Annotated in this window: 92 protein-coding genes and 2 pseudogenes (2 of these 94 cut by a window edge); 25 read left to right on the top strand and 69 right to left on the bottom strand. The window is 50.9% G+C overall.

Annotation, left to right across the window (positions count from 1 at the left end):
- Together PJDR2_RS06490 and PJDR2_RS33420 are read right to left on the bottom strand one after the other, a co-directional pair.
- A protein-coding gene (locus PJDR2_RS06490; protein ID WP_015842863.1) for a CpaF family protein crosses the window boundary here: on the bottom strand, positions 1-1070 show its 5' portion. 184 nt of this gene lie to the left of the window's left edge; the window shows 1070 of its 1254 coding nt (coding positions 1-1070); its start codon is at positions 1068-1070; its stop codon lies off the left edge, out of view.
- Positions 1048-2160: an AAA family ATPase gene (locus tag PJDR2_RS33420; protein ID WP_015842862.1), complete on the bottom strand. Its 1113-nt coding sequence runs from the start codon at positions 2158-2160 to the stop codon at positions 1048-1050. Before PJDR2_RS33420 ends, PJDR2_RS06490 begins: the two co-directional genes overlap by 23 nt.
- Before the next feature lie 281 nt (positions 2161-2441).
- Here PJDR2_RS33420 and PJDR2_RS32840 point away from each other — a divergent pair, with 281 nt between their 5' ends.
- Positions 2442-2555, top strand: coding sequence for a paeninodin family lasso peptide (locus PJDR2_RS32840; protein ID WP_015842861.1), 114 nt, complete (start codon positions 2442-2444; stop codon positions 2553-2555).
- A gap of 88 nt (positions 2556-2643) precedes the next feature.
- Here PJDR2_RS32840 and PJDR2_RS06480 read toward each other — a convergent pair whose 3' ends face one another.
- From PJDR2_RS06480 to PJDR2_RS06365, 24 genes are all read right to left on the bottom strand, one after another.
- Positions 2644-4446, bottom strand: a complete 1803-nt coding sequence (locus PJDR2_RS06480) for an ABC transporter ATP-binding protein (RefSeq protein WP_015842860.1) — start codon at positions 4444-4446, stop codon at positions 2644-2646.
- Positions 4443-5651 (bottom strand): nucleotidyltransferase family protein, encoded by a 1209-nt coding sequence (locus tag PJDR2_RS06475; protein ID WP_015842859.1) that lies wholly within the window; start codon positions 5649-5651, stop codon positions 4443-4445. Before PJDR2_RS06475 ends, PJDR2_RS06480 begins: the two co-directional genes overlap by 4 nt.
- Positions 5652-5675: 24 nt before the next feature.
- Positions 5676-6119 (bottom strand): lasso peptide biosynthesis B2 protein, encoded by a 444-nt coding sequence (locus tag PJDR2_RS06470; protein ID WP_015842858.1) that lies wholly within the window; start codon positions 6117-6119, stop codon positions 5676-5678.
- Between the two features lie 7 nt (positions 6120-6126).
- Entirely contained in the window at positions 6127-6420 is a 294-nt protein-coding gene (locus tag PJDR2_RS06465) for a lasso peptide biosynthesis PqqD family chaperone (RefSeq protein WP_015842857.1), read from the bottom strand.
- The gene (locus tag PJDR2_RS06460) at positions 6417-7346 is read right to left on the bottom strand and encodes a hypothetical protein (protein ID WP_041613312.1); all 930 of its coding nucleotides are present in this window, start codon (positions 7344-7346) and stop codon (positions 6417-6419) included. The genes PJDR2_RS06465 and PJDR2_RS06460 overlap by 4 nt, the downstream gene beginning before the upstream one ends.
- A gap of 86 nt (positions 7347-7432) precedes the next feature.
- Positions 7433-8581 (bottom strand): glycosyltransferase, encoded by a 1149-nt coding sequence (locus PJDR2_RS06455; protein WP_015842855.1) that lies wholly within the window; start codon positions 8579-8581, stop codon positions 7433-7435.
- Entirely contained in the window at positions 8578-9771 is a 1194-nt protein-coding gene (locus PJDR2_RS06450; RefSeq protein WP_015842854.1) for a glycosyltransferase, read from the bottom strand. Before PJDR2_RS06450 ends, PJDR2_RS06455 begins: the two co-directional genes overlap by 4 nt.
- Positions 9772-10959 (bottom strand): glycosyltransferase family 4 protein, encoded by a 1188-nt coding sequence (locus tag PJDR2_RS06445; RefSeq protein ID WP_015842853.1) that lies wholly within the window; start codon positions 10957-10959, stop codon positions 9772-9774. It lies immediately after the preceding gene.
- 28 nt (positions 10960-10987) lie between these two features.
- Positions 10988-12337, bottom strand: a complete 1350-nt coding sequence (locus tag PJDR2_RS06440) for an oligosaccharide flippase family protein (RefSeq protein ID WP_015842852.1) — start codon at positions 12335-12337, stop codon at positions 10988-10990.
- A 14-nt stretch (positions 12338-12351) separates the two neighbouring features.
- Entirely contained in the window at positions 12352-13503 is a 1152-nt protein-coding gene (locus PJDR2_RS06435; RefSeq protein ID WP_015842851.1) for a glycosyltransferase family 4 protein, read from the bottom strand.
- Positions 13478-14905 (bottom strand): O-antigen ligase family protein, encoded by a 1428-nt coding sequence (locus PJDR2_RS06430; RefSeq protein ID WP_015842850.1) that lies wholly within the window; start codon positions 14903-14905, stop codon positions 13478-13480. Before PJDR2_RS06430 ends, PJDR2_RS06435 begins: the two co-directional genes overlap by 26 nt.
- A complete protein-coding gene (locus PJDR2_RS06425) occupies positions 14881-15807 on the bottom strand; it encodes a glycosyltransferase family 2 protein (protein ID WP_015842849.1) in 927 nt (308 codons plus the stop codon). Before PJDR2_RS06425 ends, PJDR2_RS06430 begins: the two co-directional genes overlap by 25 nt.
- A 44-nt stretch (positions 15808-15851) precedes the next feature.
- Positions 15852-16541, bottom strand: coding sequence for a CpsD/CapB family tyrosine-protein kinase (locus PJDR2_RS06420; RefSeq protein ID WP_015842848.1), 690 nt, complete (start codon positions 16539-16541; stop codon positions 15852-15854).
- A complete protein-coding gene (locus tag PJDR2_RS06415; RefSeq protein ID WP_015842847.1) occupies positions 16516-17280 on the bottom strand; it encodes a YveK family protein in 765 nt (254 codons plus the stop codon). Before PJDR2_RS06415 ends, PJDR2_RS06420 begins: the two co-directional genes overlap by 26 nt.
- 153 nt (positions 17281-17433) lie before the next feature.
- Positions 17434-19641 (bottom strand): glycosyl hydrolase family 28-related protein, encoded by a 2208-nt coding sequence (locus PJDR2_RS06410; RefSeq protein WP_015842846.1) that lies wholly within the window; start codon positions 19639-19641, stop codon positions 17434-17436.
- 154 nt (positions 19642-19795) lie between these two features.
- Positions 19796-21172, bottom strand: a complete 1377-nt coding sequence (locus tag PJDR2_RS06405; RefSeq protein WP_015842845.1) for a sugar phosphate nucleotidyltransferase — start codon at positions 21170-21172, stop codon at positions 19796-19798.
- A gap of 29 nt (positions 21173-21201) precedes the next feature.
- Entirely contained in the window at positions 21202-21891 is a 690-nt protein-coding gene (locus tag PJDR2_RS06400; RefSeq protein WP_015842844.1) for a sugar transferase, read from the bottom strand.
- Between the two features lie 12 nt (positions 21892-21903).
- Positions 21904-22791 carry a UTP--glucose-1-phosphate uridylyltransferase GalU gene (gene galU / locus PJDR2_RS06395; RefSeq protein WP_015842843.1) on the bottom strand — a complete coding sequence of 296 codons (888 nt, stop codon included), beginning with the start codon at positions 22789-22791 and terminating at the stop codon, positions 21904-21906.
- 102 nt (positions 22792-22893) lie between these two features.
- Complete coding sequence (locus PJDR2_RS06390; protein WP_015842842.1) at positions 22894-23649, bottom strand: YveK family protein; 756 nt, start codon at positions 23647-23649, stop codon at positions 22894-22896.
- 213 nt (positions 23650-23862) lie between these two features.
- Entirely contained in the window at positions 23863-24513 is a 651-nt protein-coding gene (gene fsa, locus PJDR2_RS06385; RefSeq protein ID WP_015842841.1) for a fructose-6-phosphate aldolase, read from the bottom strand.
- Positions 24510-24917 (bottom strand): nucleoside-diphosphate kinase, encoded by a 408-nt coding sequence (gene ndk / locus PJDR2_RS06380; protein ID WP_015842840.1) that lies wholly within the window; start codon positions 24915-24917, stop codon positions 24510-24512. Before ndk ends, fsa begins: the two co-directional genes overlap by 4 nt.
- A gap of 25 nt (positions 24918-24942) precedes the next feature.
- Positions 24943-25911, bottom strand: coding sequence for a class II fructose-bisphosphatase (glpX, locus tag PJDR2_RS06375; protein WP_015842839.1), 969 nt, complete (start codon positions 25909-25911; stop codon positions 24943-24945).
- An 86-nt stretch (positions 25912-25997) separates the two neighbouring features.
- Positions 25998-26795, bottom strand: a complete 798-nt coding sequence (locus PJDR2_RS06370) for a pyruvate, water dikinase regulatory protein (RefSeq protein ID WP_015842838.1) — start codon at positions 26793-26795, stop codon at positions 25998-26000.
- Positions 26796-26801: 6 nt separating this feature from the next.
- Positions 26802-27419, bottom strand: coding sequence for a CBS domain-containing protein (locus PJDR2_RS06365; RefSeq protein WP_015842837.1), 618 nt, complete (start codon positions 27417-27419; stop codon positions 26802-26804).
- A gap of 979 nt (positions 27420-28398) precedes the next feature.
- Here PJDR2_RS06365 and PJDR2_RS06360 point away from each other — a divergent pair.
- Complete coding sequence (locus PJDR2_RS06360; RefSeq protein ID WP_015842836.1) at positions 28399-29076, top strand: hypothetical protein; 678 nt, start codon at positions 28399-28401, stop codon at positions 29074-29076.
- Between the two features lie 69 nt (positions 29077-29145).
- Here the strand turns inward: PJDR2_RS06360 and PJDR2_RS06355 are convergent, their stop codons facing one another.
- Complete coding sequence (locus PJDR2_RS06355; protein ID WP_015842835.1) at positions 29146-30930, bottom strand: M3 family oligoendopeptidase; 1785 nt, start codon at positions 30928-30930, stop codon at positions 29146-29148.
- A gap of 151 nt (positions 30931-31081) precedes the next feature.
- Here PJDR2_RS06355 and PJDR2_RS06350 point away from each other — a divergent pair, with 151 nt between their 5' ends.
- Together PJDR2_RS06350 and PJDR2_RS06345 are read left to right on the top strand one after the other, a co-directional pair.
- Complete coding sequence (locus PJDR2_RS06350) at positions 31082-31273, top strand: YycC family protein (RefSeq protein ID WP_015842834.1); 192 nt, start codon at positions 31082-31084, stop codon at positions 31271-31273.
- Positions 31270-31512 carry a hypothetical protein gene (locus PJDR2_RS06345; RefSeq protein ID WP_015842833.1) on the top strand — a complete coding sequence of 81 codons (243 nt, stop codon included), beginning with the start codon at positions 31270-31272 and terminating at the stop codon, positions 31510-31512. The genes PJDR2_RS06350 and PJDR2_RS06345 overlap by 4 nt, the downstream gene beginning before the upstream one ends.
- A 14-nt stretch (positions 31513-31526) precedes the next feature.
- Here the strand turns inward: PJDR2_RS06345 and PJDR2_RS06340 are convergent, their stop codons facing one another.
- Positions 31527-32252 (bottom strand): DUF2225 domain-containing protein, encoded by a 726-nt coding sequence (locus PJDR2_RS06340; RefSeq protein ID WP_015842832.1) that lies wholly within the window; start codon positions 32250-32252, stop codon positions 31527-31529.
- Between the two features lie 13 nt (positions 32253-32265).
- Entirely contained in the window at positions 32266-32649 is a 384-nt protein-coding gene (locus PJDR2_RS06335) for a globin (RefSeq protein WP_041613309.1), read from the bottom strand.
- Positions 32650-33059: 410 nt separating this feature from the next.
- On the opposite strand from PJDR2_RS06335, the gene ylbJ reads away from it, so the two are divergent.
- Together ylbJ and PJDR2_RS06325 are read left to right on the top strand one after the other, a co-directional pair.
- Complete coding sequence (gene ylbJ, locus PJDR2_RS06330) at positions 33060-34118, top strand: sporulation integral membrane protein YlbJ (RefSeq protein WP_015842829.1); 1059 nt, start codon at positions 33060-33062, stop codon at positions 34116-34118.
- Between the two features lie 85 nt (positions 34119-34203).
- Entirely contained in the window at positions 34204-34992 is a 789-nt protein-coding gene (locus PJDR2_RS06325; RefSeq protein WP_015842828.1) for an NAD kinase, read from the top strand.
- Positions 34993-35162: 170 nt separating this feature from the next.
- On the opposite strand, the gene PJDR2_RS32340 is transcribed toward PJDR2_RS06325, so the two are convergent.
- The gene (locus PJDR2_RS32340) at positions 35163-35915 is read right to left on the bottom strand and encodes a YutD family protein (protein WP_015842827.1); all 753 of its coding nucleotides are present in this window, start codon (positions 35913-35915) and stop codon (positions 35163-35165) included.
- Between the two features lie 36 nt (positions 35916-35951).
- Complete coding sequence (lipA, locus tag PJDR2_RS06315) at positions 35952-36854, bottom strand: lipoyl synthase (protein WP_015842826.1); 903 nt, start codon at positions 36852-36854, stop codon at positions 35952-35954.
- 176 nt (positions 36855-37030) lie between these two features.
- Between lipA and PJDR2_RS06310 the strand changes: the two genes are divergently transcribed.
- On the top strand, positions 37031-38056 hold the full coding sequence (locus PJDR2_RS06310; RefSeq protein ID WP_083778245.1) for a M23 family metallopeptidase: 1026 nt from the start codon (positions 37031-37033) through the stop codon (positions 38054-38056).
- Positions 38057-38113: 57 nt separating this feature from the next.
- Here the strand turns inward: PJDR2_RS06310 and yunB are convergent, their stop codons facing one another.
- Positions 38114-39247 (bottom strand): sporulation protein YunB, encoded by a 1134-nt coding sequence (yunB, locus tag PJDR2_RS06305; protein WP_265525104.1) that lies wholly within the window; start codon positions 39245-39247, stop codon positions 38114-38116.
- A gap of 162 nt (positions 39248-39409) precedes the next feature.
- A complete protein-coding gene (locus tag PJDR2_RS06300) occupies positions 39410-39889 on the bottom strand; it encodes a nucleoside deaminase (RefSeq protein ID WP_015842823.1) in 480 nt (159 codons plus the stop codon).
- 198 nt (positions 39890-40087) lie between these two features.
- Here PJDR2_RS06300 and PJDR2_RS06295 point away from each other — a divergent pair, with 198 nt between their 5' ends.
- Positions 40088-40573 carry a hypothetical protein gene (locus PJDR2_RS06295; RefSeq protein ID WP_015842822.1) on the top strand — a complete coding sequence of 162 codons (486 nt, stop codon included), beginning with the start codon at positions 40088-40090 and terminating at the stop codon, positions 40571-40573.
- 731 nt (positions 40574-41304) lie between these two features.
- Complete coding sequence (locus PJDR2_RS06290; RefSeq protein WP_015842821.1) at positions 41305-41508, top strand: DUF6199 family natural product biosynthesis protein; 204 nt, start codon at positions 41305-41307, stop codon at positions 41506-41508.
- Positions 41509-41755: 247 nt separating this feature from the next.
- Here the strand turns inward: PJDR2_RS06290 and PJDR2_RS06285 are convergent, their stop codons facing one another.
- From PJDR2_RS06285 to PJDR2_RS06275, 3 genes are all read right to left on the bottom strand, one after another.
- Complete coding sequence (locus PJDR2_RS06285; RefSeq protein WP_015842820.1) at positions 41756-43600, bottom strand: LTA synthase family protein; 1845 nt, start codon at positions 43598-43600, stop codon at positions 41756-41758.
- Between the two features lie 203 nt (positions 43601-43803).
- Positions 43804-45894, bottom strand: coding sequence for a YhgE/Pip domain-containing protein (locus PJDR2_RS06280; RefSeq protein ID WP_015842819.1), 2091 nt, complete (start codon positions 45892-45894; stop codon positions 43804-43806).
- 98 nt (positions 45895-45992) lie between these two features.
- Positions 45993-46589, bottom strand: a complete 597-nt coding sequence (locus PJDR2_RS06275) for a TetR/AcrR family transcriptional regulator (protein ID WP_015842818.1) — start codon at positions 46587-46589, stop codon at positions 45993-45995.
- A gap of 189 nt (positions 46590-46778) precedes the next feature.
- On the opposite strand from PJDR2_RS06275, the gene PJDR2_RS06270 reads away from it, so the two are divergent.
- Complete coding sequence (locus tag PJDR2_RS06270) at positions 46779-47174, top strand: DUF2500 domain-containing protein (protein ID WP_015842817.1); 396 nt, start codon at positions 46779-46781, stop codon at positions 47172-47174.
- A gap of 12 nt (positions 47175-47186) precedes the next feature.
- Here the strand turns inward: PJDR2_RS06270 and PJDR2_RS06265 are convergent, their stop codons facing one another.
- On the bottom strand, positions 47187-48224 hold the full coding sequence (locus tag PJDR2_RS06265; protein ID WP_015842816.1) for a substrate-binding domain-containing protein: 1038 nt from the start codon (positions 48222-48224) through the stop codon (positions 47187-47189).
- Between the two features lie 102 nt (positions 48225-48326).
- On the opposite strand from PJDR2_RS06265, the gene manA reads away from it, so the two are divergent.
- Positions 48327-49274 carry a mannose-6-phosphate isomerase, class I gene (gene manA, locus PJDR2_RS06260; protein ID WP_015842815.1) on the top strand — a complete coding sequence of 316 codons (948 nt, stop codon included), beginning with the start codon at positions 48327-48329 and terminating at the stop codon, positions 49272-49274.
- A gap of 229 nt (positions 49275-49503) precedes the next feature.
- Positions 49504-50385 (top strand): ROK family protein, encoded by an 882-nt coding sequence (locus PJDR2_RS06255; RefSeq protein ID WP_015842814.1) that lies wholly within the window; start codon positions 49504-49506, stop codon positions 50383-50385.
- A gap of 42 nt (positions 50386-50427) precedes the next feature.
- On the opposite strand, the gene PJDR2_RS06250 is transcribed toward PJDR2_RS06255, so the two are convergent.
- From PJDR2_RS06250 to PJDR2_RS06235, 4 genes are all read right to left on the bottom strand, one after another.
- Positions 50428-51135, bottom strand: coding sequence for a hypothetical protein (locus PJDR2_RS06250; RefSeq protein ID WP_015842813.1), 708 nt, complete (start codon positions 51133-51135; stop codon positions 50428-50430).
- Between the two features lie 45 nt (positions 51136-51180).
- Positions 51181-51783, bottom strand: a complete 603-nt coding sequence (locus PJDR2_RS06245) for a hypothetical protein (RefSeq protein WP_015842812.1) — start codon at positions 51781-51783, stop codon at positions 51181-51183.
- Between the two features lie 19 nt (positions 51784-51802).
- Entirely contained in the window at positions 51803-52078 is a 276-nt protein-coding gene (locus tag PJDR2_RS06240) for a DUF6199 family natural product biosynthesis protein (protein ID WP_015842811.1), read from the bottom strand.
- A gap of 93 nt (positions 52079-52171) precedes the next feature.
- Entirely contained in the window at positions 52172-53644 is a 1473-nt protein-coding gene (locus PJDR2_RS06235) for a methyl-accepting chemotaxis protein (RefSeq protein ID WP_015842810.1), read from the bottom strand.
- A 146-nt stretch (positions 53645-53790) separates the two neighbouring features.
- Between PJDR2_RS06235 and PJDR2_RS06230 the strand changes: the two genes are divergently transcribed.
- The 3 genes from PJDR2_RS06230 to hxlB all read left to right on the top strand — a co-directional run bounded on the left by PJDR2_RS06230 (position 53791) and on the right by hxlB (position 55549).
- Positions 53791-54186 (top strand): winged helix-turn-helix transcriptional regulator, encoded by a 396-nt coding sequence (locus PJDR2_RS06230; protein WP_015842809.1) that lies wholly within the window; start codon positions 53791-53793, stop codon positions 54184-54186.
- Positions 54187-54361: 175 nt separating this feature from the next.
- Positions 54362-54991 (top strand): 3-hexulose-6-phosphate synthase, encoded by a 630-nt coding sequence (gene hxlA / locus PJDR2_RS06225; protein ID WP_015842808.1) that lies wholly within the window; start codon positions 54362-54364, stop codon positions 54989-54991.
- 6 nt (positions 54992-54997) lie between these two features.
- Complete coding sequence (gene hxlB / locus PJDR2_RS06220; RefSeq protein ID WP_015842807.1) at positions 54998-55549, top strand: 6-phospho-3-hexuloisomerase; 552 nt, start codon at positions 54998-55000, stop codon at positions 55547-55549.
- A 104-nt stretch (positions 55550-55653) separates the two neighbouring features.
- Here hxlB and PJDR2_RS06215 read toward each other — a convergent pair.
- Positions 55654-57266: pseudogene (locus tag PJDR2_RS06215) on the bottom strand (xylulokinase).
- A 333-nt stretch (positions 57267-57599) separates the two neighbouring features.
- On the opposite strand from PJDR2_RS06215, the gene PJDR2_RS06210 reads away from it, so the two are divergent.
- The 5 genes from PJDR2_RS06210 to PJDR2_RS06190 all read left to right on the top strand — a co-directional run bounded on the left by PJDR2_RS06210 (position 57600) and on the right by PJDR2_RS06190 (position 63261).
- A complete protein-coding gene (locus PJDR2_RS06210) occupies positions 57600-58700 on the top strand; it encodes a glycosyl hydrolase family 8 (RefSeq protein WP_015842806.1) in 1101 nt (366 codons plus the stop codon).
- A 118-nt stretch (positions 58701-58818) separates the two neighbouring features.
- Positions 58819-59685 (top strand): AraC family transcriptional regulator, encoded by an 867-nt coding sequence (locus tag PJDR2_RS06205; RefSeq protein WP_015842805.1) that lies wholly within the window; start codon positions 58819-58821, stop codon positions 59683-59685.
- Between the two features lie 108 nt (positions 59686-59793).
- Positions 59794-61383 (top strand): extracellular solute-binding protein, encoded by a 1590-nt coding sequence (locus PJDR2_RS06200; RefSeq protein ID WP_015842804.1) that lies wholly within the window; start codon positions 59794-59796, stop codon positions 61381-61383.
- Between the two features lie 18 nt (positions 61384-61401).
- The gene (locus tag PJDR2_RS06195) at positions 61402-62364 is read left to right on the top strand and encodes an ABC transporter permease (protein WP_015842803.1); all 963 of its coding nucleotides are present in this window, start codon (positions 61402-61404) and stop codon (positions 62362-62364) included.
- A gap of 12 nt (positions 62365-62376) precedes the next feature.
- Entirely contained in the window at positions 62377-63261 is an 885-nt protein-coding gene (locus PJDR2_RS06190; protein ID WP_015842802.1) for a carbohydrate ABC transporter permease, read from the top strand.
- A gap of 52 nt (positions 63262-63313) precedes the next feature.
- Here PJDR2_RS06190 and PJDR2_RS06185 read toward each other — a convergent pair whose 3' ends face one another.
- Both PJDR2_RS06185 and PJDR2_RS06180 read right to left on the bottom strand, forming a co-directional pair.
- Positions 63314-64150 (bottom strand): NAD-dependent epimerase/dehydratase family protein, encoded by an 837-nt coding sequence (locus PJDR2_RS06185; protein WP_015842801.1) that lies wholly within the window; start codon positions 64148-64150, stop codon positions 63314-63316.
- Between the two features lie 29 nt (positions 64151-64179).
- Positions 64180-65403 carry a D-galactonate dehydratase gene (locus PJDR2_RS06180; RefSeq protein WP_015842800.1) on the bottom strand — a complete coding sequence of 408 codons (1224 nt, stop codon included), beginning with the start codon at positions 65401-65403 and terminating at the stop codon, positions 64180-64182.
- A 183-nt stretch (positions 65404-65586) separates the two neighbouring features.
- Here PJDR2_RS06180 and PJDR2_RS06175 point away from each other — a divergent pair, with 183 nt between their 5' ends.
- Positions 65587-68223 (top strand): beta-glucosidase, encoded by a 2637-nt coding sequence (locus PJDR2_RS06175; RefSeq protein ID WP_015842799.1) that lies wholly within the window; start codon positions 65587-65589, stop codon positions 68221-68223.
- Positions 68224-68450: 227 nt separating this feature from the next.
- Here PJDR2_RS06175 and PJDR2_RS06170 read toward each other — a convergent pair whose 3' ends face one another.
- From PJDR2_RS06170 to PJDR2_RS06120, 11 genes are all read right to left on the bottom strand, one after another.
- A complete protein-coding gene (locus PJDR2_RS06170; protein WP_015842798.1) occupies positions 68451-69419 on the bottom strand; it encodes a Gfo/Idh/MocA family protein in 969 nt (322 codons plus the stop codon).
- A 159-nt stretch (positions 69420-69578) separates the two neighbouring features.
- The gene (locus PJDR2_RS06165) at positions 69579-75518 is read right to left on the bottom strand and encodes an S-layer homology domain-containing protein (protein ID WP_015842797.1); all 5940 of its coding nucleotides are present in this window, start codon (positions 75516-75518) and stop codon (positions 69579-69581) included.
- Positions 75519-75653: 135 nt separating this feature from the next.
- Positions 75654-77225 carry an extracellular solute-binding protein gene (locus PJDR2_RS06160; protein WP_015842796.1) on the bottom strand — a complete coding sequence of 524 codons (1572 nt, stop codon included), beginning with the start codon at positions 77223-77225 and terminating at the stop codon, positions 75654-75656.
- Between the two features lie 56 nt (positions 77226-77281).
- A complete protein-coding gene (locus PJDR2_RS06155) occupies positions 77282-78166 on the bottom strand; it encodes a carbohydrate ABC transporter permease (RefSeq protein ID WP_015842795.1) in 885 nt (294 codons plus the stop codon).
- A gap of 17 nt (positions 78167-78183) precedes the next feature.
- Positions 78184-79107, bottom strand: coding sequence for an ABC transporter permease (locus PJDR2_RS06150; RefSeq protein ID WP_015842794.1), 924 nt, complete (start codon positions 79105-79107; stop codon positions 78184-78186).
- 357 nt (positions 79108-79464) lie between these two features.
- Positions 79465-80829 carry an MATE family efflux transporter gene (locus tag PJDR2_RS06145; protein ID WP_015842793.1) on the bottom strand — a complete coding sequence of 455 codons (1365 nt, stop codon included), beginning with the start codon at positions 80827-80829 and terminating at the stop codon, positions 79465-79467.
- A 115-nt stretch (positions 80830-80944) separates the two neighbouring features.
- Positions 80945-81373 carry a hypothetical protein gene (locus PJDR2_RS06140; protein WP_015842792.1) on the bottom strand — a complete coding sequence of 143 codons (429 nt, stop codon included), beginning with the start codon at positions 81371-81373 and terminating at the stop codon, positions 80945-80947.
- 311 nt (positions 81374-81684) lie between these two features.
- A complete protein-coding gene (locus PJDR2_RS06135) occupies positions 81685-86844 on the bottom strand; it encodes an S-layer homology domain-containing protein (RefSeq protein WP_015842791.1) in 5160 nt (1719 codons plus the stop codon).
- A 163-nt stretch (positions 86845-87007) separates the two neighbouring features.
- Positions 87008-89326, bottom strand: coding sequence for a family 16 glycoside hydrolase (locus PJDR2_RS06130; RefSeq protein ID WP_015842790.1), 2319 nt, complete (start codon positions 89324-89326; stop codon positions 87008-87010).
- Between the two features lie 190 nt (positions 89327-89516).
- Positions 89517-91271 (bottom strand): glycoside hydrolase family 35 protein, encoded by a 1755-nt coding sequence (locus PJDR2_RS06125; protein WP_015842789.1) that lies wholly within the window; start codon positions 91269-91271, stop codon positions 89517-89519.
- On the bottom strand, positions 91272-92198 hold the full coding sequence (locus PJDR2_RS06120) for an AraC family transcriptional regulator (RefSeq protein ID WP_015842788.1): 927 nt from the start codon (positions 92196-92198) through the stop codon (positions 91272-91274). It lies immediately after the preceding gene.
- Between the two features lie 120 nt (positions 92199-92318).
- Between PJDR2_RS06120 and PJDR2_RS06115 the strand changes: the two genes are divergently transcribed.
- A complete protein-coding gene (locus tag PJDR2_RS06115; RefSeq protein WP_015842787.1) occupies positions 92319-93431 on the top strand; it encodes a Gfo/Idh/MocA family protein in 1113 nt (370 codons plus the stop codon).
- A 66-nt stretch (positions 93432-93497) separates the two neighbouring features.
- Here the strand turns inward: PJDR2_RS06115 and PJDR2_RS06110 are convergent, their stop codons facing one another.
- The 7 genes from PJDR2_RS06110 to PJDR2_RS06080 all read right to left on the bottom strand — a co-directional run bounded on the left by PJDR2_RS06110 (position 93498) and on the right by PJDR2_RS06080 (position 104027).
- Complete coding sequence (locus tag PJDR2_RS06110; protein ID WP_015842786.1) at positions 93498-95075, bottom strand: extracellular solute-binding protein; 1578 nt, start codon at positions 95073-95075, stop codon at positions 93498-93500.
- Between the two features lie 75 nt (positions 95076-95150).
- Positions 95151-96026, bottom strand: coding sequence for a carbohydrate ABC transporter permease (locus PJDR2_RS06105; RefSeq protein ID WP_015842785.1), 876 nt, complete (start codon positions 96024-96026; stop codon positions 95151-95153).
- Positions 96027-96044: 18 nt separating this feature from the next.
- On the bottom strand, positions 96045-97004 hold the full coding sequence (locus PJDR2_RS06100) for an ABC transporter permease (protein WP_015842784.1): 960 nt from the start codon (positions 97002-97004) through the stop codon (positions 96045-96047).
- Positions 97005-97261: 257 nt separating this feature from the next.
- The gene (locus PJDR2_RS06095; RefSeq protein WP_015842783.1) at positions 97262-98740 is read right to left on the bottom strand and encodes a response regulator transcription factor; all 1479 of its coding nucleotides are present in this window, start codon (positions 98738-98740) and stop codon (positions 97262-97264) included.
- Entirely contained in the window at positions 98733-100535 is a 1803-nt protein-coding gene (locus PJDR2_RS06090) for a cache domain-containing sensor histidine kinase (protein WP_015842782.1), read from the bottom strand. Before PJDR2_RS06090 ends, PJDR2_RS06095 begins: the two co-directional genes overlap by 8 nt.
- A gap of 307 nt (positions 100536-100842) precedes the next feature.
- Positions 100843-102168: an ABC transporter substrate-binding protein gene (locus tag PJDR2_RS06085; protein WP_015842781.1), complete on the bottom strand. Its 1326-nt coding sequence runs from the start codon at positions 102166-102168 to the stop codon at positions 100843-100845.
- Positions 102169-102221: 53 nt separating this feature from the next.
- On the bottom strand, positions 102222-104027 hold the full coding sequence (locus tag PJDR2_RS06080; protein WP_015842780.1) for a cache domain-containing sensor histidine kinase: 1806 nt from the start codon (positions 104025-104027) through the stop codon (positions 102222-102224).
- 141 nt (positions 104028-104168) lie between these two features.
- On the opposite strand from PJDR2_RS06080, the gene PJDR2_RS06075 reads away from it, so the two are divergent.
- Positions 104169-106901, top strand: a complete 2733-nt coding sequence (locus PJDR2_RS06075) for an alpha-mannosidase (protein ID WP_015842779.1) — start codon at positions 104169-104171, stop codon at positions 106899-106901.
- Positions 106902-106972: 71 nt separating this feature from the next.
- On the opposite strand, the gene PJDR2_RS06070 is transcribed toward PJDR2_RS06075, so the two are convergent.
- Both PJDR2_RS06070 and PJDR2_RS06065 read right to left on the bottom strand, forming a co-directional pair.
- A complete protein-coding gene (locus PJDR2_RS06070) occupies positions 106973-108604 on the bottom strand; it encodes a response regulator transcription factor (RefSeq protein WP_015842778.1) in 1632 nt (543 codons plus the stop codon).
- 172 nt (positions 108605-108776) lie between these two features.
- On the bottom strand, positions 108777-109010 hold the full coding sequence (locus PJDR2_RS06065; protein ID WP_015842777.1) for an HPr family phosphocarrier protein: 234 nt from the start codon (positions 109008-109010) through the stop codon (positions 108777-108779).
- Between the two features lie 118 nt (positions 109011-109128).
- Here PJDR2_RS06065 and PJDR2_RS06060 point away from each other — a divergent pair, with 118 nt between their 5' ends.
- The gene (locus tag PJDR2_RS06060; RefSeq protein ID WP_083778046.1) at positions 109129-109563 is read left to right on the top strand and encodes a DUF2663 family protein; all 435 of its coding nucleotides are present in this window, start codon (positions 109129-109131) and stop codon (positions 109561-109563) included.
- Positions 109564-109602: 39 nt separating this feature from the next.
- Here the strand turns inward: PJDR2_RS06060 and PJDR2_RS06055 are convergent, their stop codons facing one another.
- The 5 genes and pseudogenes from PJDR2_RS06055 to PJDR2_RS06035 all read right to left on the bottom strand — a co-directional run bounded on the left by PJDR2_RS06055 (position 109603) and on the right by PJDR2_RS06035 (position 115166).
- Entirely contained in the window at positions 109603-110535 is a 933-nt protein-coding gene (locus tag PJDR2_RS06055; RefSeq protein WP_015842775.1) for a family 43 glycosylhydrolase, read from the bottom strand.
- Positions 110536-110617: 82 nt separating this feature from the next.
- A complete protein-coding gene (locus PJDR2_RS06050; protein ID WP_015842774.1) occupies positions 110618-111400 on the bottom strand; it encodes a class I SAM-dependent methyltransferase in 783 nt (260 codons plus the stop codon).
- Between the two features lie 153 nt (positions 111401-111553).
- A complete protein-coding gene (glgP, locus tag PJDR2_RS06045) occupies positions 111554-113728 on the bottom strand; it encodes an alpha-glucan family phosphorylase (protein WP_015842773.1) in 2175 nt (724 codons plus the stop codon).
- Between the two features lie 191 nt (positions 113729-113919).
- Positions 113920-114240: pseudogene (locus PJDR2_RS06040) on the bottom strand (GNAT family N-acetyltransferase); the annotation flags it as partial.
- Between the two features lie 11 nt (positions 114241-114251).
- The gene (locus tag PJDR2_RS06035; RefSeq protein WP_015842772.1) at positions 114252-115166 is read right to left on the bottom strand and encodes a DMT family transporter; all 915 of its coding nucleotides are present in this window, start codon (positions 115164-115166) and stop codon (positions 114252-114254) included.
- A 148-nt stretch (positions 115167-115314) separates the two neighbouring features.
- Between PJDR2_RS06035 and PJDR2_RS06030 the strand changes: the two genes are divergently transcribed.
- On the top strand, positions 115315-115343 hold the beginning of the coding sequence (locus PJDR2_RS06030) for an AraC family transcriptional regulator (protein ID WP_015842771.1). The gene runs 856 nt beyond the window's last position; only the first 29 of its 885 coding nucleotides appear in the window; it begins with the start codon at positions 115315-115317; the stop codon falls past the right edge of the window.

Below are 115343 nucleotides of genomic sequence, written 5' to 3'. Positions count from 1 at the left end.
CAAATTTCCGTTACGCGGCGGGAACGGTCCCTAAAACGAGACAGATGGATTACAATGTCCAAAGCCGAGGCAATCTGCTTGCGGATGACCTGAACCGGCATTTCCGCCGCGCTCATTACCATCGTTTCCAGCCGGGACATCATATCCCTGGGACCGTTACTATGACCGGTGGACATGCTCCCTGCATGGCCTGTATTCATCGCCGCCAGCATATCCAAGGCTTCTCCGCCGCGTACCTCGCCGACAATAATGCGGTTAGGACGCATCCGAAGTGACGCCCGAATCAGATCGCGGATCGCGATCTCCCCTTTTCCTTCGGTATTGGCATTCCGCGTCTCAAGTGAAACAAGGTTGGGAACGCTGCGGATTTGCAACTCGGCGGAATCTTCAATCGTGACTAAACGTTCATCCTGGGGGATGTATTGGGACAGGGCATTGAGAAAAGTGGTTTTTCCCGTACCGGTACCGCCGCTAATAAAAATGTTGTACTGCGCCTTCGTAAGCTGCTGTAGAAAAACAGCCGCTTCCCCGGTTAATGCTCCCTTCGCAACAAGCTCGTCCATCGTCAGCGGCTTTTCCGGAAATTTACGGATCGTCATCGCCGGTCCCCTTAGCGCAACAGGCGGCAGTACGATATGAACGCGTGAACCATCCTTGAGACGGGCGTCAACAATCGGAGAAGATTCATTTACGACCCGGTTCACGCTCGCAACAATCGACTGGATCAAATCCTCCAGCCTTTCCCTGCTCTCAAAAGATGCGGGCAGCAGACTTAGCCGACCGCCTCGTTCGATAAAAATCTCCGAATGATGGTTGATCATGACTTCCGTCACCGTCGGGTCATCCATCAGCGGTTGTAGAATATCAAGTCCCCGAAACGAATGAAACAGACGCCGAACCAGCGAAGCCAGCTCCGAGGCGGTTAGAGGGTTGCTGCTGCTCCAGGCAAATACGGTCTGCTCCACGATTGCGGTTAACTGCTCGTCTGTCACCGAGCCGGAGTAATCAAGCCGGTCCTTAATCCGGTTTTTTAATTCAAGGACCGCTTCATCCGTTAGCAATTGGCACACCTCCTTCCTCCTTGACCAGCTGCTGATACAGCCTTTCCACTGCGGCCATATATGGAGGCGATGCAAGAACAGCCGTTGCTCCCCTGCCCATTGCCGCCGTATCCGGAAGAAAAGCATAGGCCTGCTTGAATATGCTCCGCCTAATATGCAGTTGGCCATCACTGCGGTTCACAACCAGTTGCAGCCGTGGCTCCAGTAGACGGAAACGTTCCCCAAAACGCTGTACGCCGTACTGATAAGCCAACTGGCTCTTGCGCTGAACAGCAGCATCCTCCGTTACAAGCCAGATAACTTCATGGCTTAGCTCCAGTAAGGTCAAATGCAGCTCGTCCAGCCCGTCATCCAGATCAATAACAATCAGATCATATTGGCCGGTTGCCGCTATCGTCCGTACAATGGCATTCGCATCCGAGGCTTGAAGCGTCAAACGGTCCTCCGGATTCGAACAAGGCAAAATATAATCCGCCCTTAAGTACGGATCACGCTTGCTATGCCGCCCAAGCCACTCTCCAGCCTTGCCAGGATGCGATTGGAGCATGTACAGCAGTTGGGACAACCCCTCATCCCCATGAACTACCCCGGCCTCCAACCACGTATCCACCGCATTCCAGCGCTCCAGGTTGAGATAAAATATTCGCTGCCCGCTGCTCGCTGCCGTATGAACGAGCTGTCTGGCCAATGTTGTTTTCCCAACACCGCCGGATGCCGAATAAACAGCAATGACCTGAGCGGACTGCTCTCTTGCAGCTCCTTGGGAAACAGGGGCCATTAAGGAGGCCATCCTCTGCAACAGCCCCGGCAGCGCCTGATATTGCAGCAGCTCCTGATAAAGCGGGAACTGGCCCGGTGCCGCAACCAGCGCAGCAACCGGAACTCCTTCGGGCAATATCCCGGCAGCAGCTTCCAGCATGCAAGGCTGTGCGGCAATTCCGTGAACCGGATAGCCCGATTTCAGAAACTGCACAAATGCCTCCGCATGGGTGAAAGCCGTCAGCTGCCACAGCTCGCTGAACGGGCTGTCGCGCACGTAATCGGCCAGTCTTCTTACATAATCCTGCTCCTTGACTGCAATCACTAATTGATGTCTCACCTGCCTGCTCCTGCCTTTCTCCTTCCGGCAAACGCAAAAAAAGCACCGTAAAAGGCGCAGTTTACCTGCGGCCTTCTACGGTGCTTCCGTACATGAGCCGAATCAATTTATTGTACAAATATTACCACCTCATCCAAATGCCCGTCAACTAAAATTGTTTAAAAAGAAAGAAAAACATTTTCGTTCAAATAGATACATTTTGTATCAATTATGCTATAATCAGAAACGTAATGTATCTCGTACATAGGGAGATACTTCAACATGTGAGAGGAGGTGACAGTATGAAAAAAGTATGGGAAGCGCCAACTTTGGAAGTGCTTGACGTAAAAATGACTTTCGATGGTGATGTAGAGGTTAACTCTGTTACAACATTCCACGGCAGCCACAGACAATAATTCTCTTCACCTCCTATAACGAGAAACCCGTTTCCTGTAAGAGGGAAACGGGTTTTTTACATTCCCTAAACAACAATAAAGCCAACGCTTAAGCGTTGGCTTCGGTCTGGTAGCTTAACAGCTTCCTGAACGTTCCGCGCGTTTCCATCGACAGCTGCATATAGCCGCCTTGCTGCACGATTTCACCATTGTCCAGCACGATGACCTGATCCGCATGCCGGATGGTGGACAGCCTGTGGGCAATAACGATGATGGTCATTTTACCCCTCAGCCGGTCAAGCGCTTCCTTGATCTGAACCTCGTTTTCGCTGTCGAGCGCGCTGGTCGCCTCATCCAATACCAGGATGGAAGGCTTCTTTAATACCGCCCGAGCGAGCACAATCCGCTGCCGTTCTCCGCCGGATAAGCGAACACCACGATCTCCGATAATGGTATCAAGCCCTTCCGGAAGCTTGCGGACGAATTCGTCCGAAGAAGAGAATCGGAGAGCCTCCCACATCTGATCTTCGGTGGCATCCGGAACAACAAGCTGCAGGTTCTCGCGCAATGTGCCATGGAACAGGAAAGGCTCCTGCGCTACATAACCGATAGAATGCCGGTATGCCAATAACTTTTCTTCGGTAAGCGGCTTGCCGTCTACAAGAACTTCTCCTGCTTCCGGCTCGATTAATCCCATAAGCATGTCTACGAAAGTGCTTTTGCCGGCTCCGGATTTCCCGACAATCGCAGACATTTGATTAACCGGTATCGAAACATCTATGTTTCGCAATGCAAGCCGCGAGGAAGACTTATCGTAGCGATAGCTTACATTGGCGCAAGTAATGCTGTCTTTTATCCGAAGAGGCTCTATCTGTCCGGCATCCTGCAACAGAATCGACTCCCGTGCATTCCGGCTCTCCTTCTGCAACTCGGTCAGCACCTGCATGGCGGGAAGCTGCGACATCATCCGCTCCAGACTGGACTGGATCGTAATAAACCTCGGCCACAAACGGGTAAAAATGAGGACAACCAGCAAAAGCTGCTCAGGTGCGACCTTCAGAAGCTTGATCGAAACGTAAGCAAATACGGCAATCAGAACAACTGAGGAAGCCCGGTATAGAAATTGGGAATTGGCATACACACGGTATGCTCTTACGTAGTTCGCCTCGATCTTCCCGCACAACTCCATAAACTTGCGGATATGCGAGTACTCAAGAAGATTGCTCTTCAAATCCTTGATTCCGTTAAAATGATCGCTCAAGCCGGCAAAATAGCTCTGAAACAGCTTGGTGGATTCCTTCCCCAGCTTGGCGGATTTCCGCACAAACTTCCGTGAAATAAGCGACAGCAGCAGCCCGCTGGCAATAATAATCGAAGTAAGCGTTGGGGACAGCCACATCGCAAAGCCAACCTGGATGAGGGTAAAGGCAGCCGCCGACACTAACGACAGCAGCATGCTGATGCCGTTGCTTACCCGGTTAAGCTCGGTAGACAATACCTGATTAAAGTCGGAATTTCGGCGATTTAAAAAGAACTCCCACTTGGCCTTCAATAAAGATTCGTGTGTCTCGATTCTTAGCTTTTTAATATAACGCTGTTCGATTTGTATGCCTAATATCATTTGATTCCGCTGCAGCAGCGCCTGCCCTCCAACGAGCAGAACGTACAGCAGTAGAATAATTGGCAGATTAAGAGGAATACGGGAATGCTGCAGCTTCTCCATTGCGGCCGAGATAAAGGGAATCGCGCCAACATCCATATCAAACGCGCCAATCAAGCTGAGCAGCGGAATGATCAGGAAGATGCCGATTCCCTCAAGGCAGCTGACAAGCAGCATGAACAGCAGATGAAGATACAACCTGTTCCCGGAGGAAGCGTGAAGCTTGCGGACCAAGAGCAGCATCTCATTCACGAGGAGGCCTCCTCTTTAGGCGTCTGCCGCTTCACTTGCCGCCAGAACCATAGGAATGGACGAAGGGGAAAGTATAAAAAGTGCAGCGACCGGGGCAAAGGCAGTACGCTCATATCTTTCGAGCTTGGATACAGCTTGTTGGTCACATAAAGCAGCTTCTGCCGGGGACTCATCGTTGCCAGCAAATAACGGTTGAACAGCACCGCAATGTCTTTGCGCTCCGGTTTTGGATAGAGAACCAGTTCCTCCCGGATAAAAGGAAGCACCATACGCGCAAGCCGTGTTGCCTTAGGTGCGAGCGTCATCGCATGAGCCTCCTCCGGAAGCAGGGTTCCAAGCAGCTGCGTAGCCAGCAAGAACGCCTCCCCTCCAAGCACCCGGTTTCCGCTCTCGTCGAACAACTGGTTTGTTCTGTTCCAATTCAGGAATTGGTTCATCATCCGGTCTATATCAAGCAGCCATTTCAGGGATGACCAGCCATGACGCGTTCCATGCAAAATCAGGTAGACCAGCAAGTCTTCATTGCCTAGCGTAAATACCGACTTATGCAAGGAGCTCGCCTGCCGGCGTGCCCACAACTCTTCAAAGGAAGGTTCGATTACGGTATCCGGATTAAGGCTCCAGTGCAACTCCACTTCAATATTTTTCTCCCTATGAATGTAGGAAACATGATGCGTTTTTCGTTCGGTATTGTTTAATACCTCTTCCTCTTCATACTGCTCTGCAAGAACGTAACCGGCTGACAGCAATTGCTGCACACTGGCGTCCCAGTCCTGCTTAGCGACCAGAATGTCAAGGTCGCCGGAGGTACGTCCGGATACATCGCCATACAGCATAGCGGCAAGAACGGGACCTTTCAGAAATAAAGGCCGTACCCTCCGTTCTTCAAGCAACCCGTTAACACGTTCCATCTCCCCGCGCAGCTGCAGCATCATCATCGTATTACGCGTATAAAGTGTCCGCAGTCTAGCCATTACAAAATCCGGTGTCCACTGCTGCTTGGCATTGAGTTGAACAAGCAAAGGATAAAGGATCGGATAGGTCTCGTGATAAACGGCAAAACGGAGGAACAACGGCCAATCCAGTCCATGGGCGAGCAGCTCAGCCTCTTCCGCTTCCAATTTATTGTCACTGCGCAGCAATCGCAACAAGAAACGCAGTTCGTTTGAAAAAGAGCTAATATCCAGCACCCACGGTTGGCTCATCTCAATTCTCCCCTTGCCTGTTTATCACCTCAGCACTTTTCCAAAAATGCCAACGACGGTGTAACGATCCATAATTTCTGCACCGGTCACCACATGCGGTCCCGTCCGGAGCCAGGCATGTGCGCTCATGGATCCTTTATCATTTTTCATTGTTCCAAGATATAATGTGCTCTCGATCCGGCGCTTCGCCAGCATGTTCATACAGGCAATTGCCATCACGAGACATTTGCTCTCCCACAAGGTATAGCGGCTCATAATCCGCACAGCCCGGGCAATATTACGGATGAGCTCCGTCTCCTCCCCGGAATCCGAGAAGGAGGTTTCTTTCATCGCAACACCAAGTTTCGGAGCCGTTCTCGCAAAAGGAACCGCCTTCATAATACGGGCCTTACCCAGGTTCACAAAAGCTTCCAGCAGCAGCAGCTTAAACGCTCTATCGGAAGCCAAAAATTTTCGCAACCGTCCCATACGGTCGTCACGCTCCCGCGTTGACGATAAGGCCCTGCTCCGCAAGCTGCTTCAGGAAAGAAACCACTTGGTTCAGGCAAACTTCTCTTTCAATCTCGTACTCTTGGCAAAGCCGGTTTACGATCTCTTCCAACGTTGTCGGCGCAGCAAGCAGCTCCCAGATTTCTCCGCCCGAATGTCCCAGATTGAAATATTTGCCGTTCTGAATGCTCATCATTACTTTTTCGCCGCCCATATCGCTAACAAGAAAGCCTTCCGCCTGAACGATACGTTCATGAATCAGCACGCTGGATTGACTCATAATGAAATCATCTCTCTTTCTCTCACGGTATGTAGAATTTGACTGACCAGCTCCGGTGCCGTATATCCGGTAGACGGTCGTTTTATTTGATAAAACGGAATGGCCAGCGCTACTTTGGTTCCGAAGGTAAACAGCCATTGCTCCAGCTTCATTTCCTTTAACACGCGGTCAAGGAAGGAATGATAACGGAACAGCTGCACCCGCTGCAGCGGTGTTAACGGATGAATTCGAACCTGCGGGATATCCGCTTTCTCCAATTCGAATATTCCGGCAAGCGGTACCGGCTCTTTGTGGAACAGGTCCGTAACAGGAACCGCATATTTATCGTAATCTTGCAAGATTGACCGGTAGTCTGTCGCTTCCCGCTGGAAGTATTCCAGGCTCTGACGCCAAAGCTTTTGCTGCGGATAACCGGGATAAGCCGTCAGCTCGTTTGTCTTCTCGTTCATCGCTACCGCAACAATGTCGTCGCTTAGCAGCTTGTAACCCGCCTCCATAAAGGCGGCTCCGAGCGTAGACTTTCCAGCGCCGCAGTCTCCAAGAATGGCGTAAGCTTTGCCGTCTATCACTACGCCGCCGGCGTGCATCGGCACAATTCCTCTGCGGACGAGCAGTACGCTGCAGCATGCGCCAACAATATAAAGACGGAATTGCCTTGGATCCACGTCTTTTAGAGGCATCACCTGAATGAGGTTATATAACACGCGGTAATAGGCTACACCGGGAACATAGATCAGAACCTGCTCCCCATCCGCCCAATTTCGTCTATCCGGCTCCCAATTCGCAACATATCCGCTTAAATCGGCATAAGTAATCCAAGCATCAGGCTCAGATCCGTCATCTGTTGCGGTGAGCAGCTCCGGCAATTCCATTTCGCTTGCGAGCCGTAAACCGTAGGCTGTATACATTCGCTTGTTGTGCTCCATATTGGATCTCACCTATCCCTTTATTTGATACTAATTGTATCAATATAGACCTAAAAAATCAACAAAATGTAGCAAAAAAGGGTATGCTAAGAACTTGCATGTACGCCTGCTTCCACACCGTAATGCTGGAGGCTGCTGCCTAAAGGATCAATCGCGCTTTGCAGGCTGGACAACAGCCGTTCAATAAAGTAACGCTCATTAAAGGATTCCGCATGCTCCCGGATTAACCCGGGATCCCACTCTTTGGTCTCAAACTCCCGCAAGGCATCCATTAATGATTCCGTCGTCTGTTCTTTGAAAAACATGCCGTTTACACCGGCCTTGATCGTATCAAGCGCACCGCCTGCCTGAAAAGCGATAACCGGCCTTCCGCATGCATTCGCTTCCAGAGGGGTGATCCCGAAATCCTCCAGTCCCGGAAACAATAAGGCCCGGCAATGCTGCATATAGCTGGTTACCTCTTCATCGCTCCTTCTTCCAAGAAACTGTACGTTCGGAATTGAAAGGCTCTCGAGCCGCTTCCGGTCATCCCCGTCTCCGACAATAAGAAGCTTGAGTCCAAGACGCGTACAGGCTTCCACCGCGATATCAATTTTTTTGTACGAGACGAGCCTGGAGACAACTAGGAAATAATCTTTAGGCCCCTCCTCGCTTACGGAGAAACGGTCAATCTCTACCGGAGGATAAATGACGGCGGAATCAAGTCCGTAGAACTTCGAAATCCGCCCCTTTACCACGCTCGAATTGGCGATCAGCCGGTCCACCTGCTTCGAATTCGCCTTATCCCACAGCCGAAGCGGATAGGTTAGCCACTTGGCAACCGTCCGGCGCGTCTTCGATACATTCACATTTTCGATATAACCGTCAAAGTTCCAGGCAAAACGCATAGGTGAGTGGCAGTAGCATAAATGTACGGCGTTGCCCGGCTTCCGGATGCCCTTTGCATAAGCGCTGCTGGAGCTTACGATGATATCGTATCCCTTCAGATCGATAGATCTGACCGCAAACGGATAAAGCCAGAAGTACAGCTTAAAGTCCCGTAAAATATTCGGGATATGCTGCATCCAGGTCGTTCGGATATCGGCCGTGCGCAAATCGGGAAGCAGCTTCTCTCGATCTACGATCGTCGTATAGACCGGAGCGTCCGGAAACAGCTTGTGCATAACGCCAACAACCCGCTCCGCTCCGCCCATTTGATTCAAATAATCGTGTACAATGGCAATCCGGTAATTCATTTCGCCACCCCCTTGGTTTGCTGAAGCCCTTTATCTCTACCCGTTCTCTCCCATATCATTTGAGCGTATACTTGTTCCGTCACGGCTGCGGCTTGCTCAATAGAAAAATGTCCGTTGACCCGTTCAACGCTATTTATGCTGATCTGTTTGCGCAGCCTGTCATTGTTCAGCAAGGAACGGATATAGTCCACAAGCTGAGGGACATTGCCCGTCTCGTACAATAAGCCGCTTCTTTCGTGCTCGATAATTTCTCCCACTCCGCCGCCACCGGTAGCAACGACCGGCGTTCCCTGTGCCATTGCTTCAATAATAACCCTTCCAAACGGCTCATTCTCGGAACATAAGAGCAGCAGGTCCGCGGCACAGCATAGCTGATCCACATCATTTCGAAAACCTGTAAACCGGATATACCGCGTGACGTTCAATTCGTCGGCCAGACGCTTTAGCTCCTTGAGATAAAGCATGTTCTCCTCCCGGAACTTCGGCTCCCCGACAATCCATAAATAACTCTCCTCTCCCTGTTGAATTAAGGAATGCAGCGCCCGAATCGCATCCTCCTGCCGCTTCCACGGCGTAATTTGTCCGATTATAACCATTACCTTGCATCCTGCAGGCGTATTTAATTGTCGTCTAAGGTCCACCCTGTATCGCTTTTTCTCCAGCTCGGAGAAATGGCCGAGTACGGCACCGTTATGAATCAGATGAACGGGTCCCGAAGAACTGCCAAAACCCTTCATGACAGGCTCGGAAATCGCTATAAACGCTTGCGCTGCTCTTGCGGCATACATCCGGATTAATTTGCCGACAAGCCCTTCCGGAGGATTATCGTGAAGATGCCAGACCACAGGGATCCGGTGACGCCAGTAGAACAAGGAGGCCATCATCCCTGCACGAAGCGAATTTGCATGTATAACCTCTGCCCCGCCTGCCATGGCCGCATCCGATAACTGTTTACCGGCCCCAATCATTCCGAGAACCCCGGCTGCCAGACGAAGAGGATTGCGGGATAATCTGGCGTTATAGCTCGGTAAAGCAATCGCGGCTAGCCCCGCCTCACGCGCACGCTCCAGCAGCTCGCCTTCCGGAGCCATAATCAATACCTCTGACCGCTGATAATGTGCGGCAGTCACAAGCAAATTAATCTCCGCCCCGCTTACGGAGCTGGTGTGGTTATAATAGGCGATTCTCATCTAAACACGCCTCCCCCTTCCCCGTTTCTCCCGCGCCTCCTTGAACACATCCGTAACCGCAGAAGTCACGGTACTCCAGGTATAATGCTTTAGCACATGGTCGCGGCAGTCTTCCCGCGTCGGCAAAAGGATCTTTCCCCCTAAGGCGTCGATCAACTTGCCGCCGATGGCTTCCGATGTTCCTTCCCCGAAAAGAAGCTCCGGGGAAAATCGGCTTAAGATCTCTTTGGTACCTCCATAAGGAGTTCCAAACACCGGAGTTCCGCATGCCAAAGACTCAATCGTGACAAGGCCAAAGCCTTCGAGCGTAATCGTGGGGACAATGCTGTAATCCGCTGCCTGATACCACTCGACAAGCTCCTCATTGGATACTCTGCCAAGCATCTTTACATGGGCAGACAAACCTAGCTTATCAATCTGCCTCTCGTATTCGCTTCGCATCGGACCATCTCCCGCAATAAACAGAAGCACTTCAGGATGATGGTCCGCAACTATTCTCATTGCCTCGATCAAACGGTCTATTCCCATACGCCGTACAATTCTGCGCGCGCAGAAAAGAAGTCTTTGATCCGACTTGATTCCAAGCTTATTCCTCAGACCCTCCCGGTCCGAATGCGGCTTGAACCGCTCATGCTCCACGGCACCGGGGATAATATGTATTTTCCGGCGGTCTACGCCGTAGTGATCCGTTAAGATATCGCGGAAATATTCGCTTAGCACGATAAAGCTGTCAGACCGCCGGTAAGTGACCTGCTCGACCTGTTTCTTCATTAAATACCTGGCTTCCCGGAATATGGCGGAGCGGTTGTCCTCTTCGATCTTGGATTCCATCGCCCAAGGCCCGTGAAAATGGGTCACGATCGGAATATGATCCGGCAGCGCCTGCCTGGATATCATGGATGCGTAAAGGGCGAAATGGGGATTAAAAACATCGGGGCGGAAGGACTCCAGCGCCTCCAGCGTATACTTGCGCACTGATCTTATCCGGGCCAGCAGACCGCCTTCTCCATGATCAACCGTGTTGGCCACGTTCAGGCTTGTCTCCAGCTTCATGCCCGGATCCGCGACTACCAGCCCAAGCTCTGCATGACCGTGCTCCCGGAGAGCCTGGTTATAATCCACAAAATAACGGTTCAGCCCCCCGGGCTGCAGTTCGTTCCATCCTAATCCGGTCGTCAGAACTTTCATTGGAATCACTCTTTTCTGTCATCCTTATTTATCCGCTAATCGCCTCGCTGCTTTCCTTATGTCTCCTGCCCTTGTTCCTCAGCATCTCTTTCATCCATATCCAGTCTTCCTTGTCATAGAAGAAAGAGGACCACTTCAGCTTCATCTCATAGGAATACAGGAACAAGATAAGCAAGAAGTTAATGAATGCGGACAACAGCAACGAATAAGCCGCTCCAATAATGCCCATGTGAGGAGTAAAGATGTTAATGAACAGAGCATTCATAAATAGTGACAGCACCTTCAGGAGTGTCGCCCTCCCTGGCTTATCCGTTGCCATATAGCCCTGCGCAAGCGTCCATGTCGCACTTGCGACAGCCGTGCTTAAGACAAGCACCCGAAACACCGGGATTGCCCCCTCATAGGAGTGGCCATAGAGGATAAGCAAGGCGTAAGGGGCAAGAAGAATAACTACAGCAACAAAAACGAGCGTAATCACCGTACTGATTCGGTACACTTTAAGCGTGAGCCTGATCGCTTCCTCCCGTTGCAGTCCCGACGCCTGCGGGAACAAGACGGATACGACCGAGGATTGGATAACATCCAGCATTTTCGCCAGACTGAGTGCTACGAGGTAAATCCCTAGACTAGCCGGGGAAAGCAGACCTACAACCAGCACCTGATCGATATAAAAAGATAAAGTGCCTGCCAGGTCGGTTCCGTAAGAGCGGATCCCGTATTGGACAAGCTGTTTGGAAGAATCGATAATATCCTTCTGCTTAATCGAATAGATACGGAGAAGCCTGATCATTGTCCACAGCGTTATCGGCAGTGTTGGAGCAAGATAAGCAACCGAAGAATAAAATGAATTGACATGTCCGGAGATAACCATGAAGCCAAGCAGGACAAGCGTAATAATATTAGGCAGATAACGAATCCGGTTGAACAGCTGGTATTCTTCTCTCGCCTGTAACACAGCATTGTTAATAACGCCAAGAAGACTAAACGGAATCAGAATTAACGCCCAGCATGCAAACTCGACTTTTCCCGGGGAATAACCTTTCATCCATTCGGGAAGGAAGAATAGTCCGCCTATCATCGAGAAAATACCAAGAGTGAAGCACATCCACAGAGAGGCGACGTATAGAGAGCCCTGTTTGCTGCCCTTTTGCTTCATGTAATATACGATCGAAGAAGGGAGTCCAAGCGTTACAATATAGGACAATAGCTGCGGCCACATGATCATGGCAGCCTGCTCCCCGCGTCCTTCCGGCCCTAGGTATCTGGCAACAATAATACCCGTCAGCATATTAAGAACGAGAATAAACACATTGGAAGCGAAAATTTGCGCCATATAGCCGAAGCTATCTTTCCGTTTCAGTATATTTAATAGGGCCATTTTGCGGCTTCCTTTCACGGTTCTACAAGAGGTACAGACTTGCGGACGGCTGCTTCCTCCAGCAAACGCACATATTGCACGGCCATTCCCGACCAGGAATGCTGAAGAGCCGCACTCCTGGCATCAGTGCCCATCCGCCTCAACCGCTCCCGGTCAGCCGCTAAGTGCCGAATAGCTTCCGTCAAGGCTTCCGTATCATCCGGATCATCGATGCCTATTGCAAATTCATCAGCAAATAGTTCGGATGCCCCGCAGATCCGGCTTGCAATGACCGGAGTGCCGGCTGCCATTGCCTCGAGCAGGACAAGCGCAAAAGGCTCGTAACGGGAAGGATAAACAAACATATCCGCGGCCGACATCCAATCGGCCATATTGGTCCGGTAGCCCAGGAATTGTACCCTGCCCGCTATTCCAAGTTCGGCAGCCATTTTCGGATACGGACTTCCTTTCGTATCACCAACGACAAGCAGGCGGACATCCTGAACATTGCTTAGAGCCTTCAGGACGGTATCCAGATTTTTGCGCGATGACTTTATATCGCCGGCGAACAGGGCATAGAGCTTATCATCGTCAAGCTGAAGCTCTGAGCGTGTTGCCCGCTCCGGATAGAATTCCTGCAGATCAACGCCGTTCCATATAACCGCAATCCGTTCCCCGTCAACACCCGCATCCTGAATCAGTTCTTGCCGGACCCGCTCCGACACGGCAACAACAACGGAGGTACGCTTCATTGCATTTTGCTCCAAATAGCGGTTCAGACCCGTATAAATCCATTGATACAAAGTAGAGAGGCTTTTGCGTTCCCGGTAAGGATGATAGCGTGATGCCAGCCATGCGCTATGAACAAAATGAATGCAATTGATATCCGATCTTGCGTAAGTCACAAAGCCATTCACTACGATGAGATCGAGCTGCCTCTTTCTCAATAACAGTTCGAAGGTCGTGCGGACAGCAAACAACTGATTGCGAAGCAGCTCGGTTGGCAACCGGCCTGCGGACACCTTTTTCCATTCCACCCGCGGATGCACAGCGAGGTCCTCCGACAGCTCGGATGCGATAATCATAACTTCGTGTCCCTGTCTAATAGCTTCAAGAATAACCTCGTAATTCACCCTGCCTTGTCCATCGCCTTTTCTCACCTTATGGGTGACGAAGCAGATTTTCATGATTCTCCTTCTCCCCCCGCAAGAAAATCATAGATACAAGAAACCATAAGCATGCCCCGCCGCTTCCCGGCAGGAAATTGTTGCTCATAAGCAGTACTGCGGCACCCGCCATCGAAGCAAATGCGAGATGGTAATATTGACTGGACTTTTTATCTCTTTTTAAGGCGAGAATGGAAAGATAGATCAGGAAACCGAGAAATGTCAGTCCTCCCGGCAAACCAAATGTATAAAAGATGTTCAGAAAGCCGTTATCAAACACCTGCATCGCATTTTCATTCAGCTTTGCGCTAAGGCCCGTACTGCCCAGGCCGTTGCCCATCGGATTAACCGATATCGAATCCAGAATGAATGTCGAGAATGCAAGACGGTCGTTATAGGAGACATCTTTATTCAGATTGCCAAAAGTATCAAATCGATTCGTAATGGTCTCCGCGCCGGGTAATCCCGGCAAAATAAATTGATAACATAAGAACAGCACGACAAGGATAGCGATCAGCTTGAATTTATGGGTAGACTTGGCTTGCAGGAAATAGACCAGAATCATCGCCGCAAGCGCGATCCAACTGCTCCGAACAAGCGTCAGCAGAAACCCGAAAGCGACAATAACCATTCCGATTAGGCCTAATGCACGCCATTTTTTGTTCATGGTCATAACCGCAAGGGCAAATCCGAAAAACACGCCTGCCGGGCCTGGAGAGTTAAGCGTCGAAAACACTCTTACCTTAAGCGGCTCCGGCTTTCCGATCGACAGCATCTCCGAATGAATCATCCAGAACTTATCCCAAGGCGGGATAAGGAAATATTGATAGATGCCGTACAGAGCCACAAGGACGGCAATATAAGAAAAGCCTTTGAGCAGCAAGTCCCTGGTATGGCTTTGGAACGGACTAATATTAACGTAAGCAATAATGAGGAGCGGAGTGGCATAGTTGATTAGATCGAAGCTGGCGGCAATTCCGCCGAATTGAATGATGCCTATCAAAAATCCGTACAGAAGTACAGAGAGAGCGATCGTTTCGATCCGGAGTACCGTTTTTGACAGCTTCCTGAAGTTTTTGACAATTGGGATCAGCATAACGAGGCTTACAAACAAAGGGGCGGTAGATAAGATCGGTGTCTCGCTGTAAGCTCCAAAGCTCCAATCGAGCAGACGCCTCAGTTCTGGATAGATCGACCAAACCGCAATTAAATAGGGCAGGTATAGGACTGGCTTAACCTGCTGGATGAACCATCCAATCAACGTGAGGGCCATAACAATCGAAAGCTGCCACAAGCCAGCAAAATAATCATGCATGGCGGCTAGGTAGCCAATGATCAGCACCATAAGCAAAACGGCGATAATACTAATGCCCTTGAGCAAGATGATCCGGGTACTATCTAAGAGTTTGACCACATTTTCCACGTTTTCCAACCATCCCATCTGCCCGTGTATGTCGTGCGCAATTTCCGAAAGGCGGAAATGCCTTCACGCGGAACCATTCGAATCATTTGCAGCAACCCGGGTGAAGGGCTGCTGCCGACGAGCATACTGTAGAGAAGATAGAATGCTCGTCGGAATGTGCCCGAATGCTTCAGGATGATGTAGGTTTCATTATGTGCCATATTGATACATGCGGTTTCGTTAAAGGCGTTCCGCTTGTCCTCATCAAATCTTTCAGCTGGGTAATGGTTAACGCATACGCTCGGGTCATAAAGGACGCGCCATCCTCCCTGTTTCACGTGCAGACATATGCCGATTTCCAAATGAACCTGAGCGCCGCTGCCTTTGAGCCGGTCGTCAAATCCGATGGAACGGATAGCTTCCTTGCGGAAGCTCATATTGGCCCCTTTCAGAATATCAACTTCTCTGGCCTTCCCGATTCCAATATGATGATTGCCGGACATCCTACCAAACCAATACAACTTTCCGACATCCTCCGACTGACCATATTCCAGCTTGCCGGAATGATAGACCCAGTCCTTTCCTCCAAGAGCCCCCAGCCGGGGATCCATGCCATAATGCTTTTCGATTCGTTCCAGCCAGTCAGGATAAGCAACCGTATCGTCATCCGTCATGACAATGATGTCGCCGGAGGCTTGCCCGAAGCCCTCATTTAATGCTGCCACCGCTCCCGGCTTATGTACAATGGCCTGCCTCAGCAGCTCGGAAGGATGTCCGGAGAGGAATTCGATCGTTTCCTGATCCGAATCTCTTGCGACAACAATGATTTCATCCGGCAGCCTCTGCTGGTTGAACAATCCTTCCAAGCCACTTTTCAAGCTGCTTACACGCTTATAGGACGGGATGACGACACTGATCTTCATGAGTCATTCACTTATCCTTCCTGCGAAAATTTGTTACTTGCTTGTTACTTCGAAGTTCCGTAATATTTCACAAAAGCGATATCTTGCCGTTTCATTTGGTTAAATACCGCTCCTATAATTCGTGACTGTACAAAATCCAGCCTTTCCTTCGCTTTGCGGACATACGCCTTCTTCACTTTCCCCGCATGAATAACAAGAAGAACGCCGTCACAATAAGAGCTCATAATCAGACTGTCCGTGACGGGAAGGACAGGAGGGGTATCGAACAGAATCAGATCATATCGTGCCCTGAGCTCTTCAAGAATGACCTTCATCCGGTGTGATCCCAGCAGTTCCGCGGGATTAGGAGGGGTAGGTCCGGAAGTGATGATTTCCAAATTATCAATTCCGCCATCCTTGATGACTTCTTGCAGAGTGCTTTGAGAGGTCAACAGATTGGTAAGGCCCTGCCTGTTCGTCTGAGAAAAGATTCGGTGGATCGTTGGCTTGCGAAGATCGGTATCAATGAGCAGTACGCGCTTTCCTTCCAAAGCGTAGGCTACTGCCAAATTTGAAATCACGGTTGATTTGCCTTCACCCGATTGGGCTGAGGCGGCCATTAACAGTTGAATCGGCGCATCTACAGAAGAGTATTGAATATTGGTTCTTAGCGTCCGGTACGCCTCTGCTACCGGCGAGCTTGGGTTAAGCAGGACAACTAAACGGTTGTCACTGGTTGATCGACGCATAGACATTGTCACCACCTGCTTCCTTACGAATTAAGACTTGCTCTCCGCGCCGTCCGCGTAAATCTTCCTTTTTCATCTTGCCCATTGCTGCAAGGAGCGGAATGCCGAGCACTTCTTTCAATTCTTCTTCGCTCTTCAAGGTGTCGTCCAGGAAGTGAAGAATTAAGACCAATGCAACGGAAGCAAGCAGGGACAGCACAAAAGCAACCAGAATGCTTGTTACGAGATTGATATTGACCGGATTATGAGGACGGGTATCCTTCACTTTTGCTTCATTAAGAATCGTAATGTTGTCGACATTCATAATTTTCGGAATTTCTTCCTTGAACACGAGCGAGATCGCATTAACGGTCTCAGCCGCGCTTTCATAAGAAGTGGCTTGATACGTCAGGTTAAGCACCTGGGAGTTCTCGTAAGAGTAGACTTGCAAAATTTTGGACATTTCGTATGAGGAGTCTGAGAGGCTAGGGTTTTTCTCCACTACTTTATCGAGTATGGCAGCGGAGCTGATAATCTCTTTGTAGGAATCCATTAGCATCAGGTTGCTCTGAAGCAGTCCGACATCGGGATATCCTTGCTGATACGCACCTGAGGATTGATTGACGATCAGTTTAGCCGTGGCTTCATAGATCGGTGTCGTATAAAAGGAGCTTTTTATCCCCGAAATCACACTTGCAAGCAGAACGAGTATTAGGATAAGCCACCACTTTTTTAGCACAATTCTAAAGTATTGTTTAATCTCCACTTTGCACCTCCGCCAAGGCTTCTTGATACATTATGTATATAACTTTATGATACAATTAGTAGCATGTCAAGCTTAATCTATATGAAAAAACCAGTTATCCCGGCATACGCAGAATAACTGGCTTCCTCATTTTCAAGAACATTTATACGCTTGTTAAGACAACATTGTCACTTGCAATTTCCCGTTTACAAGCTCGATACGGCCTCTTGCCCCCGTCGTTTTGTCGGTCAGGATAAAGGCATCTCCGCTCTCTATGGCAGCTTTCGCGTAGGCATGATTGTATGGAGAGTACGCTGCGTTGTAATCATATGCGACCATGACGGCCGCGATATAAGTCGGCGCGCTTGGGGAAAGATCAAAGAACGAGGCAGAATAGGCATTGGAGTTAGGCGCATATTGTTCATTGCAGGTGATCTTCGTCCATTGATTAACCGTCACGTCGAAGGTGAAATCGTATAGCGTCATCGAGCTGCCAAATTCCAACCGGCTGCGGCAGCGCGCCTGTGGAGAAAGAACATAATATTCAAAAGAAATGTAACGATTTGTATCAACGGCAAGCGGAATCGGATTAAACGGTATGGCGACATACGGACTGTTGCCGTTTGGCGTAATTTTCAAAACCGCAGAAATGCCCTTGTCCACGTAAGTTTTCATCTCTGCGGAGAAAGGTACGGGAAGCGTGCCTAAGTTGGTTACGATGGATAGCGCCGCACCCGTTGTCGTCCAGTTCTTCAGCAGTTCTGGATTCTGGATGAGGTTTCCATGCCCAAGCGGATTATTGGCTTTGGCGCGGATCGATTGCCCGACAAGCAGCGGAGTGGAGTATTGAAGCGACGTATCGATATAGCGCTCTTCAATAACGCAATATTCCGGCTGCAGCCCTGTCAGAATGACATCATCGCCCAAATATTCGATATACGCCGTACCAAGCTGACCAGGCGCACCCGACAGCATAACCGTTCCTTCAGTATCTTTAAAATCGCAGTTTGCCACAGTGCCGAAGTAGGCCCCATAACTTTGCTTCGTATTTCGCGCCTTCAGTGCGTCCGGCAAGGCAAATTCCGTAGCCGACGAATTAAGAGTCGACCAGGACATCCCAAAGCCTGAAATCGAAAGTCCTATCGATAAAGAGGCTGGGAGCAGCTTCATCGCAGCTTCGCCGACATATTCGAACCGCACCGATTCGAAGGTGCCGTAAATCCCGTTTACCACATCCGGCATAGAATTCGAGTCGATCACCTGATAAATGCCATAAGGCGAATAACCCATGTGAACACGCTGGAACGTAACCGCCATTCCTCCATAATGCCCCGCATGCTCTCTGACGCCAATCATCAGGCCGCAGAATGCCCCCGACACCATGCCGCCCTGAATGAAATAATCTTCGCTGTTCCGCATGCAATACATGCCGATGAGTCCATTCCAGGAGCAGTCATAAGATGTCACATGGCCGTCGGTACTGTTGAGCAGCAGGCCGACCTTTACCTGGCGGGTTGCAACACAGCGGAAAATGGGTCTTGCTCCGCCTGCCACCTCGATCGCTGCCGTTCCCGCCGCAAACATCGTATACAGGCTTTGGTCGAACAAGCTTTTGTTTACCCAAGTCGCTAGATTCGCTGTGCCGTACGCTACCGTGCCATAGATGCCAAAGTCCTCAAAATTCGCGTCTATTCCCGCGTTCTCAATACGGATACAAGGAAGCAAATCGGTCTTTGTATCAATCGGATCCCAGAGCAGCAGCGAGCCGGATTGGCCGTCATCCAGAAAAGTAGCCGCCCCGTACATTCCGCGGGAGTTATTCGTTATCGTTTGCCGAATCCGGTATTTACCCACCGGAATAAAGATCCTGTACTTCTTGTTGCAGATCGCCATCGCTGCCTGGAATGCCGCCGTGTCGTCCGTAACCCCGTCGCCTGCCGCGCCGAACCACGTTGGATAGATATCGCCTACCTTTGGCGTTCCCGCAATGGTTCCTCCCGCCGTAATGTCGAAGATCCAATCATAGAGACTGGCTGCAATGGTTCCGTTTACAGTAATCGTAATCCCTTTAGCCGGCTTCAGCCGCGCGCCGCGTGCGAACTCCAGCCTTTTGTTAGCGGGTATCGTAATGCTCTTCTCGATCAGATATACGCCTGGCGGAACAAAAATCGCTGTTGTTGCCGTGTCATTAACAGCCGCGAGGAGAGCATTATAGCTGCCGGCAGCACCGCTGGCATCAGCCCCCTTCCAGCGAATGTTTAACCCCCGCGCACCAAGCTCGTTGTCGAGTGCAGTAAAATTTGCGTTCAATTCGGATGGTTTGACCGTTTCGGATGTTCCCCAGCTGTTCATGCCCATGTTGCTTGTTTTGCCTGTCGCCATACATCCTCCTCCTTTCTTCTCCTCCTTCCATATATGCAGCCAATCTAGCAACGGCAACCGCGAATAGCCCTTTTCGATAGATTAGATTTATATAATAGAAAAGCGCATTGCCCTCCGTATGGAGAAGAATGCGCCAATGCGATATGGTGTACCCCTACATATTCGTACAATGCTCTTCGACTTCTTCCCAGGTATTGTACAGCTCGACAATTCGGCTGTCTTCATCCCCGTTGCCGGATTGCACTATGATAATCTCAAGCTCGGACATCGCCCGAATGCTATGCAGCGTCTTCATCGGAATATGAAGTACATTGCCCGCCTTCACCCGCATATAATTACCGTTCTGGATGAACTCGCCTTCGCCCTTTACGATGGTCCATACCTCTTCCCGGTTAATATGCAGTTGATAGCTGATGTTGCGGCCCTGCAGAATTCCTACCCGCTTCGTCACGACCAATCGGCCGTCATCGTAACGCTGATCATCCAGAATCCGCGCCCAGCCCCAGCTCCGCTCCTCGAACATCGGCCCTTGATTATAATTAATGAAGTCCTTTACCCGCGGGCTCGCGCTTTTGTCCGCCACGAGAATGCCGTCCGGACTTACAGCCACTACCACATTGGATAAACCAAGAATGGAGACGGGGATATCAATCTCGTTAATCAGATGAGTGTTTACGCTATCCTCGCTGATCATCCCTTTGCCGATGAGACGGTTGCCCATTTCTTCCGTTAATGTATTCCAGGTTCCAAGATCCTTCCAATACCCTTCATACGGACGGACAACGATATGCTCAGTCCGCTCAACCACTTCATAGTCGAAGCTGACCTTCGGCAGGGTATGATATTGCCGGACAAGCTCCTTATAATGAAGAGGCAAACCCTTTTGTTCCAGCAGCCCGATCAGAAAGCCAAGCTTGAACGCAAATACGCCGCAATTCCAGAGCGCGTCATATTCCTCAATCAATCTAGCCGCTCGTTCTTCCGACGGCTTCTCTTCGAACCGGTTCACCTGACGGTAACCGGCTTCATCCTGTTTGCCGGATGCAGAGGGCACGATATAACCGTATTTGGAGGAAGGATAGGTTGGTTTGACGCCAATCAAGGCGAGATTAGCTCCCGAGTCGTTCAAAACAGCCTCAAGCTGCTTGACCTCATCAAAAAAACGGCCTTCCACGTATGGATCAACCGGAAGAATCGCAATCACTTCGTCCAGTCCGGTTTCTTTCTCCGAATAGAGATAAGCAGCCGTTAAGGCAATTGCCGCAAACGTATCCCTGCGTTCCGGCTCGATAATCAGGGGCACATGGCGGCCGATCTGATTATGCATCATTTCTATCTGGGATTTGCCGGTAGCAATAAAGCTGCTATCCCCTAGACCCCGCTCCGTAATTTGGCCCCATACCCGCTGTACCATCGACACTAGCTGATGCTGTTCATCCTCGAGCACCTTCAGAAACTGCTTGGAGCGGGCGTCATTGGAAAGCGGCCAAAGCCTTTTTCCCGATCCGCCCGATAACAGGACAAGCTTCATTCCAATCCCCCTCCGTTTCGCTGAAGCGTCTAGTAAGCGTTCTTGGAACCGAACATGACCCTTACCGTAAGCAGCATCAGCTTTAGATCAAGCAGGAATCCCCGCTCCTCAATATATTTCAGGTCAAGCTCGACCATTTCCTTAAAGCTGAGCTCATTGCGCCCGCTGACCTGCCATAATCCCGTGCACCCAGGCAATACTTTGAGGCGAAGTTTATCGTAGCTTGTGTACTCGTTTACTTCACGCGGCAAGGCAGGACGCGGACCTACCAGCGACATGTCTCCGCGGATGACGTTCCACAGTTGAGGAAGCTCGTCAATGCTTGTTTTGCGGATGAACCTGCCAACCTTTGTAATCCGGGGGTCTTCCTTCATCTTGAACATGGCGCCTTTAATTTCGTTCTGGCTAAGCAGACTATCAAGCATTTCCTCGGCATTAGCTACCATGGAGCGGAATTTATACATCCTGAACGTCTGTTCGTTGCGGCCAACCCGTGTCTGATAGAAAAAGACCGATCCTTTAGGACTCTCAAGCTTAATTAATAAAGCGACAAGAAAAAAAAGCGGGGAAAGCAGAATTAACCCCAAGCTGGCGGCAATGAGGTCAAATCCGCGTTTGACCATTATGTAGACACGAAGAGGCCGACGCTCGTAGGCCGTATATATGGTTGCTGCATCAAAGACTGCATCGAGATCATTTTGCTGAGGAGTCGGAGCCATCAACATTCACCTCTAATTTATCTTATTGGACTGCTCCCGCAGCATCATTTCTTCCATAGCAGCGAGCAGGGGAATACGGAGTTCATCGTTTCTGAGGGCAAAATCGATCGTGGTTGTTATAAAACCAAGCTTCTCTCCAACATCATAGCGGGTTCCTTCAAAATCATACGCATATACGCCTTGCAACTCATTCAGCTTCTGAATCGCGTCGGTGAGCTGGATTTCTCCTCCGGCGCCTTCTTCCTGGTTTTTCAGACAGTCGAATATTTCCGGTGTCAGAATATAACGCCCCATAATCGCAAGATTGGAAGGCGCCTGTCCTCTGGCAGGCTTTTCTACAAACCGCTTTACCTGATACAGCCGGTCAAAGCTCTCGATAGGATCTACGATGCCATACCGGTGTGTCTGGTCTTCACGAACAGTCTGAACCCCTATGACGGAACGGTCTGTCCGTTCGTACTGCTCAATCAATTGCTTCACGCAAGGTACATGGGACTGAACAATGTCATCCCCAAGCAGAACGGCAAACGGCTCATCTCCGATAAAATTGCGTGCGCACCATACCGCATGACCGAGCCCGCGTGCTTCTTTTTGACGGATATAATGAATATCCACGTTGGAAGAGCGCCGAACCTCGTCCAGCAGATCGAATTTGCCTTTGCTGAACAAATTATGCTCAAGCTCAAAAGCATGATCGAAATGATCCTCGATCGCTCTCTTTCCTTTGCCCGTTACGATAATAATATCTTCAATGCCGGATGCAATTGCTTCTTCCACAATGTACTGAATCGTAGGTTTATCGACGATCGGCAGCATTTCTTTCGGCATTGCTTTGGTTGCCGGAAGGAACCGGGTTCCGAGTCCGGCAGCAGGAATAATAGCCTTTTTCACCTTATTCATTACTCTCTCACCCTCACCTATCCGATATAATATCTCTATAAAATACAAGCCCTGACTTATAGGTCTAGGGCTGCCAAACCAAATCCTTTATTCGATTGTTCCTTATTGGTTAAGAGTCGCATAAGTAGCTTCATTGAGCTCTTTTTTCATCTTGACGTTCGGCTTGTTCTTTAGTCCCATGTCCTGCTTATTGATCTTATTGATCAGTGCAAGAACCGGCAAATCCAAGGTTTGCAGCATTTCCGCTTCGTTCTTGATCGTGTCATCAAGATAATCGAGCAGGAAGATGATGCCGACTGCCAGCATACAAGAGACGATAAGGCTGATCAGCATATTCAAGATTGGGCTGTTATTGATCGGGCTAGGAATATCCTTCTCGTCCGCTTTGTCGAGAATGGTTACATTATCAACCTTCATGATATGAGGAATTTGATCCTTGAAGATTGCGGATACCGTATTTACGATTTGGGCGGCTTCTTTGTATGAGGCGCCGGTATACATGATGTCCATCACCTGTGATTCGTCAGCGGATTCTACCTTCACCTTTTGCGATAATTGATCCGCGGTAATGCCCAGGCTTGGATTCTGCTCGACAACCTTTTCCATGATGTAGGCCGATTCAACAATTTTTTTATAGGAATTGATGAGCATGACATTGGACTGCAGCAGACCAAGATTCAGTGCTTCCACGCCGGCTTGCTGGGGAGATTGATTGACGATCAGGGTAGCCTTGGCTTGATAAATCGGGGTTGTAAATAAGTAGCTTTTAACGCCGGTTGCAACGACAGCAACAATAACGATGGCGGCAATCAGCCACCATTTTTTTAATAGGATCTGAGCATACTGCTTAAGTTCCACTCGCTTCCCTCCTGCAGCCTTGTAGGACTTTAGATACAATTCGTATCAACATTTGTATACCTTACTTTAAGATACAAATCGTATCATGTCAATAGTTTTTTCAACGGTTTTCATAATTTTGCGACGGATTGTTGCGGAGAAGCACTCCAACAAAAAGAAGACCCCCATGCAAACGGTTACCCGTTTGATGAGGGTTTCTGGTCATTTTATAGTCTACGAATTTGGCTTTCTGCTGTCCCAATCGCTAAGGAATTTCGCAATGCCGGCATCCGTAAGCGGATGCTTCCAAAGGGACGGCAGCAGCGCTCCGGGAATCGTTGCAATATGCGCTCCGGCCAGCGCAGCCTGCTCGACATGCCCGATATGGCGGATGCTTGCCGCGATAATCTCCGCATGCATCCCATAGGTATGAAGGATCGTCCGGAGATCCCTAATTAGTCCTATGCCGTCCGTACCAATGTCATCCAGGCGGCCGACAAAGGGACTGATGTAGGTTGCGCCTGCTTTGGCAGCTATGAGACCCTGTGCGGCCGTAAAAATCAGCGTCACATTGGTCTTAATGCCTTTTTCCGACAAGGCGCGAGTTGCATACAGACCATCCTCGGTCATGGGCAGCTTAATGACGATATTTGGCGCCCAATCCGCGATATCAAAAGCCTCCATCAGCATCTCTTCCGAAGTAGTTCCTATAACCTCCGCACTGATTGGACCGTGAATAAAACCTGCAATTTCCTGGATAACTTCTTTGAAATCACGGCCTTCCTTCGCTATCAGGGACGGATTCGTCGTTACCCCGTCAACGAGGCCAAGCCTTGCAATTCTTCTGATTTCCTCGACATTAGCCGTATCAAGGAAAAACTTCATAGCTGTCCGCCAAAAAACATCCCGATCTCGCGTTCCGCGCTCTCAACGGAATCGGAGCCATGAACTATATTGCTCTCTACGCTTAATGCGTAATCGCCGCGAATCGTACCGGCATCGGCATCCGTAGGATTCGTGCGGCCGATTAGGGTACGGGCGTTTTTTACGGCACCGGGGCCTTCCCAGACCATGGCGAAAGAAGGACCGGAAGTAATGAACTCGACGAGTTCGCCAAAGAAAGGCTTCGCCGCGTGCTCGCTGTAATGGCGCTCTGCCAGCGGCGTATCGATCTCGATCAATTTGGCCTGTATGAGCCTAAAGCCTTTGTGCTCGAATCTTGCTACTATGCTGCCGATTAATCCACGCTTCACACCATCGGGCTTCACCATGACAAAGGTTCGTTCCATTTCCATTCCTTCTTTCATTCCTAGTTTATTTGCGCAATAGAGGTTTATTCGGTAAATAATGAAGCGACTTCACATACCTCACGGTACGCGTCTGTGCCCGCATGACCATGGAATGCGTCTCCGCGCGCTGTTCCGGCATATAGCGCACACCGCCTAGGAACTCTCCGGGCGTTACGCCGGTCGCCGCAAAGATAACATCCCCGGTCCCTACCATATCGTTGATATTTAATATTTTGCGAGGATCCGTCAGTCCCATAGAGACGCAGCGTTCATATTGCTCCTCGCTTTCGGGAATCAGCCTGCCTTGAATTTCACCGCCAAGGCACTTGAGCGCAGCTGCCGCAAGCACCCCTTCGGGCGCACCGCCCGAGCCAACATAAAGATCGATACCCGCTTCCGGAAAAGAAGGCGCAAGCGCTCCAGCGACATCCCCGTCCGATAAAAACTTGATCCGGACGCCCGCTTCTCTTAAATCGCGGGTTATATCCGCATGGCGCTCACGGTCCAGTATCATTACGGTCAGGTCCGTGATTGGCTTATCCAGCGCCAGTGCCGCCTTCTCCAGCGTTATGCGGATCGGGTCCTTCAGCGACAGCTTGCCGGCAAGCTCCGGTCCAACCGCAAGCTTTTCCATATACATGTCAGGCGCGTGAAGGAGCTGGCCTTTGCCTGCAACAGCCAATACGGCCATTGCGTTATTGAGTCCCCGCGCAACGATCTCCGTTCCTTCGAGCGGATCAACAGCAACATCAACCTCGGGTCCCTGCATGCTGCCGACCTGCTCGCCGATGTAGAGCATCGGGGCTTCATCCATTTCTCCTTCGCCTATAACAACCGTACCACGGATTGATACCGTATCAAACATGCTCCGCATCGCTTCGGTTGCTGCGCCATCGGCGCTGTTCTTATCTCCCCGGCCCATCCAAGGGGAAGCGGCTAGCGCCGCAAGCTCCGTGACTCGAACTAGCTCTAAAGACAATTCGCGTTCTAACATTTTTGGGCATCCTCTCATACGTATTGCCATATTTATGCGATAAATACGTTGGCGGCGTTTTTTTGTGCAGGATTTTCAATGGGTACCTAAGATAATTGCTCGATAATAAGTCCCGCGGTCTCTTCAATCGCGCGATTCGTAACATCTATAACCGGGCATTGGAATGCCTCCATCACGCTGGAAGCGTAGGCGAGTTCCTCCATAATCCGCTCCATGGAAGCATATTGCGCGGACTCCGGAAGGCCTAGCGTCTTGAGACGTTCAGTCCGGATATGCAGCAAATGCTCAGGCTTCATCGTAAGCCCTACAATTAAACGGCCCGGTGCCGGCGTAAGCTCGGCAGGTGGTTTGACCTCCGGCATAAGAGGCAGATTGGCCGTCTTGATTCCTTTATGGGACAAGAAGATGCTCAGCGGAGTCTTGGACGTCCTCGATACGCCGATGAGCACCACTTGAGCCTGCATCAGGCCGCGGGCATCCTTGCCGTCGTCGTATTTAACGGCAAACTCGATCGCTTCCATCCGGCGGTAATAATCGTCGTCGATGGAATGGAGAAGTCCAGGCTTACGTTTTGGAGAACTGCCGAATGTGTCAACAAAAGCCTGCATCATCGGGCCCATTACGTCAACCGCCCGTACTCCCCAGCGGAACGATTCTTCCTTCATTAGCTCGCGCAGCTCCGGCTGAACAAGCGTATAGCTGATAAACCCGCCGGTACGGGCGGCTTCAGCAACAATCTGGATAACTTCCTCTTCGGTCTTTACGTGGCCGAACCGTTTAATCTTGACATGATCGGATGCGAACTGCCGCAAGGTCGCTTTCGCGACGGCTTCTGCTGTCTCCCCTACCGCATCTGAACAAACGTAGATAATTTGCTCTGACATAAGCTCCTAATCCCCCAGTTCCGCAGCTGTTGCAATATCCGACATCAGCCGGATAATGTTCGATTTCGACACCCATCCGCTAATTTCCGCTCCGCCTTCACCGGGAATAATAACCGGCAGGCAGTCAACTTGATGGAGCATCATTTTTCGAATCGCATCCGAAACGGATTCTTCAGGAACAAGCGTAACGATATTCGGATAACGCGTCATCACCATGCTGACCGGTATGGCACCTGCGCCCGGATTACCAAGCGTGATCTTCAGCAGATCCTTGGGAGTCACGATACCCGCGAGATTCTTGTTCTCGTCCACGATCAGCAGCGTGTTGGCGTTCTCCGTGAACAAGGTGATAACCGCATCCTGTACGGATAACGTCTCCGGAATATTGACCGGAACCCCCTGGATCTCGTGAACCTTGATATTGTCAAAGCGCTGACGCGTTGCCGTGTCGTCGGTCGAACGGTAGGCTTCACCGAGAAAATAGCCAACCTTCGGCTTCGCGTCAAGCAGGTTCAGCATCACAAGCAGGGACAGGTCCGAGCGCAGCGTTGGGCGGCTGACGCCCATATACTCCGCAAGCTGCTCCCCTGTAATCGGCGCATGCTTTTTAACGAGCTCAAGCAATTCTAGCTGGCGATTCGATAGCTGGATAACGGTTCACCCTCTCATCCTTTTATTACACACATTAACCTATATAACCATCATTAATCGGATTTAATATAGCACATATATATTTATTACACAATATATGTTCTAACACATCCGAATTGTGCTCTATTTATGCTATGCATATAGCCAGTAGGACAGGAGTCCTGCACTTTTTTTCTAGTTGCCGGTCAACCGAACCCAATCTCCGCTCCTGCTAGTTCTCCCAGCCCCATGCAAGTCGGTTTCTTACTCTTATTCACCTTTCCCACTCCCTCTCCGCTCCCACCAACCGCTCGCAAGTCGGTTTTTCCTCTTATTTACCTTCCTCCATTCCTCTCCGCTCCCACCAACCGCCCGCAAGTCGGTTTTTCCCTCTTATTTACCTTCCTCACATCCTCTCCTCTCCCACCAACCGCCCGCAAGTCGTTTTTTTCCTCTTATCTACCTTCCTCCATTCCTCTCCGCTCCCACCAACCGCTCGCAAGTCGGTTTTTTCCTCTTATTTACCTTCCTCCATTCCTCTCCGCTCCCACCAACCGCTCGCAAGTCGGTTTTTCCCTCTTATTTACCTTCCTCCATTCCTCTCCGCTCCCACCAACCGCTCGCAAGTCGGTTTTTCCCTCTTATTTACCTTCCTCCATTCCTCTCCGCTCCCACCAACCGCTCGCAAGTCGGTTTTTCCCTCTTATTTACCTTCCTCCATTCCTCTCCGCTCCCACCAACCGCTCGCAAGTCGGTTTTTCCCTCTTATTTACCTTCCTCCATTCCTCTCCGCTCCCACCAACCGCTCGCAAGTCGGTTTTTCCCTCTTACTTACCCTCCCACTTGAACAAACCGCACAAATAATGGTAAACTGAAACTAAATCTAACTTCCGGTCGTGAAGAACACGCCGCTTCCTTGACGCATAGCGTCTTGGAAAGCGGCGTGTTTTATTTTTGAAAGGAGCTTAAAACTATGTCTTTCGAATCTGTTCATCAAAAGTGGTATGAAATGCACCTGAAAAAGCTCAATGGAAAAGACAAAGAAAGGCTCATGCAAGGACATGCACATGCCGAAAGATTGTTCTTAAAAAATGTGTGGTTTACGGCTTTTCGTAACTTTGAGAACTTGCATCCGGAGTATAAGGTAGCCGACTTCCGTGACGGCGCAAGGTATCTTGACTTTGCTTACCTCAAATACCCACTTAAACTGAGTATTGAGATTGATGGTTTTGGACCTCACTTATCGCAGGCTAGCCGTAACCATTTCTCAGATGATCGCATCCGGCAAAATCACTTAGTTATTGATGGATGGCGAATTCTAAGGTTTTCCTATGACGATATCTGCGACAGACCACGGATGTGCGAGCAAATCGTGCAACAGTTTATGAGCACTTGGTTGGACCGGCATTACACGGAGCGTTCATCAGATGCAATCATCCAGCACGAAGTATTACGCCTTGCTTTGCGTACCGAAAAACCACTCCGCGCTCGCGAGGTCAGTACTTACCTAACCGTTCACATTGAAACGGCACGCTCCATTTTAAGAGAGCTGGCAAAGCTCAACCTGTTGCTTCCTTGCGGGGGAGGAAAACAGCGCGTCCATTCTTATGTCGTTAACAAGGAAAACCTGGACGATCGAATCATTCACTAAATGAGCGAGAGCTGCTCTTTGAAGATAAAAAAACGCATCATCCCAAGGATGATGCGTTTTCCCCAATACCTATTCCGTCAATTCCAGGAATAGGTCGATATCCTTCGTTGTAAGCTCAACCGCATCGCGCCAGAAATCGGCTTCTTCGAGGTTGACGCCAAGATGCTTTTTCGCCAGCTCCTCTACCGTCATGCGGCCGGTATCGCGCAGAAGCTGCACGTAACGTTCCGCGAACGCCGGTCCTTCCTCCAGAGCGCGTGCATAGATTCCCGCGCTGAACAGGTAGCCAAACGTATACGGGAAGTTGTAGAACGGTACGCTTGTAATATAGAAGTGAAGCTTGGAGGCCCAGAAATGCGGATGCAGCTCGCCAAGCGCTCCGCTGAATGCTTCGCGCTGAGCTTCTTCCATGAGACTGTTCAGCTTCTCTACCGGTACGATACCTTGCTTACGCTCCTCATAGAAGCGCGTTTCGAACAATACCCGGGCATGGATGTTCATAAAGAACGCAACGGCGTTCTGGATTTTGTCCTCCAGGAGGCCCAGCTTTTCTTCGCGGTCAACAGCCGTCTTCATCGCCGAATCCGATACGATAAGCTCGGCAAAAGTGGATGCCGTCTCCGCTACGTTCATCGCGTATTCCTGCGACAGCGCCGGCAGATCGTCCATGACATATTGATGGTACGCATGTCCAAGCTCATGGGCAAGCGTCGAAACGTTATCCGCAGTGCCCGAGTAGGTCATGAAAATCCGCGTCTGGCGGCTCTTAGGGAAAGAAGTACAGAAACCGCCGGGGCGCTTGCCCGCACGGTCTTCCGCTTCGATCCAGGCGTCACGGAAGGCCACTTCCGAGAAATCCGCCATATCCGGGCTGAACTTGCGGAACTGCTCCACGATAAACTTCGCACCTTCGTCAAAGCTTATTGTTCGTGCCGAAGAACCAAGCGGCGCGCTGACATCATGCCAATCCAGCTTTTCCAGACCCAACAGCTTCGCCTTCCGTTCCAGGTAACGGACAAGCTTCGGCTTGCCTTCGTTGATCGCCGACCACATCGCGTTGAAGGTATCCTCGGACATCCGGTTAATTTGCAGCGGCTCCTTCAACACCGATTCCCAGCCGCGTTTGCCGTACAGCTTCAGTCTGAAGCCTGCAAGACGGTTAAGCGCATCCGCACACAGCTCCGCGGCATCGCCCCACTCGCGTTCCCATTCGGCAAAAGCACGGATACGGACCGAACGATCGCCGTCCGACAGCCGGTTGAACATTTGTCCTGCGGATAGAACCTTCTCTTCACCGTTCTCGCCGATATCCGTAAACTTCGCACGGGATACGATCAGATCGTACAGAGCTCCCCAGCCGTGATAACCGTCAACCGCAAGATCGCCGGCGAGCGCTTCAAGCTCAGGAGCAAGCTTTTCCTTCGCCAGCTCGCGGCGTTCGGACAAGCTGAATGCGATCTCGCCAAGCGGACCGTCGCTAACGATACCGGCCCATTCCTCATCGCCAATCTGGCGAAGCTCATTATCGTAACGCGTTAACGCTCCAAGCAGCTTGGCGCTGATCGTTTTTACGCGGTCGCTTAAGCCGCTAGCCGCGGAGTCTTTCATATTTTGTGCCTGCAGGCATTCAACGAATGATTCCGATTGACGCAGACGGATCAGCACGGACTGCAGAATAGCCGTCGTATCTTCAATCTTTTTCTTGGCCTCCAGGGAACTGTCGGACAGCAGCCGGTCCAGCTCTGCCACATCCTTCTCGATGCCGACCAATTCACTGGCGAAAGCGGCCGAACCCGAGCCTCCTTCATAAAACGTCTCCAAATCCCATTTCATTGGATAATTGCTAGTCGTCATTCAACCGTTCCTCTCCTTCGCGTTCGTATTGGCCTTCCTTATGTAAGCCTTCAATAGAAAAAACCGCCACAAAAAGATCGACAAATAAATTTGCGCAATCTTGCTTCAGCGGTGTATAACTTAATTATATCCAGATTGGAGGAATAACACCATGTCACAACCCTTGCAAATTTCACCCGAAACAGCAATCAAGTTGTCCAAGCAGCTTGGCGTGCCGCTCGAGCATTTAATGCATATGCCTAAACATATATTACTGCAGAAGCTGACCGAACTGGCAAAAGCGGAAGCAGAGGCTGGAAAACCGTCTGAATCCGCTCCTGGTACGGAGGAGTCGTCCTCATGATTCCGTTTGAGAGGACTTGGCCCTATGACATTGTAATGAAGGACGTTTACGTTCCCAGCTGCCCCTTCTGCAGCAGCGAGAACGTACTCATCCCTCTTCGCGTTCGGGAGATCGAGGACATTCAGCATGGCAAGAAAAAGCTGCTTGTCTTCCCTTGCTGCCATAACAAAGTCACGGTCCTCGATATGGACCAAGACTACATGCTGACGGATCAGCGGCTCCGCAGGCTAAGCCATTGATGCAGGACAAGCCTTTACGCCGTCGTCTGCACGGGAGCTTCATTCTCTCCCGTCGCAGCGGCCGGCGATACCGGCTGCCCCTGCTCCAGCTGTTCCCGGATAAGCTGCCATTGCTCGCGGCTCCGCCGGATCATGGCCTCATCCATAATGCGCTTGTCGCTGACAATACGCGAGAACCATTTTACCGCTTCCGACAGCTCGCCCGTTCGCCGGTTGAGTTCCCCGATAATATACATCAGCTTCGCATTGTTTAATTGCGAGCCTTCTTCCTCGTAGACCTTAATATATGCCTGGAGAGCGAACCGCATAAAACGCAGCTCCTCCTGCTGATTTCCCTCGTAACGGTATAACCATGCAATATGATGCAGAATACCCGCTATAACCCTAGGCTTTTCCTCAACCGCCTGCGCCGACAATAGGGCCAGCTTGTACACCTTCATCGCCTGCGCCGCATCGCGTTCACCGCCATAATCATATGGAGTCCAGCGTGAGCCGATCTGCTCCAAATATTCTTTGCGCTGCCGCTCGGTAAGCCTTTGCGTACCATTCTCCGTTGTTGCAAATCCGCAAGTCGGACAGACCCGGACTACGTAAAACTCCGGATTTGCTTCCGCCCGGTAATAACCGCAAAAATCAGAATCGATAGCCACCGCTTTTTTAAAGCTTGGGCGAACTCGTGATGTCGTAAAGATGGTCTCACAGCAAATGCAATTCATCTTTGTCTGATAGAGCGGCTCCATACCCATCCATCTCCTATTCGGGTGTGTTCACAAAATGGTTGGCCGGACCTGACAATCTCTCAATAATGTACGCTTGAAGCTCTTCATCGAGGCCGGAAGCCTCCTGCAGTGCCCGCTTCATGCAATCAAGCCAGGCTTCCGCATGCTTCGGCGTGATCGGAAAAGGCATATGCCGCGCCCGCATCATTGGATGGCCGTATTCATCGGAAAACAGCGTAGGTCCTCCAAAAAACTGCGTTAAAAACATAATCTGCTTCTCCATAACGGGGATGATGTTTTCCGGAAATAGTGGACCAAGCAGCTCATGCGCCTGCACCTTAGGGTAAAAAGACTCAACGATTCGTCTTAAAGTCTCAGCTCCACCAATTGCTTCATAAAGGCTTATATTCCTATTCATCGTCAATTTCATCTCCATCATGTAGGTATTTAGTATTATAACACAAAAAAAACCCCGCATCGTCACCAATGCGGGATTATTATTGATTAGCTGCAACGATTAACCTTCGTAGTCCTCTTCTCCCGGTGCTGTCAGTGATTCTCGGATGACATACACAAACGCACAGACCAGAATGCCAGCGATTATACTCATTATCATCACTCCAAGCCTTCAAAGGTAACTCCATTGTAACATAAAAAAACGGACCGTCCAGCCCTTTTTGCAAGCGTTTTCTTAGAATTATGAAAAAAATTTTCCGTCGCGAAAACTACGCCTGTAGTGATGGATGTCCACCTTTCTTCATATACCTCATGTAGGGGTTGTACATTATGTTTTTCCGCATGTCCAAAAGTCCAAAGGAGGACGCATCCATGCTCCGAACGCTTACCCGGCCGGCATCGATAACCGGCCTTATCGCCTTGCTCATCGTCCTGCTGATGGCCGTGTTCCCCTCCCAAACTCTCGAGTCGGCGCTGCGGGGATTATCGATATGGTGGCAGGTCTTATTCCCGGCCCTTTTCCCTTTCTTCGTTATTTCCGAGCTGCTGCTCGGCTTCGGGATTGTCCATTTCTTCGGCAAGCTGCTAGATCCGTTGATGAGGCCATTATTTCGCCTTCCTGGCATCGGAAGCTTTGTCGTGACGATGGGATATGTATCCGGCTATCCGGTTGGGGCAAGGCTTACCGCCCAGCTGTGGGAGCAGGGCCTTGTCAAACGCGCGGAGGGCGAGCGGCTTGTTGCTTTTACGACAACATCGGATCCGATCTTTCTGATCGGTGCAGTGTCGGTCGGTTTTTTCCACAATGCCGCACTCGCTCCCGTGCTTGCAGTCGCCCACTATGGCGGTGCTTTTATTATCGGACTTCTCATGCGGTTCCATGACCGCCACGAGCCGGTTACCGAATCCCTAAGGCGGGCGCCTTCACGCCGGAGCTCCCGGCTGGTTGAAGCAACCAAAGCGATGCATGAAGCCAGGCTTCTGGATGGCCGAAGTCTCGGCAAGCTGCTGCAGGACAGCATTCAATCCGCGCTGCGTCTTATGATGGTTGTAGGCGGACTTGTCGTTTTTTTCTCCGTTGTGATGGAGCTTCTCACTCATGCTGGCGTTGTTGAGGCATTGGCCGAAGGGCTGCGGTTACTGTTCGGCGCTGTTGGGCTTCCGGCGAAGCTGGCCGACGCCATAGTGTTTGGCTTATTCGAGGTAACGCTTGGTGCGCGGGCTGCGGGGGAAGCAGGTACCGGATTGATGCATCAGGCCGCTATTGCCGCATGGATTTTGTCTTGGGGAGGGCTTTCCGTTCATGCCCAGGTGCTAAGCTTGCTAAGCCGCACGGATCTGCGTTATATGCCGCTAATGCTGGCCCGCCTGGCTCATGCTTTTATCTCCGTTGCACTCGTTTATTTACTATGGGGATGGCTCGCACCTTAAACTTTTGTATCGGCGTTGAATTTGAAGCCATATTCCTATATCATCATTAGTATCTTTGCAATAGGCCGGAAGGGGTTTAAATTTCTTGAAATATGCAGTCATCGATCGTGGCGATCAATTATCGAAATCATTAGCGGAGCGATTCCATCAGCTGGCGGCAGAACGCGGACTTAAGCGTCATGACGAAACACCGGACATCATTGTGTCTATCGGCGGAGACGGAACGCTGCTCCAGGCTTTCCACAAATATACCGAACGGGTAACCGATGTATCCTTTGTTGGTATTCATACGGGTCATCTTGGCTTTTACGCCGACTGGAAAGCAGATGAATTAGAGACGCTTGTCACCTTGATGGCGGAAGAAACGCCCCATCTCGTCCGTTATCCGCTTGCGGAAATCGCGGTGGAGACCGATGAGCAAAATTATTACTACCTGGCGCTAAACGAATTTACGCTAAAAGGCGTTGACGCTACTCTCGTCGTACAGCTTAGCGTTAACGATGAGTCTTTCGAAATGTTCCGGGGAGACGGAATCGTCATTTCCACCCCGTCTGGAAGCACGGCTTACAACAAAAGCGTCGGCGGCGCTATCGTTCACCCGTCCATTGAATCGCTGCAGATTGCCGAGATCGCGTCGATTAACAACCGCGTGTACCGGACGCTTGGATCGTCGTTCCTGCTGCCGCAGCATCATCACTGCGATATTATTTCGAAAAAGGAACAGCGCTTGCTGCTAACGATCGATCATCTCAGTCTTCAACGGACCGATATCCGCTCCATACGCTGCAGTGTCTCTACCCGCAAGGTCAGCTTTGCAAGGTACCGTCCGTTCCCGTTCTGGAACCGCGTCCGTGATGCATTTGTCGATATGTGAGAAAACCTCTATCGAAGTCCCTTGAAGATGATCGACCGCGTTTAGAGGTAGGTTTTATCGCCAAATAGAATTTCAGTTTCCACTTTTCGTGGAACTTGTAAATTCTATTGCGGTGAAAAAAAGGGCTGTCCACCGGTCTCGATGACCTGCGGACAGCCCTTTCATTATGTTTATTGACGGCTTCCTTGTTCTTTGTTGTTCTCTTTGTTGTTCTCTTTGTTCTTCTCTTTGTTTCTGTCCCGCTCTCCACGCTCTCCACGCTTCTGACCGGACGGAGAATGAACCGCTGCTTGCTCGGATGCTGCGGCGACATCCTTGTTCGCAGCCGATCTAATCGGCTTCTTGCCGTTAGGACGATAGCTTCTTCGATGCTGCTCTTTTCCGCTGCGCTGCTGATGATGCGACTGGCCATGCTGTCGGGACGGCTGCTGCTGTTGCTGCTGCGAATCCTCAGCGTGACGTCCGCCGCCTCTTCCCGCGGTTGCGCTTTCCCTGGCAGCTGCCGCGGCACCCGCCAATACGGCATCAGCAAGCGAAGAAGCCCCAACCTCCTGCTCGTCCTCGGCATCAATCTTATCCTGCCCATAGGTATCCTGTTTCGAGGAAGCTTCCTGCTCATCTCCCGATTCTTCATCCGGAGACTTTGCAGCCGTACCGGTCTTCTCCAGAACGAAATACGCGCAGCCGAAATTGCAGTATTCGTTAACATAATCGGACATTCCGGAATACGCGCTGTCCTTCGTTGCTTTCATATGGTTATCGCGGAAAAAGCCCTTCAGGCGCAGCTGGCTGTAGCCCCAGTCGCCAATAATAAAATCGTAGCGTTCTAAAACCTCGCTGTAACGATCCTTGAACGCATCTGCGTTCCAGCCGTTGCGATTTTCATGGATAAGTTCATATATTTTGCCGCCAATTTGGATCAATTCCGTTTCCCCTCTTTCGAATTCCCCAATAGAAGCTTATACGTTGCTAAGCTCGCGTTCCTCTGCTTCAGCAGCCGAATCGGTCTGCTCATGCGCATGGTAGGAGCTCCGTACCAGCGGTCCCGACTCAACATGACGGAAGCCGCGTTTATAGCCTTCTTCCTTCAAGCTTTTGAATTCATCCGGGTGCACATAACGTTCAATCGGCATGTGATTTGGCGTAGGCTGCAAATATTGACCCAGCGTCAGAATGTTGCAATCTACCGCGCGAAGATCATCCATCGCCTGCAGCACTTCTTCGTAGGTCTCCCCAACGCCAAGCATAATACTGGATTTCGTTGGAATCTTCGGATTCATTTCCTTTGCCCGTCTCAGAAGTTCCAGAGATCTTCTGTATTTCGCTTTCGCGCGCACGCGGTTCGACATCCGCTCAACGGTCTCGATGTTATGGTTCAGAATGTCCGGCTTCGCATCCATAACGATCTTCAGCGACTCTTCATTACCCATAAAATCAGGAATCAGTACTTCTACGCGAGTGAATGGCATCCGCTCGCGAATAGCCTTGATGGTACCGGCAAAAATCGAAGCGCCGCCATCAGCCAAATCATCGCGGGCAACGGATGTCACTACGCAGTGGCGCAGTCCCATTTGCTCGGCTGCTTCCGCTACGCGCTGCGGCTCCTGCAGATCAAGCTCCGTAGGAAGGCCTGTCTTAACGGCACAAAAGCGGCAGGCGCGCGTACAAATATCACCCAAAATCATAAAGGTTGCCGTACGGTTGGCCCAGCACTCGTAAATATTCGGGCAACGTGCTTCCTCGCAGACGGTATGCAGCGTTTTGGTGCGCATCATGTCTTTGATTTCGGTGTAGTTGCCTTCGGTTGTAAGCTTTATTTTAAGCCAGTCCGGCTTTTTCAATTTTTCTTTGCTTGATTTCATATGGAATTCCCTGCTTTCACGTTCAATTGGACAGTCGAATCTCACCGTTTATTATAGCATAGTTCGGATAAAATCCAATGATTTGCAAAACATAACGAATATTGCTTCGAGCTTTCGAAAGGGTGGAACGATTGAAACAGACTTTTTCTATTGCCTTGGCTGCCGTTGTCGCTTCCATGCTAATATCCGGGCAAACAGGCTATGCAAATCCGAATCAAAACGCGAACACAAATGCTGGCAACACCAAACCTGCTCAAACCCAATCTTCGGAAGGAGAGGTTGATCCCTTAACCAGCAGACAGCAGCTTTACGACAGGCTAAGCACCGTTACCGGCATTCCTTGGTACCGTATCGCTGCCGTTGACCAATACGAGCGTACGTTGTCCAAAGCGAGGCCAAAAGCCCGCCCTCAATTGGGCGGTATCGTCGGCATCTATATCGACGAGGAGCAATGGACCGGCCCGCTTAATCCGGATTCGTCCGATAACGTACCGGCTTCGATTCAGTGGTTCAACGGCGTTGGCCGTGACGGAGACGGAGACGGCTTTGCCGACCGCAACAACGATCTCGACCTGCTGTATTCCGTAGCGAACAGACTGCTTGAATATGGCGGGTCTACGGAAGACGATTTCTCCATTGGCGTATGGGAGTATTATCATAATAGCAGGGCTGTGCAGCGTATTCAGCAGTTTTCCAATATTTACGCTACCTTCGGACGTCTGGACTTGTATGAGCATGCGTTTCCCGTCCCGGTCGGAACCAATTACTCGTACCGCAGCACCTGGGGCAATGCCCGCGGCTGGGGAGGACGGCGGACTCACGAAGGAACCGATATTTTCGCCAATCACGGCATTCCTGTCCGCAGCACCTGCTTTGGCGTCGTGGAGATAAAAGGCTGGAATCCTTACGGAGGCTGGCGGATCGGTATCCGGGATTTGAACAACTACTATCACTATTACGCCCATTTGTCCGGATTCGATAAGACCATTGGCATCGGTACGATTGTAAAACCTGGTCAAACGATCGGTTGGGTTGGCAGCTCCGGTTACGGCAAGCCCGGAACGCAAGGCAAATTCCCGCCGCATCTGCATTACGGAGTCTATCGCGATCGCGGGCTTATCGAATGGGCATTTGATCCTTATCCGCTCTTGCGACGGTGGGAACAGGATGAGCGGAACCGGTTAAAAGCAGCAAGCAGATAAAAGGGGCAATCCCAAAGGCCGATTTCGATCCGACCTTTAGGGGTGCCCCTTTATTTTTTATCCGCCGCCTCCCGCATTGGCTGCATTCGCGTTGCCTGCGTTATTGGCCGAATTGTTGCCGCTCTTTGTAGGCAGCGAGGAATCGTCCGAATCCAGCTGCTCTTTCAGCATGCTTCCGTCCGACTGTTGGGTAACCCCTTGGCCCTTCGACATTGGCAGCGAGATATTCGGAGCGTTTGGCGCGGATTCGCCAACCGCCTTGCCTTCATTATCGTAGTAATACATGGGCACGTCGCCAACAACGAGCAGATACGAGATCGGAATTTCCGTCTCCACAATTTGCGGATCCGTCTCAAACGGCACGATAATGGCAACCTCGGATACGATATGAATGTACACTTCGATTAGAATCATATTGATGCCGGCATTCGTCTGGCGCGTGTTCAGGTCCACCTTCACGGCTCCAACCGGCTCGAACTTGACCGGAATTCTTGGACCGTACGTCGAGATCAGCGCACTGCCAAGCGCATTGCCGACAGGGATATGCTCGGGAATCTCTTTCAGCTCATCAAGCGTTGCCTGTACCGTCTTGATCGTCTCCGACCGGATCTTCGTATGCTCGGCATAGTTCAGCATAAAGCCGGACACCTTGCCGTCGCTGTTCATTTTCCAATCGATAAGCTTCTCGAAATCGGCATTGCTGACAACCTCATCCGTCGTGGCCTTATTAATCGCCTGTGTGGCGACCTGCTTGATCCGCAGCTGAGCAACCTTCATAAGAGGCGGACGCAGATGCTTTTCGATATAAACAAGGGATTGAAGAGTTCCAATAAGAAGGATAAGTACAGTAACGATAATCCATAGCTTGGTGCGCCGTTTGCCGGATTTTAGCCTCGTTCCCCCGCCTCCGCTTCCTACCGAGCTGATGCTCATTGTTTTGATGCCTCTTCCGGGCGGTCTGACCGGGCGTTTGCGCGGCTGCCACATTCCGCCCCAGTTCCCAGCTGGCTTTGGCTTTCGCGGTGACCGCCACTTGCTTGTTCCCCATGGCTTTGGCGCGCTGCCAGAAGCAGAGATTTTGCTTCCCCAGCTGACCCGCTTCACCTTCGCAAAAGGGCGGCTAGACCATAGTTGCTGCCGGCTCAGGCCAAGTGACCGAAGCATCCAACCCCTTCGTCCCCATTTTGTCACTTCCATCGCCTCCTAAAAAGAATTGCCACATAATTGGCCATGTTTAGGCCAGTTGCGGTAATTCTTACTTCGTAAGCCCGTACCTCTACATGCTTATGCAAGGCAAGGACAAAAAAGACGACCTCCCGCCTGGGGCGACCGTCCGGCAGCTTCTGTTAGATTTTAATCCCAGTACCCTTTGTGTACGGCCACAACCTCTTCTTCAAGCTCGGGGAAAGGTCCAATTACTTCGATCGGCTTCTGGCCTTTCGCGAAAATATCCCGGCATGGCAGATTAAACGTCGGATTCTGCTCATGATCCCCCGTCAGCTTCAGCAGCGCTTCCTCAGTCGCGGCGTAGACCACTTTTCCGACATTGCCCCAATAGATGGCACCCGAGCACATCGCGCATGGCTCAAAGGTTGTGTAGAGGGTGTAGTTCCATAGATCATGATGCTCGAATTGATGGGAGGCCTTCTCCATCAGCGCGGTTTCGGCATGTCCGGTGCATCGTTTTTCCGTAAGCTCGACGTTCTCCTGCTCCAGGACAATCTCGCCCTGCTCGTTCACAAGGATCGCGCCAAACGGCGTATTGCCGTTCTCTCTCGACCGGCGGGACACCTCAATGCAATATTTCAAATAATACGCGTGATCCTGCTTCATGTTCTCTCGCTCCCTTCGTTTCCCTTATCTTAGTCAGAGCTTCGCGAGGAGTAAACGAGCCCGGAGCAACTTTGTGGCGGTGACTAAACCGGGCCTGCCTCTTTAGTTGCCGCGCACAGTCGGGAAAGCGCTTCGTATGCGGGAGACGCTTGTGCTATAATAGCCGAAGCACATTTTGGATAGATGATGGAGGATGTTATGTTAACTTTTGACGAAAAGCTGGCTATTATTGAATCGTTCCCGGAGCTGACCCGGACTGATGTATCTTTGGGACGCGTGAACTTCCAATTCGAGAACAGCTTATATGACCGCAAAAATGTCGTGTACCACCTGCACCCGAACGGTAACGGCTTCGTGTATGCCGGGCTGCTGCGCAATTTCAGCCAGGACGATAAAGGCATGATCAATATCCGCGACTACAACGAGCTTCAGCTTCGGACGCTGCTCCGCCAATCGATCGATTCGCTCTCCGTACGCGAGGAAGAGCCGGCTCCCAAGCCGTCGCGCAACCGCAAGAAGAAAGACCAGCTATGGACAAACGAAGAGAATCAAAGCCTGACCGTAAAATGGGAAGACGATATGTGGTACGTCTATTCGGGTCTTAATCTGGAGATGGCGTTTGAAGCGTACGGCGAGGTAGAGGAATACATGAAAGAAGAAGGGTTCCGCCGGGAGCAGAATTAAGTGAAGGATGGCGGAATTTTGTGAGGGACCGTCATTACGGAAATGTATCTCGTAAGCATAGGCTTTCTTCCAGGAGATACATTTCCTTCACTCCTCCTACTCCGACGGTGGGAGTAAGCAGAAAAGGGCAGCCCAATGATCTGGGCTGCCCTTTTTCTTGTGTCAGTTCAGTTCAATTATCTACTACTCGTGGCTAATTGAGCGTATAAGACGGTTTTTCCATGTTACAGACCACATCGGATCTTTACGAGCAGCCAATGGAGGCAGATAAGACGGTTTTTCCGTGTTACAGGCCACTTTAGAGCTTTGCGGGCAGCCAATGGAGGCAGATAAGACGGTTTTTCCGTGTTACAGGCCGCTTTAGAGCTTTGCGGGCGGCCAACAGAGGCAGATAAGATGATTTTTCCGTGTTACAGACCACTTTGGAACTTTCCGAACGGTCAATGGAGGCAGATAAGACGGGTTTTCCGTGTTACAGACCACTTTGGAACTTTCACAACGGTCAAAGGAGGCAGATAAGACGGGTTTTCCGTGTTACAGGCCGCTTTAGAGCTTTGCGGGCGGCCAACAGAGGCAGATAAGATGAGTTTTCCGTGTTACAAACCGCCGTCCGGATTCCTCGGTAGCTAAAGAAATAGTTCTGGTTATATATTCCAATAACATCCAAACTGCACTATGATTAGATCAACTACTGGATGGTCACCGTTCCATTACGAAATGGAGGAGCTTCTATGTTCCAGCTTGTTGGCGTGATCTTTATTGTCGTGGGGATTCTCAATCTGTTATATCCGAGGGCGGGCTGGTACATGCAATACGGCTGGCGATTCAAGAATGCGGAGCCTAGCGATGCCTCGCTCGTTATGGGTAGAATCTCGGGCATCATCGGTATCGCTATTGGCATTTTTCTGTTCTCCGGATTTTTCCCTTTCCTCTAAAACCAAAGGGCAGCCAAATGAATGGCTGCCCTTTGCGGTTCCTTTAAAAATAAAATTGCAGGACGGAATAGAGGAAATGGATCTCCTGGGGGAACGCTTAAGCTTCCGAAGTAGCTTTCTTTCAGAAAGCTTTTAAGTGCTCGCCTTTGCTTGAGCTTTGCAACGCCTAGAACCTTGTTCAGGCAAAGCGAGAGCAACAGCGACCGGAAGGAGATTCATTTTCGTCGAGACGAAACTACAATTCCCCTCACGGCGCCCTCTTCGGCAACTGCCTGACATACTGGTCCGAGAGACTCATCAGCTTCATGATGTAGTCGTAGTCGCTCTTGTACTTCGAGAAGTCCCGAACGGGCTCCATCGTTTTGAGCGAGTAGGCTGTGCCGTCGTCAAAGCCTTTGCCCGGAACGAACAGGATATCGTTGTTGAAGAACGATCCTGTCGGCAAATAATACCGCATGCCAAATACGTTATGGTTAATATTCAGCAGGTCATGCCCGAATGGAACAACCCCTTCGTCCGCGGGCTTCACGCCCAGCAGGTTCGCGAGCGTTGGCATAATATCAAGCTGTCCTCCCGGCTGTTCTACGACATGGCCGCTGTTCTGACCCGGCACATGGATAATCAATGGGATGTTGAAACGGCTGAGCCGATCATCGTAATGAATGCCCAGCTGCTGGCTGATCTCCGCCGCGCTGGCTTTCTCCGGCTGCAAGCCAAAGTGGTCGCCATACGCAACAAGCACGGTATCGTCCCACATGCCGTTCGCCTTCAGGCGGTCAATCAACGTGCCAAGCGCATAATCCGTGTAATGGACAGCCTGCAAATAATTGCCGAGCTGCGTTCCTTCCATAGAAGCCGGCAGCGTTAAGTCGGTCCGGTCCTTCGGCACCTCGAACGGAAAATGGCTGGAGACGGTGACCGTCTGCGCGTAAAACGGCTTCTTCTGCTCGTGCAGCGCCTGCAGCTTGTCTACGGCAACCCGGTACAGCTCCTCATCCGACGCGCCAAATGCATTGAAGTGATCATTCGTATAAAATGGCTTGTCATAATAATGATTAAAACCAAGTGCCGGATACAGCTTGTTCCGGTCCCAGAACGTTACATCGTTTACGTGAAACGTGTTGGTTTCATACCCTTTACTCTCCAGCATGCGCGGCATGCTTGGCAGCTCGCGGTTGCCATAACCCGTCGACATGGCAATCTCGCCCGTCGGATAAATCGAGGTATTCGACATAAACTCCGCATCCGAGGTATTGCCTTGGCCGATCTGCTGATAAATATGAGGGAAATAATAGCTCTCGTCTGCCAGCTTGTTCAGCACGGGCGTCAGCTCCACTCCGCCAACGGACAGATGAACCGGAAAGTTCTGAAAAGCCTCCATCTGGACAACGATAACATTTTTCCCCTGTGCGGTTCCGAATTGAATAGCCGGCTGGCCCGGTTGATCTTGATAAGAATAAGAAGACATCAGTTCGTTAATATCCGCTTTGGTCTGTTCGATATCGCCGCTGCTTGCCATCGCCTTCTCGCTTTGGTTCTCCCAGGCCGCAGCCGCCTGATACCCGATAAAGCCTAACCCTTCGGCTTGCTCCAGTTCATTCGGAATATCGTTCCCGGCATAAACCAGGCTTCCGGAAACAACGATACAGATCAGAAGGCCGCCAGTGACGAGACGGAGCTGGCCGATTCTTTTTCGCCCCGAGACCCGGGTTCCTCTGATCAAACGGACGATATACAAGATTGCTAGAATCGCAAGGTCCAGAAAATAAATATAATAGATACTCTTAATTAGCGATTCTACGCTGTCTTGAATTTGATTAACTTGATCAAGCGCCTTCAGAGCCGTATATGTCGGCACGGAGCCGTAATAACTGAAGTAGACGGTTGACGCAAAGAGCAGGACGGACACAATCAAATTCACCGCCCAATAAGCGATCCCTCTCCATCTTGAGGCTGTAACAAGCTCCACGATAAGGAGCAGCCCCAGCCAGGCCGCCGCATCCGCCAGAAGGCCGTTCCACTGCAGTTCTCCGAATAGGAACATCCGGAACACGACGGATTTCACAAGCAGCAGAAGCCAAATTCCGATCATCGGCGACCGCCGGTAATCATCTTTGTAGAACGATAGCAATGTATTCACTCTCCCATACAGAAAAAAAGAAAAGAAGCCGTCAAATGACGGCCACTTTGTTTATCTACTTATTCTATTTATAGTAACCGATTTACTAGTAAGAGAAAAGGGGACGTGGATGCATGTTCCATGTCAATTAATAGATCGTTATCCAGCCTTTAAGCTTATGCGCCTATCGTAATGTTCTCGGCAGGGCTCTTCGACTGACGTTTGAAGTACAGGAAGGTGAGCGCCAGGAACACGACGGCAAAAGCGCCAAGAACAAGCATCTGCTCACGCATCAGTGCATAATCGCCGCTTGCGATAATCGTCTTGAAGCCGGTAATCGCATGGGTCATCGGCAGCCAAGGGTTAAGCTTCTGCATCCAATCCGGCAGCAGTTCAAGCGGGAAGGTACCCGCGCTTGACGTCAGCTGGAAGATCATCAGCAGAACAACCAGGAAGCGTCCCGGATTGTCCAGCCAAGTAACAAGCGCCTGAATAATAAACGTATATGCAAGACTAGTCAGAATGGTAAAGATCACAAAGAGCGGTACGCTTGTTACGTCAATCTTCAATCCATACAGGATTACGGCATCGGCAATCAAGGATTGCAGCAGGCTTATGGTCACATACGTCAAGGTACGGCTCATGAAGCGGCCCATCGGCGATGCGCCCAAGGTGTACGAATCACGCACGGAGAATACCGTCGTATAAACAAGCGCGCCCATAAACAGCGCCAGCGATAGGAAGTAAGGAGCAATACCAAGTCCATAACGGTCGAGCTTATGGTCCGCATTTTCTTTTACGACAACCGGCTCCGCGAACATATTTACGATATTGTCGCCATCTTTTATGCTGCCGGTCTCCGCAGCCGCATCATTCAGCTTCGCAGCCAGCTCGCCCGAGCCGTTCACAAGCTGCGCCGAGCCGTCCTTCAGCTGTCCTGCGCCTTGATTCAGCTGCTTCGAGCCGTCGGCAATGCCTTCTACGCCTCCGGACAGCTTGCCAAGTCCATCCTTCAGCTGGGAGGCGCCGCTGTTCGCAGCTTTTGCACCTGCAGCCAGCTGCTCTGCACCGGTTCCAGCTTCCTTCAGCTTCCCGCCAAAGGTCTCAAGGCCGGCCGCCAATTTCTCCTGGCCCTGACTAAGCGAATTTGCGCCTACATATAACTGCTCCTGGCCTTGCGCCAGCTTGCTGCTGCCAGCCAGAAGCTTCTCTTGCCCATCCTTCAGCTGCGCGCTGCCGGCTGCGACCTGCTTGCTTGCCGCAAGCAGCTGCTTCAGCGTCTCGTTATCCTGCAGCTCCGGCGACCCCGCCATCAGCTGCTCGAGTCCTTTTGCAACCTGGTCCGCACCGTCAGCTACCTGACCGCTTTCCGCGGAAGAAGCCGTTAATCCTTGCTTAAGCTCAGCCGCACCGTCTTTCGAAGACTTTAATCCTTCTGCCAGCTGGGCTGCGCCAGCCTTGGACTGCGAAGCTCCGTTTTCAAGCTGCTGCTCGGCTGCGGACAATTGCCCCAGACCTCCAGCTAAGCCCGATGCGCCGGACGATAATTGGCTCGTGCCTTGACTTAAGCTTGCAGCGCCATCATACAGCTTGGATACGCCGCCGCTCAGCTCAGAGGTGCCGCTAGCCAGCTTATTGAGGTTTTCCTTCAGCGTTGTTATGCCATCCTCCAGCTTGCCCGCTCCGTCCTTCAATTCGGTTGCGCCTTCTCCCGCTTTACCCAGACCGTCGGAGATTGTTCCAACCTGTTCAAACATACTGCGGGTATAGGCTTCGGTAATTTGCGTGTTAAGCTTCGAACGCAATTCCTTCATTGCGCTGTTGCCGATCTGACCGGCCACAAAGTTATATTGGCTGTTCGGTTCGAAAATCAGCTCCGCCTGAACCGGATTTTCCTGCGTTAAGGTCGCTGCATTTTCCGAGAAGTTGTTAGGTACGGTTATGGTCATGTAATAATCGTTATGCTCCATGCCATCCTTCGCCTGCTCTTCATTTACGAAGTCCCATTTGAAATTATCGCTTTTCTTCAATTCCTCAACGAAGTCTTTTCCGACATTCATCGTCTTCCCTTCATACGTCGCCCCTTTATCGAGGTTAACAACGGCTACGGGAAGCTTGCTCGTCTGGCCGTAAGGGTCCATCGAGCCGTCAATCAATATGCTGCTGTACAGCATCGGAAGCAGGGCGACGCCAATAAAAGAAAGCAGCAGCATTCTTTTGGTCGCCAACGTTTTCATGTCCTTGAGGAAAACTTGAATCGGCCTCATGTTCACACATCCTTCTTTCGGTAAGGTTGAATAACTGACTAAATTCGTATTTCGGTCATTTTGGACCAAAAAAACAGCCCTTTACAGGCTGGAATTTTCTAAGATCGGGATTCCTTCATAATGCCTTTGGTAATAAGCATTGCGATGTTCTCCTTAATCTGCTCTTTGGTAAGCGGCTCGCTATGCGACTTGTTCCATTCCGTTGCAAGACCCAGATACAAGCGGAAGATCATATAGGATGTTATTGTCGTATCGCATTCCCTGACTTCGCCTTTCTCAATCGCAAGCTCCAGCTTCTGCTTCAGAAATTCGAGTCCGAACAGCTCCATCCGCCGGATCCCTTCCAGCGCCTGCGCAGTGCCGATGTCCCTTACCTCCTGAGCCAGCTTCACGAACAGCTCATGATCCGAACGGAATTCGAGGATAGAATCAAGCAGGCTGAACACACTATGAATAAAGGAACGATCACTGCCTTCCATATCGAAACCGCAGTTCATAGCTTCCTTCAATTCGACCTCGGCCTTGTTCAGAATCGCTTCGAACAGTTCTTCCTTCGTCTTGAAAAAAGTATAGATCGTGCCTTTGCCTACGCTTGCGATCTTGGACACCAGATCCATTGTGGTCGCTTTATAGCCAAATTGCGCAAACGACTGCGTCGCTGCCTTCAATATTAACGCTTTGCGGTCAATGGACATGAGCCAATCTCCTCTCCTTCTACGATCATGAATCTTCATAAATTGACTAAAAATCAATTTCGGTCAATCAGTCATATTCCATTTATAACATATTCGGTATAGCAAGATCAAGTGCAACTTTTCTTCTCTTCCGTGCGTACAATCAACGTACTGAATATCCATATCGTGGAAGCATCGGAGGAGCAAGGAATGAACAACGGCTTTGGATCACCAATGGGATTTGATCTGATGATCACTATTATTCCCATCGTTATTGTCATCGGATTCGTTATTGTCATCGGTACCGTCATTTACCGCGGCGCTAAGTATGTGCAAAATGCGGCCTCTCCCAAAGAGTCGACTTTCGCTAAAGTTGTATCCAAACGAATGGACGTAAGGCAGAGCTCCCATAATCATGACGGTCACGTCAGTCATTCGTCCCATACTTATTATTACATCACTTTGGAGTTCGTGAGCGGCGAGCGCCAGGAGTTCCTGGATGTGAAAAATCTGTACGGCCTTGTTGTAGAAGGCGATACCGGCTATGCCGCAACGCAAGGCGAGTGGATCGTCGCGTTCGAGCGTAACAGCGGAGCAAGCATGTAAACAAAAAAAAGCTCATGCCAGACTTCTGACAGAGCCTCCCATACGAAGAACAGGCGCGACACTGCAGCGCACAGCGGGACTATCGGGCTGCCGGAGTATTTGACCGAGCACCTCGACCGCTGCGGTGCACAGCGCTTTTTTATTAACCGCCATAGTCGTTAACGGAGGATTCGTCTCCGCGGACATGGCAAGCCCGTCAAACCCGATAACCGATACATCGCCGGGCACCTGCATGCCCCGTTTATCCAGCTCTTTCATGAGCAAAAGAGCAATCCGGTCATTTCCGCAAAAAACAGCCGTCGGGTGTTCTCCCTCCCCGAACCGGTCGCAATAAGCCGACAATTCCTCTAGCGTCCGGTCAAAGCCTTCCGACTCCAGCAGGCATAAGGAGAAGTCGGGATGGAGGTTATTTTCCAGCATGGCCTTCGTAAAACCAAACCACCGCTCCTCATGACTGGTCGTCAGGTTAACCGGCGCAATACAGCCGATTCGCTTGTGACCCGCTTCAATTAATGAGTTGACCGCAAAGCTTGCCCCCTCGATATTAGCCGAAGTAACGGCGGACGCCTCCATGTCCCGGTAATAGGAATCAAACAGCAGCATTGGCTTTGTAAGGGTCTGCTGCACTTTCAAGATATAATCCTTGTCCAATATGCCAAAAGCGATAATCCCCTGATAGTCGATATGCTGAACCAGCTCGGGGAGGATTCGCTCCTCTTCCTGGGCAATGCTGATTCTTACAAGAACCGCGCTATAGCCTTCCTCCTGAAGCCGGCTGTCCAATCCCCAGATCAAATCGTGATAAAACAAAAAATGCTCGTTGTCCTCATGGCTCAAAATTCGTTCCGGTACGAGCACAAGAACGGGTGAGCTAACGGAGGATTGCCCGTCATTCAGCGGATATCCAACCTCATGGGCCGTCTGGATAATTTGCTGCCTCAGCTCTTCTCCGATTCCTTTCTTATTAGAAAGCGCCAATGAAACCGCATTGCGGGATATGCCCAGCTTATCGGCGATCGTTTGCATGGATATTTTTTTTGGTCGCGGCATTCTTCAACTTCCTCTATTCCTATGTTATAATCAATTTACTTTACAGATGTTTATATTGTCAAGTTTAGTAAAGCTGTAAACGATGACTTGGAGGGATTAAGATTGGCGAATCAACCGATTTTCCTGGAACCTGTATTTCAAGAACGAATTTGGGGCGGCAAGCAATTAAGAGAGCAATTCCATTACGATATTCCGTCTGACCGTACCGGGGAATGCTGGGCAGTCTCCGCTCACCCTAACGGTCAAAGCGTTGTTCATAACGGTCCTTACAAAGGGCTTAAGCTTGGCGAGCTGTGGGATCAACAGCCGCAGCTGTTCGGCTCCAAGGCGGTTAAATTCCCGCTTCTGACCAAAATCCTCGACGCATCGGATGATTTGTCCGTACAGGTGCATCCGGATGATGCCTATGCGCAGGTGAACGAGAACGGCGAGCTTGGCAAGACCGAGTGCTGGTATATTCTTGGCTGCGAGCCCGGAGCTGAAATTATTTACGGCCATTCCGCGGCTACGAAAGAGCAATTCAAGCAAATGGTTGACGCAGGCCAGTGGAATCAGCTTCTGACGAAGGTAACCGTGAAGCCGGGCGATTTCTTCTATGTCCCTAGCGGCACTCTCCACGCGCTTGGCAAAGGCATTCAAGTACTGGAAACGCAGCAAAGCTCGGACACCACATACCGGATTTACGATTACGATCGGAAAGACGATAAAGGCGCGACGCGCGAGCTTCATCTGGACAAAGGCATTGAAGTTACTACCGTGCCTCATGTGGATGCGGAGACATCCTTCTCCACGGAAACCGTTGGCGGTACCGAGGTGACTACCTTTGTATCCAACAGCTTCTTTACGGTTCAAAAATGGAACACGGGCGGCGAATCGGCCTTCCCGGAGCCGGTTAAATTCACGATCTGCAGCGTCCTTGACGGAACTGGCGAGCTGGAGAATTCCACGGGCAGCTACCCGCTGAAAAAAGGCGATCATTTCATTATTCCGCTGGGCTTCGGAAGCTTTACGCTTCGCGGACAGCTTGAGCTTATTATTTCGCACGAATAGCATAGTACAGCTTACGAAGCAAGATTTACCACGTACGGCCAAAACTAGGCCGTTCGTGCGGCAATTCTTTTAACACCTATGCTTACGAAGCAAGATTTACCACGTACGGCCAAAAACTAGGCCGTTCGTGCGGCAATTCTTTTAAGACCTATGCTTACGAAGCAAGATTTACCACGTACGGCAAAAACTAGGCCGTTCGTGCGGCAATTCTTTTAAGGAGGCAACGAACTTGCGTATTGGAGCAATTGAAGCAGGCGGAACAAAGTTTGTATGCGGTATCGGCAACGAACACGGTGAAATCGAAGAACGGATCAGCTTGCCAACCGAGCATCCGGATTCCACGCTGCGCGAAGTCCTGAACTACTTCCGAGACAAGCAGGTTGAGGCTATCGGAATCGGTACTTTTGGTCCTATTGATATCGATCCTTCCAGCCCGACTTACGGCTATGTGACAACGACACCTAAACCAGGCTGGTCCGGCTATGATTTCCTTGGCACGATGAAGCGCGAGCTTCCCGTTCCTTACGGCTGGGACACGGACGTAAACGCGGCGGCATTTGGCGAAGCGAAATGGGGCGCGGCAAAAGGGCTTAATAGCGCGCTTTATTACACGGTAGGTACCGGTATCGGCGTTGGCGTTTACACGGAAGGCAAGCTTGTACATGGCCTGCTGCATCCGGAAGGCGGCCATGTGCTTACCCGCAGACACCCGGAGGATACGTTTGCCGGCTTCTGCCCTTACCATGGCGACTGCCTGGAAGGCATGGCGGCAGGTCCCGCTATCGGACAACGCTGGGGCGTGAAGGCTGACGAGCTGACGAAGGACCATCCGGCATGGCAGATGGAAGCTTTCTATCTCGGCCAAGCCATTTCGAGCGCGATTCTGCTGCTGTCTCCGAAGAAGGTTATTCTTGGCGGCGGCGTTATGCATCAGGAGCAGCTGTTCCCGCTGGTCCGCGCGGAAGTACAGAAGAACCTGAACGGCTATGCTTCGCACGAAGCGCTGCGTGAAGGCATTGATTCTTATATCGTGCCGCCTGGACTTGGCGACAACGCCGGTCTATGCGGATCGATCGCGCTTGGAATCGATGCGCTCGAGCGCCAGCAATAATAGAAGAAGGCCTTACCGGAATTCGACCGGTAAGGCCTTTTTTCACTTCATGGATGCAATAACATCGCCTAAGTCCTCTGCCTTTACATGACTCAGCCATCTCTTGTGACCAAGCGTCACCATGTACTGCATCCCATCCTTTTGAAACCGGGATTCGAAACTTCCCTTTGCTTTCATTGGCTTAGGCAAATCCAGGATTGGTATTCCTGGCCGAACCGGTTCCGCCTGAATAAGAAGAAAACGATCATTCGCATCATCTTCGTATTGCAATGTAATCCTCCGGCCTATGATCTCGCCTTGCACCTTATGCACCTTAAATGGAAACTGCCCGGGAACCATCACATGACGGTCGAACTGATTCCTGTAATTCCTTACGACTTTGTTTTCATTAACAAGCGGATTGGCTCCATCGTATAGGGCATCAAGCCGAATAATTCGATCTTGCTTTATCGTTAGCTCCCAAATAAATGCCATACGTTTGCTCTTAAACGCTTCATCCCAGAAGTAACCAATCAGGATGCGCTGATCCTTTTTCGTCGATGGAAGTCCTTCCACCTGAATGACCGGACTATCTTCTCTAATTTCCGGCATTTTCACGCCATTGGCAAGATAGCTCTGTGCCAGATCATACTTATGTCTCAACAACGCATTTATCATCTGATGAACGGCTTCTTGCTTGGGCATAGCCTCCGCCCCAAACGCAGGGACAAGGAGCAGCATAGCCATAATGAAAGCCATTATCCCTTTCATATTCCTAACCTCCCTGGTTAACTTCCCCAGTGAGGCCATTGTCTATTATTCCATCCGAAAAACAATCTCGATGCCTATCGGCTTCCTCTTTAACGGCCTTTCGTATTCGCTGAAAACAAAGGTAATTCCGGCAAGATCGTCCGGCAGAGCGGGAGAAACAACAAAGCCGTAGGCGGAATTCCCCCCGGAGCTTGTTCCCTGGTCCACATAACAATGATAACCTTCACCCAGCTCAAGCTCGATATAAGTATGCGTTCGCATTGCTTCATTTTCACGTTCCCGGTAGTCTCCATGTATGCTCAGGTTTACGACGCTTGCATTCTCATATTGTCTTATACCGGACAAGGTATAGACTTTGCCTCCGCTCTCCGCGCACCGGAGAACGGGCAGATGCTTGCGAAAGCCCGATGGCTCAACTAACGGCAGATAAACCTCTTCATTCAATAATATGCTGAATATGGACTTCAACAAATCCGGGTACAGGTGATACCGGTCAGCCCAGCTCTCAATGCTTTTAAAGGGCGGAAATCCCGGATTGTGGTTCGAGACCTCTCTTCGTTCTTCAAGCAATGCGCAGAGCTGCTCGTCAATCTTGAATAAACGGGCATCGTAGTGATCCGTTGGCCGTTCCATAGGTACTCTTCTCATCCTAATTCCCTCGCCTCTTCTATGAACTGAGCTTGCCCAAATCTCCGGTAATTAGAATATAAATTCCCCATCCTAGTACGATTACGGCTCCAAATCTGCTGAAAAAGATATAGTTATCGCTTGGACCCGAGTTGCCGTCCACGGCCCATCCATGCTTCATATGCCAACTCAAAGACGGAAATAGCCATCCCATAACTCCTGCAATAATGAATATAAGCGAAATGAAAACTACCACGTTATCATCTCCGTTTGTCCATTTGCCGAGCGCAATAAGGCCTTCTCCGATCTTTGACATGACGGGGAAGGCCTGAATAATTCTCAATATAATCGACAATGAACAAATTGAAAATACCATTTTTTTGTTATTTATATTAATATTTCTAGCATTTTATTGTTTTCGTTCGGTCATCTCGTTCAGATTGGAGGTTAACTTGTCCAGCTGCAGGAAGCTCTCGACAATCTCAACAATCCGGCTGTCCTGCGTCGTCATGCTGGCCGACATTTCCTGGATTGCTGCCATATTCTGCTCCGTGGAACCGGCAATCGATACGATCTGGCCGGTAATCCTCGTATATTGCTCCTGGAGCTGCTCCGCCGAATAGTCGACCTCACCCGAATGGCTCTCGAGCTTATTGGCGTCAGACGCCAAAGCCCGCATGACATCGGCTACCTTGCGGGCTGCGGCCGTACTGCCAACAACGGACTGCTGCCCTTCGAGCACCTGCTCCGCCGCCAGAATCGTCTTCGTACGGATGCTCTCCAATATTTGCTCAATTTGTTCCGTTGATTGCTGCGATGTCTCGGCCAATTTGCGGATTTCATGGGAGACAACCGCAAAGCCTTTGCCATGCTCGCCTGCGCGCGCGGCTTCAATTGCCGCGTTCAAAGCCAGCAGGTTCGTCTGCGTGGAAATATGCTTAATGGTAGCCACAATCTCGCTGATGCTCGTATTCTGTTCGCCAAGCTCATTCATAAGCTGTACGGAGGAATCGATCGTCTCGTTAACCCGCTTCATCTCGTGCTCAAGATCGGAGGTTCCTTCGCTTCCGGCTTTGGTTAACAGAGCGGAGCTTGCCGACAACCCCTTCATCTCCGTAGAACGGTCCGCAAGCGAGGACACGGAAGCTTCGATATGGCGGATCGCTTCGCTGATATCATTCATGCTGGACGTTTGAGCTTCCATGCTTGACGTAATTTCCGAGAAGGCCGAAGTTACCTCCTTGGAAATCGAACCGGCCGTTGTCATATTGGCTTTCAAGTTCGTGCTGAACGAATTCAGCTGCCCAGCCGAGGAAGAGACTTGTCCGACAAGCTCAAGCGACCGTTTGTTTTCCAGCATCGCCTGCTCGCCTTGCTCGATAATATTATGCTGCAGCCGCTCGCTGAATTTGGTCGATACGTATAGCGGAACCGCCACCATAAAGAAATACATAAACATTGTGGTTGGAGCGTTATTGCCAAAAATCTCGATCTTGTCGGGACTTATGTAACAATAAACCGTCAGAAGAACGCCCATTAACCCTGAATAGCCAATTGCCTTGGAGTTGCCGTAAAGCGTCATAATAGCAAGATTTACATAAACAAGAAAATAAGTCGTAATAATCGGTCCGGTTAACAATAACAGCAACGTAAGCACGGTAACAATCGTTGAAATGAAATACATAATATAGTTTGTTAACCAGCGTTTATAGACCAGAATCGTGGTGGCGCCGCAGGTAAGCGTACCTACAATAGCGAGCACGATAATCGAATCCATCCCGGCTCCGGTCAGAAAATCAACGGCTACGCCGAGTAACAGCATGACCCATATAATATTCACAAGCAGCTTGTTTCTCCGGTGCAGGGTCTCCATATAATCCATTTGTTTTCCACCTTTTTTACCATAATATAGGCAATAATTTCGATCATACCATAAACCGATATTTTTCGACATCATCTTTAATAGACATGAACCCGATAATCTTGTAATCTATTGTGACACGGTTAGCTATGTGGAGGTGCTTAAAATTGGCGAAAGATATTCGTTCCCGAATTGAGATTGATCAAATCAACTGTGAAAAAGAACTAACCCTTGCCTTAATCGGAGGCAAATGGAAGCTTATCATCCTCTGGCATCTGGGCATTGACGGCACAAAACGGTTCAGCGAGCTGCAAAAGCTCATTCCCCATATCACGCAAAAGATTCTGACGAACCAGCTCCGCGAGCTGGAGGAGGATCAGCTTGTCGAACGGACCGTCTATCCGGTAGTTCCGCCGAAGGTCGAATATAAGCTGACTCCGCATGGAGAAAGCCTCGTGCCGATCCTGAAGCTGATGTACAACTGGGGCAAGCATTATGGCGAAGAGGTACTGGGCAGAACATCGGACTCTAAGCCGAATTCCCTTCAAGCAGCAGAAATTTAAACCTTATATTTCTCCATAAAAACCGGCAGACTCCGCATGGAGTCTGCTTTTTTGCGCTTCATAGTTTCCTGCAGGATACGGACTTACTTGAAAGTGCGTACTTCCATTAAATTCGGTATCGCCCTAATATGAACTCATCGCTTTCAACACCCAAAATAAAGGAGAGATTCCTATTATGGAACTGCAATTGGCACTTGACCTGGTTAACATCCCGGAGGCAAAGGAAGTCGTAAAAGAGGTTGCCCCTTATATCGATATCGTTGAGATTGGCACCCCCGTTGTCATTAACGAAGGGCTTCGCGCCGTTAAAGAAATCAAAGACGAATTCCCGTCGCTTAAAGTACTGGCCGACCTGAAAATTATGGATGCCGGCGGTTATGAAGTGATGAAGGCTTCCGAAGCAGGCGCCGACATTATCACCGTTCTTGGCGTATCCGACGATTCCACGATTAAAGGCGCGGTTGATGAAGCCCGCAAACAGAACAAAAAGATTATGGTCGACATGATCAACGTAAAAGACATTGCCGCGCGCGCGGCGGAAATCGATAACCTTGGCGTTGATTATATCTGCGTTCATTCCGGTTACGATCATCAGGCAGACGGCAAAAACTCGTTCGAGGATCTGGCTACGATTAAACGCGTCGTGAAGCAGGCAAAAACCGCGATCGCAGGCGGCATCAAGCTTCAAACCCTGCCGGAAGTCATCCGCGCCCAGCCGGATCTGGTTATCGTAGGCGGCGGCATTACCGGCGCCGAGGACAAGCAGGCGGTTGCCGCTCAAATGCAGCAGCTGATCAAAGGGTAATAACCAATGAGTACGCTGAGCGCAGCTTCCTCCATTCTTCAAGAGCTGGAACGCACGCTTGAGGCCGTTAAGCCTAGCGAGATCGAAGCTCTAACGAAGCGGATAACGGAAGCGGACAAAATTTTCGTTGCCGGTGCCGGACGTTCCGGGCTGATGATGCGGGCATTTGCCATGCGCCTGATGCATATGGGCTTCCGCGCTTACGTCGTAGGCGAGACCGTTACGCCGGGCATTGCCGAAGGGGATCTGCTGCTCATCGGCTCGGGCTCCGGCGAGACCAAAACGCTGACAAGCATGGCGGCCAAAGCCCAAAGCATCGGCGCAGCCGTTGGCGTTGTGACCATTATGCCGGAATCAACCTTAGGCGCCGCAGCATCCTCCCGGGTAACAATCCCTGCCGTCACCAAAGACAGCACTTCCGGAGGCTCCAGCCAGCCGATGGGCACCTTGTTCGAGCAAAGCCTTCTGCTTCTGCTGGATACGATCGTCCTGAATCTGATGCAGCAGCAGAAGCTGCAAGGTACGGCCATGTACAACAATCACGCGAACCTGGAATAGCAGCTGGGCCGCCGTGAAGCCTAGAATTGAAACAGCGACAGCCAAGGACAAGGAAATGAAGTCCTGGACTGTCGCTGTATCTTTGAACTAAAGTTTCACGTATCTTATTCCTTCCAATTTTCCGCAAAATGTTCTACCGCTGCCTGCTCGATTGGCAGTCCTTCCGTGTACCGCTCCAGAAACAAAGCAAAACCATTCACATCCACTCTGTCAGGATAAACCTCTAGTCCTTCTGCATCCTTGAACACTTTAGTTGCAAGATAATTCACCAAACCCTCATCCTGCCCCTTATTAACCAGATAGGATGCCAAAACTGCCATTCCCCATGCGCCGCCTTCACCAGCCGTAGACATGACCGAAACAGGAATATTCAGTGCTGCGGCACACATTTTTTGACCGACTAGCGGCGTTTTAAACAGTCCGCCATGCGCCAAGATACGGTCAATCGTGACATGCTCCTTCTGTGTCAATATATCCATCCCGAGCCTTAATGCAGCAAACGCGCTAAACAGATGGACTCTCATAAAATTAGCTAGATTGAAGCTGCTTTCTGGAGAGCGAACGAACAGCGGACGGCCTTTTACAAGCCCGGTAATGTTCTCGCCTGAATAGTACCCGTAACTCAACAGGCCGCCGCCATCAGCATCTGCTTCCAGCGCTTTGTTGAACAGAACGCTGAATAACTGGTTCATATCGGGCTCCAATCCCATTGCTTCATGAAATTCGCGAAACAAGCCGAGCCATGCATTAATATCGCTGGAGCAGTTATTAGCAAGAACCATGCCGACTGGGCTGCCCTCAGGCGTAGTCACTATGTCAATCTCAGGGTGCACCGCGGATAAATCTTTCTCCAGAACGATCATGGCGAAAATCGACGTACCTACGGAAATGTTGCCGGTACGCTTTTTGACACTATTCGTAGCAACCATGCCCGTTCCTCATCGCCTTCCGGAGGACATAGCGGAATGCCTGCTTGCAGGTTGCCTGATGGATCTAATAGCCGGGCGCCAGATTCACTGAGATATCCGGCATGTTCACCTGCAGTGTAAACTCTAGGTAAAATACTTTTAAGTGTCCACGGGTATTCTTTATCGGCAATTAAATCAGCAAACTGTTTCACCATATCCTCATTATATTGCTGTGCAGACTCATCGATTGGAAACATACCCGAGGCATCCCCGATACCAAGAGCCTTGCTGCCAGTCAACAGCCAATGAATGTAACCCGACAAAGTCGTAATATAATCAATGTTATGGACATGCTTTTCATCATTCAAAATTGCTTGATACAAATGTGCGATACTCCAGCGCTGAGGAATTTTAAACCGGAATTTCTCGGTTAGTTCCGATGCGGCTGTTCCCGTTGTTGCATTGCGCCATGTACGGAACGGGACCAACAGCTCCCCTGCTTGATCAATTGAAATATAGCCCTGCATCATGGCCGAACATCCGATTGATCCGATTTTTTGTATGATTACACCATATTTGTTCTGAACTTCTTGTTTTAACTGGTGGTAGGTTTCTTGCAATCCGTTAATCATTTCATTGAGATTGTAGGTCCAATAACCGTCGATCAATTGATTTTCCCACGCATAGCTGCTGGATCCGATGGTTTCAAAATTGCAATCAATCAGTACAGCCTTGATTCGCGTGGATCCAAATTCGATGCCAAGGGAAGTTTCTCCCCTTACAATCGCTTGTCTAATCGTTTGATCCATGATGGCGCTCTTCCTCTCTGAATTCGAAATTGAACCGAATATAGCAAAAGATTACTCGTGTTGTCATTTTGAAAAACATTACCAAAAGAATAGCACTCGCAACTTAGTTTGTATATTAAACAAACTAAGTTTTTTATATGGTAGCATCCTGCTGGAGAACGAGTCTAGAGCTTTGTTCTTCTCACAGCGTTAATCTAAGCTTATTACTGAAAACGCTTTAATTTGTATAGTTCCGCCTGTGCTAAGATGGGGTTATACACCACGAAATGGAGGTTTTTACTACAATGACAGCTTTGGAAAAAGGGGCTTATTTATACCGGTGAATACCGGAATTTGTTCAAGGAACTCGGCTATGCCGAGACAGCTATACAAGCAAAGCTGGAGCAGGCTTGGAACGATCTGCTGCATGGCGATCCGGATATCCGGATTTATTACCCGATGGGAGAAGACAAGGGCTACTTCCTCGATACCGGCAATGTGGATGTAAGGTCGGAGGGCATGTCTTACGGCATGATGATGGCCGTTCAAATGAACGATAAGGAAATTTTCGACCGGCTGTGGAACTTCTCCGTCACTTATATGCAGCATGCGGAAGGTCGTTACAAGGATTATTTCGCTTGGCATTGCAAGCCGGACGGAACCCGTCTGTCTCAAGGACCCGCGCCGGATGGCGAGGAGTTTTTTGCCATGGCGCTGTTCTTTGCCGCAAACCGCTGGGGCAACGGACCGGAGCCGTATAATTACTCGGAGCAGGCAAGTAGAATTTTACGAGCCTGCATCCACCAAGGTGAGGACGGCAATGGCGGCAGTCCAATGTGGGAGCCGGCGAACAAGCTGATTAAGTTTGTACCGGAGTCGCCATTCAGCGATCCCTCCTATCATCTCCCCCATTTCTACGAATTGTTCTCCTTGTGGGCCGATGAAGTGGACAGGCCGTTCTGGCGGGAAGCGGCGTCCGCAAGCCGGACTTACCTGCATACGGCTTGCCATCCCGAGACGGGATTGTCGCCGGAGTACGCCAACTACGACGGAACGCCGGCAGAGGTGCAGCGGCATGGCGACTTCCGTCATTTCTACAGCGATGCTTACCGGGTGGCGGCCAATATCGGACTAGACTGGGCATGGTTTCGCCGCGATCCGTGGCAGGTCGAACAGTCGAACCGGATTCAGCGGTTTTTCCGTCCGGTCGACTTAGCGGCTTACCGCCGCTATACCATTGACGGCCAGCCTTTCGACGAGCCGGCTCTTCATCCTATCGGACTACTTGCGACAAATGCCATGGCATCGCTGGCAGCCGACGGACCGGACGCCGATCATTTTGTTCAGCTGCTTTGGAACACCCCTCTCCGCAAGGGCGAGCGCCGTTATTACGATAACTGCCTCTATTTCTTCAGCCTGCTGGCATTAAGCGGCAGCTACCGGATTTACGCCTAGCCCTGAACGAAAATGACGATCTGTGCTACAATAGACAGATCGTCGACTAGACTACTAGAGACATAGCATGTGCCCTCCTTGGCACTGCTATGTCTTTTTTTTTGCGGGGTGAATTCCTTTGAAAGACTACGGCCATGAATTTGCAGACATCTTTTATTACACGCCTAACGAATTCGAGAAGCTGGGCGGGCTTTGGCCGCTTCGCACGGGCCGCAATATCGCCAAGGCGAATTACAGCGTTGGGCCAAGGGTAATTGAATGCTTCTCCTTCCATTTTGTGCTTAACGGCTCGGTTACGCTGTCCAGTATGGGCGAGACTGTCATCCTGCCGAAGGGCAGCATGTTCTGCCTCTTCCCCGATGTGAAGCACAGCTACTGGATTACGCAATACGATTCCGCGTCCCCGCTCAAGATGCATTGGCTTGCCTTCACCGGCTCACAAGCGGAAATGCTTGTCCGAAGGATTGGATTAACCGAGCACAAACCGTATTTGCGCAGCAGACTTACGACTGAGCTGGCCAATCAGCTGCAGGCGTGCATGGAACGGATGAAAAACTGGCAAAAGGACGGCGATTTGCAACTGCAAATGATGCTGTACCAGCTGTTCGAAATGCTGTCGCGTCCGCTTCCCGAAGCGAGCGAGGAGAAGGATTGGTTAAAAGCCTGCCTGCAATATATGCAGACGCATTATGCGGAAGGCATCAGCGTAACGGATCTGGCGGAGTGGTCCGGCATGCACCGCTCGCATTTGTCCAGCAGGTTCAAACAAAGCTTCGGCATAAGTCCCCGCGAATATCTGATCATGCTGCGGATGGAACGGGCAGTCGAAATGCTGCAGAGCCGGACTCTATCGATTACCGATATCTCGCTTTCGCTAGGTTATACGGACCTGTATACCTTCTCGAGGGCTTTCTCTACTTACACCGGCATGTCGCCGTCGAACTACCGCAGCAAGCTGCTCGCGTCTAACAAAATGCCAAATTGATCACAACGAAATGTTATTTCTATTTCATACGGCTTACTTTATGCTAAATTCAGCTCACAAATCCAACTATATGACTTTGAATACTATGTTTTAAAGGAGAATGCTGTAATGATGAAACAACGAAGTACAATTACCGTGTCCGCGATGCTTGCCCTTTCTTTGACGCTAGCCGGGTGCAGCTCAGGCAACGACGAGGATAACAAAAACAGCTCAAAGGAAGCTTCCTCAAGTGAAGTCAGCAAAACCGGTTATCCGATTGTGCAGGAGCCGATCAAGCTGAAAATGTTCTCGCGTATTGCCCCTGTGAATGGCCCGTTCAAGGACATGCCCGTGTTTCAGGACTATGCCAAGCAAAGCAACATTGACGTGGAGTTTACCGAAGTGCCTACGGATGGCTTCCAGGAGAAAAAGAATTTGCTGTTCGCATCCAATGAGCTGCCCGATGCCCTGTTCCGTTCTTCTCTTACTTCGCTTGAAGCGATCCGTTACGGAACGGCAGGCCAATTAATCCCGCTTGAAAATCTGATCAACGATTACGCTCCAAATTTCAAAAAGCTGATGGAACAATATCCCGAGATTGGACCTGCGATTACAACGCCTGAAGGCCATATTTACGCTCTGCCTACGGTTGTTACGGTAGGGGCTGCACGGACGGACAAGAAATGGATTAATCAAGCCTGGCTGAAAAAGCTCAATTTGCAGGAGCCTCAAACGACGGAGGATTTGTACAAAGTGCTGGTTGCCTTCCGCGACAACGACCCGAACGGCAACGGAAAGCAGGATGAAATCCCATTGACGGCCCGTGCCAGCGCAGGGGTTGGTCTAGGCCTGCCGATTATTCCGATGATGAGCGGTTCGTTTGGCCTGGATACGCAGCTTGGATATAACATCAATCTGGTCGAGGGCAAGGTAGAAATATGGATGGGCAATGACCGCAACAAGGAGCTGCTGCAATATTTGAACAAGCTCTACAGCGAAAAGCTGCTTGATCCGGAAGTGTTTTCCCAGACGGAAGCCCAATACATCGCCAAGCAAGGATCGGGCAACGTTGGCTTCTTCTTTGATCAAACCAATAATGCGTTCCTGTCGATTCAAGATCAGTATACCGGTATCTCGCCGCTTGAAGGTCCGCAAGGCGACCGCCTGCAAAGCCAAGGCGCTCCGGTTCCCCGTGACTTAGGCTCGTTCGCCATTACATCCGTCAACAAGCACCCGGAAGCAACCATGCGTTGGATCGATTATTTCTACAGCGAAGAAGGCTCCACTCTGCTCCGGTTCGGCCGGGAAGGCGAGAACTATGAGCTTAAAGACGGCATTCCGTATTATACGGAGCAATTTTTGAATACCGGAAACCAAGGCAAAATTACGCCTTACGCGGGGGGCGGCGCGCCTCATCTCATCAGCGAGAATGTAGCCTCCTTTATTAATCCGCCTCAAGTGCAAGAGGCCCAAAAGAAGCTGGATCCTTACATGCCTGAGGTCCGCTATGCCGCTCCGATGTTCGAAGAGGAGACCGCGAAGAAAGTGGACGTGCTCCGCAACGACCTTGATAAATACTACGACGAGCAAAGCACCAAGTTTATTACCGGCGCGCTTAGTTTCGATAAATGGGATGATTTCCAGGCTACGCTGAAGAAGCTGAAAATCGACGAGCTGCAGAAGTTGTACCAGGATGCCTACGATAAAGTGAAACAATAACTGAAAAGGAGGTCGCACATGAGACCGGCTGAGGCCAATCATCCGACCACCAGTCCGCGGAGCCGCTTCATGCGCGGCTCCCGGCTGTTTAAAAAGATAGCAAGACGCTACGATTTATATCTAATGCTCCTGCTTCCTATTGCTTGGTATCTGCTGTTCCAATACGGTCCGCTGTATGGACTCCAAATTGCGTTTAAGGACTTTAATCCTGCCAAAGGAATCGTAGGCAGCAAATGGGTGGGGTTCGAGCACTTTACCCGTTTTTTTGATTCGTATTATTTCTGGAGACTGCTGTGGAATACCATCTCCATCAATCTGTTTTCATTGCTGATTGCCTTCCCGATTCCGATCGTTTTGGCTCTCATTATTCAAGAACTTCCGAACAGGGGCTTTAGCAAATGGCTGCAAAATATAACGTACCTTCCCCATTTTATCTCGATTGTCGTAATCGTCGGGATGCTGCAGCTGTTCCTTTCTCCCAAAAGCGGCCCCGTCAACGGGCTAATCGAGGCGTTTGGCGGAACGCCCATCCGGTTTCTCGAGGAGGCGGCATGGTTCAAGCCGATTTTTATCAGCTCGAACATTTGGCAGAACATGGGCTGGCAGTCGATTATGTACATCGCGGCTCTCATTGGCATTAATCCTCAGCTGTACGAAGCGGCTAAGATGGACGGGGCTTCCCGGCTGCGGCGGATCTGGCATATCTCCCTGCCCGGCATCGTGCCGGTTATCGTGATCCTGCTTATTCTGGATATCGGCCATTTTATGAATATCGGATTCGAGAAGGTGCTGCTTATGCAAAACAGCATGAATATCGAGGCCAGCGATGTCATCTCAACCTTTGTCTATACGACGGGCATTCTGAAAGGCGAATACAGCTATACCGCCGCGATTGGACTGTTTAACGCGGTCATTAATCTGGCGCTCCTGCTCTTCGTGAACCGGTTCGCCCGCAAGCTGTCCGAGACAAGCTTATGGTAAGGAGGGAAGCCCGTGATCAACCGCTCGGGAGTGTCGAGTGAACGGCTGTTTAACGCGGTTGTGTATGCAATTGCCGCAGTCATTATTCTTATTGTGCTGTACCCGCTGCTTTTTGTCTTCAGCGCTTCCGTAAGCGATCCGGCCAGGGTGCTCGACGGCGGGGTATGGCTGCTGCCAAAGGGCATAACGCTAGAAGCTTATACGAATATTTTTCATAACAACGAGGTTTGGATTGGTTACCGAAATACTATCATTTATACCGTTGCGGGAACGGTAATAAACATCATTATGACTACCTTGGCCGCCTATCCGCTGTCAAGACCCGACCTTCCCGGACGGAAAATGCTGATGATGCTTATTACGCTTACGATGTTTTTCAGCGGCGGTCTTATTCCTACCTACCTGCTGGTGAAGAATCTTGGGATGGTGGATACGATCTGGGCGCTGGTTGTTCCGGGCGCAATCTCGACGTACAATCTGATCGTCATGAGAACCTACTTCCAATCGAGTATTCCTTGGGAGATCCAGGAGGCCGGCCATATCGACGGCTGCTCGAACTGGCGGCTGCTGGTGAATATCATTTTGCCGCTGTCGAAGCCGATTCTGGCCGTCATGGTGTTGTTCTACGCGGTAGGCCATTGGAATTCGTTCTTTAACGCGCTTATCTATATGCGCGACGAGTCGCATTATCCTCTGCAGCTCGTATTGCGCGAAATCTTGATGATCAGCCAATCGTCGGCCGTTGACGGCAATGTTGGACTGGAGGATAAAATTCTGCTTGCCGAAAGCATCAAGTATGCGATTATTATCGTCTCCAGCCTGCCGGTATGGATCATGTATCCGTTTGTGCAGCGGCATTTTGTTACGGGAGTTATGATTGGCTCTATAAAAGGATGAGGTTGAAAAAAGCCCCGACCGGTTTCACATTGACCGGTCGGGGCTTTTTGGTTTATTCGCTGTCCGCCCAGGAATGCCGCGGCTTCCAGCCGAGCACTCTCTCGGCTTCCTTGTTGCTGACGATTGCCGTCCGGTCCGGGAACGGATCGCGCAGGTCCTTCACATCCGGATAAAACTGTTCGATTAATTGCACGGTAGGCCGGTCGCTTAACGTATCGCTGCTTGTAATGTTGAGGCAGACTGCTCCTCTATCGTCCACTTTAAGCGAAGCGATGCACGCGCTGACGGCATCCCGGATGTCGATATAGCTCCAGAAAATATTTTTGAACGCCTCCGGTTTATGGATCGCAAGATGTTTATAATCCTCCGGCTTCGTAATCATGGAGAAGCGGAGCGAGATCACTTGCATCCCGTTACGGCGGTCGAACATCGCAGCCGTCAGCTCGTTTACGATCTTCGATAAGCCGTAGCATTCCTGCGGCTGCTGCGGATGCTCCTCGTCTACCGGGAGATAATCCGGCGAGAACGGGGTGGGCGCCCAAGCGAATCCATAAGAGGACTCGCTTGATCCAACAACAACCTTGCGGATATTAAGCAGCGAAGCCGCTTCTAGAATATTGTAGCCGGACACTACGTTATTAGAGAAAATATACGGATACGGGTAACCAAGCGGAGCCGGAATAGCGGCCAGATGAATGACCGCATCGGCCCCGTGAAGGGCGGAGACGACTTGTCCGAAATCGTTCAGGTCCACCTTGATCTGCCGGCACCTCAGCTCGTTGGAACGCTGCGTATCCAGCGAGGTGACATTGTAGCCCTCTTGCTGAAGTTCCTTGATCAGCGCCGAGCCCAGCTTGCCGCTGCCGCCTGTTACTGCAATGGTTTTCATATAGGTTACACTCCTATTTAATGAAGAAATTATGGGCGTACCAGCGTGCCGTCCGCTTTGCGGTCCAGCTGATAAGGATTGAAATACACCGATTTGCTCCAGCCTTCTCCCAGCAGCTGTTGGGCCTTCAGCTCGTCGAGCTCAATGCCGAGACCCGGCTTTTGCGAAGGATACAGGTAGCCGCCTTTTCGCTCAATATGTCCCTCGAAAGCATCCTTCTCTTCCGGTTTGAAATGGTTTACTTCCTGAATACCGAAGTTCCAGATCGCCATATCGAGGTGGACGGCCGCCGCCTGATTGACGGGATCGTTTTCCCCGCCCTCCTGCCAGGCCGTACGCACGCCAAACGCTTCGGCTAAAGCTGCGATTTTGCGGCAGGCGCTTATGCCCCCCGCCTTGGATACGCGCACGCGGATAAAGTCGATCAGCTGCTCCTTGATCAGCTGCGTCCACTCCTGCGGATTCACGAACAGCTCGCCAACCGCCTGAGGGGTAGCGGATTGCTGCCGCAAGTGACGGTACCAGCCGATCTGCTCCGGCGCGATGGCATCTTCGAGGAAGAACAAGCTGTAAGGCTCTACCCGCTTCGCAAGCTGAATCGCGTTCACCGGCGTCAGATGCTCATGCACGTCATGGGTGAACTGAACGCCCATGCCGAATTCATTCCGCAGCTGTTCGAACATATGCGGGATCGCATGCAAGTATGATTGCTCGTCAAACACCGGGCCGCTGCCCCATGCCTGCTGCGGGATGTTCGCCTTATCCCGGTCAATAAAGCCGCCGCCTCCATAGCCGCCCATCTGTACGCGGATGACGGTGTAGCCTTCTTCAATAAAACGGTGCACATCCTCTTTCAGCTCGGCGATATCCTTGCCGCCGGCATGACCGTAACATGGAACCGCAGCGCGGCAAGCTCCGCCAAGCAGCTGGTAGACGGGAAGCCCCGCTTCCTTGCCTTTTATATCCCACAGCGCCATGTCGATGCCGCCGATTGCGGTATGCAGCAATGCGCCGTTTCTCCAATAGCCGCTCATATACATCGTCTGCCACAAATCTTCTATATTGGCGGCATCCTTGCCGATTAATAGAGGGGCAAGCAATTGCTCGATAATTTGCACGACCGCTTCCGGATTATAGACATCGGATGCGGAGCCAAGCCCGTACAGCCCATCCTGGTCGGTCATCACTTTAACGATAGTCCAGGTCCCGTTTTTGCGGGTGCGAATACATTCGATTCCCGTTATTTTTGCCATCCTATTACCCTCCTCTTGTCGTGCTCACTCCCATTCTAGTCCGGTTTTGGCGTGCTCTAAATGAGACATTTTTAAACTTTCTGTCGCATTCTTGGCTTCTTTCGCTTGAGCTATGTCTAGGTGCCGGTTCTTGCGCTAGATTAGATATAGCCATGCTAGATCAAGTAACAGGAGGAATGGGAAATGGTTAACATCAATGCGGCTTTGTACAAAAGGGCGGATGCCCCAATTGAGCAGCGCGTGGAAGATTTATTGGGAAGAATGACGATGAAGGAGAAGGTCCGCCAGTTGGATCAATATTTTGGCGCTTCCTTCATGAGCGCCACTCATCCGCATATGATTACCGTTATGGCTGACGATGCGGTCGTGAACTGGGATAAAGTAAAAGAAGTTGTTGGCGGGGACGGCATTGGCTGTCTGCATGACTTATATGGTACGGCTGATGCCAATAATCAGCTGCAGCGTTATGCGGTTGAAGAAACACGGCTTGGCATTCCGATCCTATTCAGCGAAGAGGCGCTTCATGGCCTGCTGCGGCCGGGCTTTACGGTATATCCCCATGCGATCACAATGGCTTCCACCTGGAATCCGGAGGTTGTGAAAGAGATTGGCCGGCAGATTGCAGCCGAATCTCGCAGCGTCGGGATTCACGAGACATTTGGTCCTGTGCTCGATCTGGCCCGCGAGCCGCGCTGGGGACGCGTGGAAGAGACGTTTGGCGAGGATACGCATCTGGCGAGCCGCATGGCGGTTGCAATGATCAAAGGACTTCAAGGTGAAGATCTAACTGCGAATACCAGCATTATTGCGGAGCCAAAGCATTTTGCCGTACACGGTATACCCGAGTCAGGACTAAACCACTCTCCTGCATCGATTGGGCTTAACGATATGCACGCTTACCACCTTCCGGTCTTTGAAGCGGCTTTCGTGGAGGCAGGCGCGGTCAATGCGATGTGCTCCTATAATTCGATCGACGGTGTTCCTTGCTCCGCGGACTACAGCCTGCTGACGGAAGTGCTGCGCGGACAGTGGAATATGCCGGGCTTTGTCCGTTCCGATCTTGGTGCTATCGCCCGCCTGCAGCATGCCCATTTTACGGCTGATTCGGAAAAGGAAGCGATCCGCCAGGCGCTTGTTGCCGGTACGGATATGCAATATTACGACTATCCGCATGAGCTCTACCAGCAGTCCATTATTGAAATGGTAGAGGGCGGTGAGCTGGACGCGGCGGTTGTGGATCAAGCCGTCTCCCGCGTATTGAAGGTGAAGTTTATGCTTGGCTTGTTCGAGAACCCTTATGCGGATCCGGAGCTTTCCAAGCGCGTAATCCGCCGTTCCGAGCATGGACAAACGGCGCTTCAGACGGCGCGGGAAGGTATTGTTTTGCTGAAAAATGAAGCTGAAGCTCTTCCGCTCAGCAAAACTTTGGGCAGTATTGCGGTTATTGGACCTAGCGCAGCTGAAGTCCGGCTTGGCGACTACACTCCTTTTATCGAAGGCTTTGAGCCGGTTACTCTGCTCGAGGGCATTAAACGAGCTGTTTCCTCCGAGACGAAGGTGCTGTATGCCAAGGGTACGGGCATTCTGGCCGATGAGCTGGAAGCCATTCCGGCGGACTGCCTCCATGACGGCAGCGGCAATCCGGGACTTGTTGGCGAATACTTCAACAATCCGGAGCTGGAAGGCGAGCCTGTTCTGAGCAAGCTGGATCGGAACATCAACTTCAACTGGGTGATTACGAAGCCGGATCAAAGCATTAACACGATGGGCTTCTCCGTCCGGTGGACAGGCAAGCTTGTTCCGAAGCACAGCTTCAGCGGCTATATCGGCACGATCAGTCAGGACAGTATGCGCTTCTGGCTGGACGGCGAGCTGCTTGTAGACGGCTGGGGCAAGGATAAGAGTGCCAAGCGCAGCGTGCCGGTCAAGCTGGAAGCCGGTTGCGAATACGATATCCGCGTAGAATATTGCAAGGATACAAACGGCGTTGAAATCGTGCTCGGCTGGAATCACAACACAATTGGCATTCAAGATGCGGTTGCTGTGGCGGCTCAGGCCGATGTTGCGGTTGTCGCGCTTGGCGATTCCGAGCGTACCTGCGGGGAAGGCATTGACCGGAACAGCCTGGATCTGCCCGGCGACCAGCTTAAGCTTTTGAAGGCAGTATATGAGACAGGCACTCCGGTTATTCTGGTACTCCAGAATGGACGTCCAATTACATTGGAATGGGAGTCGGAGCATATTCCGGCGATTATCGAAGCTTGGTATCCGGGCGAGCAAGGCGGCAACGCCATCGCTGAAGTGCTGTTTGGCGATTACAACCCGGCTGGCCGTCTGCCGATCTCCTTCCCTCGGACCATCGGGCAGATTCCGGTCTACTATAACCGCCGCCGCGGCGGACAAAAGCATTATGTCGGCGGCAATAACGAGCCGCTCTATACCTTTGGCCACGGCCTAAGCTATACGACTTTCCGTTATGACAATCTCCGCTTGGAATCGGCTGAGATTAGTGTAGATGATAGTATCGCCGTGACGTTCGACGTGACCAATACAGGGGACCGTGCGGGTGACGAAGTCGTTCAGCTCTATGTGAGCGACGTGTTCAGCTCGATCGCGCGTCCGGAGAAAGAGCTGCGGCATTTCAAGCGGATCCGTCTGCAGGCCGGAGAAACCGCAACCGTCGAGTTCACGCTGACCCCGCGCGACCTCCGCGTCCTCGGCCGCGACCTGCAGTGGACCGTCGAGCCCGGTGCCTTCCGCGCGCTGATCGGTCCAAGCTCCGGTAAAATCGCCCTGGTTGGCGAGTTTGAGGTGAAGTAAGCGGCGAGAGAGCCGGGGTGGTGAAGCCGTAAGCTTCTTTTGGAGCTTACAGTGGGCGAGTTAGCTCAAGTGTACCAGTTGGTGAACGTTGGTAAATGAGAGTGGTAGCCCTTTAACCAGATTCCAACAGCTGTAAAGCAGATTTTCGACTTACAGCAAGCAAGGAGGGCCAAGCCCGCAAATACAAAAACAAAAGGGTTGCCCCGACACGGGGCAACCCTTTCTTATTATCTTTTCAGCGGATCGTAGCCCGCTGCCTGGTAGATCATTTCGCTTAAGGATACGACCTTGAGGGCGAACTCGCCAGGGACAAGCACTTCGTGGCGGCCAAAGATAGCGTCGATAAAGCTTTTGTCCTGATTCGTGGTTGCCTCCGGAAGCTCCGGTACAATTGGCTCCTCATTCAAACGGCGAAGCGTAATTTTACCATTGTCATAGTAGATGCCGCCGTTGTCCCCGCAGAACGCAAACGTCTCGTTCCAGCCAGGCGCATAACCGGCAAAGTTCAAGCCCGCCAGCACCCCTTCCGCGAAACGGATGGAAGTGAAGCTGTCGATTTCAACCGGCGCTCCATGGTTCTGAAGCTGGGACTTTACTTCCACAGGAGTCATTCCGGTCGTCCAGAGCAGCACGTCGATAATATGGCTGCCGGAGTCCATCAGGAATCCGCCGCCGGAGAGCGAAGGAACCTGTCTCCACGTGCCTTCCGTAAGCTGATACCACTCTTGGCTAAGTGAAGCGGTTACAGAGGTCAGCCTGCCGATCTCCCCGCTTGCAATGGCATTCCGAATGTACAGAAATTCCGGCTGAAAATGCCGCTGGTACGACACCTGCATCACTTTCCCCGACTCTTCCGCCTTCCGGATAAGCTGCTCGGCTTCCTCCGACGAGCAAGTCATCGGCTTCTCGATAAGCACATGCAGCCCTCTGTCCAACGCATCGTAGGCTTGTCTGAAATGAAGCGTATGCGGCGAGCAAATCACAACCGCATCCAGCTCCCCCTGCTCAAGCATATCCTCATAAGCGGAGAACTGCCGGGCATCCTGCAAACCAAATTTTTCAGCAAAAGCAACGCGATTGCCTTCGCTGGTATCCGATAGCGCGGTAATTTGAACCTCCGGGAGCTCCAGCAGCTGCTTGGCATGCCAGCCGGCAATACCTCCCGTTCCAATAAACCCAATTCGAATGTTGCTCATCCCATATAGCCTCCCAACATGAATAGCCATTCCAGTGTCTGCATTTCGGTAAAGCATTACTCGCCATAGCTTATTGGTGTAAAGGCATGTTTAGTACGCTAATAATACGCCAAAAAGGAGCCGGATTCCTGCATGGAATCCGGCTCCTCCCAATCTTATTTATTGATTATAAATCCGGTAGAACAATACGGCTGCTTCCGCCCGCGTCAATTGGCCTTGTGGCTCCAGCAGTCCGTCATTGCCCTGCAAGAGTCCCGCCTTCACGAGCGCGCTTATGCTGTTCTTCGCATATGCCGAAATCTGATTAGCATCGGAGAAAACCGCGAGTACATCCTCTGTACCTGCTGGCAGGCCAGCCTTGGCAACCGTGAGAGCACGCTCGATAAACGTTGCCGCTTCTTCTCTCGTAATCGGAGCCTCAGGATTAAACCGGTTGCCTCCGGCACCGTTCGTAATGCCAAGAGCCTTAGCCGTGGCTACCGCATTGGCATAATAACGATTCGAGTTCACATCAGCAAAGCTGCCCGGAGTGTCAGACGCAAAGCCAAACGTATCGACAAGCAGCTTCACGAAATCGGCTCTCGTAATCGATGCGCCAGGAGCATAAGACGTATCGGATACGCCATTAATGATTCCCTTCGCCGCAAGCACCTCGATCGCTTCTTTTGCCCAAGCGTAGCCGTTCAGATCGCCGAACGATTTTTGCACGAAAGCAACCGCGTATTGGCTGAAATGCTTCGTCGTAAATACGATGCTTCCGGCCGCTTCCTTATACTGTCCGCTAGGTACCGGGAACGGCTTGCCGCTGCCGTCGATATACCACACGGTCAGCTTTTTGGCATCGGCTTTTTCGGCTGCCGAAGGGGTATACGGAATGGATACCGTCACCGGCGATTGGCTGTTATGCCAGTCAATAGTCTGACCAGCAGACTGGATCGACAAATCTACAACCGGACGGTCGCCAAGCTTCTTCTTCAGCTGCTCGCTCCAACCGCTGGTATTCGCGCTGCCAATGCTGATTGTTACCGTCTGACCAAGCTTACCCGCATCCGGCTTCAGCATATCGCTGGAGAGCAGAATCGTCCCTGTCGGAGTTACCAGTTCGATTTGCTTATCCGGCGACTGCTGGTTCACATAGCTGGAAGGAAGCTCCAAGGAGTAGCCATTTGCACCAGCTGCGCTAGGAATCACCACGGTGATCTTTTTCTTGCCGTCCTGGCCAGCCGTTGCTTTCGAGAAGGCTTGATCCAGCAACGCAGCGGTCAGCGAAAGTTTTGCATGTTTCGAACCGGCATCAAGCGTTCCCTTGCCTTCCACCTGAACCGCGCCATTCGCGCCAACCGCCACCTTCGGCTGATCCGTTTGCCCAGCACCGGAACCCGAGCCGGAACCCGACCCGTTACCCGGATTTGTTGTTCCGCCAAGCGCCGACAATCTTGCCGAGAGACCGGATTTTACCGTTCCTTGCGGAAGCAGGCTGACAAAGTTGGTTGCCGCATCAATGCTTGTAACATCCTTCGACTGCTCAGCCGCTGCAACCGCTGCTTCCGCCGATTGCTCGAGCAGACTTTCGTAGTCCGAGCTCAGCAGGTACAGATCGCCAAACTGCGTAGCGTCCTTGCTTGTTCCGATCCCCTGGTTATATTCAATAAAGCCCGAACGGCCGGCGCCGTCATGTTCATTGAGCAAAATCGTCAAACCAAGCGGATCCTCCTGCGAGAAGGTATAACCTGCGCCGTGCAGAGCAGCGAGCGGAAGGGTAATGTCGTACACCGTCTGATGAGCCGCTTCATCCCGCGTAATAACCGCATCCGCATCGTTAAATGCTCCGGCTGCCACACCGGCAGGCGCACGCCATCTCCACTTCGAGATCGTGCCGCCGTTCGTAAGGGCAAAACCTAGCTCGTTTACGTTTTGGCTGGCGGAGCCGTCTTTTCTCGATAAATCGATACCAAGCTGCAAGCTGTCGCCCTGCCAAATATCGCCGTTCGTCCAGGTCTGGTAATGCGTATTGTCCGTAGTACGAACCGTTACATACAGATTATCGTTATCGTAGCGGACGCTTGCCTGTGCGCTCAGGTCGTCCTTGCCGCCCCAAATGCCGCCTAGGCTCGAGTAATTGGTGGAGCTCGAAATATCGATATTAGGTTGAACCTGGCTGTTATCGTCCTTGCGCGTGGCAAACGACTGAGCCGTCTTCACCTGCGTCACATAGGAATAGCCATTATCCAGCGTTACTTTGTACTTCAGAGTGTCGCCCGACAAATAAGGGAGATTCACAATTACGCTCTCTCCAAGCGCGATCCCCTTGAAGCGAACAGGTACAAATTTGTCCTTGTAGCTGTCCGGCGCAATGACTTCGATCTTACCCGCAAGCGGATCGGATTCCGTCATGTTGGTCAGCTTCAGAGCAAAATTCGCGTTAGCCGGGTTGCTCTCGTCGAACTCGCCTTTCACCAGATCCAGCGCAACCGGAACCAGGTTCGAACCCGTTACCTTTGTCCCCGCTTCGTTGATCAGCTGCAAACCGCCTTTAAACAGGTTGTTTGCGATAATCAGCTTCTCGATGTCCGGACCGGCATACACATGATTCGTGTTTGGCTGCTGGAAGTAAGAATCGTACAGCGTAATGTCGCCGCGGGCCGCGTTAATGCCGCGTTGCCCGACTCTCGTAAAGTTGCTTTGCTGAATGCGGACATCTCCTCCAAAAATATCAAAGGAACGCGTCGTATCTCCCCACATCGAAGAGTTGAAGAATACGGCTTTGGAATCAAAATCCTCGCCTACAACAACATACACTTTGTCCGAAGAACTCATCGACACCAGCTCGGTATTAATCAGCTTCAGACCCGCTTCACCCGCGGCATCAAGCACGGCGCCCTTCTTGCTGCCGTCCGTACCGTGGCCGATGACAACCGCTTCAGGTCCAACCCCGTTCTGCTCTTCAAAATGGATCCCGTATTTCGAACCGTATACAAACGTATTAAAGATCGTCTCGCTCTTCACATCGCCAATCCGGAACGCATCCAGATTTTCTTTCTGATAGCTCCATACCGCATCAAAGTCCTGATCCGTGGAAGGATGGTTAGGGAAATTGTTGCGCCCGTAATAATGCGGGTTGAACTGAACATTGCGCATTAATCCGCCGTCAGCGCCGCCGCCGAGGAAAATGCCTTCCATTAGAGGAGAGCCTGCAACGTAATCAATGTAATGACCGCTCGTATCGTAAGTGCCAAAATCTACGCCTTTGTAAGGGTTGATAAGCGTTGTATCGATCAGATAAACGCCGCTGCCTTTGCCTTGAACGGTCCAAGCGTAAGGCTTCACGTTTGTCCAGCTCTGCTGGTCGTAATAAACGGATAAGCCTCTAAGACCCGCATCCTGCTCTAGCGAGATAAACGCAGCGCCGTCAGGGTTATTTTCCCCGTAATTGGTGAAAATCGCCGTACCCCCGCCAATCGTATGATGCGGAACATCCCATGAACCGCGCAGCTCTACTCCGCTAGGAACCGTAAGCGGGGTATTGACGCGGTAAATGCCCGCCGGCAAATAAACCGTACCGCCTCCAGCCGCATCGGCATCGTCAAGCGCTTGTTGGATTTTCGCGGATACATCCGTCTCGCCGGTGCTGTCCGCCTCGTAAGGGGCAGCCGTAATATCAAACAGGCTGCCCGTAGCCGGTTTCGGACGGTTCGCCAGATCAAGGGCCGCAACCGAAGGAAGTTGCTCCAGCACATATTTCGCATCCTGATGCACGTTAACTTCTGCCGCATCGCTGTTATCGGTTACCGCCAGACTGCCGTTATGTCCGGAGTTCACCGAGTTAACCGTAGCCACACTGCCTTCCAAGAGCACATGCTTGGCAGCTTTAGAGAACGCGGACTGACCTAGAATAAGCGAGCCGCCCTTCGCGGCAATCGCATAACCTCCGTTCTGATCATCCCAGTTCTCGAACGTGCTGTTCTCGAACGACAATACGCCGCTGCCTTCATTCACAACCGCATGATGAGGCGTACCGCCAAACGTTACTTGGTTGAATTGAACGATGGAGTGGAAGCCTTCGGTTGCATAGACCGCTTTAGGGTCAACGCCTGCGTTAGCTTTAAAGCTGCTGTCCGAGATTAAAAGTCCAAAATCGTTAACGCCTTCAACCTTCAGCGCCACGTTGCTGTCATGAACATTAACTTTGTAGAGCTGGGCGTTAGCCGTCTCCAGGCTGCCCGTTCTTGTCGTAATCCGCATGCCGTTCTTGAAATCGGCCAGGTCAATATCGGACATATACTCCCAGTCCGAGCGGCCCATGACGATCCCTTCGGTGTTAGCGGTCGTATAGGCTTTCAGCTCTGCCTGCTGCGGCGAGCCTGCCAAGCCTGAGCCTGCCCAATAGGAGGACGCCAGTCGGATATGCTCCAGCCTGCCAATATCCGTGGTGTAGTCAAGGAAAATGCCTGTTTTGAGTGCTGTACCGTACAAATTGCGCACATAGTGCAGTTCGTTCCAGCTAGGACCTATCTTGATGCCGTTGTAAGAGTTGACCAGCGTCACATTTTTGACCGTCATGCTGTCTCCGGACAATTGCTCGAACGTCCAAGGATAAGCAACCGGTGCGCCAAGCGACTGCTCCGGATACCAGACGGACAAGTTCGTCACGCCGCTCACAGGTGCCAGCTGCAGGAAGCTAGGGCCGTTCTCGATGCCTTTATCGGCATAGACAGCCAGGATCGTTCCTTTTACTTCGCCACCTGCTGCATCGGGGCTAATCCAATCGCCGCGCAGCGTTACCCCTGTCGGAACAATCAGATGACTAGTCAGCTTATACGTGCCGGCCGGTGCAAAAACAACGCCGCCCCCGCGGTTGCCTGCTGCCGCAAGCGCGTCCTGGAACGCTTTGGTATCATCCTTAACGCCGTCGCCGGCAGCGCCGAAGTCCTTGACGCTCATATCGGCGATCACGACATCATCCGCTTTATAGACCGTGTCGTACACTTTGGTCTCCGTCGAAACATTTTGCTGCGGCTGGGTTTTTACCGATACCGAAGCGATATAGAGATCCGGATTGGCGCCAATCGCCCCCGGCCCGGATACGTGAAGACGGAAATCGCCGCCGTTGGTGCCGTTTGCGAACTTCGCGTCGCCAAGCTTAAACGTATGTTTTTTCCACGTATTGGTGTTCGTATAAGTAAATTCCGGCGCATCCTTAAAGGCTGCCGACTGCGCATCGTATTGCAGCTTCATGCTGCCGCTGCCGCTGTCGTAATACTCGACCGTTACGAAAACATCCTGGTCCGCGTTATTGAACAAATAGCTGTCCGAAACGTCAAAGTAGAAATAAAGAATATTGGCGCCATGGTCGGTTGGGCTGATCGTCTGGTTGGTTTTCCAGTACGTCTTGCCGCCGATCTCGCCGGTCAAAAGATTTTCCGCAGCGCCATCGCCAGGATGGGCTGTAATGCCATGCGATACCGGAGTTTGGCCAAGCGTAATGCTGGCTTCCGGAGTGGCCGTTTCTTTAAGCGTCTTTTTGACCGTCACGCTTGCTAGCTTCAGGTCCGGATTCTGTTCGCCGTTAATCCCGCCGCCTTCAATGGCGATCCGGAAGTCGGAGTCGTTCGTTCGGTTGGCGAATTTGGCATCGCTCAGATTAAAGGTGTAGTCCTTCCACGTCTTCGTATCGCCGTAAGTAAACTTTGCGCTGTCCTTAAAGGCTGCCGACTGCGCATCGTATTGCAGCAGGAAGCTTCCGTTTCCTTCATCGAAATAGCGGAGGGTTACGTCAACATCGTAATCCGCGCTGTCGAATAAGTAATCGTCGCTCACGTTCATATACAGATAAGTGGTACCTTCTGCTTTATTCGTCTGCCAATAAGGGGTTTCTGCTTGCGTACCCGTTAGAAGTCCGTCTCCGTTATCGCCGGCTCTGCCGGATATGCCACTCTCCACCGGTGTTTCTCCAAGCGTAACCGACGCCGTATCCGGAGCATCGTCCGCAGCATAAACACCAGGCAATCCGATAAAACCAACAGTAGAGAAAATCATCAGCATGACTAGCATTTTTGCCATTCCGGCACGTGCTTTTGTCCAATTTCGGTTCGTATTCACAATCAAACCTCCAGTTTGCAGATGTATTTGAGTATTGTATCCGCTTACAAGGCCGAGAAAAAGAGAAGCCCCCCATAGGTGTCATCAGGCCGGCTTCTCTTGTTTGTCTGTGCGATAGGTTAGCTGGTTGCAGAATTACTTCTTGTTAGCAATGAATGCGTCGATTTGTTTTTGAGTTTCCGTAATGATGCTATCCAGACCGTTTTTCTTTTGCGTCTCGATGTAGTCGTTAACCGCTTTGTCTACATCCTTCACAACGCCGAATTCGATTGGTCTGCTCAGCTCGTCGCTTGCCGCGTCGCGTTTCGCCACTTCGTTCTTAATCGCGTCTTCCGCAAGGAACAGGCCGTCGATTGGCGAGTTGACATTGTTAGGCTCGCTTGCGAACTTCGCTTCATTCTCCCAGAAGCCTGGTCCGTAAGTCATGGTTGGACGCATGAACTGCGGCTTCCAGAACGCCCATTGGCCGCCCCACTCCATGTAGTTGCTTGTAGTGGTATCCATGCCGTCCGGATATTCCGCCGTATCGCCGTTCAGGACGTAAGTTTTGCCTTCGATACCGTATTGAACAAGGTCATACAAGGTTTTGTCCGTCTCGATCATATCGAGGAAGCGAAGCACGCGGTCCGCGTTTTTCGAATTGCGGTTAATCGCTACAACGTTAGCAAGCGCGGTACGGTTAATGAATTTTTTGTCCGGATAGAACTCGGAAGCCGTCAGTTTGTAAGACGGATCGGAGAAGCCAGGGTTAGCTTCCACCCATTCGTGGGAAGTAACGGTTACGAGCTTCTTGCCGTTTCTCCATTCGGCTGCTTCATCCGTTTTGTCGATCATCGCATCGCGGTTGATCAGGTTTTCGTCATACCATACTTTCGCCAGCTTGGATGCCTCCAGGTAGAAAGGCTGCTGCTCGACCGGTTGTACTTTGACAGCCGGATCATTCAGGTAGAAACCAAGACCATGGAAGTTCAGGTCGACCCACTCGTCGCGAATCATAAAGATCGAGAGCGGCGTTGTACGGTTAATTCTTTCGTTCGGGTAAGCTTCCTTCATCTGGCGGAGCAGTTTGTCCATATCTTCGATGGTTTTGACGGAGCCTTCCGGAATATCCAGACCCGCTTTCTCCGTCAGGTCGGAACGCCAAGCGACAAACTTGCGTTCATTCATCTTCATCGTCCATGGCAAGCCTACGATGTTGCCGTTAACGGTAGCTGCGCCAAGCGTGCCTTGCTCCTGATATTTCTTGTACAGGTTAGGCGCATATTCCGGCAGCAGATCGTTCAGCGTCATATAAGAGCCTTTTGCCGCCATTTGCTTGTAGGACAGCCAGTCGCCGTCAAAGTTCATATCCCATTTGTCGCCGGAAGCGGCCATAACGAGCATTTTATCTTTGAAGTCGCCAAACGGAATAAAGTTAATATCGAATTTAATATTAAGGCCTTTTTCTTTCACGTACTCGCTGACTTTTGACCATACTTCGTCGGTAGCCGCTTTTTTGTCGCCGCCGAAGTAGAACTTCAGCGTGACTTCTTTTTCCGGCTCCGTGCTTTCGGTTGCCGTGCTTTCCTTAGGAGTGTTCCCGCCGCTGCTGTTGCTAGGCGTCGTATTGCCGTTGCCGTTATTAGAGCTGCTGCATGCCGACAGCATTAAGCTAAGCGACATCGTAGTAGCGAGAGCTAACGACATAATGCGGACCTTCTTCTTCATCCTGACCTCTCCCTTATGCTTGTGATTTATATACTACACGGCGTTAGCCGATATAGTCATCCTTTTACTGCGCCTACCATGAGGCCTTTGACGAAATAACGCTGCAGGAACGGATACAGGAAAACGATTGGGCCGATCGTAACAACGGTAAGCGCCATCTTGATCGATTCCGACGGTATTTGCGCCGATATGCGCTGCATCGCCGAAGCGTTGCTCGAGCTCTTGAGAAACTCAACGTTGGATACCAATGTTCTTAACAGCAGCTGCAGTGGCTGGAGCTCCTGCTTGTCGACGAACATCAGGCCGAGGAACCAGTCGTTCCAATAGCTCAAGGCGACGAACAATCCAACGGTTGCCAGAACGGGCAGCGACAGCGGCATGATCAGGCGGTAGAAAATCTTGAATTCCCCCGCTCCGTCCATTTTCGCCGACTCGTTAATCTCTTCCGGAATCGAATTCATGAAGTTGCGGATCAGGAACATATTAAACGCGTTGGCGAGCATCGGTAGAATGAGTGCCCAAAGCGAGTCTTTCAGATTCAGATAATGAACGCAGATGATATACCAAGGTACCAGACCGCCGTTGAAGAGCATCGTAATGATAACGTAGACGGATAAAATATTCCGGTACTTGAAGGAACGTCTTGCCATAACGTAAGCGCCCATGCTGGTAACAAATACGGACAAAATCGTTCCGGCTACCGTGACGAGAATACTGATGCCGTAAGCATCGATAATCCGGTTGGAGCCGAGGAACAGGATCCGGTAGGAATCAAACGTAATGTGCTTCGGCCATATCGTGTAACCGTAATTGATAATGTCGTTCTCCGTGCTTAGCGAGCCCGATATAACCATGATGAACGGGAATAGACAGGACAAGCTGAACAAAGAAATGACGAGAATAATGAGAGACTGCGAGATTGAAAATCTTTTTGCTGGCATATCGTGTTTCCTCCGTTCTAGAAGATGGCCGAATCTTTATCGATTTTGCGTGCTGCATAGTTGCTCGCGATAACCAGTACAAATGCAATCATCGACTGCAGGAACCCTGCCGCGGAAGCCATGCCGATGTCGCCGGATTTACGCAAGCTGCGGTACACGAACGTATCGATAACGTCTGTCGTCGGGAACAGCAGGGAAGCGTCGCCAACCATCGCGTAAAACATGCCGAAGTCCGCATTCATAATTCTTCCCACGGCGAGCAGCGTTAGTATAATGATCGTTGGACGCAGCATCGGAAGGCTGATGTAACGGATCTGCTGCCATCTTGTCGCTCCGTCGATCGAAGCCGCTTCATAGTAAGAGTTGTCGACGGAAGTCAGTGCCGCCAGGTAAATGATCGTGCCGTATCCCGTTGCCTTCCACCTTACCGCAATGGTGAGGATGATCGGCCATAATCCTGCTTCACTGTAGAAGTCGATCGGCTGGAGGCCAATGGTTGTAAGGAAGTGGTTTACCGCTCCGCTCTCGAAGTCGAGCAGATTGTAGGCGAATACGCCAACGACGATCCAGGAAATAAAGAACGGCAGGAACGTCAGGGACTGCGATACCCGTTTGAAATATTTGTTCCTGACCTCGTTCAGCAGAAGCGCGAACCCGACTTCGAAAATGAGGCCAACCGTGATAAACAACGCATTCAGCAGAATCGTGTTTCTCACGGCCCGGAACGCGGTGTCCGAGGAGAACAGGTAATCAAAGTTATCGAATAGCGGATCCATCCAGTCGCTGCCGAATATGCCTTTGGTAAAGTCGAAATCTTTGAAGGCGATTACAAGTCCGGCTAGCGGCAGGTAGTTGAACAAAAATAGGAGTACCGCTACAGGGAGGAACATAAGCAGTAAGGTGCGATTTTTAAACAATTCCCGAATGACTCCATTTTTCATAGCGTTTTCCCTTCTCTCTTGTGATAGTTTTATTGTAGATTTCAGGGAAATCGAAAACCATGAGTGGATCTTATCCTTTATAGTTTGGGATTAAACAGGATTAAACAAAGCTGGCCTTAGGACGGTTTTTTCGCTGAAGGAGAAGGGGATAGCCAATCTGGTGGAGTAGGGTATGCTCCTTCGGCCGGCTGTTGTCTGCAGGAAATTTTGAATGAAGCCGATTGATATCGGATATTTCCCAGACAAAGGCGGACGCTTGCGCTCCTCAGGAGCATACCCTACATCCTTATCTGGCATATTAATTTCTCTTTCAGACAGCAAAAAGCCGCCCGAAAGGACGGCTTTGTTTGTTCATTTTTACATATGTCCCGCCGCCGAGGCTGCCGGTAGTTTGCCTGTCTTCACTTTCACTTGCGACCAGTTGATCGTCAAGTAGCGCCATCCGTTGGCAACCGCCGAAAGTACGATTAGCAAGCATAACGCGGACCAAGCGCCGGTTTGACCCCAATCGAGCACCCTGGTTAGCAGAATCGTTAGCGGGATGAATAACAGCCAGTTCAAGACAAGTGCCGTCCGGGACAAAAACGTCGTGTCCCCTATGCCTCGAAGTCCGCCGCCGAAAATAATGTTTGCCCCCGTGAACAGCTGGACGCAAGCGGTTAGATGGATAAGCGAAATCGCCGTTTCGTACACTTCCCTCTCCGAGGTATACAGCTTGGCGATCGGCAAGGCGAACAGGAAGAAGACGACCGAGATTAACGCCATAAAGATAAGACCGAGATAAACCGTAACAATCCCGAATCTTCGGGCATAAGCACCATTGCCCTTCCCCACTTCCTGGCCTATCCCGATCGTAGCCGCAGCCCCGAAGCCATTCGAAGGCATAAACCCGAAGGATAAGATGTTAAGCGCTATCTCATTGGCGGCAATAGCGGTTGTGCCAAGCCTTGTAATACATGCGGTAAACACAAGCATTCCAACGCTGTTGGACAGCTCCGTAATGCCAAGCTTAATGCTCTCGTACAACAACAGGCGCACCTGCTCAACCTCGATGCGTACCCAGCTTCGCGTTGCGTACGTGCCGCTCATGAAACCGTAATAGACCAACAAACCAAGCAGGAAGGTCGCCGCTTCGGCAGCCACCATGCTCCAGGCCGCTCCTTGAAGTCCGAGCTCCGGGAAACCGAACTTTCCATACGCAAGAACATAAGTTAAGGTTACCACCAATGCGCTATTAATGAGCGAGAGGGTCATTGGCGTACGCGTATCCCCGACGGCCCGCATATAAGCAAAAAATACGGTATTAAACATCGTAAAGATCAGTGCAAGCATTCTTACCAGCAGATAAGGAGAGCCAAGGGTGAGGATGGTCTCATTCGAGCCCATCAGGTAAAGAATACCGTAAGGAAGCAGGAAGCTGCCTATGAGCAGGGTAATTCCCTGTACGGCCGTAATCAGCAGCGCAATCTGCATCCGTTGGTTTCCCTGCCGGATATGGCCGGAGCCATAGTTCTGGGCGACAAGAAAGTTAATCGCTCCTTGTACGCCGGAGAATAAAGCCCATAAATTGTAAATGATAATATTCGTAATGCCGACAACCGCAATGGATGCCGCTCCTAGATTTCCGACGATCATAAGCACCAGCAATCCGGTAAAAGTCATGGAGGAGAATGTGGCGATAGACGGAATCGCTAATGTTAGGATTCGTTTGACCAACTGCAAGACTGCACCTCTTCATAGGGAATTCGATTCTGCCCGCTCTTAACTATAGACAAAACCTGCTTTCATTATAGGAGGGAGACTTCCCGCTGAAAAGAAGTGATATGAAGATCAGTTACTATCCTTGGGTATAGTTGTGCGGAACGCCGTCATCCTGAGTACTTGTGTTTCTTTTTTGGAGTGGTAGTACTCTTTCGACCTTAAGACCAATCAAAACTATTGCAATACCCAAACTAGCCAATGTTAATGCATCACTCCAAGCATTAACCTCTTTAACGGAAATACTCATCTTTAAAGTAGGAAAAACAATAATAGCAATTACCGCACAACCCATAAAAACGGAACGCAATATTATTAATATTTTATCTATTTTTACATTTTTCTTTACAGATATCCCTTCGAGAATAAACTCAATTACGTCAGAAAGCATAAAAAAGAACGCGGCGATTGAGACATATAACAACCACTTCCCGGTAGCATTGATAAAAGGGGTTAGTCTTAGTACCGCTAAAATAATGAAACAACTACCAACTGCTTTTGTGAACATTATGGCCACAACCTTTTCCTTTTCATTTATAGTAACTATTAATAGAACAATAACTATTACAAGGAACTCGAAAGCTTTAAGATCCTAAGGTTCTATGATAAACGTTTGAATTGTCAGCCTGTATTTAAAACTAGCAATCAATAAACTATATTACTGAATCTAGAATCTAGTACTTTATGTTCCGGCTTAGTAAGGGCTTAGTAATTCTATTTTCGTAAAAACCAGACGCCACTGTAGCGATCACTGAAACGCAATAAAGCGACCTCAAAAGGGTCGCTTTATTTACTCTGAAGTCAAGATTCTCCTATGCTCTATTTGCGTGCCTTTAAAACCTCCATCATGTTCAGTACGATCTGTGCTGCTTCCGCGCGAGTCGCCTCACGCTCGGGTGCAAATTGATTTTGGCCTACTCCGTTGATTATGCCTGACTGAGAGGCAGCCGCAACATAGGATTGCGCCCATGCCGGAATGCTGTACGCATCGGCGAAGGAGCTTGTCGCTCCCGCTTGGACCTGAAGCCCCAATGCCCGGACGGCCATGGCGGCCATCTCGGCGCGGGTGATGGATTCCCCCGGGGCGAACTGATCCGCGCTCCGACCCAATATGATGCCTGCTTCAACGGCGGCCGAGACAGAATCCGCATACCAAGCATCGGGCTGAACATCGTTGAAGACAGCAGCCTTGCCAGCCGGGTTCAGATGCAGCATATTTACTAATAGCGCCGCAAACTCGGCGCGGTTTGTTGAACGGTTCGGACTAAAAAGCTCTTCGCTTGTTCCCTGCACCACATGCTTGGCGGCCAGAATTTGAATCGTACGCTCCGCCCAATGTCCGGCAGGCACGTCCTTGAATGACTTCTTGAATTCAAACGGAGCATATACGCCGGAATCTCCGAACTCGAAAGCTATTTTATTGCTCGCGGCATCCGCATCCCCGCCGCTATAGTTCCAGCGAGCAGCCTTCTCATCATTAAAGTATACGCCGCCAAGCTCGGAATCTGCCTTCCAGGAATCGAAAGGAAGCGTTACGTTTACCGCTCCGTCTTCAAACTCTACCGGCTGGCGCTTGCCGTCAACGAGCAATTTTATGCTTATCCTATAGGACTGACCCGCGGCTCTTAACATACTGGGGGTTACCGCATCCGTTACCGGATTCAAGCTTACGTCCACGAATACATCGTCGCTTCCAGCCTTTGCTCTCAACGCTTTTAAAGCAGGCGCGCTCAATGTAACCATCGCATCTCCCCGTCTCACCTGCAGTTCAACGCCAGTCAGCTTGCTCAATGTTATTAGTGCCCTTTGATGCTGAGCTCCCAGCTCCGCAACCGCTTTTCCGTTTTCCATCTTTACGCTGCTGACTACAGTCGGATCGCTGCTCTGATTTGGCGTTGGTATCGGGATGCTATTTCCCCCAGTTACCGTCAGAGTCGTTTCTTGCGACAGAACGCTTTCGCCATATGCGTTATAGGCTTGAACAACGAAATAATACTTACCCGAACTGAGTGCATTCGTTTCGTATTTCGTAGCGCCGCCAATATTCCATCCATTTGAATAAACGCCGCTTTCTTTGCCGTAAAGCAAACGGTATCCGGTTGCATCTGCGGAAGCCGGCCAACTGAACTTCACGGTTTGACCCTCCGCTTCGCCTGTAATGGAAGGCGCGTTAAAAGGCGTGTTTTTCAATAATAAATATCCAAACTGATCCGGTGCCTTAATAGAGCCAATGCCGCTGTTATACTCGATCCAGCCGTTCCGAACATCACCGTTTCCTGCATTCGGACGGCTGCCGTCGCTATAGTTGGCCAAGAAGGAAATGCCAAGCTCTGAGCCCTCTTCGGCACTCACTCCTGCCGGCAGCAATTCGCTCCAAGGGATGGCAATCTCATAGATGGTCTTCTTTGTTTCTTCATTCCGGCTGACATGGAACGAACCGGCGGTGAATTCACCAGTCTCATGACCGGTAACCGCGTTATAGCGGTACGCCAGCATTTGGCCCGAGTTGGACAAGCCGTAAGCAATCTCGGTATATCCATTGGCTCCCGGATTATTGCTTTTCCGCGGATCGATAGCGAGCTGAATGCTTGAGCCCTTCCATAAATCGGCGGCATTCGTTATCGCAAGGTTATGATGCTCCTCCGTAATTTCCGCCGCAAAGTATAGATTATGGCTATCCCAGCTCGTGTATCCATTGCCCGACAGCTTCTGAGGCGTCCAGCTTTCCTTAAAGCCTTCTTCCGTTTCTTTAACCTGCGCCGCCTGATCCATGGCAAAGCCAAGCGTGTTCCACTCCTCCAGATTACCGTCCATGACAGGCGCATCGGCGACGGAAAGACTGCGCAAAGCGTTATGCTCCTTCGAAATGGTAATCGCAGCAGATTCCGTAGCCGCCCCGCTCTGCTCGTACACGCGATATTGCAGCGTATGCTCGCCGGTGCCGAGACCTTTAACCGTGTAGGTATAAGGGTGCTGCGTCAGTTCCGCAAGTCGTAATCCGTCTGCGTACAACTCTACCTTGGCAATAGCTCCGAAATTCGCCAGGTACGGCATAACGGTGAATTCGGCGGTACGGATCGTGTCGCCCTCGCGCAGAACCGTAAAATCGACAACCTTTTCCGGAGCCGTAGCGGCAGGAATATCACCCGTTACGGCCTGAAGGGCCGCCGATGCCGGACCCGCGTTGCCGCTGTAATCTTCTGCTTCCACCTTGTAGTAATAGGTTTGATTGGATGCTGGCCGCTCGCGGTCGATAAAGGACGTTTCCTTTGACTCGCCCACCATATTGGCATAGGACGGAGTAAAGCCGGCCGTTATGCCGCGGTAAATATTGTAGTGCGCAACGCCGCTACCTTCATCGGATGAGGCGGACCAGTTCAATTGAATATATCCGTTAACGGCAGCCGCCAGATTCCGGACTTCGCCTGGCAGTGAGTTGTCTGCACCAAATACACGCGTGCTTGAGTCAAAGCCGGTAGCCGTCTGCCAGGATGCGAGGCTGTCGTAATCCGTCCCGTACTGGCTGGCACGGAACGCGCTATCCAGGCTATAAACGCGGTTATGATCGATCTCGTCAAACCGCGTATCGCTGCCGATGCTGAATACGGATGTATTAGGTACGCCTTCTTTCATCACAATGTTATTGTTGCGAATGCGGTCACCGGAATAAAATCCATACGGATTCGACGCACTGTTAATCCCGTTTGTGCCTTCCGCATCCACGATAACCGTATTGCCTGCCACCTCAATGTCGTGAAGACCTGTGGACAGATCCGGACGTCCCGTAAAGCTGCCAAGCGCGATTTGGCCGCGTCCGTTGCCTTGCTCGCCCTTGTTGCCCTTCGCTTTGTTGTTGAGGATTTTCGTGCCGCGGTTACTCATCGTTGTAAAGCCGTTACCCTTGTTGTCGTGCGTGTAGTTGTATTCGACCGTAATGTTATCGCAATACCAGTCAACGTTGATCCCCGCTCCGTCATAGCCGGATTCGGAATCCTTCATCTCGGATACTTCATTGAAACGGATAACGGAATCCCGCGATGCGATATACCAAAGACCGCCGGGTCCGTAGCCGTTCGAGTCGGCTTGTCCGCCCGCACGCACGATATTGTGTTCAATCGCTGAGTCATGTGCGTTCTGTATAACGATGCCTTGGTTCCCCATGTTGACCACTTCATTGTCCGTGACATAGAGGTTGCCGTAAGACAACTGGGAGCGCAGCTCTTCTTGTTTCACGTTATCCCAGCCGGATGACGTGATGCCGTACCAGCCCAGGTCATGCACGTTATTGCCCGAGATGGTAATGTCGTTTGCAATTTCCTTAAAATCCGTTCCCGGCACGTTAGCCGTAATAACGATACCGTTTGTGTTCGTGTCTGGCGACGTGCTGAATACTTCGTTGCCGTCGATCCTCAGTCCCTCGTAAACACGGGAGTTATCGTATTCGATCTTGATGCCGTTGGTTACATTGCCCCAGGCAAGCGTCGAGGAAGGGATAGCCTCAACTGCCAAGCCTTGAATGAGCCAGTGGCTCAGATTTAAGCCGAGCACAACCCCGCTGCCCGGAGCATTCGCGGAGATTTTCGGCTTGCTGCCCGTCCCGTAAGAGGTGATCGTGATCGGGTCTTCCATCGATCCCATCCCCTTCAGGGTCAACCTCTCCTTCCAGACATCGCCGGATTTAAGCAAAATGCGGTCGCCCGGCTGAAAGGTCATGGCGCTGATTTTCCCCATAGTCTTCCATGCTGTCGCTTCGGTCAGACCGTCGTTGGTATCGTCACCCGTGCCGGAACTAATATAGTAGGCGGTATTCCCCTCCGAAATGGCAGGCGGAGATTCCGCGGAGACGATTACGCTGTCATAGCTGGCTTTCGCCTTCACGTTAAGCAGCGCAATGTTGCCCGATGAGTACTTGGTATCCTGCGCCGATGCATACTTGGCTCCATTGACGTACAATTCCAGGAATTTGCCTGCAGAAACGCATCTAAGCAGATACGAGGTGCCGCTGTTCATCGTAAACGGCGCTTCATCAAGCATTGTTTCGATTCCGTCTTCCACCTTCACGATTTGAAGCATGCCGCTTCCCGAATACTGCATGCGGTATCCGTCACCGTTCGCTTGCCTGCGAAGCGTCACTCCAACTGACCCGTCGGCCGAAAGTTCGCCTTTCTTGATTAGCGTTTGCACGGAATAGTTCTTCCAGGTTCCTTCTCCGGCATAAGCTTCGCCGCCGCTTGCGTCCGTCTGGCTGTACACCTGATTGGATTCGCTTCCCGACACCTTGACCTCATCGAACACCACAACGGTCGACCAGGTGGCAAGGCCGATTTTACCGGATATATAAGGAGCGGCTGCATCGGATGCCTTCAGTACCAGCTCCCCGTCTAAATATACTAGGAAGCTGTTGCTTTCCGCCGTCACCTTGATGTTCACGAATTTTGCTGGATCGAGGGACGGACCGTTGTATTGCCCGATCCATTCCTGGGCGGAACCGTTCTGTTTCATGATTTTGATATAATCGTTCGACATGTACAGAAAGTAAAAATGCTGTTCGTCCTGATACCGAAACTTCATCATCGCTCCCGTACCGCTAATCAGCTTCACGTTGGACTCCAAGGCATAATCCGTCCAGGACAGCTCGCCAGCGAGCAAATCCGATGCCCCCTCCTCCTTGTTTTGTTTATAAGCTTTTTGCGTATCCTCCGTTACACTGGACCAGTTGCCGGCATTGTTCGTCCATTGGTTTATGTTTCCGCTTTCAAAATCATCCGAAAACAATGAGGCTGCGCTGCTGTTTTCGGTTCCCCATGTTCCGCTAACGGGCGTCCAAGCCTCCGATCCAGCTTCGTCGAAACCGTCCTTGAACAGAATCGGATCGGCTGTATCAGCCGACGCAGCCATCCCGAGTTGAGTAACACTCATAGTAATCAAAAGAAATGCCAATAACACGATAAAAACCCGATGAGTCATGCTACGCATCATAATTTCCTCCATTTGATTGGTTTGGATCGTTACAATAGATCCAATATATCACCCCGGTTTGACCCTATATATGTAGTAAGTGCTTAACCTTTCATGTGGTTTTTAATTGATTCTAAGCTTGCAAAAAAAAACCCGCCCCTAGAGGACGAGCTGGCTTGCTTGACTAAGATATAAATCCGGTAACCGCTGTGTAGGCAGCTGAAGAAGAACCATTGTTTCCGTTATAGTCCTCGGCCTCTATTTTGTAGTAGTAGGTCGTGTTGGATTTGGGACGTTCCTTATCCAGGAAGGACGTTACGGTCGATTCCCCAACCATATTGGAATAAGCAGGCGTAAATCCCGGTGTCGTACCGCGGTAAATATTGTAGTGAGCGATCCCGCTTCCCGAATCCGCAGCAGCCGACCAGCTCAATTGCACATAGCCGCCGTTTAGCGTTGACGTGACAGCCGAGACGGTTGACGGCAGCGTGTTGTCTAGAGCAAGCAGCTGCGTACCTGAATCGTAGCCGGTACCCGACTGCCACGCGGATAAATCGTTATAGGCCGTACCGTTGTTGCTTGCTATAAACGTCGAGTTGCTGCTGTAAATGCGGTTGTTCTTTATTTCGTCAATAATCGCGTTTGTACCGATATTAAAAACGGAGGTGCCCGCAAAACCCGATTTCAGGACAATGTTGTTATTGGCGATCTTGTTGCCCGTCCAGAGGCCGGCGACCGGCGTTACGCCATCATCGGAGAATGCGCTGTTCATGCCGTTTGTGCCGGCTATGTCAACGATAATCGTATTCCCGGAAACCTCCATGTTATGCGTCCCCGTTGACTTTGCAGGCAGACCGGTAAAATTCCCGAGCGCGATTTGACCTCTGCCGTTTGTCTGCTCACCCTTGTTTCCTCTTGCCTTGTTGCTAAGAATTTTACCTCCGTTGTTGCTCATCGTGGTGAAGCCGTTGCCTTTATTATCATGCGAGTAATTATATTGAACGGTAATGTTGGAGCAATACCAGTCAATGTTAATGCCGGCACCGTCATAACCGGATCCGGAATCTTTCATCTCCGATACTTCATTGAAGCGGATAACGGAGTCTCGGGAGGAGACATACCATAGGCCTCCCGGGCCGTACCCGTTGGAGTTGGCTTGGCCCCCGGCACGAACAACGTTTCGCTCGATAGCCGAGTCATGCGCGTTTCCAATGACGATTCCTTGGTTCCCCATATTCGTGACTTCATTCTCGGCCACATAGAAATTTTGATAAGACTCCTGCGAATGAAAGCTTGTGCCGTTAGCCGAATCCCAGCCTGCCGTAATGATGGCATACCAGCCTAGATCATGGATTTTATTGCCGGCAATGACCATATCCTTTGCTACTAGACCATAGGACGAGCCTTGTACGTAGGATACGATATTGATGCCATAGGTGTTGGAGTCCGGGGTCGTGCTGTACACCTCGTTGCCTTCAATCCGAAGTCCTTCGTGAACCTTGGTCGTATCGTATTCAACGAGAATTCCGGTTGATTTGTTGGTATACACAAGATTGGCGGAAGGGATCACCTTAACAGCCAATCCGCGAATCAACCAGTGATTCAGGTTTTGGCCATAAACGACTCCGCTATTTGGCGCGTTGGCGCTTATGACCGGCTTGTTTCCGGAATCATACGAAGTAACCGTAATCGGATTGTTTATCGTACCCGTGCCCTTCAGCGTAAGCCTTTCATTCCAGGTGTCGCCTGCTTTGAGCAAAATGCAGTCGCCAGGCTGAAAGGTCATGCCGCTGACCTTGGCCATTGTTTTCCAAGGCGTGGTTGGGCTGAGACCGCTGTTGCCGTCATTTCCCAGGCTGTTGCTGACATAATACGTATTTCCCGTAGTGGAAGTCACCGCAACATGGTCAAACTCGGCCGTCGTATCCCATGTCGCTAACCCGATTTTGCCGGAGGAATAGGAAGAGTCGGTTGCTGATAGTAACGCATTGCCGTTACGGTAGACCGTGATCGTGCTTCCCGTTACCTGTACTTTCATCGTCGTAAACTGTGAAGCGCTCAGTAGACCGCTGCCGCCATAATACCCGATGGATTGCTGCCCTGAAGCGGTTTGCTTCAAGATCTGGATCGAGGTCTGGGACATGTACAGAAAGTAATGCTGCAGGCTGCTTTGGTACCGGAATTTCAGAATCGCTCCGCTGCCGCTCAGAAGTTTCACATCGGCTACAAGCGTGTAGTCCGTCCAGAGGGTTGATCCGGCGAGGGCTTCCCCGCTGTTATCCGGCTTGCTTTGCTTGTACGTCTTGTTAGATCCGCTAGTTGCGACGGCCCAAATTCCCGACGTGGTTTGCCAACCATCCGCGTTCCCGTCCTCGAAATCATCTTCAAACAGCGTGCCGGACGCCAATGCCTTGGACATCGATAAACCCGGGACTACGCTAGTGAAGAGTAACAAAATAGCTGTCAAAATCAGTACGCAGCGAGTCTGACGTAATCTCCTCAATCTTCTTTCCTCCATTCTATTTGGATTTCCACAAGAATGTAGCACAATAAAAATAACTTCAATATGTTGTAAGCGCTTTATTTGATATGTCGTTTTCTGATTATTCGGATAGTTAAGAGCATAGTGCACCGTAGTGAGGGCATCTCCGAAAAAAATCCCGCGAACACCTCTAGGGCTCGCGGGCTGACTGTTATTGCTTATTTAATACCGGGCAGTCCAGCAGGCTAACGCTTGCGGACTCCGCTGCGTGCAGCTCGAATACGATGATCTCGTTTTTGCCCGTGCGGAGCAGCGGCCCCGGAATGTACAACGTTTCTTGAGGCGCAATCTCCCAATAACGACCCAGATTAAAGCCGTTCATATAGGCAACACCCTTGGTCCACCCTTTCATGCTTAGGAACGTGTCGGCCGGCTCATCCACTTCGAACTCGCCCCGATAGAAGGACGGCTGAAGGCACGGTTGACTGCTTAAAGCAGAAAATTGCAGTTTGGACAGGTCATCCAGCGGCAACGGGCGCACCGTCCAATTAAACAGGAACTGCTGTCCGAAACGTACGCCTTCGGTAATTCCCTTAACATCCTTCATGTGCGGACCGTAATTGATCCGTCCCATATTCTCGACGAGAATGGCCAGCTCCACGCCGCCGGGCGGTACGTCAAATACGAGATCATGCTCCGGGTTGGAGCGTTCAATAACGCCTTTGAACACGCCGTCAATAAAGATAAGCGCGCGGTCATGAACCTCCTGCAGGTTGAGGCGGCTTGCCGGACGCGGGCCGGTTAAATGCGTCGCGTACAGGATAAACCCCGAGTTTTGGCCATACTGCTCCATCGGCTCCGGGCACACGCTTGGAATCGGTACGGACAACTCATCAAGCGAAGCGAGCAGCCGAGCTTGGCCAGTCATACGCACGCTACCGAAGCTTTTTGCCACGATTTGCGCCGGCAGCTCAAGCGGTCCGAGCTCCGCATACTTGGCAATGACTTCGCGAACGGCATAATATTTCTCCGTCAATTCCCCGCTCTCGCTAAGCGGCGAATCGTAGTCGTAGCTCGTAACCGTCGGAAGCAGTCTGTCCGTGTAGTTCGCTCCGCTGAAAAAGCCGAAGTTGGTCCCCCCATGGAACATATAGAAATTGACCGAAGCACCGGCTGCCAGCATCTCGTCAAGCACCAGGGCAACATCCGCGGCGCCGCGGGTATGATGAGTCTCCCCCCAGTGGTCGAACCAGCCGTTCCAAAATTCCATGCACATAAGCGGCTGATCCGGCTGATATTCCTGCAGCTTGGCGAATGCCTCAGCCGAACGGGATCCGAAATTAACCGTTTCCCATACGCCTTCAACCATGCCGCCTTGCAGCATAAAATCTTCCGGTCCGTCAGAGGTAAATAGCAGTACATCCACGCCGCGTTTGACGAGTGCTTCCTTCAGGTAGTTGAGATACGTTTTATCGTTGCCGTAGCTGCCGTACTCGTTCTCGATCTGCATCGCGATGAGCGGACCGCCCTTGGTGGACAGGAACGGGGTCAGGCGCGGGATCAGTTCGTCGTAATAAGCATCCGCTTTGTCCAGGAACGGCTTATAGCTGCAGCGCAGGCGCATGCCGGGGTCTTTGAGCAGCCATGCCGGCAATCCGCCAAACTCCCACTCCGCGCAAATGTACGGGCTTGGACGAACAATCGCGTACAATCCCAGTTCGCCGGCAAGCGCGATGAACTTCTCCAGATCCGCCATGCCCTCGAATACAAAGCGGCCTTCCTCCGGCTCATGGAAATTCCACGGCACGTAAGTTTCAACCGTATTAAACCCGCATGCCTTCAATTTAAGCAGGCGGTCGCGCCAGTACTCCGGAACAACGCGAAAATAATGGATGGCGCCGGCTATAATTCGAAACGGACGATCGTTCAGCATTAATTGTTTGCCTTGAATAGTCAGTGGACTCATTTAAATGGATACCTCCAAATTAGATATAAAATAATCGTTTGCCTTCTGCTCGATCCGGCTTCTTGCCTTGACCGACTTGGCGTATTCGGACGGACTCATTCCGGTCGAGCGCTTGAATGCCTTGGAGAAATAATGCACGCTGCTAAAGCCCAGCTGGAGCGCTATTTCGGTAAAGTTATGACCGTCCTCGCGGATGAGCAGCTTGGCCTTCTCCAGCTTCATATGCGCGTAATACTCCATGACCGTCTTGCCCGTATGGCGCTTGAACTGCTCCTTCAGCTTCGTATTGGCAATATGAAGCGTCCGGCTGATCTCCAACAAGCTCAGTTGCGAGGACAGTCTTTCTTCCATAAGCGACACGATCGCAGATACAAGCCGCGCCTCCTCCTTTTCCTTCGTAAGCAGCATTGGCGCCCTTCCGTAATCCCGTGACGTATCGCCCCGCAGCAGCAAAATCAGAAGGGATTCCAGGTGAATTTTCACCAATTGCTCGCTGCCAAGCGAAGGATTCGGTTTGCGGACCAGCGGATAGTGAAAGGGAAGCGCAAAGGCATTGGCCCCTTCGCTGAGAATACGGGCCATGACGCTAAGCTGCTCGTGATCAAGCAGGAATACTTTATCCGATAACCGGTCCATTTCCTTGGAATGGCAGTCGAAGGTCATGACGATCACATTTGGCGCTTTGCCGGGTATCGCGGTCAGGCTGTGGAATTCGTTCGGCTTATGAAATATGAGTCCTCCTTGCTTCAACATGTAACGCCGGCTGCCTGCGCCAACCTCTATTTCTCCCTTATCGACGTATACGAGCTCCCAGAAGTCATGCTGCTCCCCCGGGAATCTGTAATTCCCGTCAAATTCAAAATAAAACATCGTTATGATGCTGCGAATGTCAAACAACAGGTTCAGATGCGTTCGTTCCAGATTCATCGGCAGTCACTCTCCCTTTCCAAAATGATAAATAATGCGTCCGCCAGCACAAAGCCAATGGGGGGCGTTGTTTCGTATACTGAGACAAGTCAATCACCACCACTAAAGGAGGCAATTACTATGAAGTTAGGCGTCATTGGATATGGATCCCGGATCCAACACGTCATTCAGGAAATGATCAAGCTGGAGCCGGCCTGCACGGTAACGGCCATCGTTGATCCTCAGAGCAGCGTTTATCGGCAACAGGAACCCCAGCTTGAGCAACACGCCGCTTTTTACGATACGCCGGAGGAGATGCTCGCTTCCGCTGATTTAGACGGCATTCTGATCGGTACGAGGTGCAATCTCCACACCGAGATGGCCTTGAAGGTTTTCCCGACGAGTATCCCGCTTTTCTTGGAAAAGCCCGTTGCAACAACGATGGAGGATCTGCTCCGGTTAAAAGCAGGCGCGGAAGAATGGAATCCGCCCGTTATCGTTTCCTTTCCGCTTCGCGTTTGCGACATCGTGCAGGTTGTCAAAGAAATCGTGGATTCCGGCAAGATCGGAACAATCGAGCATGTTCAGGCTGTAAATAACGTGCCTTACGGCTCCGTCTATTTCCATAATTGGTACCGGGACGAGTCGCTGACCGGCGGGCTATTCCTGCAAAAAGCAACGCATGATTTTGATTACATCAATCACGTGCTGCAAAATCGTCCCGTCAGTGTTTGCGCCATGACCTCTAAACAAATCTATAAGGGCGAGAAGCTCGCCAGCTTGCACTGCTATCAATGCGACGAGAAGGATAACTGTCCCGACAGCGCCGCGTATGACCAAAAAATGCAATGCGTATTTGCCACGGATACGGGCAACGAGGATTCCGGCAGCGCGCTTATCACCTATGACACGGGGATGCATGTCTCTTACTCGCAGAACTTTTTCGCCCGCAGGGGAGCCGCCGCCCGAGGTGCGCGTTTCCTTGGCTACAAAGGAACAGTGGAGTTTGATTTTTATACCGAAACCGTCAAAGTGTTCATGCATCATACCGATCGAATAGAAACCTATCAGATCAAGTCGGATCAAAGCCACTTCGGGGGCGACAAGGTACTTGCCCGCAATTTTATCGATATGATTCAACATAATAATCCCTCAATCAGCCCTATCGAGGACGGCTTGCTGAGCGCCCTACAGTGCCTCAAGGCGCGCGAATCGGCGGAGACGAAGACGTTCCGGGCGATTAACTGGGACTAAGGTTTCGGATCGATTGCAGTAAACAAAAGACGACCGCTGCAAATCATCGGTCGTCTTTGTTTTCGTTTAACGGCCTTCCTCCACGGCTTGCTTGTTCGTTTCCTCGACGAGTTTGGTACCGCCTTTCGCGAGCCATTCTTCTTTAAATTTCGCGAAGTCGGTCGATACGTTTTTGGAATTAACGATCATCTCGACGATCTTCTGATTAGTCAAATCGTTCAGCTCGCCTACCAGGCTTGGATCCAGCGCATCTTCGCTTATGTTCAGGAACTCCAGCGGGTTCGGAACCGCATAATCTCCCGTCGATTTGGCGGCAGCCAGAATACGCTCGCGGTTCGGCGTGCTCTCCGGCAGGAAGTCCGTATTCCAAGATACGAGCGCCTTCAGGGAGAAGCCTTTGTCCTTGTCGCGTTCTTCCGGCGTCATGATCGGAACCTTTTTGCCGTCTTCCACTTTGTAATGGATATTCTCAATGCCATACAGCATCAGGTTCTGACCCTCGTCGGACAGCAGGTAGTCAAGCAGTCCCAATGCCTTCTGCTTCTTCTCGTCCGAAATACCCGCGTTGATAGACGTTTCGCACCAGAAATTGCTTGAGCCGTCCATCCGCTGCTCTCCGTTAACCCCCTTCAGCGTTCCGACCCAATTGATGATCGTATTGGGGTCTTTGTCTTCATAGACTTTTTTGAATTTATTGTAGATATCGTTATAGAACGTTGCGTTTAAATTATTGACGATCATGCCCACTTTGCCGGTGATAAACTTCTCGACTTTCTGGTCATCCGTATTGATCATGAAGTCCGGATCGATCACCTTGTCGTTGTACATCTTGTTCAGGAACGAGAGAGCCTGCTCCATTCCCGGAGAAATAACCTCCGGCTCCCATTTGCCGTCGGCGCTTTTCTTGAAGCGGTCCGTACTGGCGTCAAACGCGTTGAAGATCGGATACTGCCACCATACGCCGCCGGAACTGGACGTATAACCGTAAGTATCCTTTATGCCGTTGCCGTCCGGATCGCTCTCCGTAAAGGCCTTCGCGACCTCGTAAAATTCGTCGATCGTCGTTGGCATCTTCAGGTTCAGCTTATCCAGCCAGTCCTGGCGGATAAGGATGTTATGGCCGTTAATCGAATTTTTACCGCTGCCGGATTCGTTGTAAATCGGGAGCGCATAATGATTGCCCTCGGTCGCTTTAGTGAGTACCTCGAAGTTAGCAAGCGACTTGCCAATGTTCGGGTACTGCGCCGTGTAGTCGGATAGATTCAATAGGAGTCCTTCCTTGACCCATTGCTTGTACTGAACCGGCTTGGCGATACCGTTGGAGATAAACACATCCGGCATCTCTCCTGATGCGATCATCACGTTAAGCTTCTCCTCCCAATCGTTCCAAGAAGCTACGATTGGCTTAATCTTGATGTTCAGCTTTTCCTGCAAGCGCTTGTAGATGGCCGACTCCGGCGCATCCGCTCCTTCAAACATCCAGCTGAATACCGTCAGTTCAACGGGAGCTTTGGATTTTTCCGGCTGCTGGCTGGCGCTAGCGGCTGCCGGTGTTTTTCCGTTATCGGAGCAGCCGGCCAACACGCCGGCAAGAAGAGGCACGACGCCGAGCGCGGCTATCCATTTCTTTTTCGCATTAAACATATCTTGTCCAACTCCCTTTTCGTCTGCTTCCTTGGACTTGCCGCTTTCATTCAACGCTTGGTTTAAGCAAAACTATCAGCTCTTGATCGAACCGATCATCACCCCTTTCACGAAATGCTTTTGAATGAAAGGATAGACGATGACAATCGGAATGACGGAAACCATGACAATAGCGTCCTTAATGGTGTCCGCCAGCATGAACTGTTCGTTCACGGCGCTCGCGCTAGCCGTTATGTTGGTATTGTTATTGATCAGAATATCCCGCAGCAGCATCGCAAGCGGCCACATTTCCTTATCGTTCAGGAACAGCATCGGCTGATACCAGTTATTCCATTGACCAACCGCGATAAACAAACCGATCGTCGTCATCGAAGGAATGGACAGCGGCAAAATAATTTTGAAGAAGATGGTTAAGTAGCCCGCTCCGTCCATTTTGGCCGATTCCTCAAGCTCCAACGGAATGCTCTGAAAAAACGTTTTAAGCACAATCATATTGTACATGCTAAGCGCCGCCGGGATAATCATAACCGCAAGATGGTTGACCAGCCCCAGATTTTTGATCAGCAGGTAATACGGGATAAGTCCTCCGGAGAAAAACATCGTAAATACCATGAATAAAACGATAACCGAACGCCCCGGTAAATCCTGCTTAATGAGCGGATAAGCCGTAATCGCTGTAATAAACAGCTGGTACAGGGTACCCAGCACGGTCACGAACAGGGACACGAGCAACGATTGGAGAATCGTATTTTTGGAGAACACGTACCCGTATGCTTCGAATGTCCATTTGGTCGGGAATAGGTTAATGCCGGATTTGACCGCTAGCTCGTAGGGCAGAACCGAACCTACAAGGACATGCCAGAACGGATACAGCGTAATAATCGCCAACAGAATAAGAACCAAGATATTTGCAGAATCGAAAATTTTACCGGACAGGCCAGTTGTTTTCATTGCCAGGATTCACCGCCTTTAATAAATGCCTTGCCCGCTCAGCTTCTTGGAAACGTAATTCACGATCATCAGAAGCGTGAAGTTGATGACGTTGAGGAAAAGCCCGATTGCGGTCGCCATACTGTATTCGCCTTGCGTCAGGCCGATCCGGTACACATAGGTGTCAATGACGTCGCCGCTCTTGTACACCATCGTGTTGTACAGGTTGAATACTTGATCGAAACCGCCGGTCATCATGCTGCCGAAGTTCAGTATAAGCAGGATGGAAATGATCGGAAGCAGACTCGGAAGGGTAATGTACATGGCCTGTTTGAACCGATTCGCGCCATCGACCATGGCCGCTTCGAATAGATTCGGATTCACGCCGGCGAGCGCCGCCATGTAGATGATCGTGCCCCACCCGGCTTCCTTCCAAATCCCCGAAATGATTAACAAAGGACGGAACATCTGGTTATTCGTCAGGAAGTTGATCGGCTCCCCGCCTATGGCAACGACCACTTTGTTAACCAGTCCATCGGTGGAGAGAAGGGAGAAAATAATGCCTGCAATGGTTACCCAGGAAACAAAATGCGGTAAATAAATAATCGTTTGAATGGATCGCTTGAGAAACTTTTGCCTGACCTCATTTAGCAGAATCGCCAGAATGATAGGCGCCGGGAATCCAAACACGAGACGCAGCAAATTAATCTCAATGGTATTGCGGAATACTTCCCAGAACTTGTCCGTATCGAATATTTTCTGAAAGTGCTCCAGCCCCACCCACGGACTCCCCATAATCCCCTTCGTTATCCAGAAGTCCTTGAAGGCGATTGTCGCCCCGTACATCGGAATGTAGTTGAAAATAAGAAGGAACGCGATAGCCGGCAGCAGCATGACATAAAGCATTCTATAGCCTATTATCCGCTTGCGCAGCTCGCTTCCGGCAGTTGATTTGACCTTGCCTGCATTTGAAATGGCCTTGGCCAAACTTGAATCCATCGTTGCTTCACCTGCTCTCCTAGATATGTGCAACAAGGGGATACGCCTCTTAGCGCCCTTGTCGTAAATCTATTGTGGCATAGGCCAAGGCCCGATTATATGTACTCAAACAGGAAGCTTGGTTGTGGTTTTATACGATGTTTCGACTGCCGAGACGAGGATAGAAATAAAAAGATGAGGTTGACCAAATCCCGGGATCGGGCTGGTCAACCTCATCGGATATGGCAAAAGAGTTGAACGGCTTGCTGGATGTAAGGCTAAGCGTTTTTCCGTTGCCTGTACTCCAGAGGCGACATGCCGAGATGCTTCTTGAACAGCTTGCTGAACTGGGCGTAATCATCGTAACCGACCAGCTTGCCCACCTCATACAGAGGAATATCCTTTTTCAGCAAGGAAACGGCCGCCTCCAGCCTTTTGTGAATCAAATAGTGGATAAAGCTCTGACCCTTCTCCTGTTTGAACATATGGCTTAGATAGTTGGGGCTGATATAGTATTTCTGCGCCATCTCCTTCAGCGAGATCCGGTGCGCGTACATGCGGTCCAGATCGCGAGTAACCTCCTCGACAATCGGGAGGGCATTAACTTCGCCCGGTCTCCTCTTGTGCTCTTCGATGGATTGCATCATCTCTTCCAGTAGATCCTGCGGCTTCCCGTAATAAATGAGAAGATCCTGCGAAGTAATGAAGTCTTCTTCCACCGCACTCCCGGATGGGATGAGGCCGGACAGCGAAATAACAAACAGATTATATAGCTCGGCTAAGCCGATCAAATGAATCCGTCCGCGCTGAATTCCCTTCTGGATGTCGTACAAGGCCGCTTCCAGATGCTCTAGTCTCGTTGCTTTGCCGATCTGCGCTTTCAGCGCCGGAACGGCGGCATTGACATGCTGCTTATACCGGTAAATACCGTTTCTTCCGTTTAAACTAGGCGTATCCGCCATTGCATTGGATTGCTGGTACAGCCGATGCACGCCATGCTCGGCCGAGCCGATACGGCTTATCCCCGCATCCCAGCCGCGGGCGGATACCTCGCGGCTCGCTTCCCGGTATAGATTGCGGAGCGTCTTGGCCGGGAGCAAGGGGAGACCGAGCAAATACGTGGATTTGAGCGGGCTGTTCCGGCACTTGAAGCAGCCGATTCCGTATGATTCGAGCAGATTGTCGATATCCATCAAATCCCTCTCCGTCAGCATCTCTTGGCTTTTGACCGTCATCAGAACATACTGCCCTGCCTCTTTAAAGGCTTCTCCGGTGGAAGCAATACGGCCAAGAGTCTGCCGGATCGTCAAATCGCTCTCAATCCATTCCAGCAGCATGACGGACTGGTCGTACGCCTTCTGGAATCCGCGCTCCCGTTCCCGTTCCCGAAGCCGCTTCGCGCAGCTGTCCAGCGCAACCAGCAGCTCCCCCGTATTAACGGGCTTCAGCAAATAGTTGTAGCAGCCTTTTTCTATCGCCTGCTTGGCATAAGCGAAATCGCTGTAGGCGCTCATAAACATAACCAATGTGCTGGGCGACACCCGATTTACGAAGGCCAGCAGATCCAGGCCGGTCTTGCCCGGCATGCGGATATCGCTGATAATAACGTCGATTCGCATGCGGCGAAGCAGGCTTTCGGCGATATTGACATCATTCGCCTTGGCAACGATGCTGAAGCCCGCGGCGTTCCAATCGATAATTTGTTCCATGTCTTTCAAAATCCAAGGCTCGTCGTCTACCAGAAGCAAATTATACAACGTCATCATCCTCCTTACCGTTCAAAGGGATCGTAATCGTTACAACCGTACCTTTATTTTCCCAGCTTCTAACGCTAAGTCCATACGGCTCGCCGTAATAGATTTGAATTCTCTTGTGAATATTGACCAGTCCGATGCCTTGGCCTATAGCGGCGCTCTCCTTCTCGGGCGGTACTCTAATGCCCGCGATCTCTTCGCGCAGGCATTCCAGTTTCTCTTCGGTCATCCCAAGGCCATTATCCATGACGCTGATCTTCCATGCGTGATCCTCCGCATAAGCCCGGATCCGGATAATCCAACGGCCGTTTTTATCTTCAAGACCGTGCATAAGAGAGTTTTCGACCAAGGGCTGTAAAATCAGCTTTACGATCGAGCGGCTGTTCAGCGAAGGATCCATATCCACCTTGAACTGCAAGCGGTCACCGTAACGGATTTTTTGAATGGCGATGTACCGCTCCAGATGCTCCAGCTCCTTGCGAAGCAAGACGTATTCATCGTAGCGGACGATATACCGGAAATACTGGACCAGATTATCGATCGCTTCCGCGACTTCCTTCTTCGCGTTGGACATCGACATTCCCCGGATCGCATGCAGCACGTTATACAAGAAATGCGCGTTAATCTGGCTTTGCAGACCTTTTAGCTGGAATAGCTGCTTGTCCATTTCGGTCTGATGCAGCTGCTGCTGCGATTGAAGAAGGTTCACCGTCAGCTTCTTGATCTGCTGGAGCATATGGTTAAAGTGGTTCTGTATGACCGTTATCTCGTTTTTATAGGTGAATTTGAGTTTGACGTCCAGATTACCGCTTGCCGCGCTGTCGAACGCATCCACCAGCCGGGTAATGGGATGGGTGAGCCGGACGTTAAACGAGACGGCCGCTGCCGCAACGACTAGGATCGCGATGGCAACCACAACTAGTACCGTCAGTTGAATGAAGTTTGCCTTTTCAAACAGCTTGTCCTTCTCGATTAACGCGATAAACTTCCAATTCAAGCTTTCGATCGGAAGCGATTGATACAGGTAGCTTTCTCCGTCCAAGCGGATATCCGCCACGCTGTCGACGGGCTGCCGCAAGACAACGGACCGGATTTGTTCATAATCCATTCGGTCCGAAGAGGAACCGATCAGATCCCCCTCCCCATTGACGATAAACAGATCCGCTTTTCCGCCCATGCTGCCCGTCTGCAGAATGTTCTGAATCCACTGAATGTCCAGCAAAATAACGCCGACATAAATATCCTGCAGATACTGTTTCGAGTAAATGGATTTTACCTGCCTATAGGCGAGCAGACCCTGCTTCTTATCCGTCCCTTCGATTGGGGGAGAAATTTGAATTTTGGGGCTGATCGCGTTCATTTCGTTTTTGGCCAATAGAAACGCCAGTTCTTTGCGCAATACCTGGCCCGTAGCCACCAGGTTTGAGCCTTTGATATCAATCAGACCAATGGACTTTATCGTCGGATCGATGGACATATAGGAGCTCATATTTTTCAACTGCGATTGGGATTCCTGCCAAGGCGTGTCCGAGATCGCGATTTGCTGAATGTTGGGATTATAGAAGACTGCTTTGGATAGTTGATCGATGCGCTTCAAATAATCGTCGAAGCGGCTATTCGTTAGGCTGACGAACTGCTCCATATTGTCCAGCGCATTTTGCTTTAGCGTATGCATGTAAGCAATGCTGCCGATTGTCCCAAGCACGGAAAGGGGAAGAATCGCAATGCAAATATTCGTTACGATCATCATATAGCTCAGGCGGTATTTTAACGTGTATGCAATCATTCTTTTGTACATGGGCGCCTCCGCTGAAGTGATGAAATGAATCCGGGCGTTTAAGATAAAACTTGCATGAGGCAATAAAGGAATCGCTTTCATTTTCAATTTGATTATATCAAATGGAAAGAAGTTGAACGCAATGGTTTTATCATGGAAGGAAAGCATCTATTCCGATAGTCGCACGTAACGAAAAAAACGTATATGCATTTTTCAATGCAAAGCATTGTGGTTTTATACGATAACGCCATTGAAAACGCAAACTGAACAAGCTGGCTCCGGCTGAGTACCGAAGCCAGCTTGTTATGCTTTCCGGTGTCCGTTTATACTATTGAACCGTTTGCTGTTTCCACTGCTCGCGAAGCTGCAGTGTTTCCTTGTTCCAGCTTACAGTCTCCGGAATCAGATGCTCGATATCGTAACCGTTGAACACGATCTCGTTGATCATGTTGACCCAGTTGTATTCGGAGAAGCCGGGGATGGTCGCGCCAGGAAGGACAAGGCCGTTGTCTTTGGTCATCTTGACCGCTTCGATATTACGGCCCTGCCAGATCGGAGCTTTGTCGATATAATCGGTCAGCTCCGGATCAATAACGGAAGCGTTGGCGCCTTCGTCGATCTTCCATTTCTGCGCTTCCAGCTCGAACTGGAAGCTGATCCATTTGTACGCTTCGTCCTTATGCTCCGATCCGCTGAGCAGAGCCAGCGGTCCGTAGATGTGGAAGGAATACTGGTTTAGCTTCCCGCGCGGAAAGGGCATAATGTCCCAGTTAAATTTCGCATCCCGCTTCAGACGCGGCAGCAGCCAGTCGCCTCCGACTTCGAAGGCCGTCTTGCCATTCATGAAATTGCGCGCGATATCATGCTGCTCCTTGGCCTTGGACCACGAGAGCATGGAGCCGTCTTCCCTCACAAAATCGGCCAGCCATCGCACATCGTCCAGAACGGCCGGCGTATCGAGCAGGCTTTGCGTCATGCCTTCGTTCAAATAAGCCAGATTTGCCGCATGGCCGTCGGCCGCCGCCTTAAGCGGGAGCAGGCGCATGACGAATTCATTGCTGGTCGTAAGTCCGTATTCGCCTTGCGCAGGGTCGGTCACCTGCTTCGCAATGGAGCGGAAGTCATCAAAGGTCCAGCTGTTTGGCGGCATTTCCACTCCATGCTTGGCCAGTAAATCCTTGTTTACGACAATCCACATCGGCACGTCAACGAATGGCACCGCTAATCTGCGCCCGCGGAAATTCATCGTATCGAAGTAGCCTTCGGGAAGCACTTTATCCTGGAAGGAGGAGTCTTTATCCATATAAGGCTTCAAATTTTCCAACAGCCCTTTTTCCTCATAGGCGAGCAGATCTCCGTCAATCCAAGCTAGGTCGGCAGGTGTTCCGGCCTTCTGCAGCTCTTTTATTTTCGCCGTAATGTCCTTCTCGTTCGCTTCTACCTTAACCGGCTCAATCGTAATCCAGGGATACTTCTTATGGAACATATCGTACAGCTGCTGGTAACGGTCATCCGCCCAAGTAAGCAGCCTGAGCGTAACGGGAGTTGGCTCCGGAGACTTAGCGGAAGACTCTGGTGTATAGCCGGAGCAGGCAGCAAGAACCAGAGTAAGCGTCAGGAGTAAACCTCCAATAACGTAACGTCTGTTATTCAATTGATACTCCTCCTTTTATAGCAGCATGACATGGAACCGTACTCCTCTTTTACTCACTCAAAGGTCGAATCCAGCTCTTGGCCTTCCTTCAGCACCGGATGCCTTAACGTAATTTTGGTTCCGATCTCCGGTCCCGTCACAATCTTCAGCTTATAAGCCTCGCCAAAATACAGCTGCAACCGGTCATTCACGTTACGCAGTCCCACGCCTCTGCGCGATGGCGAGAACTTGCCGCCTGACGGTTCCTCCGCCTGCTCAAGCTGGTCGAGGACATGCTGCGGAATACCTTTCCCATTATCGGCGATATCAATAACAATATCATCCACTTCTTGCCTTGCGGCAATCATGATTTTCCCTTTGTCGAAGTTATCCCTCACGCTATGCTGGATCGCATTCTCCACAAGAGGCTGCAAGAGCAGCCGAAGGAACGGAAGCTCCAGCGTTTCCTCATCGCAAGCGTACATGATCCGGACAGTCTTGCCCATCCGTGCCTGCTCAATCGCCACGTAGGCTTTCACCTGATCGAATTCCCGCTTCAGCGTGGTGATCTCTTTCCCTTGGTTAAGACTGAGGCGAAGCAGATTGCCAAGCGCCGATACCATCTCGCTTATATCGCTCCGGCCGTGATTTTCCGCCTTCCACCGGATCGACTCGAGCGTGTTGTACAGGAAATGCGGATTGATCTGATGGCTGAGCACCTGGAATTCCAGCGCCTTCTTGTTGCGTTCCGAACGCGCAGCCTCCTTCACAAGCCCGTCAATCCGGTGCACCATATTGCCTACGCTCCGGTACAGCCAGCCAACCTCATCCTTGCGGGAGGACCATGGCGATAAATAATGGAGATTATCCGCTTCCAGCTTGCGCATCAGGCGGACAAGATGGGCAATCGGCTGCGTATACGTTACGGTCAGATAGATGACCACACTGAAGCAGCACAACAAATACACGATCAGAAAAATAATAAGGACACGGTTAATTTCATCCATGGCACCGGTCAGCTCTTTCAGCGGAGTTAAACTGACAATCGTCCACGGATGGTTGGCCATCGTCACGTAGGTTGCCAGGTAGGTTTGCCCGCCGATAGCGATAGACTGCGAGCCGGCGTCGCTTTTTTTCATATAGCTGATGAAAGACTCCGAGGGGAACGGCTGACCGGTCCATTCATTGACGGCCGAATCGTAATGCACAATGCCTTTATCGTTCACCAGCAGCAGCTTCTGATCCTTGAGCTGATCCGACGGGGAGAAATACCGCTCCAGGAAATCGTCGGACAGATCCGTTGCAATAAGCCCCCGCTGCTTGGAATCATACAATCCGGTAAATCGTTTCACGTAAGTGAGCAGCGGCTTTGCGTATTTCCCCTGCTTCGGCATGGTCAGGTACCAGGTCGGCTCTACCGTTGCTTTTGAACGCTGGAACCAATACTGGTCGCCAATTCTCACGGATTCATCGATAGACCGCATATACGAAGGGTACTTCGTTGGATTTATCGGATACACCTTTACCCGGAAGGCATCAATAACCGGCGTGGCATGATAGAGAGCCGTCAGCATATTAACCGCAAACGATTCCTCATCCTGCTCGTCAACGGGCTCCTTGTATAGTAAGTCCTGGATGCTTTTATTGCCGATAACCTCGTTGACCTGTTCATTCAAATTATTTAAATAGATTTCGAAGTTCTTCTTCGCCTGAAGCAGATAGCTCATCGTCATCTTTGTATTCGTCTCGGATATCCCCTCAATCGACTTGATATGGGAATAGTAGGCGAAGAGCAGGAACGGGACAATGATGATCAGCAAAAAGATAAAAATCATACGATTGCGGAAGGACGACGCCAGCCGAAACGAAACTTTTCTCATACGGTTAACCTGCCTTTCTTGTAGGGACGATAACATTCCCCCTTAAAGTTTGCTTTTTCCTCATTGTGACGGCATACCCGATTCTTTACACTAGTTGCGTAATGACTAACCTTCTATGAAAAAGAGAAAAGAGGAACCATCATGCCGTCTTCCAAGCGCATTGTTCATGTCATCTCTCATACCCACTGGGACCGGGAATGGTATATGCCGTATGAAGCCCATCACGTCAAGCTGATCGAGACGATGGATACGCTGCTCCAAACCTTCGAATCCGATCCGGAATTCCGAAGCTTTTATCTTGACGGGCAGACGATTGTTCTCGACGATTATTTGCAAGTGTACCCGGAGAAACGGGAGCAAATCCAGAAGCTATGCGATGAGGGCAAGCTCTCTCTTGGCCCTTGGTATATTCTGCAGGACGAATTTCTGACGAGCAGCGAAGCGAATGTGCGCAACCTGCAAATCGGTCACCGCGACGCGGCAAAATTCGGGCCGATCTCGAAGCTTGGCTATTTCCCCGATTCCTTCGGCAATATGGGTCAGGCCGCGCAGCTTCTGAAGCAGGCCGGCATTGATACGGCTGTCTTTGGCCGGGGCGTCAAAGCGACCGGATTTAATAACCGGGTAGACGACTCGGGACTGGAATCGCCGTTCTCCGAGCTGGTCTGGCAGTCGCCTGACGGCTCCAGCGTGCTTGGTATCCTGTTTGCCAACTGGTATAACAACGGCATGGAAATTCCGGTTGATCCGGATCAAGCCAAGCCTTATTGGGAGCATCGTCTGGCTCGTGCCGAGCAGTTCGCGTCCACCCGGCATTTGCTTCTGATGAACGGCTGCGACCATCAGCCGGTACAGACCAATCTATCCGAAGCGCTGCGCGTGGCGCGGGAGCTGTTCCCGGATTATGAATTTGTTCATTCCAATTTCGACGATTACGTACAGGCGGTTGAGACCGAGCGGCCGGATACGCTTAGCGTCACGCGCGGCGAGCTTCGAGGTCAGCAGACCGACGGCTGGTACTCCCTCGTAAACACCGCGTCCGCCCGCGTCTATATTAAGCAGCTGAATCAGCAAAATCAGACGCTGCTCGAAAAAGTAGCCGAACCGCTTGCCGCGGCCGCGCATCAGCTCGGCAAGCCTTACCCGCATGGCCTGATGCAATATGCCTGGAAAACCTTGATGCAGAACCATCCTCATGACAGCATCTGCGGCTGCAGCGTGGATGAGGTCTACGACGAGATGAAGACGCGCTTCGCCAAAAGCATGGAAGTTGGCAAACGGCTGACGGAAGAAAGCGTCCGGTTCATCAGCTCCAAGATCAATACCTCCTCCTTCGCAGCGTACAGTGCGGATGCCGTGCCTTTTGCCGTTTTTAATACAAGCGGCTACGAAGGCTCATCCGTTGTAACGCTGGAGCTGGAATTCGCCCACCGGTTCTTCGACCAAAGCGAGGATCCCGTAGCGATTGCCGCTGAGTTAAAAGCACGTACGTTTGGCGAAGGCTATCTCGTTCATGCAGATGGAGCAGCCATCCCTCATACCGCTCTAGATCTTGGTGTACGCTTCGGTTACGAGCTGCCCGGCGATAAATTCCGCCAGCCTTATATGGCTCGCGCCGTTCGTTTAACCTTTGAAGCGGAGAAGCTGCCCCAGCTCGGGTATCAGACGTTCGCCTGGATTCCAAGCCTTGGCGGCACCGATGCAGGCAAAGCTGGTTCGAATGAAGAGAAGACTCTTCTTAGCGGCAGCCGCGTTATCGAGAACCGCCACCTGAAGCTGACCGTAGAAGATGACGGGAGCTATGCCGTCTATCACAAGGCCAGCGGCCACACCTTCAACGGACTTGGCGTTTACGAGAACGTAGGCGATATCGGCAACGAATATATTTTCAAACAGCCTATTGGCGATAAAGCTATTACAACGAAAGGTCTCAAAGCCGCTATTCGCGTCGCCCTAGACACTCCGTATCGCGCGTCGATCGAAATCACTCATTCGCTCGCCATCCCGGCAAGCGCTGACGAACGGTTGGCCCAAGAGATCGGCACAATGGTTGAATTCCGCAACCGGAAGGCAGGACGTTCCGCCGAGCTGGCCCCGCTTGTTATCGTCACCAAGCTTAGTCTGGATCGCAACGGCAAAGGCGTACGCGTCCATGCCACAATCAACAACGGATCCAGGGATCACCGGCTGCGGGTACTTATGCCTTCCGATGCCGAAGGCTCTACACATTTTGCCGATTCGATCTTCGAAGTTGCCGAGCGCCAGACGGTGCCGTCCGCGGTATGGGAGAATCCGAGCAACTGTCAGCATTTGCAGACGTTTATCGACGTTCACGATAAAGAGAGAGGACTGACCGCTGCGGGCAAGGGCTTGAACGAATACGAAGTCCTGCAGGATGGCCGTAACACGATTGCTCTGACGCTGCTCCGCTGCGTTGGAGAACTGGGTGACTGGGGCGTGTTCCATACTCCGGATGCGCAATGCCTTGGCGCCAATGTCGCCGAATGGATGATCATCCCTTACGGCGGCGAGAACGAGCGTTTTGACGCCTACCGCGAAGCTTACCGGTTCCCGGTACCGCTAACGACGGTTGGCGCACGCTTGCAGGAGGGCGAGCTTCCTCTCTCGGAGCAATTCCTCGCCTGGAACGGAGACGGCCTTGCTTTCTCCAGTCTGAAGATCAACGAGGAGCGCGGTGACCTGATGGCCCGCTGGTACAATCTGTCGGGTGAGCCAACAACGCTTGCCGTCCAGCCGAATTCGGCTGCGGAAACCTACTTAAGCAGCATTATGGAAGATGCCGCAAGCGAGACGGAGGGCAGCAAGATTCCCGTGGAAGGCTTTAAAATCGTAACGGTTGGCATCAAGTCTTAATTTCATTCGGATACAGCAAAAGGCAGTTCCAAAGGGAAAGCGTTATTCACCTTGGATACTGCCTTTATGCGTTACTCGTCTATAATGCCGCGCTGTCTGCGGTATTCTTTGGGCGTGCAGCCAACCTGCTTTTTGAACAGCTTCGAGAAATGAACCGGGTCTTTATAGCCGACCTGATAGGAGATTTGGTACACCTTGTACTGGATGTCGCCAAGCATCTCCTTCGCCTTCTCGATCCGGATATCGGTCAAATATTCAAGGAACGTCTGCCGCTTCTCCTTCTTGAACAGCTTGCTTAACCATACGGGAGTAACGTGCACGGCGCTTGCCACGCTTTGAAGCGTTAAGCTTTCCGCGTAATCCCGCTGCAATATTTTTTCCGCTTCGCATATGATCTGGCTTGGCGTAGCGGAGAGACTCCGGAAATCGGCGGCGATTTCCTTCAGGCATCGTTCGGCCTGCTCCCTGAGCGACTGCAGCGTATCGTATTGCTCCAGCTGCTCCCAAAGCGCGATGGGATTGCTGCCCCATTTTTTATTCGGAATACCGGCGGCGGCGGCTTTCCTGAAAATCTCGAACAGCCACTCGAAAATATTTTGCTGAATATCCCGCAGCTGCGTAAGCTGCCACGCCTGTACCATTAATTCGAACCGTTCCATCGCTGCCGCTATATCTTCATCCGATCCGAACTTGACCAGATCCAATACTTCTTCCGGCTCTGCCAGCTTCAAATCGGCATGCTCGCTTTCTTCAAATCCGCCTTGCAGCGTAAATACGCGGTTGCCGCCATAGACGGCCTTCTGCTCGAGAACGCTAAGCGCTTCCGTATACATCTCGTGCAGATGCTCGAAGGTGCAAGGGTTCGTCCGGAGTCCAACGCTTGCCTTCACCTTCACGAAATCATTGATTCGCTTAATGCACAGATGCGCGATTCCGCTAGTCAGCTCTGCCTGCTCCGAACGCAGGCAGCTTAACAGAACAAGCCATCTGCCCAAGCTGTCCATGCAGATCGCGTACGGGTAAGGATAATCCTCCTCCAGCGTCTGATTCACGACATTGCCGATCCCGAACAGAATCAGGTCCTTCTCCTGCCCGCGCCGGTTCTCAATGGCTTTCAGATCATCGGCGACAATGACCATTACCGTCATATGCTCGACTGTAATCCATTCCATGTTTAACGTCGTCAACCGGTGGCGCCGTCTTGTTTCCTTATACGGGTCATGCTCCTGCTCCACCATCTCCCGAAGCAGCTCTTCGCGCATTTTCGGAATCGCGAACTTCACCTGGTTGATCAGCTGCTGCTCATTATGCTGCTCGAGCCGCTTCCGCTGAATATTTTCGACCGCTTTGCGAACAATTTGCTCCAGCTCGCTTATATTGATTGGTTTAAGAATATAATCAATCGCTCCGGTCTTCATCGCCTGCTTCACCAGATCAAAGTCGTCATAACCGCTCACCACAATGGCTTCGGGATGATAATCCTTAATCGGCTGCACGGCGTTCAGAAATTCCAGCCCGGACATGCGGTTCATTTTTATATCCGTTACAATGAGGTCCGGACGTACATCCTTCGCCAGCATAAGCGCCGTATCGCCGTCATCGGCGACCAGCACCTCTTCGAAACCAAACGTGCTCCACGGAAAGCGGTTACGTAAACCTTCGCGAATCTCGAACTCGTCATCTACGATTAACACACGCAGCATCCGCTCACCCTTCCCCATGATCTATGTTGCAATGCGACCATTATATCGTGTCCGCCTGTAATAAGCCTACCTCCATACTAAACGACCCGATTTTGGATTGCACGGGGGTAAAAGCAAACTTTATGGGGTTGTATTAAATTGTTGAGGAATGCTGCTGCGCGTACCGGTCTTTCTAACCAATCACGAGAAACGGCTCCAGCTCTTTGAAAAGTTTCTTATAGTTCACGTCATCCGGGATGACAAGCGTTAACGGCTCGTTCAGCTTTAGTACAAACAAGCCAAGAATCGACTTGGCGTCGGCCATCCCGCTTTTGCCGTGAATCCAGATATCGAAGTCGTAACGGGATACGATATGGTTGATTTGTTCAATGTCCTTCACGTCTCTTACTTTAATCGGCGTGATCATCGGTCAATCTCCTTCCTTCATCCAATTTTTTCTTATTAGTTGTTTGCCGGCAGACATTGCTTTATGCGTACAGGCATAACATGTATTGGACAGGTAAGTTTGAAGGGAGGGGGCTGGCATAGCTTGGCGTGAACTCATACCAAACGATGCAAGGAAAACATTCGACACACTCATCGACCGTAAGAGAAAGTGGGAAACGTACAAATCAAGAGCTGCTTTTTGTGCACTGCTATGCTTGTTTTGTTTTTTAATGTTTGGCATTGTCTACTTCCGTAATATCGGCACCATTCACGGCAGCTTTGCAAGTTTGTATGAGAGCATCATGAACAGTTCCTTCCTTGTCTTCCTGTTAGCCGTTTTTATCGTCAGCTTTGTTTACCTGTACTGGCTGGCCAAGGAAATCGATAAAGCGAAGAAAAAGTATGAGACTCTTAGAATCGAGACCGTTGATAAATTCGATACAACCTGGCTAAAGAGCATCAACTTCGAGACAAGAAGCGAAATTTCCATCGAGATGAACAGCTACGATATTAATATCGATTACAAGGGTTAAATAAAAAGACGTATGGGAGTCCCATACGTCTTTTTCGCATTATTTCCCCGGCACCCCGAAGTCAGGCGTCCCGTCTTCCTTCCAAGTGAATGCCTGGATGCGGGCATGGCGGTTAGGATCGGAAAGCGGACTGCCGATAAGCTCTTTATAAGGTCTCGCATGATACACCATAAGATCGGTCGCGCCGTCCTCGCTAACGGTAAAGCTGTTATGCCCCGGCCCGTAATTTTCCGTCTCCTCATTGGTCTCGAACACAGGCTCGGGATGCTTGATCCAACTGCCCGGGTCGAGCAAATCCGCTTTCAGAGAAGCTTCCAATAGGCCCATGCAATACCGGTGATCGGTTGCGCTTGCGGAAAAGGCCACAAATATTCGCCCATTGCGCAGCAATACGGCAGGCCCTTCGTTCACCCGGTAGCCTTGAATCTCCCAGTCATATTCCGGTGTGGAGATCAACATTTGCGGTCCCATAATCGTCCACGGGTTAGCCATCTTGGCTATGTACAGATTGCTGTCGGATTCTTTATATTGCGCCCAGATCAGATACCGTTCCCCGTTATGCTGGAATGTTGTCGCATCCAGGGAGAAGCTTTCAAAGTCCAACTCGATTTTGCCTTTTTCCACCCATGTGCCCGTAATGGGATCTTCATCGCAGCACTCCAGCACATACGGTCGAATCGCCCATTGATCCTCCGCCGTGCCTGCCGCGAAATAGACGTACCACTTGCCATCGATAAAATGAAGCTCGGGCGCCCAAATATGGTTGCTCATCTCGCCTGTTTCATGCTTCCGCCAAATGACCGTTTCCTGCGCTTGAGCAAGCCCCTCCAGCGTAGCGGCTTTGCGCAGCACAAGCCGGTCATACTCCGGTACGGAAGCGGTAAAGTAATAAAGACCATCCGTATGCTTGAGCACATATGGATCCGCCCGGTTTACAATCCAAGGTTTGAGATAATTGCTAGTATCCAACATGACTTCGTCACCTCGAGGAATGAAGTTTTTACTCCGTTTGCCTGGATAATATTATAACGGAAAAGCAACTGTTGTCCCTACCCTATTCCAAAACAGCCAATACCATCCACTCATCAATCGTAATGGATTGAATCTCCCCACCCTCCAGCTTCAGTCCGATATATTCCTGAGCATCGCCGCCGCCATTAAGGATAAAGGTAGCAACCTCTTTCACTTGATCCTCGCTTCGGGTTGTTCTTCTTACCCATTTCGGATAATCGAAGCTCTTTTTGCGAATCCGGTTATTTGAGATTTTTAATCCCGCTCCAAGCAGCCACCGCTCCCATTCGCTTACCGAATGGCATCTGTAATGGCTCTCATCCCTTAGCAGCTCTATCTGGTTGACGTATGTATCGATGGATTTATCTTCGGGAACGACATTATCAATGAGTAAAAATTTCCCGCCCTGCTTTAATACTCGCGCAGCCTCCCGCACAAACTGCTCCGGATTCGGAAAATGATGCGCGGCAATCCGGCATGTCACGATATCGAAGGTCTGGTCTAGAAACGGAAGGTTCTCCGCATCCGAGACAACAAATTCAACATTTTCACGATCGGGCTGAATAAATTGACGAGCGGTCTCCAGCATAGGCCTCGTTAGATCAGCGGCAAATACGGTATTCACAAAAGAGGATAACTTCTTCGCCACATGTCCTCCGCCCGTTGCAATGTCCAAAGCTTTGTGATGGCTTTCGGGCTGCAGCCATGTTAGCAGGAGGTCCAGATCATCCCCTCTGGCATGAGCCTCGCTCGACACATACTCGGACCTACTACGCGAAAATTGCTCGACCACTTTATCCTTTTGGTTCCTATCCTCTTGTTCCATAAATAACGCTCCCTCCCTCATTCAATCTGGTAAACCTGTCTTATATCTAATGATATCGAAAACCTCTATGGATTTCACTTTAATGGTTGAGAACACGCAAAAATCCGGATCCCTGGAGATCCGGATTTTTGCGTTATTTATATTATCTCCTGGCTATTCCCCCCAAGCAGCCAGCTCCAGCTCGAATTCGTTAGCGAAATCCGGGCTGATTGGAGTAACCCGCACGTTGACGTCAGCCTTCCAGATGTTGTCTGTCGGGATGTCTGCGGAAGCTCCCTCAAAGACGTATAAACCCTTCTCCTGCTGTTGTACCGGTTCCAGCTTCACCTTCCAGATACCGCGATGGCCATCGGAGCCAACCGCTTCCACACGCACGTCCCCGCGCCATATGGTGCCTAGTTGAATTTCGGCGCTGAATTTTTTCGTCCCGTTCCTGCTGCCATTGTCTTCTTGAATATCCACGTTCCTGACCTGGACGGCCGACCAATTGCTGCGAATGAATTGCTTGTAGGCGGCAACCCTGGACGCAACCTCATAGTTATCCGCAGCGTACCGCTTCCCTCTCGCGCTTGTTGGCACGTACATCTTGTTCCAATAATCGGTTACCATTCTGTGGGTGTTGTAGACCGGCGCAAGCGAGCAGATCGATTCCTTCATTAGGCTGATCCATTCCGCGGGGACATTCCGATCCCCCCGCTTGTAGTACAGCGGAATAATCTCTTCCTCGAGCAGCCGGTAAAGCGATTCGGTATCCTGCTTAGCCTGCAGCCAAGGATCGCCATCGATCGTGCTCTCGATCGCCCAGCCGTTTCGCCCGTTGTAGCCTTCCACCCACCAGCCGTCCAATACGCTGCAGTTAAGCACGCCGTTCAAGGCGGCCTTTTGCCCGCTTGTACCGCTGGCTTCCATTGGCTTGAGCGGCGTATTGAGCCATACGTCCACGCCTTGAACAAGCAGCTTTGCCTTATCCATCGCGTAGTTCTCAATCATGTAAACACGGTTTTTGAACCTTTCATCCTGAGACAGCTCTACGATTTTGCGGATCAAATCCTGCCCCGGTCCATCCGAGGGATGTGCCTTGCCTGCGAACACGAGAACCACTGGACGATTAGGATTGCCCAGGATGCGTGCGATCCGCTCCGGGTCGTTAAAGATAAGCAGCGCCCGCTTATACGTGGCAAACCGTCTCGCGAAACCGATGATTAACGGTACTCCGTCCGAAGGAGAGATCGGCAGTCCAAAAGCTTGCAGCATCTTGGCTTTCGCCCGCTGATGCTCCTCCCACAGCTCGATATTCGGAATCTCCCGAACAGCAGCCCATGCCTCGGGCTCCGCTGCTTTCAGGGACCATTCGGACGGGAGATGCCGGTCGAACAGTTCTTTTAGGCTGGAGGCCAGCCATGTTCCCGTGTGGATGCCGTTCGTAACCGAATCGACGGGAATATCCTTTGCCGGAATATACGGCATCCAGCGGTGGAACATTTCCCGGGTAACTTCACCGTGCAGCTTGCTTACTCCGTTCACTTTCGACGACGCGCTGACGGCAAGGCGCGTCATGTTAAACACGCCATTCATACTGCCGAGCGATAATACCCGCTCCCTGTCGGCTCCAAGCTGCCAGTAATAGTCGCCGAAATAACGGTCCATCATCTCGACGGAGAAAACATCATGCCCCGCCGGAACCGGTGTATGCGTCGTGAAGACGGTACTTGCCTTGACGACTTCAAGTGCCGTCTCGAAAGGTACCCCTTCAGCGGACAGCATGCGGATGCGCTCCAGGGTCAGGAATGCGCAATGCCCTTCGTTCATATGCCAGACTTCGGGATGAATGCCAAGCGCGGTAAGCAATCTCGTACCGCCAATGCCGAGGAGAATCTCCTGGCTTATGCGAATATCCTGTGCGCCGGGATACAGCGTGTCAGTCAAGCGGCGGTCCGCTTCGCTGTTTGATTCAACATCTGTATTGAGCAGGTATAGGGTGACAGAGCCCACCTGCACGGAAAACGCTTTTGCATAGATCTTTCTGCCCTCCAGCGGAATCTCGGTAAGGATAGGACGACCGTTGTCGTCCCGCACAAGCTCAACCGGGTAAACACTCGCTTCCAGATCGACTTCGGGATACCAATGATGCTGCGAACCGCCTTCGTCAATATGCTGCTGAAAATAACCTTTACCGTAAAATATGCCTACGCCCGTAAGGGGAATATTCAAGTCTGCTGCCGCCTTGATATGGTCGCCAGCCAGTATGCCAAGACCACCCGAATAAATCGGTAAGGATTCATCAAGTCCAAACTCCGCCGAGAAATACGCAATCCTGCTATTTTGCATGTTTCCACCTCGTTTTTCACCAATTTGCGCCATGAAAGCGCCTTTAAAACTTGATGCCTTACTACTATATGCCGGTTTATGGTACTCGTGCCTATACATTTTGTTGAGGGAAATGCAACAAAAAAGCAGCTAATCATTCATTCTGATTAGCCGCTCTGGTGAATAGAGGTTATGTCAACGTCTTGCTCATTATATAATCTTCTTTTGTTACGGCCGATAGCGATTTCCAATGCCTTGTCAAAAAGATGCTTGCCGAGCCCTTTTCTCTGGAAGCCGGAACGAATATAAATCCTTTCGATCTCAAATGATTCGTCCCCCATCGCTTCCGTTTGGGCATCATCTGCGTTTACCTTTAAATAGCCGGCAGCTTCTTCATCGCAAACAATGAAATAAAATTCCGAAGACGGATTGGACCATTCCTTATCCAGCTTCTCCACATCAAAGGCCCGTTCCATATATGCCTTCATCTGTTCAGGCGAATTCTGATCTTTAAATGTATCGTTAAAGGTTATAGCTCCTTAGCTCATCCATGGTTGCCGACTTTCCGCCCTCCGATGAATGATTTTGCCCAGAAGTACATGCCCATGCCGAATAATGTGATCATGCCGCCTGCAAGCTGAAATAAAGAAATGTTTTCTCCCAATAGCAGGTACGCGAGAATAATAGCAAGAACCGGCTCGCCAATAATACCTACCGAGACGGTAGTGGCGCCGATGGATTTTAATAGCACATTAAATAAAAATTGCCCAAAAATAGTCGGGATAATCGAAAGCAGCAAGAAGTAGATCCAATCGGACGAGTTATAGTCCGTGAAAGAATAGCCGTTCAGCAAATTATTGATAAGCAAAACAACGCCGCCGATGAAAAAAACGATAATGCTGTAGACATTGGCATCGATTTTGCTGCTTACTTTCTGTCCCGCGAGCAAGTAACCGGACACGGCTAACGTGCCGATTAACGATAAACCGTCACCAATTAACGCTTCTCTCGATACGCCTATGTCTCCCCATGCGATAAGGATGGAACCAAAGAGAGCTGCAACCAAGCAAGCTATTGTAAGCACATTAGCCTGCTCTTTAAACAATAAGTATGAACCGATCATGACAAATAACGGCTGCAAGGCCAGAATGACCATGGAGCTTGCGACCGAGGTATGCACCAGGGATTCCATCCAGAACAAAAAATGAAGGCCTAATAATATTCCGGCCAGGACCACGATACTCCAGTCTTTCATATTCAGCTTTAAAGAGCGAAGCTGCCTCCAAGGCACAAAAGGCAGCATGATGATAACCGTAATAAACAACCGGTACATCCCCGCCACGGAAGTTGGCGTATCCGAGAATTTAATGAGGATCGATGAAACCGAAACTGACAAAATACTGATAAATAACAAAACAAACGGATGAGACGGTAAAGAAGCTTTCTTTAATTTAAGCATGGTTCCTCCAAGCAAATAGACAATTGCCCGTGCACGGGAATTGTAAGGGTAAGCCTAAGCTGGATATAATAATATCATCACGGATGTTTGATTTGTGCAATAATATCTTTCATTTATATTGAAATATCGTCAACAAAGGAGCATGACTGTGGGGAAGCAACTATACGAGGCTATACG

The organism is Paenibacillus sp. JDR-2 (assembly GCF_000023585.1).
In the GTDB taxonomy this organism is placed as follows: domain Bacteria; phylum Bacillota; class Bacilli; order Paenibacillales; family Paenibacillaceae; genus Pristimantibacillus.
Note: the sequence above shows the minus strand (reverse complement) of the source record. Positions and strands in the feature narration are given on the sequence as shown.

Bases quoted from the DNA above. Each gene is read 5' to 3' on its own strand.
- PJDR2_RS06270 (WP_015842817.1), top strand. From the start codon at position 46,779: ATGAACAACGGCTTTGGATCACCAATGGGATTTGATCTGATGATCACT.
- PJDR2_RS06295 (WP_015842822.1), top strand. From the start codon at position 40,088: ATGTTAACTTTTGACGAAAAGCTGGCTATTATTGAATCGTTCCCGGAG.
- PJDR2_RS06285 (WP_015842820.1), bottom strand. From the start codon at position 43,600: ATGATCGGAATTTGGCTTCTGCTGCTTGTGAAATCCGTCGTGTTCCGG.
- PJDR2_RS06090 (WP_015842782.1), bottom strand. From the start codon at position 100,535: ATGTACAAAAGAATGATTGCATACACGTTAAAATACCGCCTGAGCTAT.
- PJDR2_RS06195 (WP_015842803.1), top strand. From the start codon at position 61,402: ATGAGACCGGCTGAGGCCAATCATCCGACCACCAGTCCGCGGAGCCGC.
- PJDR2_RS06425 (WP_015842849.1), bottom strand. From the start codon at position 15,807: ATGAAGATCAGTGTCGTCATCCCGTCCTATAAGCGTGTAAGCAGCTTG.
- PJDR2_RS06070 (WP_015842778.1), bottom strand. From the start codon at position 108,604: ATGCTGCGTGTGTTAATCGTAGATGACGAGTTCGAGATTCGCGAAGGT.
- PJDR2_RS06160 (WP_015842796.1), bottom strand. From the start codon at position 77,225: ATGAAGAAGAAGGTCCGCATTATGTCGTTAGCTCTCGCTACTACGATG.
- PJDR2_RS06345 (WP_015842833.1), top strand. From the start codon at position 31,270: ATGATTCCGTTTGAGAGGACTTGGCCCTATGACATTGTAATGAAGGAC.
- PJDR2_RS06475 (WP_015842859.1), bottom strand. From the start codon at position 5,651: ATGAGCCAACCGTGGGTGCTGGATATTAGCTCTTTTTCAAACGAACTG.
- PJDR2_RS06200 (WP_015842804.1), top strand. From the start codon at position 59,794: ATGATGAAACAACGAAGTACAATTACCGTGTCCGCGATGCTTGCCCTT.
- PJDR2_RS32840 (WP_015842861.1), top strand. From the start codon at position 2,442: ATGAAAAAAGTATGGGAAGCGCCAACTTTGGAAGTGCTTGACGTAAAA.
- PJDR2_RS06240 (WP_015842811.1), bottom strand. From the start codon at position 52,078: ATGTCAAAGATCGGAGAAGGCCTTATTGCGCTCGGCAAATGGACAAAC.
- PJDR2_RS06360 (WP_015842836.1), top strand. From the start codon at position 28,399: ATGTCTTTCGAATCTGTTCATCAAAAGTGGTATGAAATGCACCTGAAA.
- PJDR2_RS06170 (WP_015842798.1), bottom strand. From the start codon at position 69,419: ATGAGCAACATTCGAATTGGGTTTATTGGAACGGGAGGTATTGCCGGC.
- PJDR2_RS06065 (WP_015842777.1), bottom strand. From the start codon at position 109,010: ATGATCACGCCGATTAAAGTAAGAGACGTGAAGGACATTGAACAAATC.
- glgP (WP_015842773.1), bottom strand. From the start codon at position 113,728: ATGCAAAATAGCAGGATTGCGTATTTCTCGGCGGAGTTTGGACTTGAT.
- PJDR2_RS06035 (WP_015842772.1), bottom strand. From the start codon at position 115,166: ATGCTTAAATTAAAGAAAGCTTCTTTACCGTCTCATCCGTTTGTTTTG.
- PJDR2_RS06050 (WP_015842774.1), bottom strand. From the start codon at position 111,400: ATGGAACAAGAGGATAGGAACCAAAAGGATAAAGTGGTCGAGCAATTT.
- PJDR2_RS06280 (WP_015842819.1), bottom strand. From the start codon at position 45,894: ATGAGGCCGATTCAAGTTTTCCTCAAGGACATGAAAACGTTGGCGACC.
- PJDR2_RS06470 (WP_015842858.1), bottom strand. From the start codon at position 6,119: ATGGGACGGTTGCGAAAATTTTTGGCTTCCGATAGAGCGTTTAAGCTG.
- PJDR2_RS06435 (WP_015842851.1), bottom strand. From the start codon at position 13,503: ATGAAAATCTGCTTCGTCACCCATAAGGTGAGAAAAGGCGATGGACAA.
- PJDR2_RS06155 (WP_015842795.1), bottom strand. From the start codon at position 78,166: ATGCCAGCAAAAAGATTTTCAATCTCGCAGTCTCTCATTATTCTCGTC.
- PJDR2_RS06250 (WP_015842813.1), bottom strand. From the start codon at position 51,135: ATGAAAGGGATAATGGCTTTCATTATGGCTATGCTGCTCCTTGTCCCT.
- PJDR2_RS06290 (WP_015842821.1), top strand. From the start codon at position 41,305: ATGTTCCAGCTTGTTGGCGTGATCTTTATTGTCGTGGGGATTCTCAAT.
- PJDR2_RS06420 (WP_015842848.1), bottom strand. From the start codon at position 16,541: ATGTCTATGCGTCGATCAACCAGTGACAACCGTTTAGTTGTCCTGCTT.
- PJDR2_RS06150 (WP_015842794.1), bottom strand. From the start codon at position 79,107: ATGAAAAATGGAGTCATTCGGGAATTGTTTAAAAATCGCACCTTACTG.
- PJDR2_RS06110 (WP_015842786.1), bottom strand. From the start codon at position 95,075: ATGTTTAATGCGAAAAAGAAATGGATAGCCGCGCTCGGCGTCGTGCCT.
- hxlA (WP_015842808.1), top strand. From the start codon at position 54,362: ATGGAACTGCAATTGGCACTTGACCTGGTTAACATCCCGGAGGCAAAG.
- PJDR2_RS06075 (WP_015842779.1), top strand. From the start codon at position 104,169: ATGCCGTCTTCCAAGCGCATTGTTCATGTCATCTCTCATACCCACTGG.
- PJDR2_RS06460 (WP_041613312.1), bottom strand. From the start codon at position 7,346: ATGGAGCACAACAAGCGAATGTATACAGCCTACGGTTTACGGCTCGCA.
- PJDR2_RS06400 (WP_015842844.1), bottom strand. From the start codon at position 21,891: ATGGCTCCGACTCCTCAGCAAAATGATCTCGATGCAGTCTTTGATGCA.
- PJDR2_RS06410 (WP_015842846.1), bottom strand. From the start codon at position 19,641: ATGGCGACAGGCAAAACAAGCAACATGGGCATGAACAGCTGGGGAACA.
- PJDR2_RS06245 (WP_015842812.1), bottom strand. From the start codon at position 51,783: ATGAGAAGAGTACCTATGGAACGGCCAACGGATCACTACGATGCCCGT.
- PJDR2_RS06455 (WP_015842855.1), bottom strand. From the start codon at position 8,581: ATGAATTACCGGATTGCCATTGTACACGATTATTTGAATCAAATGGGC.
- PJDR2_RS06405 (WP_015842845.1), bottom strand. From the start codon at position 21,172: ATGAAGCTTGTCCTGTTATCGGGCGGATCGGGAAAAAGGCTTTGGCCG.
- PJDR2_RS06445 (WP_015842853.1), bottom strand. From the start codon at position 10,959: ATGAAAGTTCTGACGACCGGATTAGGATGGAACGAACTGCAGCCCGGG.
- PJDR2_RS06265 (WP_015842816.1), bottom strand. From the start codon at position 48,224: ATGCCGCGACCAAAAAAAATATCCATGCAAACGATCGCCGATAAGCTG.
- PJDR2_RS06370 (WP_015842838.1), bottom strand. From the start codon at position 26,795: ATGTCAGAGCAAATTATCTACGTTTGTTCAGATGCGGTAGGGGAGACA.
- PJDR2_RS06140 (WP_015842792.1), bottom strand. From the start codon at position 81,373: ATGTTCACAAAAGCAGTTGGTAGTTGTTTCATTATTTTAGCGGTACTA.
- PJDR2_RS06355 (WP_015842835.1), bottom strand. From the start codon at position 30,930: ATGACGACTAGCAATTATCCAATGAAATGGGATTTGGAGACGTTTTAT.
- PJDR2_RS06055 (WP_015842775.1), bottom strand. From the start codon at position 110,535: ATGTTGGATACTAGCAATTATCTCAAACCTTGGATTGTAAACCGGGCG.
- PJDR2_RS06105 (WP_015842785.1), bottom strand. From the start codon at position 96,026: ATGAAAACAACTGGCCTGTCCGGTAAAATTTTCGATTCTGCAAATATC.
- ylbJ (WP_015842829.1), top strand. From the start codon at position 33,060: ATGCTCCGAACGCTTACCCGGCCGGCATCGATAACCGGCCTTATCGCC.
- PJDR2_RS06335 (WP_041613309.1), bottom strand. From the start codon at position 32,649: ATGAATAGGAATATAAGCCTTTATGAAGCAATTGGTGGAGCTGAGACT.
- PJDR2_RS06450 (WP_015842854.1), bottom strand. From the start codon at position 9,771: ATGAGAATCGCCTATTATAACCACACCAGCTCCGTAAGCGGGGCGGAG.
- PJDR2_RS06440 (WP_015842852.1), bottom strand. From the start codon at position 12,337: ATGGCCCTATTAAATATACTGAAACGGAAAGATAGCTTCGGCTATATG.
- PJDR2_RS06115 (WP_015842787.1), top strand. From the start codon at position 92,319: ATGAAGTTAGGCGTCATTGGATATGGATCCCGGATCCAACACGTCATT.
- PJDR2_RS06300 (WP_015842823.1), bottom strand. From the start codon at position 39,889: ATGAAGCAGGATCACGCGTATTATTTGAAATATTGCATTGAGGTGTCC.
- glpX (WP_015842839.1), bottom strand. From the start codon at position 25,911: ATGTTAGAACGCGAATTGTCTTTAGAGCTAGTTCGAGTCACGGAGCTT.
- PJDR2_RS06185 (WP_015842801.1), bottom strand. From the start codon at position 64,150: ATGAAAACCATTGCAGTAACAGGCGGCAGCGGCAAGCTGGGCTCGGCG.
- PJDR2_RS06235 (WP_015842810.1), bottom strand. From the start codon at position 53,644: ATGGATTATATGGAGACCCTGCACCGGAGAAACAAGCTGCTTGTGAAT.
- fsa (WP_015842841.1), bottom strand. From the start codon at position 24,513: ATGAAGTTTTTCCTTGATACGGCTAATGTCGAGGAAATCAGAAGAATT.
- PJDR2_RS06310 (WP_083778245.1), top strand. From the start codon at position 37,031: ATGCTAATATCCGGGCAAACAGGCTATGCAAATCCGAATCAAAACGCG.
- PJDR2_RS06120 (WP_015842788.1), bottom strand. From the start codon at position 92,198: ATGAATCTGGAACGAACGCATCTGAACCTGTTGTTTGACATTCGCAGC.
- galU (WP_015842843.1), bottom strand. From the start codon at position 22,791: ATGAATAAGGTGAAAAAGGCTATTATTCCTGCTGCCGGACTCGGAACC.
- PJDR2_RS06125 (WP_015842789.1), bottom strand. From the start codon at position 91,271: ATGAGTCCACTGACTATTCAAGGCAAACAATTAATGCTGAACGATCGT.
- PJDR2_RS06465 (WP_015842857.1), bottom strand. From the start codon at position 6,420: ATGAGTCAATCCAGCGTGCTGATTCATGAACGTATCGTTCAGGCGGAA.
- PJDR2_RS06275 (WP_015842818.1), bottom strand. From the start codon at position 46,589: ATGTCCATTGACCGCAAAGCGTTAATATTGAAGGCAGCGACGCAGTCG.
- PJDR2_RS06100 (WP_015842784.1), bottom strand. From the start codon at position 97,004: ATGGATTCAAGTTTGGCCAAGGCCATTTCAAATGCAGGCAAGGTCAAA.
- PJDR2_RS06350 (WP_015842834.1), top strand. From the start codon at position 31,082: ATGTCACAACCCTTGCAAATTTCACCCGAAACAGCAATCAAGTTGTCC.
- PJDR2_RS06175 (WP_015842799.1), top strand. From the start codon at position 65,587: ATGGTTAACATCAATGCGGCTTTGTACAAAAGGGCGGATGCCCCAATT.
- PJDR2_RS06080 (WP_015842780.1), bottom strand. From the start codon at position 104,027: ATGAGAAAAGTTTCGTTTCGGCTGGCGTCGTCCTTCCGCAATCGTATG.
- PJDR2_RS06180 (WP_015842800.1), bottom strand. From the start codon at position 65,403: ATGGCAAAAATAACGGGAATCGAATGTATTCGCACCCGCAAAAACGGG.
- lipA (WP_015842826.1), bottom strand. From the start codon at position 36,854: ATGAAATCAAGCAAAGAAAAATTGAAAAAGCCGGACTGGCTTAAAATA.
- PJDR2_RS06135 (WP_015842791.1), bottom strand. From the start codon at position 86,844: ATGATGCGTAGCATGACTCATCGGGTTTTTATCGTGTTATTGGCATTT.
- ndk (WP_015842840.1), bottom strand. From the start codon at position 24,917: ATGGAACGAACCTTTGTCATGGTGAAGCCCGATGGTGTGAAGCGTGGA.
- hxlB (WP_015842807.1), top strand. From the start codon at position 54,998: ATGAGTACGCTGAGCGCAGCTTCCTCCATTCTTCAAGAGCTGGAACGC.
- PJDR2_RS06340 (WP_015842832.1), bottom strand. From the start codon at position 32,252: ATGGAGCCGCTCTATCAGACAAAGATGAATTGCATTTGCTGTGAGACC.